This window comes from Lysinibacillus sp. fkY74-1 (assembly GCF_053165895.1).
Genome location: NZ_CP170173.1, coordinates 1,787,815 through 1,902,667, shown reverse-complemented (window position 1 = coordinate 1,902,667; position 114,853 = coordinate 1,787,815). Strand labels below are relative to the sequence as shown.

Below are 114,853 nucleotides of genomic sequence, written 5' to 3'. Positions count from 1 at the left end.
GCGCGCGCTACATTATCTTGAAAAATAGTTTTATACTTTTCATTGCCAGACAATATATAGCCTCTAGCCGCAGCTATTCTTAAATCAATGGTTTGCGCTTGCTCGTAATCTATAGTCAATAATTGTAATTCTTGCGAAACCATTTGTTCTGTCGCATTGTTACTTTGCTGAATGGCAAAATAATTGTACACGATATATAACGCCATTATTGTAATGACAATGCTAAAGGAAAAAACAATTCTTCTACTAATTGTTTTGAATGACATGTGCAAAAACTCCTTATTTTCCGAATCTATTCCATAAAAAGTAATCTACCATTTTAACAGAAAGATTGGTGACTTTAGGAATTTTTGCTATATTTCCAGAAATAACTTAGTCTTTTTTGTGTATTTTATAGCATCTTTCGACATGAGTAATTTGTCCTAATCAATCCCAAGCATGAAACATTACATCTCCAATAGTTTGACTTTTAAAATAGGCAATGTTCTTCCATTCCATAGGAGATAAACTATGCAAGGCTCGGTCCTTTTCCAGTAAAGTATTCAGCGTTACCGCTTCCAAACATTTTCGCATAGGAAAATATTTGTGAAGCTGAGGCCTCGATAAAAAGGTAAAGCTAAGTTCTTTATCCGAATTTGCAAAAGCAATATATGGCATCCACCGATGGTGAAGAATGGTCAGCGTCTTTCCATCTAATTCCACTACTGCTTGCATATAGACAAAATGCGGTTGATCGATAAAATGTCGTACTTTCGCTCGCTGTTCACTTGTTGCTAAATGATATACCATCGATTGAAACATGCGCATATCCTGTTCGATTAAATGGTCGGCATCAAAGCCGGTAATTCCTTTCGTTAATCGCATCCAATCACTCCTTCATGTTTGTCACTCTATAGACCTTCTATTTCGAATAGTCATACTCCTCCCAGCATACTTACTTTGTTTCGCGAGAAGAAAAGAGTATTTTTAGCAGTCCTACTATTATTTAGTAAAATAATTATCGAAAACTAAATTGGTTTCTTGTTTTTGTATTACTCATCATTTAGCGTAACAGGAAATTATTGTGTATATTGTGTATAATTGAAATAAAAGTGAGGTGAGGATTTGTCAAATCTTCAATTTTTAATGCTGATGTTTATTTTATTGATGGGGATTGTTAGTTTAATTAAGGTTTATCAGATTAAGCAAGAGTCCATCATCAAGCTAAAGGAGCTCGAAGTGGAACTTGAAAAAATTAAGTTGGAAAGAGAAAAATAAAAACGCACCCCTAAGTTTTGGGGTGCGACGATTTGATTTAGCCTACTAGTTCTTGATATTCTGGATGCTTTTCGAACTCTGCTTTTGCGAACGGACATAATGGGATAACTTGTAGTTTTTCTTTTTTCGCATATTCAACAGCTGCTTTGACTAATTGCTGTCCAACATTTTGGCCCCTTAGATGTTCGGCTACATGTGTATGGTCGAGAATGATTCGACTATCTCCTACACGTACAAAATGCACCTCTGCTTCACTATTATCCTCGTTTCCGATATAAAATGATTGGTGACCTTGTTTAATTTCCATGGTATGATGCTCCTTTTATCTTTTATATTTTAATGCGCCACTTGGACATCGATTGATAACTTCTACTACATTTTTGACAGCTGCTTGATCCGGTGCGATCCAAGGCTTTGCTTTAACATTAAACACCTCTGGCAAGCCCTTTACACATTCAGCTGCATGCTGACATATGTCTTTATCGAAAAAAACTGTTATCTCTTCTCCTCTATACTCACGGTAACCCATACCTAACACACCCCTCATTTTTCTTTTTTCATTACCCCAAATGATGGTCTAATAATCCATCAAATAGTATATTTTTCTTTAGCGATATATACAGCTAGACCTACATCTAAAATGTTTATTATTCAATTGGTGTTAATCTTTCTTCAATTTTTAAATTAGGGCTTGTCAAATCGCGAAAACATTCTTGTGTTTGTCTTGAGATATGTTACGAATTTATATATCTCGAATTAATTTATCTCTAATTCGAGATAATGATAACATAATTTACTATTGGTCGTCAATCTCCCTACCAGTAAGCTCTTCACTATAAAAAACTCATGATTTCCTGAAGGATTTCATCCTGCTCACGACCTAAAGTCATTAAATGCTTGGAGTTTTCAAAGCCCCTTTTGTGTTTCCTAGCAGAATGAACACGCTGATAGATTGTGTCAGCACTATACGCGTATAAGTCCTCGTCTCTTTTACCGTAGAAAATAGCAATTGGAATCGTGATTTTCTCAAGCTGCTGCATCGTTTCTATAATAAAATGCTGAAATGCAATCATCGCGTCCAATGGCATATCACTAAACGGCTTCATCTCATCTGTAACTTGAGACGCTGATTTACCCTCGATATGTTTATAATTATAAGCATAGTCAATGATTCTTTGTTTTAGTTGTGCTGGCTCCTTATTAATCGGTACCGATAAGACAATGATTTGCTGTAGCTTTTTTAATTGTGCAAGTTTCAATGTAAATATACCACCGATGGATAAGCCGATAACGGAAATTGTTTGATAGCCTTCATCCAGCAAAAATTGGTGCGCTTTCAACACATCCTGCCACCAGTCCTCAACTTCGTACTGTACTAACAGTTCTGGCTTCTGGCCGTGTCCTCTGTATAGAGGTACATAACATGTATAGCCCTTTTCGTGTAGCTTCGTCGCCACTTTCTTCATATCTCTTGTATGGCTTGTGAAGGAATGTAAAAGTAATACCGCGTGTTCATTTCCTTTCAAGTATATTTCTTTAGCCGGTAAAATAGTAAGCACAACATCAGAACCTTTCTTCACGTTCATCATAATAGAAGGTAGCCTCTTTAAGGCTACCTTCTTGTTGTATTTATAGCATAATGGAATGACATATGCCACTAATCTTGGCGTGCCCTATTTTATCATGCCGAATAAGCATAATGTTAGGCTCCCACAAATAATACAGCCTGTCCAATGGCAATAAAAAAGGCTTCATGCTGAATAGGACTGTTATCTTCAATTTGAAGTGTAATGTCAAAATGGGTTTCGCAGAAAGTCGCTTGCCAACGTGCGATCGGCTCCTCATTCCATGTAAAGATCGACCAGTCTTCCATTTCTTTACTGAGCTTAATTTGCTGCTCTCCATCTGTAATAACTAAATCAGGAATCATTATTTGCCAGCCGTCATAGGCAATCATATAGTCCTTCCCCGTCACTAAATCCTTGCCTCGGAAATGTACACGACCACGTCGAGATACCTTTTTACAAGTAAATAGTGGCTGACCAGTATGATCTTGGACGTCAAAACGTACAAAATAACGGAAGTCCATCGTCTTATCAAATGCTTTTTTTAGAGCATTAGAATAAACACGTTGAACCGTTGATGATGTCTCTCCTGATTCATTTAAAATCGATACCACCTCTGTAGAATCAATTTCCATTGGCTGTTTATATGTATAGGTTTTCAATCGACTCGCTCCTTCAAAACAATTGCTTCCTTAAAACTAACATAAAACAAGCACCCAATTCAAAGAATGTAAGCGTCAGTTTGTGCAGTATCATACATTTACCTATTTCAAGTTCAAATGCTTCCTGTTCAATGCTTAGCATCATCTTATAACATACAAAAGTAGACTACCGCTTTACTAGTAGTCTACTGCATTTTCTTTATTTATCTAATTTAAACGTAATATCTCCTAAGCCTATTTCTGATTTGATTTCCAGTACAACATCCGCCTTATCATATGCTTCATTGACATAGACACCTTTGCCCTTCGAAATGAGACCCTCAATATTGGATGAACCTATGCCCTTTTCTGTTGTTAATTTGACACCAACCTTTGAAGGGACAATGACTGTCGTTTGACCTACCCCAGTTTCAATACTTGCATTAAAGCTTTTTTTCCAATCGCCACCTAAATTGACAGTGAGATCACCGACACCCGCTTCAATATCTAGTTTTTCTAGCTGCAGTCCCTGTAAATCAAGATTGGCTAAGGAAGCCCCAGTTTCTACCGTCAAATCCATCGGGATATCGTCATTTAATTGGATGTCCCAAGTATTTTTAATATTGGAGATGCCTAGCTTCGTCGAGCCTTTATGTTTTATTTCTACTTCCCCTGTATCGCCACTTACATCATAATTAACTTGAGGGGCTAGCTTCTTAATATTATAGTCCGCTTTGCCCTCAACCCACTCCTTGGCGCCACCAGTTAGATTCATTTCGCCGACACCTAAATCAATAGCTACCTCTAATGTCTTGGCTTTATCCTTTTCTACTAAAATGGTTTCTTCTTGCATTTTGCTCGGCAAAAACGAAAAGCACCCTGATAAGACGAAAACTGATGTGCCCAATACGACACCTAACCCAACTAATTTCTTCAATTTAATTTCCTCCCGCTATATATTCTACCAATAATTTCATTATATAGGAGTGGAACATATAAAATACGACCTTGCGCTTGAAATTCATCTAAGACCTGAGACGTAGTCGTTACGATAAGTGCGGAAAATCACCACCCTCTAGCAATGCTTTTAGATTAGCAAGAGGCGCATCATAGCCCTGCATATTGAAGCTAACTGTTGTGCCATTGTCCTTTACTGCTAACGATATCGCGATGACCGTTTCTGGAACTTCCAAGTAAAATGAAAAAATCTCCTGTTTTTTGACCTGCTGAATCGTTAACTGCATTGGCAATGGATCGGCTAGCTGATTATGGTCATTAGGCATTAAAGTAAAGATCATCTTTTCTCCTGCAGCTAGTTTAGGGATGTTCCAAGTAGAGCCTGGCGCATACCATTGAGAGAGGTATTGCTCCTCGGTTACTGCTTGCCATACATTTTCTACTGCTGCATGAATCCAAATTGAGCTACCCATCCGCAACACATCCATTTCCTATTTTTCCATTATTTTACCGAACTTTGTGATGAGAGGCTACTATTGGTTGTTCTCGATAAATAAAACGCTCCCACAATAACCATCATAGCTACTATATCCAATGCCATCTGATGACTTGAAAATATGGAAACGAGTAAACCGTAGATAGACGGAGCCAAAACAATAAAGAATTGATTGATCGTTAAAGCGGCACTCACAGTAAGCCCCACAGATTGAGGATCGGACTGCTCCGTTACACTCGCTATATATAAGGAATACCAGCCAAGGGCGAAAAAGCCCATTACACCGCAAAATAAAATCATTAAGCTCTTAGCATGTAAAACAACAGGCATACAAGCGACCATTACAAATGTGGCAAGCATAACGATGATTAGTAAGTGCTCGCGCTTCTGAGCAAAGTATCGGTCACTCAGCCAAGCAAGAGCAATTCTTCCTACCATCCCTCCAAGCAAGACCAAACTCAAATACTTCCCTGCTGCTGTTAATGAATAGCCACCCTCCTGATGTAAATAACTCATCAAATGGGCGATGAGGATCATCTGTAAGGACATCATCACAATGCCCACAAAAAAAATGGGATAGAGTGCTCGATTGTCTTTAATAGCCTTCATCTTTTCTTTAAACGGTATCGGTGTTGCTACAGAAGATTTATGCTGTTTTGGCTCCTGATACATCAATAAAAATAATAAACCGCCACCGATTGCTACGAAACCTTGTGCCCCATGCACAGCTGTCAGATGGATGTGATGATATAAATAGGTAAGTATGAAGGAAGCGAGAGCCCCTCCGATGGGAATTCCCGTTTGGCGAATTCCAATCGCTAAACCTCGATGCTCGTTAGGAAACCATTTTACGATGGCTGTACTACCTCCTGTTTGGGCACTACCGTACCAAAAACCAACAACTATTAATACGACTAGCAATGTCGTATAATGATTCACAGGAATTAAGAGGAACGTACAGAGGCCCAGTAAAATAGAGCCCCATCCAATCAGCCGTTTTTCTCCTTTTTTATCCATGAGATAGCCAAAGAAAAGCATCGAGAAAATCGGTCCAATATTCACAGTAGAAACAATTAATCCTGTTTGGAATGACGTTAAGTGCCATTCCATTTGATAAAAGGCGGCGACGGGCCCCATCCCGTATGTGACAAAGGTTGAAGCCGTTTGCGAAAGCGTAGCCACCAGTAAAATGATCCATTTGTAATAGGTATGCATGTAAATCCTCCATAGCTATATACCGCTTTATTTGTGCAGTATCATTTAGATATCTTGAGTTTACGTTGACAGCTAGCATTCGTAAAATGGAGGAAAATGATAGCGGCTATCAAAAAATTTAATAGGTGTGTGACAAATAACATGAACATTGACGACATTGCCATCAAAATTGAGCTATTAGAAAGGCAAAATTTAAGTAAGTCTGCTGAAATCACCAACTATACACAATCGGCTCTAACCTCGAAGGTAAAGAAGATGGAAAGTGAAATTGGACAGGAAATCTTTAAACGAACACCTCAAGGCTTAAAGCTAACAGACGTCGGTGACCACTATTTACACTTTTTAAAGCAGGTGGCCCAACAATATGATGAATTTTTACAAACGGTTGGATTTACGCAAGCACATATTCAATTTGGAACCTCCCATACGACGATTAAATTATATGGTGCGTCCATCATGAATGCGCTACAAACAAGCCAAAGTCCTATTGATGTGGATTTCTTGGTGGAATCGAGTACATCGTTAAATCACAAAGTACATCAGGCGGAGCTAGACTGTGCATTAACGAGTAATCCATTGAAGCATTATGCTGATTTACACTATGATTTAATGACAACAGAAACCTTCCAAGTCATTTCGAGTCCTTCACATGTCATCGATTTTGACCAGCAAACGCCTGTGACACTCCTAGTCTTAAGTAAAGGCTGTATGTATTCGAAGGCATTAGCTGAATGGCTTACTCACAAAGAAGTCCCTTTTACGATGAAGGAAATTAAATCCGTAAGTAGTATTCTTGATTTTCTAGAAATCGAGCATACATTGGCCGTGTTAAATACGAGGTTACTAGCACTCTATCCATGTCCGGACCTGCACTTTTATGAAATGGAGACACTTAACAAGGTCATTGAGACTGTCTTCATTTATAAAAAGGAAAACCAAAAGCATTCTTCTATACTGCAATTAAAGCAGGTCGTAGAATCCTTGCTTGAAAAGAAGTAACTAAGTAATCGATAGCTCAAATTGCTGTTTATGCGAATATTTTAAAAAGCCTATATTATTCAAGCAGACTGCACTATAATAGGTTTGATATTATTAATCTTGTAAATACATAGGAGTACATCATGTTTTATTACATCTCATTGTTTTTAGCAGTATTTGCTTTATCTACATCAGCTATTTTTGTGAAGCTTGCTGATGCCCCGCCGGCTATTACGGCTTTTTATCGACTATTTTTTGCGATGCTTGTACTCCTTCCCTTTTTAGTAGCTCAAAAGGGGCTACGACAAGAACTAGTTAACCTGTCTAAAAAACAGTGGGGACTGGGCATTCTATCAGGTCTATTTTTGTCCTGTCATTATGTTTTATGGTTCGAATCCTTAAACTACACATCAGTGGCCAGTTCCACAGTTATTGTCACGTTACAGCCATTATTCTCTTTAATAGGTAGCTATTTTTTATTTAAAGAGCGTTTTTCAAAAGGCGCTATTGTTGGCTGTTTGGTAGCGATCATTGGCTGTTTCATTATCGGCTGGCAGGATTTTCAAATTAGTGGACAAGCTCTTTATGGCGATATTCTAGCTTTTATTGCGGCTGGCATTATTACAGCCTACTTTTTCATCGGGCAATCTGTACGGAAGGATTTATCACTTATCACCTATTCGATTATCGGATATGGCAGTAGCTCAATCTTTTTAGCCATTTATGCGCTCTTTATGCAGGAACCGTTTTTCGACTACCCCGCATCCACATGGTGGTCCCTATTAGGACTGGCTGTAATTGCAACGATTTTTGGGCAAACTGTATTTAATTGGCTATTAAAATGGCTAAGTACGACAGTCATCTCTATGAGTATTTTAGGAGAAACAATTGGCACATGTATTTTAGCTTATTTTATTTTAGATGAAATGATTTCCGTGCAACAAGGGATTGGCATATTCGTCATTTTACTAGGACTTGCCCTCTTTTTACTCCAACAACGAAAGTCGGCATAATAGAAAAACAACGGCACATGATGTCCGTTGTTTTTTTATGACGGAGTAAAGCGAAAGGTCGTACCCTCCTCGGTGGATTGTAAAGAGACTACAATGTTCAAGGTTCTAGCAATATCTTGGATAATTTTCAGTCCAAGTCCGCTCTGTTCGACGTCAGAATGGAAGCCGATGCCATCATCAGACATCCATACTTCGCCTCCTTTAATCGTCACCACAAGTTTGGTTGCTTGGGCATGCTTTAACGTATTTTGGAAGACATTATCAAATAAACGTTGTAACCATAGTTCATTACTTGTCCAGATTGCCTCTGCATCCTTTGGATAAAAATGAAGAGCAATATTTTGCATGCTGTATAAATAACTCCATTTCCTAATCATAATCTCCAATAGTAAAGCTGGCCGAACTTCTTCCTGAACGACAAAGGAATTTTCGCTCGTATCAAAAGACTGGTATGGCAATTCATTCGTTAAATTCGCGATATACTGAATTTGTTCATTTAACGATTCCACCAGTTTTGGCTGCTCTTGTAGTTGATCTTCTAAATAAAACAATTGCAAACGAATCGCTGTCAAAGGGGTATGGATGTCATGTCTCAATTTTTGGAGTAGCTCTTTTTGGAGCTCCTGCTGTTGTGCTAACTCTAATTCCCGATAAGTCGTGCGCTCAATTAAAAGATTGACAGAATGAATTAACTGCCCTAATTCATCCTCACTGCTTACCGTTAACGTATCGGGTATCCGTTCATTACTCGCGAGTTCCCGGATTGTTTGATTGAGCATGGTAATTCTAGCTAATAATGAATGAATGGATGTGGAAAATAGTAAGGCAAGAATCCCTAAAGACAGTACAAATGCAAGAAGCATAACAGGATATGCAAAGGATTCATGGAATGGGATGCCATTATTTTTCGTTTTAAAAGCCTTGTTATAAAGTATGGACATAAACACACTAATACCTAATAAAACGACGGGCACACTCCCAATTGCTACAAATAAAAGGGTTCTATATTTAGTTTTTAACGTCATTTCTTAAATGGGTATTTAGACGATACCCTTCTCCATATATATTTTGTACAATCATGCCTGTTGAATCATCCAACTTTGTCCGAATCTTTTTTATGTAGACATTAAGAATATTATGATTACGATCATCCAACGGCCATAAATAATCAAAAAAGTGTTCCTTTGTTAAAACTCTGTCACGGTTATCAAATAAATAAAAGAAAATTTTTCGTTCTATTGCCGTTAATGAAATTTCGTTTTGAAGATGTTGATGAAATACTTTTCGATGCTCTCCGTCAATGAGTAAATGCTGTATTTGTGTAAACGTTCCATATTGTTGCACTAGCATTTTTTGGATTCTCAATAATAGCTCCCTTGGATCAAACGGCTTTGTCAAATAATCTTCACCAACGGTTAAACCTTCTAGTTTGCTTTCAATATCACTACGTGCCGATAGAAAAATGATAGGAATATTTAAGCCTAGTTGTTTAATATTTCTGCTTAATTGGTAGCCATCCTCTCCTGGTAGCATAATGTCCATAATGACTAAATCTACATCATGAATGAGCCTCATTACATCTCTGCCATCTGTTTTCCACACGGCCTCATAGCCTTCACGTTGCATTATTTTTTGAAGTAAATCACCAATCATGTGATCATCTTCTACAATTAAAATTCGAAATCCTTTCATGTTAACGACCTCTCTCATCAGCATTCGTTTTCATAAAATCCATCGCTAGTTGATAGATTGCATCTGGTTGATACAGGTATATACTATGGGTGCCACTTACCTCTTTCACTACGGCATGAGTGAATTGCTTCGCAAAGTCTGCGTAATCCTGCCGGTTTTGCTCTGTATATTTTGAATGTACATTTTCCTTGGAAATAGCATCCACGATTAACATTGGGGTTTCTTGCGGCAATGGAAGCTGTTCTGATTGTAAACTATTTTCATAGACGTGTAACAGCTCATTTTTCATATCTTCATTAAAAAATTGCTTAAAGGACAACGCCTGATAGATTTCCTTTTCCTCAGTCGTTAAAAAGGACATGTTCAGAACTTGTGGATTATATACCTGTGATGGCACTAGGCGGTGTAAACCAACGCTAGTAGCTAGACTTACCCCCTTCACCATCCATCTATCGAAGGTGCTCATTTTATGCTTTACATATTGACTAGGTAAGCCAATATCCAGAGCGATAATCCCCTTCACTTCTTCTGGGTATTTTTGTGCCCAGTAAATCGCTTCAAGTCCTGAAATAGAGTGAGGAACAAGAATATAGGGCGGCTGGAGCCCGCTTGCCAGAAGAGCCTCCCTTGTTTGCATAAGAATGGTATCAATAGCTCTTTCATCATGGGCAATTTCACTAAAGCCATAGCCTGCTCGGTCCACTACAGCAATTTGATGGTGCTGCGAAAACTTACTATAAAGCCCCTTTAACTCATAAACAGGGGCTGCAATGCCTGACCCTGCCATAAAAACATACGTATCCTCCCCAGCCCCCTCCCGATAGACATTCATGCTCTGACCATCAATATTTACCATCATGCCTTTATTACGTAAAATGGCCTCCTCCTTTTGGGTCAAACTATAGTGGTACATACTGACGGCTACGATACCGATCGATACGATGAACACCAAATAAATAAACATTTTTTTTATGATATTTTTCATACGCCTCTCCTCTCCGTTGATACTTGTAAGGATACATGCGAAAAATAAATATCTCATTAAATTTTATTAACCTATTTGCTAGGTAATTTGAAATTCTTGTCTATGAACACAAAAAAGCTGCCTACATCATGTGGCAGCTTTCTTTGAGTCATTCATTTGGATAGGTTTTCTGTAAAAAGGCGATAGACTGTTGAATAAGAGCCTTTAAAATAGTTTCTTCAACATCAGCGAGTTTATTAATATAAACGCAAGCTTTCCCTGTTGTGTGTTTACCAAACTGCTGTAATAGCTGCTCTCGCTCACGATCACCTGGTGCAAAGTATAAACTAATTTTTGCCTTGCGAGGGGAGAATCCGACAAGTGGTGCATCGCCTTCATGGCCTGTTTGGTATTTGTAATGATAATGACCAAACCCAATAATACTTGGTCCCCACATTTTAGCCTCGTAGCCAGAGACCTCCGTAAAAATATCCAGTAGTCGATAGGCATCTTCCCGTTTTTTTGGATGATCGACACTTTCAATAAATTCAATGACACTTGCATCGGTTTCTTTCGTCTTTAATTCATACATGTGTATCCCTCGCCTTCACAAAATTGCATTGTTCATCCCTATTATTCCCTATTCTGCCTGCTCTAACAATAGCTTTTGTTGGAGTTGACGATACATCCCTTGTTGTTCCATCAACGCTTGATGATTGCCTTGTTCAATAATTACGCCCTGCTGTATAACGAGAATTTTATCCGCATTCTCAATGGTTTTCAAACGATGGGCGATGACAAAGCTGGTGCGACCCTGCATTAAATGCTGTAAGCCCTTTTGAATATCGACTTCCGTTTGCGTATCCACACTGGATGTCGCTTCATCTAAAATTAAAATATCCGCGTTCTCCAAAATAGCACGGGCAATAGCAATGAGCTGGCGTTGTCCCTGACTTAAATTAGCGCCACCCGCTTGAACAGGCGTATCGTATTGTATAGGTAAATATTTTATAAAATGATGGGCATTCGCAATTTTTGCTGCTTCCACAACCTCAGCATCCGTCGCATCCAACTTTCCAAAGCGAATGTTATCACGAATTGTGCCAGAGAACAAATAGGTATCCTGTAAAACCACACCTACCCTTTGGCGAATCGTAGACATTTTATAGTGTTCAATATTGTGCCCATCAATTAAAATTTCACCCTGATCCACGTCATAAAAACGTGTTAGTAAATTAATAATGGTTGTTTTCCCTGAGCCAGTAGGCCCAACAAGAGCTATCGTTTCTCCTGCCCTTACGTGGAAGTTAATGTTTTGGAGAATGGGCTTCCCTTGCTCATAGCTAAACGATACTTGCTTGAAATCGACATCTCCTTTTAAGGACGGAGCCTCAATAGCCTCAGGTCGATCAGCTACCTCTGATGGTTCATCTACTATTTCAAATACACGCTCTGCTCCAGCAATAGCCGACTGAAAGGTGTTTAAAAGGTTTGATAATTGATTGAGCGGGCGAAAAAATTGCCTTGTATAGGTGACAAATGCAGCGATAATACCAACTGTTACATACCCTTTCACCGCTAAAAGAGCTCCTGTCCCGATCACTATCGCGAGGCCAAGGTTATTCATAAAGTTATTAATAGGTCCTAATAAGCCTGATGTAATCTCTGCGCGTAGTGCGGATTTTCGCAAGTTTTCATTTTGCTGATGGAACGTGTCAATGGATTGCTGTTCCTTGCCAAATAGCGTGAGTACCTCTGCACCTGTCATCATTTCCTCAATATAGCCATTCAGCTTACCAAGATCTCGTTGACGCGCCGCATAATTTTTACTGCTGCGCTTGATAATTTGCTTAGTAGTGAAAACGATAAGCGGAATAATGATTAAGGTAACAATCGCTAATGGCCAGCTTAATGTGAACATGGCAATACTAACACCCACGACCGTTAAGATGGATGATACAATTTGCGTCACACTCTGAGCAAGCGCTGTATTTAAATTATCGATATCATTTGTGACACGACTCATTAAATCACCGAGCGCACGCTGGTCAAAAAATCTTAATGTGAGCGTTTGTAGCTTTTGAAACAGCTCTAGACGCAATGTCCGAATCGTTTTCATCGCCACATGAATCATGACATAGGTTTGCAGCCATGTCAGAATCGATGCTACCGTAAAAATCACAGCTAATACGATTCCTAGTCGGATGGTCCCATCTATATCTTTTTTCATAATGTAATCATCAATGATATGGCCTATCAAATAGGGTCCCGCCAAGCTTAAAAAAGTGGAAGCGATCACCAAGAAGATCGAAAAATACAGTCCTATTTTTTGCTGTTTGACATAGTGCCAAACTCTTGTCAGTGTTGCCTTTTGATTTTTCGCTCTTTCAGCTGGCCCACCTATACGAGGCCCTCGCCCAAAATTCATTTGCTTTGCTTGATGTTGACTCATTCTTCTTCACCAGCCTTTTGCTGTGACGCGTAAATTGCTTGGTAATGTACATTGTTTTGAAGTAGCTGTTGATGCGTCCCTTGCCCAACCATCTCGCCATCCTCTAAGACAACTATGATATCTGCCTGCTGTATCGAGGCAATTTTTGATGCTACAATCAATGTCGTCGTGTCTTGAAAATGCGCAGCAATGGCCTGCTGCACATGTTTTTCTGAAGCACTATCAAGGGCTGAGGTCGTATCATCCAGCACGAGAATAGCTGGCTTTCGAACGAATGCTCGGCTTAAAGCTAAGCGTTGCTTTTGCCCACCTGAGAGATTCGTTGCTCCCTGTGACAACTCATGTGCTAAGCCCTTATCAAGGCGCTCCACAAATTCGCTGGCACAGGCAGCATCTAATGCCTGTTGTATTTCCTCTGCCGTTGCCCGTTCGTTACCAAGGCGTATATTTTTTTCAATCGTCCCAGAAAACAATAAGGCCTTTTGTGAGGTAAATCCTATATGGTCCCGTAACGTGGATAAAGAATATGCTAAAAGGGGTTTACCATCTATGTAAATAGCTCCTCCTGTTGGATCGAATAAGCGCGGTAAAAGCTTTACAAGTGTTGATTTACCGCTACCTGTTTTCCCAATAATACCAACTGTTTGCCCCGGTTTCACAGAAAACGAAATGTTTTTAAGAACATCCTCTGCTGTATCATAGTAACGATAACTCACATGGTCAAATTCAATGGCCCCTTTTATCGAATCTGTCCTTGCAAGTTCTGCCTCTTTCACGGCAATATCCATATTTAAGACATCCACAATTCGTTCTCCTGAAGGCAATGCACGCGCAATTTGCATCAGCACCATACTGGAAGACATTAAGCCATTTAAGATAATGGTTAAGTAGTTGATAAATGCGAGAATAACCCCAACCTTTAATGTACCTGCCTCAACCTTAACGGCACCAAGCCAAAGTGCCGCGACAATCCCAATGTTAACGACGAACATGGTAAATGGCACAAGCACCCCTACAATTTGTTCTGCAGTGATGAAACGTTTTGTCAGCCCATCATTTAGCTCACTAAATTGGGATACCTGTTGGGTTTCCCGACGAAAGGCTTTAACGACACGGATACCCGCTAAATTTTCCTGTAGCTTCGTATTCACCGCATCAATAGCCTCTTGTACGCGACGATACAGCAGACCCGAATACTTCGTGAAAAAATACATAGCCACAATCAAAATCGGCACAATAATAAGAAGTATGGAAAAAAGTTCCCGTGCTGTTACAAACACGATAATGACTGCCCCGATAAAGAGTAGCGGCCCACGCACAAAAATACGCAGCGTCATCATAAACGCGCGTTGAAGGCTTTCAACATCGCTCGTTAAAATGGTAATTAGCTTGCCAGTCGTAAAGGCATCCCGTTCTTTAGCTGAATACGTCATCATTTTCTGATAGAGAGCTTGCCGAACATCCGAAGCAAAATGAATCGCCGCCTTCGAGCTATAATACGAGCAACCAACCCCACCAACAAGCCCAAGTACTGCACTTGCTAGCATCCACACAAACATACTCAGCACATAAGCATGATCACCATTGACAATCCCTGTATCAATCATATGCTGCATAATGGTCGGCTGAATTAAATCCATTGTCACCTCCAGCACCATTAAAAGAGGAGCTATAAAGGTGAAAAATTTATAGGGCTCCAAATACTGCCCTAGCTGTTTGATTGCCTGCATACATTCGTCTCCGTTCTATTTAAATCCCACTCGTTCCTCATTATAACTGAAAACCATTCCCATTTGACAATATTTTTTCGAGACTCGTAATATTCGAGATTTAACTAAATGAGGAGATATCGTCGAGCATATGGCTGATATCCATCCAAATAAAAAGCCCCCATGCCTATACAAAGGGCACTGAAAAAGTCCATATCTTTTTTTCATTTGGCACTGTGACTCTACTGTTGTTTTCCGAAGCATTCCGCTCGCTTTCCGCGGGCGAGCGCCGAGTCTCCTCCTACGCTTCGCTTCGTGCGGGGTCTCGTCTGTCTCGCTTTCCCGCAGGAGTCGAGCGATGCTTCTGCAAACAACGCAATGTATCATACTATTATTTTAGTCACACTTTCCTTTATAATAAAAGAATGAATATGTAGGTGGAGCCCCAATGATTTCAAATTAGGAAACCCTTAATTTAAGTCCATACATGGCAATCTATGATATTGTTGTGCCAAAAGATAACATGCTTCGCCAGGTCAATGAACTTGTTGAATTTTCATTTTTTTTAGAAGAGCTAAAAACAAAATATTGTTTAGATAATGGACGTAATACCATTCCTCCAATTCGCATGTTTAAGTACTTATTATTAAAAGCGATTAATGATGTATCAGACGTCGACCTAGTAGAGCGCTCAAAGTATGATATGTCATTTGGATATGGCAACAGAAGATCCAGTGAGACAGAAATAAGGCACTTCCTGTTCAAAATTGAACAAGAAGTGCCTTATTTTTATCTGAAAAAGGTTCGCTTTTATGAAAACATAAATTTTTCAGTGCCCTCGTCTATTCATGAAGGTCGCTTTAAATAATTCTTGTACCGCTCGTTGGATTATTTTCAAAGCAGTCGTTTTACTCAGCACTTATCCGCAGTTTCTCAAAATTTCTTTGGAAAAATTGATGTGCCAACTGCTCTTTTTCTGGATCCATACCAAGTAAAATCACTGTACTTGGTCCTGCTGATTTGGTCATATCATGTGAACATTCAACTAATTGCTGGCCAAAAAGACGCGCACACTCACCCTGAAGTCCCTTAGATCCGACAGGCCACACTTGCTGAACGATTTCTGCCAGCCATGCCTGATAAATAGGTTGCAACTGCGCCACATCATCAGGCTGTGCTAATAGTTCCTCGCCAACAAGTGGTAAGCCGTATGTGTACCAACTAAGCTGTTCAAGGTCCCATGCTTTTCGCTGTTGTATTTCCCCAAGCATAGTAATTGCTAGACCAGACTGTAAAGTTGGCATATTGGATTCCGAACTGCCTGCAATGACTGGACAGGGAAGGCCTGTTTCCTCGAACACTTGCTGAATGCCTCTTTCATAGCGTGACCATGCAGCATCCCCTGAAAAATTAGCGAGTAAAATTTGAATAGGAAGTGCCTGTGCAGCCAGCTGCTCTAAAAATGTCACACGGGCTGTCATATAGGCTGTCAATTGATCGGAAGCTGGCACAATATCTTGTGGCTTCTCCCCAATGGCCGCCGCATTATCCATTGTCGCAATAAACGCGCCCACTTTCATAGCATTTCTCACTAAACGCGACCTGCCTTACGCACAAAAACCTTCGAAAGAATGGGCATGACCACAGCTACAATGATTAAATTTATAGCCGTTGCGATGAAAATACTCCCTAGAGCACCCCAGAAAAAGGCAGGACTAATAATAAAATAAAATGGAAGTGGTGCCACGATGCCGTTCAATACAAGGGCAACTGGCCATTTCCAAAAATGCATACCTTTTTTATGCATGATTCCAAAAATCCAAACAACAATAAACATCTCTACTGCAATAATTACATGGAGTGGACCAAGTGGGAAGCCAGCCGTTAATGCGCTAATAAAATGACCAATGAATCCACCTATCCCAGCTAATAATGGCGATAAAAAGACAACACCTAAAAAGGCAGGTGCCGAATCCAGTGCTGCAGTCGAAATAAATGCGGGTACTTTAATGGCGGCTCCTACTGCACAAATGGCTGCTACCATAGCCGTTAGTATCCATGTCATTAATGTTTGTCGATCCATTGCATTTCCTCTTTTCCGTTAGTATGTTGATCTCATTTGAGTTGCTCGCCAATCCCGTACCAAATACGTACGACTTGCTCTGCTTCAGCAAATAATGCCTGGTATAAGCGACCACACGTATCACGTAATAAACGAGCTTGTTTTTCCATCGGTACAACACCGCGGCCCATATCTGTCACAATAAGTACCAGCGAACAATGTTGGGCAAGGGCTGTTAATTTAGTGAGGACGGATTGTACCACGACCTCATCTTCCTCAAGGTTTTGTGTCAAAAGCCATTTTTCCACATGTTTAATGACAAGGATTTCACAGGCTGGTGCAACATCCGGTAGATCGCCTTCGACAAGTACCACATCGTGCTGTTCATATAAACGCATCACATAATCGGTTTTTCCGTTATAGGCGCCTCCGATAAAAACATGCATCTAGCTCCCTCCTCCCAAGCCTTTCTAGTAAAAGTTAAATGAAATTGGTGATCATGTGGCACTTGGTATGACCAAAAAGGCTGCTCTGTTGGCGCATAAGCAACGAGTAAGGCACGAATCACTCCGCCATGAACGACTAAGAAATAATGATCCTCCATCTTCGGCAAATCATTGAAGCCTTCCACAACTCGTGCTACAAAATCATCAAAAGCCTCTCCCTGTGGCGGTGGGAAGTGAATAGGATCATCCAACCATGCACGGTAACGAGCATCCTTTTTTAAATCCTCATAGGTTTTCCCTTCAAATTCACCAAAATTTGATTCTCGTAAGCGAGCATCTGCATAATAGCTAGCATTTGGGAAATAATGGGCAGCCGTGGTGCGACAGCGTTGTAAATCACTGCCATATACCGTTTCGATAGATGCATCCACGACAGAGAGCTTGGAGGTATCAGCTAATGGTGCATCCGTCCATCCCAGATAACGCTTTTCTAAATTGGCCTTTGTCGGCGCATGCCGCATTAAGCACACAGTAACAATGTCACCCATAATACAACCTCCATCCCTTCAATAGATGCACCTAGTAAATCTCCCGAGACACCACCAAAATTACGCAATGTAAATTGGCGAAAAATAACAAGCGCAAGCGCTAAAACGAGGACTAATATAATTGGGAGCATCGAGAACTTTGTGATGATCAGCACAACCGGCATGGCCAATAAAAGGAACAGCAGCATCATTATTTTTAATAGTTTCGCGTGTAGATGAGACTGAAAGAAAAAGGCAAGCCCTTTTTCCTTTGAACAGTTAAGTGACATAAAATAAAAGCTCATGCCAACCCTTGTTAAAAAAGGAATGAATACGACCATCCATAATGCAAATTTATGTTGCACAAAAAGCTCATGTAGAACAACAAATTTTCCAAATAACAAAAATAGTATGGATAGCACTCCGAAAGCACCTACCCGAGGATCATCTAAAATCTCAAGTCGTTTGTCCCGATCTCGATAAGAAAAATACGCATCCCCCATGTCAATAAAGCCATCCAAATGTAAACCGCCTGTCCATAAAGCAAACAGCCCGATGACGATAAAGGCGAGCATGACCTCGCTACTGGCTGTCCATTGTGTAAGACTGTAAAGGACTCCAGCTACAGTTGTCCCCATCAAGGCACCTATCCATGGCAAGCAAGCAAACATGCCTGTAATCGTTGACCTTTTTAGAGGTAATTCCTTATGTACTGGCAAAACCGTAAAAAATTGAAATGCCAACAGTAGGCTATACCAAACATTTTTCATTGTCTTGCCTTCCTTTTCCCTTATTTCCATCTCTTTACGATACCATAATTCATTTCAAACGCTTCTTGAGCCATCACAACAAACCATTGATGAAATTGTCCTAAAGTTCTTCGATACAGCTCCACCTCTTCACTTTGATAAGGAGGTTCATCAAACAGCTCATTTGACACCACTAATAATGTCACGTTCTTCGTTAGCAGAGAAAGGATGGCCTGTTTAACAGTGTGTAGCTTGGATGCTAAACAGCCAGGCTTCGTTAAACATGGCGCTCCACTTTCATAGCCTTCATAAAACGCATTAGTGAGCCAAGTAGTGACGCAATCCCATAGCACCACATCCCCATCCTTGAGTGTCTCAAATACGGGCGCGATGTTATAAGGGGCCTCTACTGTTATCCATTGCATGGGCTGAGCTAGTCGATCAGCTTGATGGCGATCAATTCGCTTCTTCATTTCATCATCTAAAGCAATACCAGAGGCAATATACATTAACCGTTTTTCTGTACTAGGCTGCGTTTGGTAATACTGTATGGCGGCTTGTTCTGCAAAATGAGATTTGCCACTACGCACACCACCTGTAATAAAAACGAGGGGCATTTGTAAAACCTCCTATTGTAAATGATGTAGCGTACCAATCTCTTGGATTACCCATTGCTGTCCCTGACCTTCAATCACAGTGACGCTTGTCCCATGAATATATGGAGCTGACCAAAGCTCACCAATATTGCGCTGTAAAATGGCATTAATCATGCATTTAATCGTCACTGCATGGGAAACGATCAAAATATGCTCATCTCGATGCTGCTCCGCTATCTTTTTCAATGTATACATTGCTCTTTCTGTGACAGCACCAAAGCTTTCCGTATGGGTTGCCATAAATTGAGCTGGGTACTTCGTATAGAGCTCATAATCTAGCCCATCTGTCAGCAAAATATCCTCAATTTTCTTACCTTGCCAATTCCCTAAACAGATTTCCCGCAAATTATCCTCATAGTAAACTGGTAATTGGCGTTGAGCCGTCAAAATATCCATCGTTTCCTTCGCACGACCACTTGAACTACTGTAAGCTGCCGCAAATGGAATTGACTGTAGTTGCTGCTGTAATCTCGCAGCCGCTTCTCTGCCATTGTCGGTTAGCGGAGAGTCCAACCACCCTTGTAGTCTCTGCTCCTGATTCCATTGTGTTTCCCCATGTCTTACTAGATAAAAAGTTGTCACTTTTCTCTCCCCTTATTTGCGTTAAACCACGCCTGCAGACAATTATGTAAATATGTCATGGCCGCAATATCTTTAATCCCAATACGGAACCATTCGCCCTGTAATCCTTTAAAGTTTTTCGTATGACGCAGGACAACTCCCTGTGCTAAACAATACGTAAAAAAGGCGTCCGCCTGCTGCTCCTTTGGCAATGAAAAACACACATAATTTGTCACACTATTAGTGACACGACAGCCGTTTTCTTGTAAAAAACGATGCAACTGCTCCCTTTGCGTTGTCGCATAGGCAATTGCCTGCTGACTATAATGCTGCTCATCCAAACAGCCTGCACCAATAACGAGTGCAAAGGCATTTAAATTCCAATGTGGGAGCATGTCCTTTAGCTCGTTTACGATGGAGGTATGAGCAACTAAATAGCCTAGGCGCAAGCCAGGTATTGCATACATTTTAGTCATCGAACGCACCACAAGGACATGTGAATTTTCCACACTTTCGTGAATGAGGGAATTCGCCTCATCAACCCAATCCATAAAAGCTTCATCGATGACAAGCTCACATTTGACAGCTCGACCATGCTCCAATAAGTCTAGTATAGCTTCCTTCTTTGGCAATACACCTGTTGGATTATTCGGTGTACAAATATAGAGTGCGTCTGCCTCCACCATTTCTTGTTTAAGCCGTTCCATTGGCAACGTATATTGGATAAAGTCCGTCACCAAAATCGGAATAATAATAGCCCCTGCAGCTCGCAATGTTCGCTCATATTCTGAAAAAGTAGGATGTACAACGATGACGCGCTTTTGAGCATAACGCCTCGCAATAATACTAAAGAGCTCTGACGCCCCGTTGCCTAGTAATACCATGTCCTTCTTCACTTGATGAAAAGCAGCGACCTTTGTTAGAAAAGGCTCTCCATCCGGATCTGGATAGCGTTGAATGAGCGGGTAAAATGTACGCCAACGTGCTTCGACAAAGGATGGTGGTCCTGCCGCATTGACATTTTCACTAAAATCATATACCTCTTCAGGCATCGTTAAACCTAATTGCTGATAAACATTTTGCGGATTTGCTCCGTGATTAGGTAATAGCATAAATGAACACCTCCACTGCTAACATGACAAGCGTAAAGAGCACCATGGCAATACGCATTTGAATAATAGATGCCATTATATGTTCCTTTGTTAGAGGAACTAATTTTTCTCCCATAATCGCACGTTGAGAAACAACGCCTTGATAGGTATTTTTTCCGCCTAGTTGTACGCCAAGCTGTACTGCCGTTGCGGCCTCTAAATAACCACTATTAGGACTTGGATGCTTTTTAGCGTCTTGCGCCCACCGCTTTAATCGTTGTCCAAATGAGTAACTCGTTTCATTTTTTGTACCTAGCACCATAAGAAAGCCAGTGATACGACTTGGAATAAAATTCAGGACATCATCAAGTTTGGCCGAAAACATGCCAAAATCTTTGAATGTTTCGTTTTTATAGCCGACCATGGAATCTAACGTATTGACAGCCTTATAGCCCCATAAACCGATAGCCCCAAATAAAAAGGCATAAAATAGTGGGGCGGTCACCCCATCACTTGTATTTTCCGAAACGGTCTCTACAACACCACGTACAATTTCATCTTCTCCCAGCTTTTCGGTATCACGCCCAACAATCCAAGATAATTTGACCCGTGCTTCCGCAAAATCACCTTTTACAAGGGGCTCATAAACTGCCAGTGCTGCCTCCTTCAAGCTACGCTGCGCCAGCCCAATGCCAATTAAAAGTCCTTCCACCAAAATGCCAAAAATTAAGCTTACCTGATAGCTGAGTAGTAAAATAAGTGTGACCACAAACATCGTTGTCCCTACAACTGCCAGTGCCATCACCATACCACGCAGTTTCCGCCACTTGCCTCGATTCCACAAAGCTGTTTGTGATTGAATCAGCTTGCCAATCCATCGCACGGGATGCGGAAGCTTCGGAGGGTCTCCTACTAAAACATCGAAAATTATCCCTATGATACAGGCAATCACTATGGCAATCATAACGCCTTCTCCTCTTTATCTTTTTTGTATTTCCGAATAGCCGCACGCATCGTTTCATAGACACCATAGCCAATAACCTTACCTAGCATTGTGATAGGTCCAGCATATTGATGGTAGTCTCCTTCTTCAGTAGAAGCAATGAGTAAGCTATCAGTAGATGTACCCGTTGCTTGCGTGCCAGTGGTAGGATCAGTTATGCCTTCATCCGTTAACGCTTTCACCTTCGCCTCTGTTGTTGAAATCATAGCCTGAAATAACGCTTCATCAGATAATTTTCCGTTAATAAGCACCCATGTATTAATTGTTCCTGCATGGTACTGCTCCTCACGATGGAAAGCACGTGTAATATCCACGGCATTGCCCAGACCAGCAGTAATCATAATGACTAGATGAATGCCTTCATATGTAAAATCACGAATGGTCGCAAATTTAGCTTGGACAGCCGTCATCATCGCCACCGTGTTATCGATTGGAAAACCATGTGCTTGCAAAAAATGTTGTAAATCACGATGGGGCTGTCGATCATCATAAGTAATGGGCACAGTTCGATTCATCAGATGAGTAAAATAACCAAAGCCTGGATTATGCATGGCCGAGGATACAACCTTCATAGGTGAAACAGCTTGAAGTGCTACATATTGGTCTAAAATTTGAATATGATCCTTTGAAAGTATGGGCATTCCCTTGCCTCCTGACGATAAATAAATGACGAACATAAAAAAACAAATTCTTACAAAGAAGAATTTGTACTGTCGATTCTTTATTAAAATTTGAACCTTCTGAACGTTTGTACAGACTAACAACTTCATAATACTCAAATTATTTATTTTCTTTGAAATTGTATCATAAGTTTGCCTATTGCTACAATTCCATTTTGACGTGTTGTTACTGCTTTTGCTTGAGATTTTTAAAGCGAATCACAGAACCAATAATGATAAAGACCCAACCAATCGCTATGTAAACCACTTTCATTGTTTTTGTCGATGACGGTAAAATATCCATAATCGTTAAACAGACAAAAAGTATCCCAACAATCGAAAAAAGCATACCAATCGTTAAATTCTTCACGAAAAACCCTCCCAACTATGTACGCCCTCGATTTTACCGTATTCTTAGCAAAAAGAAAACACTAATCCAAGTAAGAATCCTTGGATTAGTGATAATTGTGTCATTAAGCTTTCGCATGGGCAAAAAATTCTTCGTATAACGCCTGTAAAATGCGGTTTTCATATTCCTGAAGTACACCAAAAACGAGACTTACTTCAGAAGAGCCTTGATTGATCATTTCAATGTTTGCACCAGTTCTTGAAATCGCAGTAGCTGCACGGGCAGCTAACCCTGTATTATGGCGCATGCCTTCGCCAACAATCACAATCATCGAAAAACCATGACGCATTTCTACATACTCAGCATGTAGCTCTTCTTTCACTCGACTAATAATACGCTCTTCATTATCTGGTGATATCTGATTCGAACGCATAATGACTGAAATATCGTCTAAGCCAGAAGGTGTGTGTTCATAAGAAATATTCTCATCTTCTAAAATTTGTAGTAGCTTTCGTCCAAAGCCTACTTCACGATTCATCAAATATTTAGAAACATATAAAGTTGAAAAACCACTGTCTGCCGAGATACCTGTAACGGGACGACCTGTTGCAGGACGACTTGGTACGATACGAGTACCTGGGGCTGATGGATTATTTGTATTTTTTATGTTAACGGGCACCCCAATCTTGTAGACAGGCATTAATGCTTCATCATGGAACACTGAAAAGCCTGCATATGATAATTCGCGCATTTCGCGATACGTAATTTCTTTAATTTCCACTGGATCATTGACAACCTTCGGATTCGCAGAGAACACACAATCCACATCCGTAAAGTTTTCATATAACTCCGCTTCAACAGCTGCTGCTAAAATGGAGCCAGTAATATCAGAGCCTCCGCGGTCAAATGTTCGCAATACGCCCGCTTTAGTGTAACCGAAGAACCCTGGGAACACAATAATTTCTTTTGTGTCTTTTAAAGGCGCTAAATTAGCATACGCTTCGGGTAAAGCAAATGTTCTTTCTGGCAAATCATTGACCACTAAACCATCCTTAGGACTTACATAGCGTGCGGGCATTCCAATGGCATTAAAATAAGCGGCAATAAGCTTAGCGTTATTATCTTCACCAGCTGCTTTAATGCTATCGATGAATAATTCCACGTTCGTTTTGTCACCTTGTACACGTTCACGTAAATCTTCCGCAATCACGTCACAAATGGCATCATCTAGCCCTAAGCCATCTGCAATTGCTCGAAAACGATCGACTACAATTTGCAATTTGTCTTCGGTATCTTCATGTTGTAACGCGGCAGTTGCTAATTGTATTAATAGATCGGTTACTTTTATATCGTCACCAGATCGTTTGCCTGGTGCTGAAACGGCAACGATTTTACGTGCCGAATTAGATTTCACAATGTTTGCCACTTTTTGAATTTGTTCTGCGTTTGCTACAGATGTTCCACCAAATTTACACACGATCATATCTATCAAATCCTAACTTTTTCAAATTAATTGTATTCCTCCAAAAAACAATTGACTGTACACAGTGTACAAATTATCAATTCCTACGTCAATACAATTTAAAAAATTCGCGCAATTTACTGAGAAATATGGACAATTTTCGTACTGTTTGATTTATTATACGGATTTCGTATGAAATAGTTAAGGTTTTTATGAATTTTTTTTCGTGACGTTCACAGATTCGTGAAATTTACCGTTTTGACTTTCTTCTATATAATGAGGAAAACGCTTACTCCCCACTATGATATGCACAAGTATCCTCGTTGTTTGTGCTAATTTGCAGGCGAAAGGAGGGTTTTGAGTAGGAGGTTATAAGTGGTTTATCATCTTCCTATTGACCTAGAAGATGGCTTGTTCACTTTTTTGCGGATATGTAAAATTCCTTCATGACTAAGCTTAAACAAGGGAATATCTTTTATATCTCCCCCATCCATACAAAAAAAACTAGGATCACATATTTTTAGTGAAACCTAGTTTTTCCTAGCTATTCATTTAAATCGCAGTCCAGCCACCATCAATGACTAGTTCTGCACCTGTCATAAAGCGCGATTCGTCAGAGGCAAGGAAGACCACACCGTAGGCTACATCCTCAGGTGCACCAAAGTATGGCAGTTGTGTATAGGTTTTATAGAAAGGCAATGCGCCACCTTCCTCCATCGTTGGCGCTGTCATAGGCGTAACGATAATGCCAGGATGAACAGAATTTACACGAATATGATCTTTCCCATACTCGACTGCAGCTGATTTAGATAACACTCGAAGTGCTCCTTTTGCTGCAGTATAAGGGCTTGTCCCTGCCATTCCGACGATTCCACCAATGGAAGAAATATTGACGATAGAACCGCCACCAGCCTTTTGCATTTCTGGAATCACATATTTCATACCAATGACACAGCCATTCAAATTAATGTCCATCACTTTATTCCATTCGTCCATTTCCATGTTGGCGATCGTTTTTGGTGATGAAATTCCTGCATTGTTGACTAGTACATCGACTTTACCATATACCTTCACCGCCTCTGCAATAACAGCCTTCCACTCGTCCTCAGAAGTTACATTATGTGAAAGAGCAATAATATCTCCACCATTTTCTTTAATTTCTTTGACCAAGTTATTCAACGGCTCGATTTGCACATCTGTCGCAATAACCTTTGCTCCTTCTTGTGCAAATAGTTTTGCTTCAGAAGCTCCCATACCCATCGCTGCTCCTGTAATAATAGCTACTTTCCCATTTAAACGTCCCATCTATAAAACTTCCTTTCCTTTATCAATCCATTCCCACTGTGAAAATGCCCCAAGATTTTTCCAATCCTTGACATAAGCAAGAAGTCTTCATTTTGATTCAGCAGTTGTTTGGACACCCTTAAAAAAGAGCAACAAGCATATCTTTTCCGTGCGTTTGCTACTAAATGGCTGAATCAGATAAATGTATAATTCATGAACAGGTTAACAACTAGTTGTATTATCGACACGGTGTCGTTAATATAATTATAACTGTCTGTTCAAAAAGGACAAACTACACAAGAGCGATAATTGATGCATTAACAACATGGAAGTCTTTTGTGTTGTATAAACGATAAATTTAATACAAGGAGCTTGAAAATGTCGAAAAAAATGGACCCTCGCGTGATTAGAACACGCCAGCTATTGAGAGATGCGCTAGTGGAATTAATTGATGAACAAGGCTATGAGAAGATTACTGTGCAAGATATTACCCAACGGGCCACCTTGAACCGGGCCACCTTTTATTTACATTATCGTGACAAATTAGACTTACTGTATCAAAGCTCTGAGGAAATCCTACATGAATTAGTAGGTAGTATTCACCCAACGGTTGAAGAGAAGAAAGATTTCGATTTATTGCCTCATTATGATCAGCCGCATGAGACCTTTATGCATTTGTTTGAACAAATTGCGCTGAATAGTAAGCTTTACAAAGTCTACCTCACAGAAAAAGATATCCCTTATTTTTCGGCAGGCTTAAAAAAGATAATTATCGATTTTGTATCAAGTGGCATTCAATTGATGGAGCCAGATGATCAAAAATTAACCGTACCGCGTGAGATGGCTATCCGTTTTTATGCTGCCGCCTTCCTTGAAGTAATCGTCTGGTGGTTAGAAAATGATATGCCCTATACGCCAAAATTTATGGCCACTCAGTTAATGCGTATTACCATTAAGGGACCCTACTTGGATAACCCCTTTCAGCAACCTTAAAAGCTGGCATTTATGATATGCCAGCTTTTAAGGTTAATTGATATGTACAATAACTGACCAATTATACTGGATGGTCACGGTTGCACCACAGCCGTAGTAACAGCCATCCCTTAACTTTCCCACCCGATCATTCCCTCCACTTTTTTAGAAAATAGATGTAAAAGTTCTGACAAAACTACTATTCCTTTCGATGTAGTTTGTATACAAATATTCGTTGAAACAGGAATGATAGCAACCCCTTTAGTTCTATTTCTAAAGGGGGTATTTTAGCTGTACCTCAGCGTATAGGATTGTCAAAATTCCAGTTCGTATAAATGACAGCCGCGTTTACTGGGTCTGTCGTCGTATCTACCGTGAAACCGCCTATTAGATTCCCTACTCTAAATGTTGGCTCAAAAAATTGTTCTTCCTTTGGGGGTGCGGTGGGACCATCTATCCCCAATTTCGTCTCATCTGTGACCACAACTTCCATGCCGTTATCCAACGTAAAGCTCAGTCCATCCTTTCCGACTTCTGTGATTTTTCCTTCAATATTGACGACTGCTTTTGCCGCAGGAGCTGCATGATCCACTACAATTCTTTCCGTTAAATCAAGTGCAGTATCATTGTTTACATTTACTAAAGGAGCAGCTACAGCAATTACTGCACAGGCAACTAAACTTCCCACACTAATTCGTACTTTTTTCATAAATGCCCTCTTTTCTTTTTGCTCAAATTCCATCATCTCGTTTTGCATCTTTATCTTAAATTCATCGGAAGCATGAATTTGCTTCAGCACATTTTTATAAGCATTCATCAGACCTTACTCCCTTCTTCTAGTATTGTTTTCAATTTCATTCGTGCCCTTCGTAGCTTGGAGCCAATCGTGTTGCCATTCATTCCTAATAGATTAGCGATTTCTACAGTTGTATAGCCTTCATAATAATGTAAATAAACAATGACTCTCTCTTCTGGACTAAGCTCAAAAATCTCCGTAAGAACCATCTGCTCCTCTTTGGCGATAAAGGACATTTCTTCAGTAATCGGCACTGTCTTCGTCACACGGGAAGACTTAAAGTAATCCTTACATTTATTAAAAGTTACTTTGATGAGCCAAGCTTTTAAATGATCTTCATGATCAAAGGGCTTTCTCTGTTTCATAAGAGTCATAAAAACGTCTTGAACAATGTCCTCTGCCTCAGACATATTTTTTGTCTGATGCACAGCAATTCGGATTAAGGTGTCACTATATGTTTGAACAATCTCTTGAACACATAAGCCCGCAAACTTTTTCATATTTCCTATCGAGCCCCCTTCTTTTCATAATACGATTCATCTTTTAAAATTCGTGCAGTGGATTATACTTTTATTATCATGGATGATTGGAGGCTGTCCTAAATGAAAAAGAAGAGTAAACTAAATCCCTCCTTAAGATCACATGTATTTTTTATGAAGTTGTAACCACTGACTTCATAAGAATTGTATGATAACTATCAAAAAGACCGACAAAATACTTGTTCTAACAGTTATACTGAATATTAATTTATAATGATATGACAAGAGTTGGAATGATTATTAACAGGAGAATGATAGATGAAAATAGTAATTGCAGAAAAACCAGACCAAGCTGCCAAGTTAGCTGCTCCCTTTTCTTTTACTAAAAAGACAGGATATTTTGAAGTCAAAGCCAACTCATATTTCCCAAATGGAGCAATTATCACATGGGCAATTGGGCATCTATGTGAATTAAAAACACCCGAAGAATATGATTCTACATGGAAAAAGTGGAAGTTGGAAACATTACCCATTATCCCCGACCGATTTGAATATAAAGTCTCTAAATCTAAGTATAAACAATTTACTATCATCAAAAATCTAGTTAAAAGAGCAGACATTCAGGAAATTATTATCGGTGGAGATGCGGGTCGTGAAGGGGAATTAATTATTCGTACCATTTTAAGGGTATGCGGTGTAAACAAACCGATGAAGCGATTATGGATATCATCCTTAACCGAAAACTCGGTAAAAAATGGCTTCTCTAATTTACTACCTGAAGCACAAACGAAGGATATTTATTACGAAGCTTTAAGTCGTTCCTGTGCAGATTGGCTAATTGGTATTAATACGTCGAGATTATATACGGTTCTACTTAAGAAAAACGGTGTCAAAGATGTCTTTTCCATTGGCAGAGTACAAACCCCAACCCTTGCATTAATTGTTCATAGAGAACATGAAATCGCGAATTTTAAATCAGAGCCTTTTTGGGAAGTCGAAGCAGTCTTTCATTTTGCAGGTAAGATGCTAAAAGCAAAATGGCACAAAAATAATATGTCAAGAGTATTGGAAGAAAAACAAGCGATAGCCATCGCTAATTTCTGTCTACATAAAAATGTAGACATCACAAAAATAATTAAAGAGACAAAGGAATACGCACCGCCTCTTTTATTTAATTTGTCAGGGTTACAGGCTACAGCAAATAAGGCTTATAAGTTTTCACCACAAAAAACTCTTGATATTTTACAAAAGCTTTATGTAAAAGGTTTAGTTTCATACCCAAGATCTGATTCACAGTTTTTAACAAGCGAAGAAGCCAAAACACTACCAACTATATTAAACAATTTGAGCAAAATGGATAAATATAAAAACCTTCTGCCTCCCCCAATAAACTCCATTATGCATAACAAAAGATATGTAAATGAGAAAAAGGTTACGGACCACCATGCAATCATTGTGACAGAACAGATGCCTAATCTTAGTAAGCTAAGCATGGAAGAAGAGAAGATTTACGATTTAGTAGCTAGACAAGTCATTGCAGCACATTATAACCATGCCATTTTTGCTTACACCACCATTCATTTGCTTGTCGATAAACGAGCAGAGTTCATATCGAAGGGGAAGGAGCAAATCGAGGAGGGCTGGCGTAAAGTCATTTATCCAACTAAAGATAGTTCATCTCAAGAAGAGGAAGAAATGCTTCCCCTGCTTCATGAAAATGAGCTAGGAACTGTGGCTCAAGCTAGCGTTAAACAAGGGGCAACACAGCCACCTAATAGATATTCAGAAGGTCATTTAATTACATTGATGAAAACAGCTGGTAAACATCTTGATGATGCGGAATTAGAAAAGGTTTTGTCTAAAACAGAAGGTTTAGGGACTGAAGCAACACGAGCGGGTATTATTGGTACACTCAAAGATCGACAGTACATTGAAATAAAGAAAAATCAAGTATTTGCTACGTCTAAAGGTATGCTATTAATTGAAGCGCTCGGTGAAAACAGCCTATTAACATCACCCTCCATGACGGCAAAATGGGAGCAGCGACTAGCTGAAATTGGTGAAGGACATGCTTCTCCCCAAGCATTTATGGAGCAAGTAAAAAAGCTTACCTACAAATTGATTACCGATGCACATGAACGCGAAAAAGCATGGACATTCGATCAAAAGGAAGTCGAAAAAATCAGTGCCAATAATCCTTATCAAAAGAAATATAAAAAAGAAAAAACCGTTGTCGGAAAATGTATTCTTTGTAATGGCTCTATTTTAGATCATGGAACTTTTTACGGTTGTTCAAACTATAAAGCTGCAAACTGTAAATTTTCTGTGTCCAAGAAAATTCTTAGTAAAACCATTTCACAGACGAATGTAAGAAAGCTACTAGCCACTGGTGAAACAGACATGATAAAAGGGTTTAAGAAGGGACAAAAAACCTTCAATGCGCATCTTATTTGGGATAAACAAGAACATAGGGTACATTTTAAATTTCCTCAATAATAGAGCATTTAGGCGGGAAGGCACTTCAAAGGGCGATATATTTATATCGCCCTTTCTTTCCCACTACCTCAAAAGAAATATGTTAAAGCATTGCTTCCAGAGGTTATTAATGCTAATAAACCTGCAAGCATCATCCATAGCGCATATCGGTTTTCTTCCTGTTTTCTCTTGCCTATCCAAAATAAAATGAAGCTGATGAATAATAAAACACCCCCTATTATTGCACCTGTAATAATCCCAATCATCATGCCCATTTCCTACAGCCTCCTTATCTTCTCTTCAAACTATTTGTTTTAATCTAGTTTCATTGTATCTATCAGTCATCACTTTTTTCTTACTCATTCCTTACATATTCATTAAGTTATAAACACTTCTATCCGCCACCAAACTAAAAACACCTTAATAGTTACACTATCAAGGTGTGGTTCGTCAATTGACTAGCTAGTGTAAATACCTGATCCATGCGCTCATCCTCTTCTACCCTTCAAAAAAAGAACATACATATCGATATGTATGTCCCTTTCCCTCTTATTTCAAATACGTATTTAATACTTGGACCATATGTGCATTGAGCTTATTAAGATCAACTGCTGATACTGGCTGATTCACAAGCTGATATTTTTCTTTCAGCTGAATGATTCTACGGACACTGTCATTAATTTGCTGCTCTGTGATTTCCCCGTTCTTTACGGCTGCCTTCAATGCATCTATGGCCGCTGTGACATTGGCGAATTCATGGGCAATTAAAATAATATCATTACCCGCCTTCACAGAATCTACAGCAGCTTGCCCAATATTAAAATGATTCGTAATGGCCTTCATCGTCATATCGTCCGTCATTACAACCCCATCAAAGCCAAGCTGATTTCTTAAAATCCCAGTAATAATTTCCTTTGACATCGATGAAGGGTATTGTTGATCGATTTTAGGTAATAAAATATGACCGACCATAACCACATCAACGCCTTTATCAATCGCCGCTTTAAATGGAATAAGCTCTAGCTTAGTTAAATCGTCTAGACTTTTCGACACTTTGGGTAGCTCTAAGTGAGAATCTACTGATGTATCACCATGACCAGGGAAATGCTTAATGACTGGAATTACCTGCTGACTTTCTAACCCCTGCATAGTCTGAATTCCTAATTGACTAACGATATCAGGCTTATTAGAGAACGACCGATCACCAATAATCGGGTTGTTCGGATTGCTGTTCACATCCATTACAGGGGCGAAGTCTAGATTGAAGCCAAATGCCTTTAATTGTTCCCCTAATAATTGACCAATCTCATAGGAGAATTGTGATTGATTGATTTGCCCAATCTTTTGGTTCGTTGGGAAATTTTTTAACGGCCCTGGTAATCTGACTACTTTGCCCCCTTCTTGGTCAGTTCCCAAAAATAATGGTAGTCGATTAGTCCCGTTCGCTGCCATTAGATCATTCATCAGTGAGACTGTTTGCTGTGGCGTTTCAAGATTATTGGCATAAAGAATCAATCCTCCAACCTTGTAATCACGAATTAAACTCGTTGTCTCTTGCTGAAGTGATGTGCCCGAAACACCGGCAAACATCATTTGACCCAGCTTTTCATCCAATGTCATCTGGTTGATTGTCTCTGCTATATCATCCGTTATTGCTGTATAGACAGAGATGTGATGAACAGCAGGATTGGCATCACCGTCAGTCGGCTTTGGCAAAATCCACTTTAGTTGATAGTGGTCGTTAACCTGATACACTAAAATAATTTGATTGGTCTTTGTGTCCTGATAATAGCGGACCTCATCAGGCTCGCCCAATTTATTTTTAATATCTGCTAAATGAATATTCCTTATATCTGCTTTAAATGAACGGATATCGAAAGCTTTTGTACTTTGAAAGCCAATCGTTATCTCTTGTTGAAGAAAATCCTCGTATTGTCCATTAGCGGACTCCGTTACTTGCTGAGGGTCCCCCCATTGCTGATGAACCGTACGGCTATCTGACTCCCCTGCGACAAATGGCACATCAGGTACTTTTCCTTCTCCTGCTAGGTTAACAATATCCTGAATGAAAACGTCAAGATTTCCAGTATCGCCGCCCTCAGTTGCATAATCGCTATGCTCTTGGACTGGGGGTGACTCCGAATTTCTAGTCGTTTGTGTGGCTGGTCGCATCTTCATACCGATAAAAAAGAGCAAACCCATTAAAATCAGCACAAGAAATAGGAGCAAGCCACGTCTTCTTTTATGCATGAAAAAACCTCCTCAATCCAACCCTAAGAATCATAAATCATTCTACCAGCTAACGTTATCATATCTAATGAATGAATACAAAGCATGTGAAATCAACAGAAACGATTCACTCTTTAGAAAATATTATCGTAAGCTAGCAAAAATACGAAGGAAAATGTTAAAATATTCTCATAAAGGGGGAGGCAAGGTATGGGGAAATTGAGTAAAAGGAATATATTGTGGATTGTACCAATCGGCATTTTAGGGGTATTTTGGTACTTCTATGGTCCACAAAAGGATATTACTGACAATGAATATATTACATATGTAAAAAACTATACTTATGAAAATAGTACAAAAACTTTAGAAAATGGCTTTGCTGCTGCCTGCGAAAATCCCTATTGGGTTTATTTTGAAACACAAAAAAGACAGGATGTAGTCGAGTTCAAAGGAGATTGCTCCGTTAATAATAAGGTTGCAAAGGTCAATGTGCAATTCCTTGTGGACAATGATAGGACAAATGTTCAATCAGGTGCAATGTTAGTGGATAGTAAAATGCAGGATGAATCGGATCGCGATCAGTTTTTGCTAGCATTAGTTAAATAATTAACATCCCCCTCATCATTAAACAAACAGTGAGGGGGATTTCTGTTATTTCCTCATCTTGATTTTTAATTGCCAACATTGAATTATTCTGAATGATTACGAAAGATAAATAGATCATCAGGATTCCAAACATGCAAGTCGTCAGCAAGATATCCACGTAGCCAAAGTACTCCATCTATTTTTCTAATGTAAAATCCTTTAGGAAAATCCTCCTCATCACTTACGATTTCTGAGGCAATTGTGATGGACCCAGAAGGCGCTCGATTTTGTTGTTGAGGATTCCCTGATTTACTTTCAGGTTGGTCTAAATATGCAAGTCTTACGTAAGGTCCGACCTCAAGAGGACATAAATCCAAGCCAAGTTTGTTTGCTTGTTCAATAAGCCGAGGCATCGTGGCTCCATCAGGAAAACCAAGATTTCTAACAGCAAGTTCAACAATTTTTAGGCTATACTTTCTTTCAGAAGTAATAAATTTATCATCAGATAATAATTTCTCTCCGTAATGATTCATCGAGATAGAATGCTCTTGTAACTTTTGAATTAGCTGCCATTTCGTTAGTCCACCAACCTCTATTGACTTAGCAATAACAGGGCAATCAGGATAAATTTTCCATTGTATCACTCCTTATTAATAAGCACCACATTATACATTTAATGAAAATAACGACATTCAAATCTTTTTCCTCTGCCGTTCGCTTACGTACATTTGTTCACGGTATCTTTCACATATAGTCTAAGAATACGGCTCTTGTCATGATTAAAAGCACAATTCTTGTTGCAGAATTGCGCCTAATTGTTAATAATTGTTATTCAATTTATGGAAACAAATCAATCTACCTAGTGGCTACTTCTTTTTTTAATAAAGAATAGATAAACGTATCATATGCTTTTTCATTTTGCACCATATAGTCTCTTAGAATTCCCTCTTGTTGAAAACCTAGCTTCAGCAGTAACTGATTGGATGCTTCATTTTCTAAATACACAACAGCCCCAATCCGCTGTAAATTCATGTGTTCAAAGCCATAGGCGATTACTTGCTGAATGGCTTCTTTTATATATCCCTGTCGCCAGTAATCTGGATGGATTTCATAGCCGATTTCCGCTCGTTTGTGTGGAGCAGACCATAAATGATAACCAATCGTACCCATGACTTCGCCAGTTTCTTTACGCTCAATACCCCACCGTATGCCTCTCTTTTCCTCATAGTTTTTGTCAAAAAGCTTGATTAACTGTTCAGCCTGCTGTTTTTCAATAAAAGGTTCCTGCCCATAATAGCGTGTTACCTCCTCATTGGAAAGGCAATGAAAAATGGCAGGTACATCAGCCTGCGTCAGTTTTCTTAATTTTAGTCGATCTGTTTCTAACTTTGGAAACATCCTTCTTCCCCCCTTCGCCACTTCTATATCCTTTAATCTCAAGCATAAAGGCGACTTCTCATACACCATGATCGATACATACTATCACCTATTACAAAAAATATATTTATTCCATCTTATGAAATTCCCATTTTTTGCACAAGTCATTTCTCTTAAATTTTAATAGAAATAACAAATATTACTATATAAAATTTATAAAATAGCTTATAATAGAAAGCTGACTATGCACTCCTACATTAAGCATATAAAGGTGATTTCAACATGCTATCTTATGAACGTATTCTAATAATGGTCCCGCCGGTTCCCTAGCTACGCTTTCTACTTGTCACTAACAGAGTAGAATTTGCTTGTAGGAGGGCAATATGTTGAAAAAACAGGCTGTACCATCTTTATTGTTAATGATTGTTCTTGTGGCGTTCCCACAAATTAGTGAAACCATTTATACACCATCTCTACCGGACATTGCAGATGCACTTGGTGTATCCAATAGTTCTGTCCAATTAACCTTAAGCATCTATTTTATTGGATTTGCATTCGGTGTTTTTAGCTGGGGATGGATTTCTGATATTATTGGCCGAAGACCTGCCATGTTAGGCGGTTTAGTTTTTTATGGAATCGGGAGCGCATTATGTTTTTTTGCGGACACAATCTCCTTTCTCATTGTAAGTCGTTTTATTCAAGCATTCGGTGCTGCTACTGGCTCTATTATTACGCAAACCATTTTGCGAGAAAGTGTAGCCGGTCATAAACGACATGCAATGTTTGCACAAATTTCCGCAGTCATTGCGTTTACTCCTGCGGTAGGACCATTGATTGGGGGCTGGGTGGATCAAGCACTTGGCTTCCGGGCAGTATTTTTTGTCCTAGTGGTCATGAGTATATGGTTGTTCATCTATGCCTTTGTTAGGTTACCTGAAACGACGCAACCAACTGCTAGGCAAAGAATAGCGATTTGGCCTGTCGTCAAACGCATTTTCGCTTCCCCGACCGTTCTTGTCTACGGTTTGGTCATTGGGGGCATTAACGGTGTGCTATTTAGCTATTATGCGGAGGCACCTTTTATTTTCATTGATTACTTTCAGATGACGCCGGGTCTCTATGGTTTTCTTGGCATCATCGTAGCATTGGCCTCGATTATAGGGGCTATGATTTCTAAGCGACTTATCACCACACGTTTACCTCAACAAATTATTTATATAGGTTGTTCGGTGATGTTGATAGGGGCTTTCCTCTTAATAATTGTCTGTACTTTGCCATTGCCTACAAGTATGCTAGCCATAGGCATTATGGGTACAGTTTTTATCTTGCTGTTAGGCTCGGGCATTGCTCTTCCTAACTGTTTAAGTCTAGCATTAGTAAACTTTCAGGACGTCATTGGAACAGCAGGCGCCATCTTTAGTCTCGGCTATTACTTGCTTGTCAGTGTGATCACATATGGTATGAGTTTGCTTCACAATGAATCCTTGCTGACGATGCCACTTTATTTCTTGGGATTAACGACCATGATGTGGTTAAGTGCAAAAAAATATATTCGATAATGGATGTTAGCGGGCATCTTATCTACTAAAACAAAAATGCCACCCTGTTTTACAGGGTGGCTTCTTTTTTATTGAAAATAGTGATCCACAACTTCTTGTGCGGATTGAAACACCTTATTGCTTTGAGTCTTATAAAGGAATTTTGGATTCATACAGGCTTTCTCAAGACTTTTGGCTTGCTTTAACTTATCCGTCATTTGCTCAATAATATCCGTATAGCCGTCAAGCTGATTCGAGATTTTAGGTAGCATAATAGGTGAGATATCTAACACAATTGATACCTGATCCTCTGCGTAGCTATTTAAATTAATAAAAAAGCATTGTTCCAGATGCTTTGAATGTTTATCGATATTAATGACCGCCTTTTGAAAATGGGCGATGAGGCCTGTAGAAGTTTTCGTAATGTTAAAGCCTTGCTCTGTTAGATGTTGTTCAACGAGCTGTAAAAACTGATCAACCTCAGCATCTAGTTTTGGCGTGACCGTTGATTGGATTAAATCATCACAATTTTGGTAAATTGTATCAATCTCAGTCTGTTTTTCAACAAGTATTTTAAAATTGGACATTGAATACACGCTTCATCTCCCCTTTTTATTAAGGTAGACATTCATGGAACGTTTTAGTCATAGACATAAAAAATTAACCAAGCTAGGGAGGTTCCTATGATAAGAAATTCTGTCAAAGCCATCATCCTCGTTGATGGTGAAATCTTGCTGATCAAAAATAAAATTTCGGAGGAACATTTTTTTCTTTGTCCTGGAGGTGGACAAGAGCATGGTGAAACATTTCATGCGACTCTCCAACGAGAATGCCTTGAAGAAATAGGCGCATCTGTGCATATTGGAGAGCTTCTTTTTATCCGCGAATATATTGGGAAAAATCATGAGCATGCTGCCTTTGACGCGGATGTTCATCAAGTAGAATATTATTTTCTATGTCAGCTCCATGAGCAATTGCCCCAACCCACTAATCCAGATAGTCACCAAATTGGGACAGAATGGGTCTCAGTGGCAAGGCTCCACGAGTTCCCACTATATCCCAAATTATTAATTCCACAGCTTCAGCGATATGAGCAAGGGCTACAAACCACTATTTATTTAGGTGACATCAATTAGAAAAGGCTGCCTATTTTTAGAGACAGCCTTCTTCAGCATTAAATGTTTTGACCATTGTATAGTAGCTACTGCCAGGCGGATAATCTTTTATTTCCCCCACTACTTGATAGCCTCTTTCCTCATAAAACGTACGAGCTTGGAACGAATAGGTTGTAAGCAAAGCCTTCTTAGCACCCATTTCCTGTGCGGCTATTTCTAGCTGTGCTAGCAGCTTACTGCCCAAGCCTTTTCCCCGATACGCTTCTTGAAACCAACATTTATGTATTTCCAGTCATCCCCAATAAACTTCAGCGGTCAAACCACCGACCCATTGCTGTTGTTGATCCGTTACGATCAAATGGAGAGGACGAACCGCTCCCTTCTGTCTACTTTCCCGATGATATGGAGAATGCTCATTATTAAAGCTACGAATTTTATCATGTGAAAAATTCGTAAAATCATCGTACGGTTCTTATAAAATAGAAATATGCGTATCGATATGAAGTTTCTCCTAATCCTGATAACGTTTCAATAGTTTATCCTGATGCGCGACAAAAATTTCCTCAAGTGGTATATCATATTGATTGGCAATGACAATAATATTCCCTATTACATCGCCTAGCTCCTCAATGAGCTCTTGCTTATTTTCCTCATAGGTTGGTGTAATTTCATCTGGTCGATCTCGGCCAATTTCTAATGCTCGTATTGCTCTAGCTACCTCACCAGTTTCTTCAGCTAAAAAGCCAATTCGTGTAAATATGTTAAGCTCTGACCACCCGCGGCTTTCATAGTAGTCCTTTACCCAATGTTGAAACTCATTTAACTCCATTTTCGTTCCCCCTCCATTTCTTTCCTATTCAAATTAAATTATACTATAAAAGAATCTCATCAGATATGGAGGAGTCAACAATGAAAAGTATCGCAGTATTTTGCGGATCTAGTATCGGCGCTTTAGACGCCTATCGTGAAGGTGCAATTCAGCTAGGGAAAGAGTTAGCCAAACGTCAAATTACCCTTATTTATGGTGGGGCAAGCGTCGGCATTATGGCAACAGTGGCCAATACCGTGCTACAGGAAGGTGGAAAGGTTATTGGTGTGATTCCTACCTTGTTAGAGGAGCGTGAAATTGCTCATCAGCAGTTAACAGAGCTGATTGTTGTCAACACCATGCATGAACGCAAAAGTAAAATGATGGAACTAGCAGATGGCTTTATCGCCCTGCCTGGTGGTCCTGGTACACTAGAGGAATTTTTTGAAGTGTTTACTTGGAATCAAATCGGCCTCATTCAAAAACCTTGCGCCATTTTCAATATTGAACAGTATTTCGATTTATTAATCTCATTTTTTGATCATATGCAACAGGAACAATTTTTAAAGGCCCAATATCGGGAAGCCTTAATTGTTGAGGCAGAAGCTACAGCGCTTTTAGATCAATGTCAAAATTTTGTTCCTCCCGCTATAAAAACCTACGAGCTAAGCAAATAATCAGGTGGTAAGGGTAGTCATCCTTTTATTCGACTATGCTTACCACCCTTTTTTTATCTCGTCGCATCTCGCTTTTTCACCACGAATACAGCTACCAATACCATAATGAGCTTCACCACCATGATGATTACATATACACTAAATGATAGTATGGTCGGTAATAAAACAAGCCACCATGACCAAGTAATAATATCCGTTACCTTTAATAGGACAAAAACAATGGTCAATACTTCTGCAATGCCCATCTGTTCACCACCTTTGTATGTATGTTCACTATGTAGTAACTATATTCCTCAGTATAGGGGGAGGATAAAGATATTTCATGTAACAGGAGGAAGTACCATGTATCCTTTAGTTTGTACTTTTAAAAAAAGTTGTGTAGGCTCAATCAGAATTTGCATTTCCAGCCAAACATAATCTGAAAGATAATGAATTTTTAACAGACAAACCATTAGCAACCATGATGAAGAGGAGATTTCTCATCATCATAGTTTGTCACTTTCACAGTCATGATCCACGTTCAAAAAAATAATATGAATAATGCGCTACATGTAATGGCACATTACTTATAGGAGGTGGACAAATTATGTCTAGAATTATTGGTGTTGAAGAGTCTTTATCCAATATTGAAGATGCTTTAAAAGCGAAAGGCTATGAAGTCATCCAGCTTCGAAATGAAGAGGATGCTAAAAAATGTGATGCCTGCATCATTACTGGTCAGGACCGAGACGTCATGGGGATTAGTGATCCAATTATAAAGGGTCCTGTCATTGATGCGAATGGGCTTTCAGCTAACGATGTCGTTCAGCGTGTCGAAAAATATTTCCATTAATGATGAAGTGCTGTCGCGTAAACATGGCGAGCAGCACTTTCTTATTTGGTTTTTTCCTTACATACTTATAATCTCTACTTATAATACACCTATTTGTTGTACAAAATAAATAATAGGAACTTTAAAAAGTAGGGAGACATATGAGCCAAAAAAATATATTGCTTGTTATTTTAATGCTTACGACCACACTACTCATGTCAGGCTGTTGGGATGTAACAGAACCCCAACGGATGTATTATGTGCAAGGTGTTGGTGTTGATTATAAGGATAATGAATATATAGCGTACATCCAACTTATGAACTTCGCCAACGTAGCAAAAACTGAACAATCGAACCCACAAGCGGCACCAACTGAAGTTGGTAAGGCTACAGGAAAAACTATCGAAGAAGCCATTTATAAATTGTATCGTTCAATGGACCAAGAAGTTTTTTGGGGACATATGACCTTTCTCCTTTTCTCGGAAAAAGCAATGGAAAGTGAACATGCCATTCCCATTATCGACACTTTTTTACGCTTTCGAGAAACAAGATATCATATTTGGGTCTATTGTACACAAGACCCTATCGAGGAAGTATTATTAGCAGCTCCTATTCTTGAAAAATCGCCCACTGCTACTAAATTGAGTAATCCCAAAAATAGTTCGAAACAAGAATCGTTTATTGAGCCTGTTAACTTGAGACAGCTAGTTATTGGCTTGAATGAGCCGAATCATGAAATGAAAGTCCCATTCATTTCTATCAATCAAAACTGGGAAACGGCAAAGGAATCCCGAACTGAAACCGCTTTTGCCGGTGTGGGCATTCTTTCAAAGAACGGTTTCAAAGGCTTTATTAAAGGCAATACAGCTCGAGGAATTGAATGGATGAATAATGCAACGAAGCAAGGGGAAATTACGATAAAATTAGACAATAGCGAGGAGCGGGACTACTTAACTGTTGATATTAAAAAATTAGATGTCAGTGTCAAACCGATTGTGCGAAACAATCAAGTGAAATTTGAAGTGTATTTAAAATTTAATACTATTTTGAATGGCTTTAAAGGGAAAGTGACACCGAGTCAGGTCAGGAAAAAGGTGGAGAAAGAAGTCAAAAAGGAAATTATAGCTACTTTTGAGGAAGGCTTAAAATTGGATACAGACGTCTTTCGTTTGTCAGAATATCTCTATCGTGACAATGTGAAGGTATGGAAAAAAATACAGAAGGATGGCAAAATCCCTTTAACCAAGGAATCCATCAGTAAAATCGATATTCATATCAACAAAGTAAGCCCAGGGCGAAAATCGTTTGAAGAAACTCTTACCGAATAACAATAAGAGACCACCCAATAATTGGAGTGGTCTCTTGTTTATGATAGCACTTGATGAAGCTGATCAAGGACCGCTCCTCTACTTATGCCCCCGTGATAGCAAACAACCGTCTCAATTTCGAGGTCTAGGTATTTTTTTAAAGACTCCTGAGCTTCCGCCAAATCTAATACGGATGGCTCATGGATACCCACAATATTGCCATCAACACTGTATAGCGAGTCTCCGGCAATTAACGTTTTGCTTTGTGTCAAATAAAGGCTAATATGTCCCGGCGTATGCCCAGGTGTATGGATGATTTGAATACCTCCACAAAACGGCAGTTCCTCACCATCACTTAAAGTCTTATCCACTCGCCCCTTAGGAGGATTCTCTAAATGTGCATCTTTTAATAAGGGTAGTTCCCCTTGAATATAAGGTTGCTCTAGTGCATGCGCGTATATTCGTATTTCCTGTGCACATGTATCTATTAAATCCGGCAGGCAACCAATATGATCCACATCCTGATGCGTGAGAATGACCGCCCTTAGCTGGTTCAATGAAACACCAACCTGTGCCATAGCCTCTCGCAATTCTTCCATTTGTCCAGGAAAACCTGCGTCTATTAAAACAGCCATATCTTGATCCCACAAAAGCGTAGGATGAATCATGAATCCTTGATAATTCAGTTCCAGTACCTTTACGCCTTTCGATATTTCTATAGCATTCGCCCCCTTTGCCAAACATGAAGAGATAATTTGATCCTCTATTTAGTTTCTGCTTTCAGACTAAAATTTCCTGCCAACCCCATCATGGACTTTAAAATTTTGTAGTCTGTATGTGATTATTTTTTCTCGTTCTCTTAGCATCTATATAAACCAACAGAGCAACAAGTAGAAAGCTTAGACTAACAAGACGGAAAATCATCTCTACATTCATCCATTCAGCTAAAAGCCCTAATATAAAGGCACTAATGCCAACTCCACTATCAAAACTAGAAAGAAATGTTGCATTAGCCGCACCACTTTTTGCCTCACTGACTTTTTGAACAGTCCATGTTTGTAAACAAGGCATAACTGTTCCATAGCCTGCTCCGAACAGGATGGCTGCGATAATAAGCAACCAACTATTAGTCGCGTAAGACAACACCATCAATGATAAAAACCCTACTACTGCTGACACAATGATAATAGACCATGGCCCCGTTTTATCAAACCATTTTCCTGTAAAGGGACGTAGTAAGGTGGAAACAATTGCATTGATAAGGAAAAATAAAAAAATATGATCTAATCCTCTTTGTTCGCCGTATAGCACTAGGAAGGTAATAATTGCACCAAAGCCAAGCGTCGTCATAACAGTCAATAATGCTTGAAACCATACTTCTTTCTCAAAAATTGCTTCCATAAATTGAAATGGCTGTTTCTCATGCTTAACCGGTTCAGCCGAATAAACAAATTGAAGTGCTATCACTGCCAAAAGGCAAAGCATGCAAGAAGAATAGATTAATATACTGAAAGAAAAAGAATGATAGAGTAGAATGCCTAAGCTAGGGGCAATAATAGCTCCTACGGTTGTCGAAATAGAAAAATAGCCTATCCCTTCACCTAATCTAGTTTTAGGAATTAAATCCACCGCCATTGTACTATTTGCAGTAGTCGACACTCCCCATGTGGCTCCATGGAAAAACCGTAACAGTAGAATGAGCCAAATCGTGTTCATAAAGGGATAAATGATTGTAATAATCATTAGCGTTATGCCTGCCCCCATAGCTAAACCTTTTCTATTGTTATCGACTAAATAATAGCCTACAAAAGGTCGAATGATAATAGCGCCTATTGTAAATACTGTAGTCACTAACCCTACCTGAAAGGGAGAAGCATGTAAGCTCATCAAATAGGCAGGTAGAATAGGTAGTAACATTTCAAATCCTATAAAAGTTAAAAAGTTACTCATAAATAATAAAAGAAATGCTGAAGTAAAAATAGTTTGTTTATTCATTTTAAAATTCCTCGCTTCTAATTAATCTTTTAAATTAGAAGCGCTTGGCACACTGAAACATTCCTAAATTGCCTTAACTTTTTCAGCAATAGTCTCACCCTTTCAAAAATTTTTTGGTCAATTATTTTTTCAAAAACGCAAAAAGACGCCAGAAAACCGGCGTCAGGAAATGCATAGAGTATTTTAAAAAAACTTTATCTATTAAATACAAGGGCAAAAAGCTTCCGGTTGCTGAATTCTATATGAAGTTTCGCTAAAAAAAGACAGACTGGTCCCGTTGAATGGACATCAGCTAATTGTAAAAATGTCTTTACTTCCATTGCAGCCATTCTAAAAATAGTATCCATCACTTTTTGCCTCCTTTCGAAATATCAATACATTATAATCTAATACAAAATAATTAAAAATGCAAATTCAGTTTTCCACCATCACAATCATTTAGCGCCACTTCGTACAACCTAGGAACTTATCTGTGCACAATATACCCCACCTTACGTGGAGCCACTACGTTTTGCTTTTCAACACTTTTCATACGATCATCTGGATTTTTTTTCATAGGAGTTATCAAAAGTTCAAACATGGTTAGTTGTTTAGCCATATTCATCCCCCCTTATGATTTTTAAAAATGTACATACTATTGCCTACTTTTCTTATATATGATTCATAACTCGTTTTTATACTAGCCATTTCCTTTCAAAAGAGAGTCATACTCAAAAAAATATAGACAACTTTATCCCTAGTTCTTTCATTTAAATAAAAAAGGGCAGCCTGATTTACACAAGTTACTAATCAATCTACTAGGAAGTAAAAGGTATCCTACTAGTAAAAGGACTGGCATCAAGGAAACAATTAAAGCCACTATTTTCAACTTCCCTTTTTGGCTAAAAAGAGCGGCTAGAAATGACGCTAATATTAAGGAGATGACCACAATGTCCCCAATTTCAGAGGTTCCATTCACTACAATGGGGGTAATAAAAGCAAAAAGAATGAACAAAGAAAATAATAACAATGAAATCATACTCAAATATTTTCTAAACACCATTACCACACCCCTTATGGTTTTTTCTTCCATTATTTTAACATAAATCATTTCATTTCTTATTCAACTAAACCGCTCAGAAGTTAAATAAAAAAGAGCTGCACATGCAACTCCTAAGCTACTACCTACACTTCAACTGTTTTAACAACACTTTTTTATAAAATTCGTGCAGTCTTCCCGTCGATAATTTTAACATGTATATACGACGAACCTCCACCTTGAATAAAATGGTTTGGCACTTCAGATACATCAAGGAATTCCTTTATATGAATGGACTTTTTACGGTTAGGCTCAATCGTCACAAAATAAGGACCAGCTACATTCATGAGCGACTCCATACGCTGTCCTTTTTCCATTAAATGATCATCTAAAAACTCTAGCTCAAATGACACCGCTTCATTACTTCGATTTTGTAATTCAAGATGACATTCCCCCTGTAATATATGTTGGCTAACTACATCAAATTGGCATTCGCCATTCTCTGTATAGGAAATCGCCATGATGCCGCTAGCGAAAGTCTCTTGATAGATGGTTATCAGAAGTAAAGGGAAAAAGGTAAAGGTGATTAGCACTACACCAATCGAAAGCAGATGGAATTTTTTTATACCTTTGACCAATAAAATCACAGCAAGGATAAAGAGAACTGAACCAAGTATACCAAGCAACACATAGCCCTCATCTTTGAGGATAGGAAACGACATAAAAGAAATTCGAGCATTCAGCATTTGATAATTAGGAAATGGGAAAAATAAACACATACAAATTCCTAAAAGGAAAATGGCAGTAACAAGCGCCTTTTTATTTCTTATCATTTTCCCCCTCCTCTTGTACAAATGAACATAGGCGATGCTCCATTTCTACTTTTGCGCACATAATTCTCTAAAATTGCATCCACGACAATGCCATTTTTCTTGTGTTTGTTCAAAATCCACAAGGTCTACAGGCTCGTTGGAAAAAATATCGGCTTGATACTTTTTCATTTCTAACACACTATACTGAAATGTATGTAAAATATTTTCCATATCAATATCGGTGAAGCTATATTTTTTCCGTTTTCCCGTTAGTAAATATTCATTATAGACCTCGATTTGCTCAAGCGGCACCCGATATTTTTGCTGCACATAATAGGCATAGAGGGCTAATTGCTGACGATCATCATCTGACTCTCCCCCCGTCTTCCAGTCCACGATAACCCATTTATCTGTTAGTTCATTAAAGTAATGAAAATCCATTACCACAAACACTTGGATATCGTTGATTTTCATCGAGCGAAATTGTTCTGGTTCTCCAATTCGTAAAGAGCCTCTTTGTGATGTAATTTGTTGAAATGTTTCACTTATCAAAAAATGCTCAAAGACAAGCTGGATTCGTTCTTTATAATCCTGTACTAGGTCAGAAGAAAGTTTGCCAGAATAGTATATTTCCTGCATCATATAATATTTATTTGGCTTGTGCCTCCAAGATTCAAGATGGCGAGTAGAATCTATAAATGCCGCATTCAGCTGTCCTCTAGCCCCATGAATCAGCTCCTCTAATGTGGGGGGCTGTCTAGTTTGTAAATAATCATTAATAGCCTGCTCAATAAAACGGTGAACAATTTGCCCAAATAAAATAGGCATGGGCTGCAGCTTTTTCAAACGATAAACAAGTTGATGATAAGGCTCCACATTGTAGCTCAGCCACCCGTTATGAGAAAAATAATATTCATAGCCATATTTACGGGCACAGCTTGTTAGCGTTTTATGGCGTGACAGTGACCACGAAAAGGTAGGATATGGTGTAATTTCAAACAGGACAATCACCTCCTATAACTGCTGGATAAAATCATAAACAAGCTGTACGATCAACACAATGGTTACAATACGGAGTAGGAGTTTTACTTGATTTGCTTTCACCTTTCTCGCTAAAACAATGCCTATTTGCGCACCAATCGTAGAGCCTACCATTAAAATCAATGTAAGTGGCCATTCAATTTTTCCCGTAGCAATATAAGTAATTGCTGCTCCTGAGCACATGGCGAATACACCTACCCTTGAGAGTCCAACTGCTTTAATATAAGAAATTTTCTCATGAGCATATGTATAAAGGGCTAGTGTACTACTGCCAGGCCCAAACATACCATCATAAAAACCAACTCCAAGAAGGATTGGACCATTTTTTCGATTCATCTTAAAGAGTTCTTTATGGCCAAAATCAGCCCCACCCATAAAGGACATCATTAACGCAAAGCCTAGTAAAACGATGGCAATAAATGTCAATGTTTGGCTACTCATAAACGAAGCAAAAAGTCCACCCAATGTTCCACCGATTAACGATACTAATAAGACTGGCTGCATTTCTGACCATGCTAATTCTTTTCGTTTATAGATCGTATAAAAGCTCGAAAAAGCACTTACCATATTGGACACTTTATTGGCGCCAATGGCAGAATGAACTGGCACCCCCATTAACATCATCGTTGGTAAGGTGATTAAACCACCGCCACCCACTAATGTACCAATGACATTCCCAATGATTCCAATGAATAAAAATAACAAGTATTCCATCATATCCTTCTTTCTCTCTCACAAAAGCAATCATTCTATGATACAGTATAACAGATTGTAATTTTGAATGAGGATGGAAATGAGGGCAAGGATGCAAACACAACAAAAAACACCAACACCACGCTTTTGTCACCAGCTAACGATCGTCGTGGCCATCATTTTTTTAGCTGGCTTCACAGCTACACTGATTCAATATCAAAAGCTTCCTGCAACGATTCCAGTTTTACAAAGCTTTACGAGTGACCACGCACAATTCGGACCAAAAATCGCCATATTTTATTTACCTTTTATTGCACTTATGCTATTTTTACTTTTGCACTATTTAGAGATGAAAGCAGCCTATCCTGTGATGCGTAAAAATAAACCGCCGCTGTCCCATAGTCAGCGTCAAAATGGCATCATGACATTTTGTCTCATAAAAAATAGTATTTTATTGTACTTTACGTACTCCCTTTTCAATGACCTTACGATCGCACTTGGGCACGATCGTATTTTACAGCAATGGCATGCGTATCTCTTTCTTTTCTTGCTCTGTGGTATTTTCAGTATGGGAATCGTACGAGGCATTTTATTGAATAAAAAGCATTAAAAAAGACGTATTAAAGAGTGGCTCTTTAATACGTCTTCCAAACATGAAACTACTCTATGGATTGCATAAATAAAATAAGCTGATCCTCTTGTATGCAATCGATGGCAACTTTATTACGTGACAGGTGACCACATTTTTTACATTGATGTACAATTTGATAACCTTTTTTAGATGAATAATCAATAGTAATCGGTTGCATTAACCCTTTACATGGATTGGCTCTATCACCAGGTATAATATCTAGGTGCTTAGAATATAAACAATGTGGGCAATGATTGCGGAAACTACCATTGTTTAATGGGATCACGTCCAGCCCACACTGCTCACAATGAAATGCTGTATTTTCAGTTTTTCTACTCAATTGTTCTTCCTCCAAGACAATTTTTTCATCTTTGGAGAAAGGGTTCCGTTTTGTTTTTCTAAATTAATAGTATTAGGCTTTGATCATGATTTAACCCATTCACCGTTTCGCTCTACAAAACGATTACTTCTAGTTCCACCTTCAAAAGAACATTTTTCATCTCTTTATCCGAACCACGATTGACTTTAGACTATTGTATCAACCACTGTAAGACGGACCTCTCCACCTTCCACTAGTCGGTGCTCATTGATCATCACTAACTTAGGCATTCGTCCCCTTATGAACAATTGTAGGAAATCTATTTACCTTCAAATGATCGACTCCTCATACGTTTCATGTTTTATTTAGTATACCAAATAGTTATTCACCATCCAATTCTCTTTCCATTTGTCTAAAATTATGTATTAAACCATACTTTTGTACACCACGCGCTTGTTCGATGCTAGCATCAGCCCATTGGCGGAACAATTCTTTATTGTTTTGGCTATGGGCGTAAACTGCCTCTACAGCAGGTTGCATCCAAGGCTGTGTCAGCTTGTCACTTCTCATAGCTGCCGTTCGACCTTCCATGGCTGCAATATAGCATAGGGCGTAGCTTGACAATGGCTCCTTGTTAATTTGCTGGGCAGCAGCCTTTGCCGCTCCAAGATTTTTTTCCATAATCGCTTTCGTAAATAGGTAATTGTTTTTGATAGCTGGCTGCTTATAATGGTGGATGATGACATCCATAGCACGAATCTGTTCGTCTACCGTTTCATAAGCGGATGCATAGAGAGCCGCAAATATTGGTTCTTTCTGACGGCGCTTCACCCATTTATCTACAAGTTCCATATTGTTTGTTCGATATAAAATATGTACATGACGATAAATAATAGCTACCACGAACAAAGCAATTATACCGAGGGAAAAGGATAGCCGCACCCCTGATAAAGATAGCCCCATTGCCAGCAAAATAATGGCTAAATAAATGACTGTTAATTGAACAATTTTCATAATGCCTCCTACTGCAGCTTCCTGCGCATCTTACGTGAAAAGATGAAACCCGCTCCTATAAAGAAGACAAGTGCCATTACTTTCATGATAGGAATGATAAAAAGCTTACTGATGAGGAAAACAACGACTATATAATAGACCACCATTGCCAATAAAAATAATGTTAGCTTATTCACGCGGCTCCCTACTTTCCTCTAATGCCGCCTCAATCGCGGCAAGCGCTTTTGGACCCATTCCATGTAAATGAGCTAAAGTGGAAAGCTCAACGTTTTCCAGCTGTTTCAATTGTGTATAGCCTGCTGCTTGTAATGCACGAATTGCAGGCTTGGCTACTCCCTTTGGCCATTCTGTCATGTTTGCACTTCCCTTCACGAAAAATCTTCTCTGCCCTATTATGCAAGTGACGTCAAAGAAATGCAAATAAGTCAAAAAGATAGAATTTGAAACAATGATAAGCAAGCAGTCATTAAATTAGTCAAACTATGAATACTCCAGCTTGTCACAATGGAACCTCCGCCAACTCGCTCATTCATCCATCCCATTACATAGCCTGCAAGCCCTGTAGATAGTACAACTAACAAGATGATTGGAAATGGTAATACCGTCCACAACAGAGCCCCATGAATACACCCAAAAACGAGGCTTTGTAGCAAATTTCCGACTTGGAAACCAAAGGATTTTGCCAGCCTTTTCAATAAAAAACCACGGAACAATAGCTCCTCTGATAAGCCGGTTTGAATCATAGCATATAGAAGAGCGGGTATGAGCCCCGCTAAGCCAAGGCCAGCAAATTGATTGGACGCTAATATGGAACCATCCATATAAAAAAAGACGAGAGCGAAATTAGGCATCACTACTATTACAATAGAAAGTATATAAAATATGGCATATTTCCCCTTATCGACAATAATAGGCCTATGCAACCCTAACCATTCAAGAAAGGGTTGTTCCTTTTTTGCTGAAAAACTCCACCAAACAAACGGTATGACTGAAAATAACAACACTTGCACAATAGCATTAATCATATTTTCTCCCCCTATTCATTACGTTAAGTGTAGAAGAAAGAGCTATTAAATTCAATAATAATTTAATGATAATCATTAAATTATTAATCTTAAATATTAATTATTCATCGTTTCACTTTAATTATAATCGGGTGAGATTTCTTTGTTGTGCTTTGGTAAAATTTCATATATACTCAATTACAGACTATTAAGGTCTTTAATGTATGTAATAGTATTGGAGGTAATAACTATGAATATACATCTATTAGAGAAGGCTCGCATCTATGAACAAAGTACTCGTATCTCTGTACCAGCTTATGACACTTTATTCGCCATGACACAAGCCTATTTCCGAGCTCATTTAGGTGAGCAAGACTCATCCCTGCTAGTTGTAGGAGCTGGGGGCGGTAATGAGCTATCCGCATGGGGACCCTCTAATCCAAACTGGACTTTTACAGGTATTGACCCGTCTGAAGAGATGCTACAAATTGCTCAGTATAAGGCACAGCAATTATCTATAGAAAGCCGAGTTCAGCTTCTTCAAGGAACCATCGATACCTTGCCCCCCTCTCCATTAACCTATGATGCTGCTAGCTGCATCCTTGTGCTGCATTTTATCGAAAATCGACAGCAAAAACTTAACTTATTACACAACATTCATGCGCAATTAAAGCCCGGGAAACCTTTTATCCTCGCATGTGCTTATGGAGATCGAAATAGTGACGAACTGCAAGATCGCATTAAAATCTGGCAAAGCTTCTTTTTAGACGCAGGATACAAAAAAGCTAAGGTCGAAGATATGGGGAAAGTCATTATGAATATCTCTTTCCTATCCGATCAAGACATGCAGGAATTACTGAAAGAGGCTGGATTTAAGCAGGTTACTCGCTTTTTCACTTCTGGTCTTTTTGCAGGCTGGATGAGTCATGCCTAACCGAAAGCCCCCGCCATTTAGCTCAATTGGTGGGGGCTTTCACCAGGTGATTAGTAGATTTCATACAAACAATGACTTTTAAAAACTATAGCGCCGCTTTTCACCAATACATACTGTAGTAATACACATGATCATCTGTGGTCATCCCTACTTTTTCATAGAGCTTTTGGGCATTAACATTGTCCTTTGCTGTTTCGAGCATCAAGTAACGAGCGTTCTCCTGCTGGCAATAGATGTAGCATTGTTCGATTAATGCTTTGGCCACCCCTTTTTTTCTAGCATGCACTGCCACAAATAAATCATTTAAAATAAATGCCCTTTTCATAGCTACGGATGAAAAGGTAGGAAATAGCTGCGCAAAACCTACTGGTTCCCCATTCAAGTATGCGAGAAAAATAGTGGATTGCTCCTTTTCTACACGTTCTTGGATAAACTGTTCGGCTTGCTTTAAATCAGTCGGTTGTCCATAAAACTCACGATAAGCATTAAATAACGGGACCACATCCCTAATTGTTGTCTGTGATACAGTACAAATATTCATATTCTACTCCCCATTTCAATTTATTGGTCATTCTAGTATGATGGTAGTAGATTATCTGACATTTCAAAAGAGACAGTTTCAAACATTTCAACATGTCGATGAGGTGCATTATGGACGATTTCATCTTTTTATTAACGGACAAAGAAGCCAAATATAAACAAATCTATCAGCAACTGAAAACCCTCATTATGGAAGGCACATTGGAAAAGAATGATACCCTGCCTTCTATTCGGAAGCTAGCAGAAACTTTGCAGGTGAGTCGCAATACGACATTAACGGCCTACGATCAGCTTGTAGCTGAGGGGTATATTCGAGGTGAAGGTCGGAAAGGGTACTTTGTGAATGCGTTGGAGCAAGTTTTCTTACAAGAGCAACCACAGCCTATTCAATCGAAGCCAATAAAGGATACTTCGGCATTACTTGTGAATTTCCTAGCTGGGGCTGTCGATCAACAACACTTTCCCATCAAGGCCTGGCGTCAAATCGCCAATCAGGTTTTACAGGAGCCAGCCTGTTATCAATATGGGGCACTGTTTGGAGAGCCTATACTAAAAGAACAGCTTGTCCAGTATTTACTACAGGCAAGAGGGCTCTATACCAATCATGAAAATATCATTATTGGAAGTAGTACACAGCAGATGCTTCTGTATCTTGCATTTTTACTGAAGGAAAATTTCCCTAGCATACTGCTGGAGGACCCAGGCTATGATGGGGCTCGGGAGGCATTTCAATTACATAACTTTGACATTGAGACCTTACCTGTGTTCGAAGCAGGTGCACAGCTTGATGTCTTAACAAATTGTCTTTCACGTCTCTTGTATGTCACACCTTCACACCATTTCCCCTATGGTGTCTCGATGAACATTCAACAACGGCAAGCACTGATACAATGGGCACAAAAAGTGAATGGCTATATTCTTGAGGATGATTATGATGGAGAATTTCGCTATACACAACAGCCATTCCCTGCCCTTTCCTCCATCGACCCATCTCGGGTAATTTATTTGGGTACATTCTCGAAATCCTTTTTACCAGGCATACGAATAAGCTATATGGTGTTACCTAATGCCCTCGTGCAGCCTTACAAAAGGAAATTTGCTCATTTTGAACAAAACGCATCCACCCTTCATCAACGCACCATGGCCCAATTTATGGCGCAAGGCGAATGGACACGCCATATTAAAAGAATGCGTCTAACCTATAAACAAAAAATGCATTGCCTTGTGCAGGAGCTACAACAACAATTCGGAGAGCAAATCACTATTTTAGGCGAACAATCGGGCCTCTATGTATTAGTGAAAATAAAGACTTCACTTTCTGAACAACAGCTCATCCAACAAGCAGAGTCCCACGGTGTAAGAGTTTATCCAACCAGTCCGTTTTTTCTCCAGCAAGCAAGTATAGAACCGATGCTACAACTAGGCTTCAGTAAGTTATCAATGGAAGAAATTAAATTAGGCGTTCAACTACTAAAAAAAGCATGGTCACCCCTTCAAAATAACACCTTTTTCGTACAATGAGTTTCATAAAAAGGACCATCAAAAATATGATGGTCCAACTTCTTCTTTCATTTTATTGTTTTAAAACATTTCTAACAAACAGTTGCTTATTTTTGTGAGCGATTACACTGACTATCGCAAGTAATAGCCCCGAAATGACAAAAACCAGTCTAATTCCTACTAAATCTGCTATTACCCCCATAACAAGAGAGCCAATGCCGAAAATCCCAGTCCCGATAGCACCTAATGAAGTATAAACCGTTGATAACTGTTCTTTTGACACACTGGTTTGTATCACTGTTTGTTGAGGAATTTGTTTAATTTGTCCAAAAAGCCCTACACAAAGTGATAAAAGTAAGGAAATCATTGGAATGCTGTTTATGCTAAATAACATTGTAAATATGAAGCTTGCAAAGGAACCGACAAAAATATAGGCTCCTATTTTCTCTTCCACCACAGAAGAAAATTTAATACAATAGGCACTTCCTAAAATCAACCCTAAAAAGTTGGCTCCATTGATAAATCCCCACCATTTTTCATCAACGTTCAAAGCATCGCTGACAAACACATATAAAATAGCAGCTATCCAAACTGTTGCTGCAATTGTTTCTAAAAATTCTATCCAAGCAATCCTTTTTAAAACTGGCGTATTAGATAAAGTTTGCCAACCCTCTTTAATCTTTTCAAGTTTCCCCTTTATTTCGGTTGATGGATGATTGTTTACACTTTCTAGCAGACAAAGTAATACGCTTGCCGTGACAAATAAACATCCAACTAACCAAATCAGTTGTTGAGCGCTCATAATAATTAACAAGGAACTTCCTACGAACCACATACCTGCTTGGATGACCTGCGTAATCGTTTCCGAAATTCCATTAGCTTGAAGTAGCTTTTCAGGTTTAACATAGTATGGAGTCAATGTCTGCCTGATTGGGTTAGCACATCCATCAAGAAAAGCAATCATTCCTATTATGAAAAAGATAAAATAATAATTAGCTGCTGATAAACCCATTACCATAAACCCTAGAATAAAGAGTAAAATCGTTTTTGCAATTTGTGACCCAGCTAGTAACCATTTAAGATTTAGTTTCTCCACCAAAAGAGGTGTCAGCAGACTAGATATAAACATAGAAGAGGCAATTGTAAATGGCACAAACGATGCTGCAATGGCAGAGCCTGTTAACAAAAAAATTGTACTTATAACACTGACTATATATAATACATCGCCTATATTAGCGAGTGACTGACCTAAAAGTAATAAAGAAAAATTTCTATTCAATTTCATTTTATATCCCCCGATATTTCAATCTGATTTTGGCTAAATAGGGGAATATTAGATTGGACTATTCATTGAAATTTGACTCCTATCATCTAGCGGATAAATCTGGGGGATATCGATTTATCACAAGTTTTTTGATCTTCCATACATATTTAAATGAATTATAGCATTGTTTCTTTAACTATTACACATTCATAGTAAATTATTACCACATTTTAAGTTCATTCAATAACCAATCCTTCTTCAACTCAATTGCTCCATTTGTACAATAAATAAAAAAGAGCTGTCTACAGTCTTTTTTATTTTACATGAGACAAAGTAAAGTCGTTGATTTCTACTACGGGCAGACGATATCCGCGGTCGGGGTCTAGCTGCTTCCCTTGAGGAGTATAGTGAAATCAGCAATAATTTACCAATATTAGAAATGAAAGAGAAAGAAAAATGACAAAATCCATGGAGAGTGAGCTACTCGATGGATTTTGTCTACAGTCTGGGAGCTGTCTAAACAGCTCAATACTCTTCATCTGTTAGTTTAACAAGGCGAAATAGTTAAAGCATAATAGATGAAATTTAATTTCTGACCATTCATTTCGAAACTCTCACTACTAGTCGTTATTTTCTCAAAACCATTTTTTTCTAAAACTCTTTGAGAAGCTATGTTATTTGTTGTTGTTTCCGCCTTAATTTGTTTTATATCCTCATCAGCTATTGTTTCAATTAATTTTTGTAATGCTTGATTAGCAATTCCTTTTCCAGTATGTTCTTGCCCCACCCTATAACCGAGATGACCGATTTTATGAAATCTATCAATATCCACTAAATTTATTCTTCCTAGAATAGAACTATCTTCATTTTTAATTAAATAGAAATATGACCCTCCCTGAGCTTGTTCTTCAAGTAAAGCTTCGTGTCTTTTTTTAAAAATCTCAGGGTTATAGTATTCTTCTCCACGAGTAGGTACCATTTCTTCGAAAAATTTTCTGTTTTCAAGTTCAAATTTATACAAACTTTCGGCATCTGCCACTTGTAATCGTTCAATATATAGATCCATATAATAAAAACTCCATTCCAATAGGACTCTACCCTTTACTTGAAGTAAAATCCCCCTATTGGCAAATGCCTTTATTTTTTATCTCTTATTTCTTCCAGTATTACGATGACACGATTGTTTTGTTTTTCAATGGACTTCAACCTTTTTTCAATTAGGCTAGAAGAGAAAAACACAATGAGTACAATAGCTATTCCGACTATTAAATCCATTTCTATCCCCCTCACTATATCCATGAATGTCTATGTATTTAAAGGTACAACCTTGTTCAACTATGCAGTAACATTATGACAAATAAAAGCTGAACTATTGTGAGAAGTAGTTCAGCTCAATATGCTGTTTCATGTGCCTAGAAATAATCAATGAAGGTCGGTATGCCTACGGGTAATATGTCCTCCAGTAAGGCAATTTCCTCTTTACGTCCCTGTAACCGTTCGATTTTTTCTAAATAGCTTGGTCGTTTATAGCCTAGCAGCATCGTGGCCAAGGTTTGCACCGTTAAATGGACAGCATTTTCATTTAATGTCTCACTCACCTTTTGGACAGACAGCTTACCATCCACCATTTTGATGATGAAGGTACCATTATTCCAAGCTACAATCCGATCTGTTACGGCTAGCTGAAGTTCAAAGTCTTGACTGACAAATGGATAGCGTAATAAAAACTCTTTAACATCCACAATTCTCGCCATAAAATAAGGAGAGACCTTTTGAATAATCTCACTATCCTCTAATAGAAATGCTACGGCTTCATTACCTGTCGTTTTCCCATAGACATTATAAATCATGGAGCTATGGGCAGAGACAAAATTCCATAACCCTTTACGTGCTTCTTCCTGTAAATAGACGATTTCATCAATATAATAATTTTCCTCCATAATACGATAGAACATATAGCCCTGCGCCACATCTCCTTCATCGTAGTAGACGGCAGCCTGCAGGTTAACATCACTGTCAATGAATTTCTCTTCCCAGAAATCCTCCTGAAACTTCTCATTCCACGCAATGCTATTTCGCACCATTACCCCATGTGTTTTTTCGGCATATCGGGCGTAGATATCCACTACATCCTGATGCTTTGGATCGACACGTCGAATTTTCCCATTGAGTCCGGCATAATGCGGGAGCTGTGTATCCTTCACTTGGAACTCTACAATGTCACTCATAATTTCCCATCCCTTTTTTCGGTAATAGGGAATTGAATATGGAAATAAATAGGATATACATTGTCCCTCGTTGCGCATACTTTGTAGGCTTTCAATAATCAAGCTCTCCATCAAGCCATGGCCCGAATACTCTGGGTAGGTGCCAACTGCTGTAATCCCCCCCATTTCATAAATCTTCCCATGGACATTGACTTCAAAAGGCAAACTTAAAATTTGCGATACTAAATGCGAGCCATCAAACCATCCGATGGCATGTCCCTCATTAAATTGTCTACTTTTCGCATTCACAAAACGACGGTCCTTATGAATAGACATGGACATTTGAAAGACATAATTTAATAAGTCAATAGATTGTGCCATTTCATCCAATCGAATTTCTCGCATGACTAAGCCTTTTCGTTGATTCATGATTCCCTCTCCTCATCAAATAACTCACTAAAAATAGTTTGCGGTGCATCTAAAAACCGTTTGGTGACAATGTAATGAATGGAATCCTCATAACGGATTGTTTCAATTTCATCATTGTCAAAGCTATAAATCGTTGCATTAGGATAGCCCAGTAAAATCGGTGAATGTGTGGCAATAATAAATTGTGCCTCATGCTCTAGATCCTTCATAATTTTCAACAAACTTAATTGCCTTGTTGGAGACAATGCTGCCTCGGGCTCATCCAATAAATAAATCGCTTTACCCTTAAAACGATTCATAAATAATGCCAGAAAGGATTCACCATGGGATTGGTGATGTAGAGATTTTCCACCAAAAGCGTTATATCTCCTTGGATCTTCTATCAAATCAATATGACTGGCAAATTGATAAAATGTTTCGGATCGAAGAAAAAAACCATTTGAAATTTTCGGCATCCACGACAAACGGATATACTCACCCAGTGAAGATTCTGCCTTATGTACTTCATACAGATTTTGGCGGCCACCACCTGCCGTATTAAAATCGCAACGATCTGCAATGGCTTCCAGTAAGGTTGATTTACCCGAGCCATTTTCCCCAACAAAGAAGGTCACATTAGTTGGAAACTCCAACTCCTGTAAATCCTGCAAGCTCGGGATATTAAAAGGATACATTTGTTTATTAGGAATCGTGTCCTGTAGCACTTTACATGATTTTAAATACATTTTATTTCCTCCTTCCTCTTATTATAACGAACAATGTCTCTACTGAAACGTTATCGCACTACCTCTTTGATAAAAAAGAATTAAGAATAGTCAATCACATCATAAAGTCATTATTTTTTCAATGAAAGTTCACAGCAGAAACAGTGCAAAATTGAGCGCTCGTAGTCCCACTCAACACCGCCATTATGTAAGAGATATTTCCCGAGAAATAAATAAGAAATATGTCGAAAGTTGCAATTTCATTCCGTAAAATTATGTCATATTTTTGATTTTTATAAAATTAAGTGGCAGCGTGATTCTCGGTATGAATGAAATTTTTCAATTGCGAAGAGTGTAATTTCCCAGCAATATTCAACGGAGTTCTATGATTATACCCAAGATCATCAGCATTTTTGCAGGCCATGGTGCTTTATATGCTGTTTGAGTAACAAATTTTCTCCGTGCACCTATTCCATCTATAAAAGTTCTAGAAACTAGGCTCCCCTCATAAATTGAGTAACAATCAAATGTTAGAAGGAGAAGAACAATGTTTGTCACTCATTATTATGAAAATAAAACGTCCGTATTAAGCCAATTGCTCGTCAAACTCCCTGCCATCGAAGAGGATATTCGTATTAAAGGACGAAAGGCAAAGGTAACTGAGGTGCTTCAAATTGACGACCACCATTATCATGTGAAGATTATTTTTGAGAAAGTTCCTAAAAAGCAGCCACTTAAAGATTTAGGTAAGAAAAAGAGATAATCTATAACGTTTATTTCCTCTAAATTCGGGAATAACCATAGTACTATTGCGAATTATTCTCACCCTATTATTTCTCCAAACAAATTTGTTGACATTTTAATTGATAACAATTATCATTATCAATAGATTATTTCTTTTCTCCAAATTGCTTATTTCAGAATCCCCCTCTTTTTTGAATAAGCATGTATCAAACGGATATTCTTACATCAGACTAAGAGTATCCGTTTTTATCTGTATATTGGAGGAATTTTACATAATAAAGGAGCTGTTTTGACATGGATTATCGTATTGAAAAAGACACTATGGGAGAAATCAAAGTACCTGCTGATAAAATTTGGGGTGCGCAAACACAGCGCAGTAAAGAAAATTTCCAAATTGGCACGGAACAAATGCCTATTGAGCTTGTGCAGGCGATGGCTATTTTAAAGAAAAGTGCTGCAATCGCGAATAATAAACTAGGCAAGCTTTCAGATCTTAAAGCGAATGTAATCGTTCAGGCAGCAGATGAAGTTTTAAATGGACAATGGGATGATCAATTCCCACTAGTTGTTTGGCAAACTGGCAGTGGTACACAATCAAACATGAACGTTAATGAGGTGATTGCACACCGCGCGAACCAACTTTTACAGGATGCTGGTGAGGCAGATCGCATTCATCCGAACGATGATGTCAATAAATCACAAAGCTCGAATGATACATTTCCAACTGCATTGCATATTGCGGCAGTTTTAAAAGTGGAAGATTATTTATTACCACGACTACGATTATTAAAATCAACTTTGGAAGACAAAGCCACTCAATTTAAAGATATTATTAAAATTGGTCGTACACATTTACAGGATGCCACACCTCTTACATTGGGTCAGGAAATTAGCGGCTGGGCAGCTATGCTAGAGAAATCCGAGCATATGATTATTCAAAATATAGACTATATGAAAGAGCTTGCGATTGGTGGAACAGCGGTTGGTACTGGGATCAATGCACATCCAGAATTTGGTGATCGTGTTGCGGTGGAAATCAGTGAGCTAACAGGCAAAACATTCGCCTCTGCTGCAAATAAATTCCATGCATTAACAAGCCATGATGAAGCCGTTGTTGCACATGGCGCTCTCAAAGCTTTAGCAACTGATTTAATGAAAATTGCCAATGACGTTCGTTGGCTTGCAAGTGGGCCACGCTCAGGGATTGGTGAAATTACGATCCCAGAAAATGAGCCAGGCTCTTCCATTATGCCTGGTAAAGTAAATCCTACACAAAGTGAAGCGATGACAATGGTAGTCACACAAGTAGTAGGAAATGACGCGACGATTGCTTTCGCAGCATCTCAAGGGAATTTTGAACTAAACGTCTTTAAGCCAGTCATCATTTATAACTTCTTACAATCAACTCGCCTATTAGCAGATACAATGAAATCTTTTAATGACCATTGTGCAATTGGCATTGAGCCGAATAAAGAAGTACTCGATCATAACTTACAAAACTCATTAATGCTTGTAACAGCATTAAATCCATATATCGGCTATGAAAGCGCAGCAAAAATTGCGAAAAAAGCTCACAAAGAAGGCACTACGTTAAAAGCAGCAGCTATTGCAAGTGGTCTGCTAACAGAAGAGCAGTTCGATGAATATGTAGATCCAGCTACAATGATTTACCCGAACGTAAAATAATGTAAGAATAAGTATATGGTTAAAGGATTGGGGTCATTTCCCCAATCCTTTTATTTTTCACGATTCTAGACTATGATTTTTCATATTGATTAGAGAATAAACATACGTATCATATGGCACATTATTTTGATGCATATATTTCTTTAATAAGCCTTCTTTTTCAAAGCCTACTTTTGTTAATAGCTTGTTGGAAGCATCATTTTCTGTGAAAACAATGGCTCCTATACGTAATAACTCCATCTCTTGAAAGCCAAATGAAATGACTTTGTTCAGCGCCTCTTGTGCATAGCCTTTTCCCCAACTGTCAGGGAAAAGGGCATAGCTTATCTCAGCTCTCTTATGCTCTGTTGACCATTCTTGAAATCCAATAGTACCTATTAGGCCTTCTCGCCCCTTCAGTTCTATCCCCCATTTAATGCCTTGTTGTTCCTCATAGTTTTTTGAAAAACGATTAATGATTTGTTTAACTTGCTCTAAACTAGTTAATGGATTTTGACCGTAATGACGTAATACGTCAGGGTTAGAAAAGCAATTTAAAATAGCTTGCGCGTCCTTTTCTGTAATTTCTCGTAACACTAATCGATCCGTATTTAAAGTAGGGAACATGTGGCCACCTCTTTCAAGTATGTTATATCTTCCATATTTTATATGAAAAGAGCGAAGATTGCTTTATTTATTTTTTAGTAAACACGATTGTTATTTAAGTTTAATTTTTTGAATGTCAGCAACAACTATAGATTCTGCCTCTATTTTCATATATTGATATGTAGATTTTTTCAAATAGCCTTCTTTGTTTAAATACTCTTTTAGGTCTGATTTTTTCTCAAATATTTTTTCGTTCACCCATTGCTCGTAATCCTGCTCATCATTCCCTTTCGTCATGGTCATCACATAGACTTTCGTCATACGCATCTCCCTCTCCCTTGGTTCATGCCACACTGATGCACCTCATAAAAAATACCCTGTCAGTGGACAGGGCGTCAGCAACGAAGCTGTTGATATCGTAAAAAAATAAGTACTGGTGGACGAACGTCTAAACTATTTATCGACATGACCATTTTGTCATTCCTTTTCCCTTGGAATGGCTGCATGATCATCGGCTTTAAACGACGGGTTGTCCGTTTCTTTTTGTTAGGCTTGCTACCGTAGTATGTTAATGGTAATAGCAGTCGCTTTGATTGTTTGATGTTGCGGTGGTGTTTTGGGTTCCATATACAATGTTGAGTAATACGCATCCGCAATGACAATCACATAAATAATCAAAAGTAATCGTTTTGTTCAATAGCTCAAAAATTTCAATTCTCCCTTTTCAAATCAAATCTGTCTCTACTAATTCATACGAACAGAGATGAAAAAGGTTTCAACTATTTGTAGGGAGACAAATTTGCCTCCCTTTCCCCCCTAAACTACTGCCACCATCATTTTCCCAACGATCGATATCCCAATGATCCTGATCTTTTTCTGTGCTTCTCGGAACGAATGCCAACTCCCTCACCCTTTTCAAACGTTCTTATCTAGTTTATGAAAGGATAAGGGTTTTCGTTCATCGTAAAATAGGCTTAATTTTAAAACCTAAGGCAATCGCCGCTCCGATACAACTGGATAGACAGCCCACGATCAAATAGATGCTTACTGTAGATTCACCAATCAGGACAGAGGCAATGCCGCCTATGACAGGAAATAAGGCGACCATATAGCCACTCTTCGCTCCTCCAATCCTTTCGACTAGCTTTAAATAAAATAGCCAGGCGAGAAACGAGGCGATTACCGTTAAATACAGCAATGCTGATAAATAGGTTATGGATGTTGGAATCATTATTTTTTGTCCTGCCATCCAGACAATTCCACACATGACCAAACTCCCAACGGCAAAGCCAATCGCATTGGCATAAACCGGGTCAATGTGGCGCTTCGCATTTCTGGCAGAGCTAGCATCACCGATTGCTGTCAGTAGTGTCCCTAAAAAAGCAATAAAAATCCCTTTGAAATCTGCTAACCCTGAAAAACTATGTAAAGTTGGGTAGATTAATACACCCACTCCTATGACGCCTAAAATACCACCAAGAAGTACACGGCGATGCAAAGGTTCTTTCAAAAAAATTCGTAAAGCAATGGGCGTTAATATCACTTTTAATGAAAAAATTAACGTGACAATGGCTGCTGAACTGAGCATCGTTGCGTAATACAAACATAAATAACTGAATGCAAAATTACAAACACCAAAAACAATGATAAAGGGGACATCCTGCTTCTGTGGTTTGCCTTGTGGTTTCATCAACCAAGCAAGTATTAAAAATAATAGAGCTGTTATGACTAAACGATAGGTTAATGATAATTCTAAACTAACGGGGGTCCCCTGTATTTTTACGGCAATAAAATTTAGACCCCATACGATTAAACAAAATAGATACATAAAATTTGTCATACTGTAAATTCCTTCAACTTCCCTATGCCTTCCATCTGCCCATCAGGATAGTGTGATAGTATTGTCCATCAGAAAGGCGCTTATCATTTTTTAGCATACCTTCCACTTCAAAGCCACATTTTTGATAGAGCTGAACGGCCTTGTCATTAGATTCTAACACTTCTAGTGCCATTTTCTGAATACCATTTGCATCTGCCCAGTCGATAGATACTTGCAGCAGGGCTTTTCCAATGCCGTACCCCCAAAAATCCTTCCTAACGCCTACGCCAAAAATAACCTTATGGGCAAGCCTTATGAATGTAGAACCCTCACATCTTGAGTACCCTACAAGTTGATCATCAACGACCGCTACTAAACATAGATTTTTGGGGCTTGCTAGGTCATTAGAGATGAGCTGCTCGAATCCTGCTCGGTCAATGAATCCCTCCCCTTGTGCTCGGTCAAAGTATTCCGTTTCACCATCTAATTGTAAACGTAGGTCTGACAAGGCTTGTGCATCATCCCATTCGGCACAGCGAACCGTGTAGGACCATTCTTTACAGGGATAGTCTCTCTTATTAATCCACATGCTGGAACCCCGCAACTGGTTGAATTCGCACAAATCGATTGTGCCAGATACATTCATGATGCTGAATAATTTGAGGTGCTTCAAGAATATCATTAGCTAATGTACTGTGGGCTTCCTTCACTAAAATATTGTGATGATAGCCATGACTGAAAGCACTACGAATCGTTGTATCAAGGCAAAACTCAGTTTGTGCACCAGCAAAAATTAATTGCTCAATATGCTGCTCCTGCAAGTATTCGGCAAGCTCAGTTCGATAAAAGGCATCCCATGTTGGTTTTTGAATTACCTTATCCTCCGCTTGTCGATGAAGACCGTGGTATAGCTCCCACCCAGGCTGACCATAAGCGAAATCCACATCCTCGGCGTCTGTATGCTGAATAAAAATAACAGGTGCCTCATTGTGGCGTGCCCATGCGATTAACGAATTAATATGCTTGATGATCGTTTCGTCATTCCATAGATTTTGTTCGTTATCTAAAAAGAAGGCTCCTTGTATATCGATAATGATAAGAGCTTGTTTCATAGGTTTCTCCTTTATTGGCGACTTTTTCTTAATTATTGTACTGAATTTTTCATGGGAAGAAAATACAAAAAAAAGAAGTACCTAGCGATTTGCTAGATACTTCATCCTCTTTATTTCATTAATTCTTTGACGAACTCTACAGATACATATGTTTTACCATTTTCTAATAAAGCAGGTGCTACGTCAAATTGGCGAAGCGCTTTATTGTAGCCATATTCTTTTTGGCCACGAGTAATTGTGTAGGAAACAGCACCTTTAGAAATGATGGCACCTTTAGGCGTTACTTCTACGTCAAAGCCAAGCTTTTCTACAATTAATCGTAAAGGAACCATTTTCGTCCCTTCTACCTCATAAAAATCTTTTTGCATAATCTCTTCAATGGCAGCGTGATCTGGTGTTGGTTCAGGCGTTGGCACTGGGTCCACCTCAACTGGCTCTTCCTTCTCAATAGTATCCAACACGATAACCTTTGAAGGTGGTGTTTGAGCAGGAATACTCATTGTTGCGATTGTGTAGAACACAACTAAGTGCTGTTCTTCTAAATCACTAGCTTTTAGTTTTTTTCCAGAAGCACTTTCAATTTTTGTGTCTTCTCCAACGTTTAATTTCAAGTAATTGTCCGTATCGATTAAGTTTTTATCGAAGTAATCGACTTCCACACTGCCCATATTATCTTTTTCTACAATAATAACCTCTGGGTTATATTGTGGTGGATAAATAGCAAGCATAGGCTTTTTCGCATAAGAGTAAGCTGACACCTTATCCCCTTTTTGAAGCTTCACTTCTTTTCCCAAGTTGTCGAACACGAATGAATCTTTATCGACAACCACTATATTCGTCTGTTCACCTTCTACTACTGTATAGTAGGTTGCGTTCTCACGGACCTCTACATTTTCAACTTTCCCAGTTACTTTAATAAAAACTGGCTGAGCTTGTTGTTCAATAGTTTCTGAAACAGGTACTACAGTCTCAGCCTCGCTCGCTGATGCAGTTGGAACGCCCATCGCGCTCCCTACTAATAGTGCTGTCATAGCAAATGGTACGACTTTCGTCATTTTCATATAAAAAGCATCTCCTTTATTTCACGAATTCATAGAAGTAGTCGTGTTCATATGAAAAAGGTTACAATATGGCCAGATTTTTTTAAAAGCCGTTGGGCAGGTATCGCATTCCATACTTAAAATATAAATTTCAATCGGTTAAGGATCCGTTGTAAGAAATATTGATGTTCGCTTTGCTTTGTCCTTAAATCGCGGGCAACATCAGGATGATCGGTAATGACGCCGCTCACATTTTTCTCAATAAAGGTTTGTAAGGAACGGTCATCATTCAGCGTCCAAACAAATAAATCCATCGGGTTTTGCTTCAGCTCTTCAATAAGCTGCTCAGTTACCCATGACTCCTCTAAGGCAATGAAATCCACACTTTCTTCCATTGGGCCGATATTAAGTGCATAGACAATACCCACTCTTAAATTCGGCACTATTTTTTTTAATTGAGTCATTTTCTGCCCATCTACAGATTGCACATAATACGAATCCAGTACTTTGTATTTTCGTAGCTTTTCTACTAATTTGGGCAACACATCTTCCGTTTCCTTGCCATGTACCTTTAACTCAATTAGTAACGCGACGTCTAAAGCTTTAGCAATTTCGATACAGTCCTCTAAAGAAGCAATTTTATCGCTATAGCCATTTTGATGAATCGTTAATGTTTTTAATTCACGTAAGGTCATATTAGCAATGACTCCATTTTTCCCTGCCAATCGCCTCAAAGTACGATCATGGAATACAACAAATTCGCCATCCACTGTTTGCTGAATATCAATTTCAATGAGGTCTGCTCCGGCATTTGCTGCGCTCACTAGCCCGCTAATCGTATTTTCCACATTGCCCGCCACATAGCCTCGATGGGCAATAATTTTAGTATCGGGTGCATAGACGCTTTTCTCTAACGAATTAATATTCATCATACTTAAGACAACAAAAACAACAAGGCTAATGAGCAGTAAAGGTTTATAGCGTCGTTTTCTTTGTTTAGCAGACCTGTTGATTTTCCCTAGGATAGGTGTATTGTAGGTGATGGCAACCATGACTTGTGAAAACATGGCCTGTAATAAACTAAAGAGCACCACAAACACCATTTCTAGAAAGGCGAGCGTTACCCCTGCGGTTATCAATGCGACACTTGGTAATAAGCGCTCCATAAAATAAAGTGGAAGTGTGCTAATTACTGTTATACTGAGCATGACGAATAGATGACCTGTTAAAAGCATAACCAATAGGGCTAAAAGCTCCAATAAACCTTTTTTGGAAAATCGCCAGCTTTGCTTGAAAGAACGTAAAATAGAAATCTTTGGCTGGATTGTAAAGATAGGTAACGTTAAAATACTCCGAATACCGATCATTACTAAAATACTTGCCACTGCTGCATATGCTAATCTACCAGTTCGACTACTCATGATTTCTTCTGTTAAAAAATGTGGAAGTGAGATGGATTGGGTTAAGGTGAGTGGTAGCATAAAAGAAGCAAGTGGCATTAATAGAGCAAGATAGACGATTAAAAATAGGACTTGGACACTAAAAAAATAAACAACCTTCCGATTTAGCTGCTGCCATAAAGAAAAAAATCGATAGCGCATTCCTCTTTGTTGATGAAAGGCCATTAAAAATAGAAAGCCCATTTCATAATAAACAAATAATAAGAACAACAAGATTAATAGACAAATCATCATTATGACAAAAGGATGTGCCATAAAGCTTTGCCAATTTTGCTCGGTTATATGTGTATATCCTGTTACTCGTAGCATGAGCTTTAACAGCATAGTGCTTACAGGGATCATTAATAAAAACTGAAAGACTCTAATTAATGCGAAAACCTGTACATAGTCTAATCGATAAATATAAATATTATTAACAGCCTGTCGCATTACTTGTCCTGCCTTGTGCACATAATCACCCCTGTTACAGTTAAAATCGCTCTCTTCTAACGTATGTTTTGACCGCCATGACACAGTACTCAAAGCAATAAAATAGCAATTTGTTCAAGTATCCTATGCAACTTGTAGAAAAAATATTTGTGTATTTATCGTGACGTTCTCCATTTTCTTGAAACTTTTCTCGAAGCCATCCTGTATATAACTAGATACCCTGTAGAGAAAGGAGCGCAAACATGAAATTCGACATTGGCGATATGATTAGTACAACGGTTCTTTTAGGCCTGTTTTTAGCAATCTTTTTCGGGATGATTCGTATGATCAAAAAAATGAAAGCAACGATTCCTGTGCCTCCTCCACCAACCATGCAACAGCAAGTAGAGGACTTAACAAAACGTGTGACAACCTTAGAACAACAAATACATCATATTGTAAATAGAAAATAGCTTCAAAAAAATCGCTGCAAGGTTACCCTTCGCAGCGATTTTCATATACAATCTTCCCATCTACCACGGTACAAAATACGTCAATTTGAGGTAGTTGCTCTATATCCACAGTGAAAATATCCTCTTTTAAAATCGTAAAATCAGCTGAATAGCCTGCTGCGATTTTACCACGAGTGTGCTGCTGACCTATTATTTCAGCCGCTCCTCCTGTATACAAATGGACTGCTTCAAAACGAGAAATTTTCTCCTTAGGATTGTAGCCATCATGTTTTTCTCCCACATTGCACCTTGTGACAGCCGCATAGATTCCCATTAATGGATTCGGTACTTCAATCGGTGCGTCACTACCACCAGCAACGACAAGCCCATGGTCAAGAAGTGACTTTAAAGGGTGTAAACCTTGAACGCGCTCCTCACCAAGCTTCGATAGCTCAGCGTCATATTCTCCCTGAACAAATTGCGGCTGCATATCGATAGCAACAGGCAATTTAGCTAATTTAGTTAAAATGTCATCATCGACCAAGCTACAATGGATCACACGATCAAGCTGACCAGCCTGTGGTGGATATGCCGCAAAAATATCTACAATCAGTTCGATGGCTAAATCACCGATTGCATGGACAGCGACAGTTTGTCCAGATTGACGAGCCAACTGAACATACTTCGTTAATTGCTCTGTCGTATGTATAAGCATTCCTGTATTATGTGGGTCATCGCTGTATGGTTGACGTAGCGCTGCGGTTCTTCCTCCAAAGGCTCCATCAATAAAGATTTTCATAGCACCAAACTCCAAAAAAGGTGAGGATGTAGTATCCAATTTTTCCATCTCCTCAAAAACCGTATGATGCTGCAATAAATGAACCTTGAATGAATGCTGTGATTCCACTATTTTACGGTAAGCTTGAATGGGTTGGTTTGGCGGCCCGTAATAGCTTAAATCCTCCGAATGACCACCCACTAAACCATATGCTTGTAATGAGGCCACAGCTTTTACCAAGGCATCCTCAATATACGCAGGTGTAATATGGGGCATATGATTAACCACTAAATATAACGCCGCATCCTTTAATACGCCCGTGAGCTGACCATCTATTTTTTCAATGATTCCCCCCTCTGGTGAAGGCGTAGCATTGGTAATCCCTGCAAATGCAAGTGCCTTAGAATTAGCTAAAATTAAATGGTGACAGCTACGTTTTATGATTAAATAAGCTTCACCAAGCGCATCCAGCTCCGCTAAAGTAGGAAAAATGGGCTCTTCAAATTGGTTTTCATTTAATCCAATCGCTATGACCCATTCATTGGACGCTGCCTTGGACATACGCTCTTGAAGCTTTGCTAGTAACGCCTCTTTACTCGTTATCGCCGATACATCAATATGCTTCAGTTTTTCCCCGTAACCAATAATATGTAAATGACTATCCACAAAACCTGGATACATCACATTGCCTTGTAAATGTCGAGTAGAAGTAGCTAGTGGCGACAAGCTCTCTACAGAGCCTGTCGCCACAATTTTCCCATCTTCTTCAAGGACTGCTTCTACTGTTTCATCAACCTGAGCCATCGTGTAAATCTTTCCACCTGTCCATAATGTTGCCAAAACAATTCCCCCTATGTCCTACGCTATTGCTTCAATTAAATGTGCTCTTTCTAAGCGGCGACGGACAATGACACCTATCCATGCTGCAAGCACCGCTTTAACGATTCCTACTACGATAAATGGTGCCACACCGCCCATAAAGGCAGCTGTCCACGTATAGTCTGCTACAATTTTTAACCAAACTGTACCAAATGATAACGTAATAATCATCCCTATGATATTTGCAATAATCGCTTGGGTAAATGAAATACCAAATTTATCTAAGTATAAGCCCATAATAATCGCTGTGGCAAGGAATCCTACAATATATCCCCCTGTCGGCCCAACCAAAATTCCTAGACCCCCAGACATCCCACTAAACACAGGTAAACCAGCTGCCCCTAACAACATATATAAAAGAACAGATAATGTCCCTAATCTTGTCCCTAAAATAGTGACGACGATGCCAACTGCTAAAGTTTGTCCTGTAATTGGAATTAGAGGTAGTGGAATAGTCACCTGTGCCAAAACAGCAATAATCGCTGCCCCAAATGCCGCCAACACATATTGATATGTACTTCCTTTTTTCAATGTAAAAAGCCTCCCTTTGCTATACGTTAACTAATAATAAAAATAAGTTAACACAAAGATAATGCAAATGAAAACGGTTGTCAATGTATTTAGTATAAAAAAGAAATTGCTAGATGAACTTCGCAATTTCCCCTTCGATATGATGATTACCATAAAGGTTCATTCATAGAATCCTTATCTTGTAGCTTAAATACATATGGTACGATTTGATAAAGAAAAATAATCACCCCTACTAGGAAGAAAATAAAACCGATGTAGTAATTATGGAACACATGTTGCAACAAAATGATTAGTGGTATTGGCATAGAAAGCATCCCCCCTAATTGCATAGATTTTTTCGTGCGATACTGTTTTTGGCCACAATGAGAACACACAATTTCTCCATTTTTGCGATACAATTTGCGCGCGCCTTTTGCAGACCAGCTCTCCCCGCATTCAATACAAATAGGAAGACCGTATCCTTTTTTTATTAATACACGCTTGACAATAAAAGCGGCACCGACAAAAAAGCCCAACAACAACATTCCTCGCACATAATCCGAATTGAATAGTGACCACCAGCTCCAGGCATCCGACTGAATAGTTGCTGCTTGGTGACCTGTGGAATGCTGTTCCTTTTGCTCTGTTAAAAGATAACTAAAACCAATGACCAATACCGTAAAGGTTGCCAGTACGATACGATACGTCCATTGATGACCTACTTGATGTTTTTCCTTTCGTCGAGCCTTTTCTGCGATTAGTTGTTTACGTTTCTGAGAGAATTTCACATCTTGTAGTTCCTTTAATAACCCTTCTTTAAATTGATTCATGACGTAGCACCTCCCAATCAAAGTCTCCCATTGCTGTTGCCAGCTGTTTACGCGCTCGTTGTAACCTTGTACGAATTGTCGCTTCCGGACATCGTACAAGCTGTGCAATTTCCACAGTTGTCATCTCCTCAAAATAATACAAAACTAAAACCTCACGATAGGCTACTGATAACGTAAATAACGCCTCTGTCAGCTCTTTTTTAACAGACTTCTCGAGCATTTCTACCTCCGGCGTTATTGCCGTTGTACGACCCATAATCTTTTCAAATAATGTCAGTCGTTTACTTTTCCAGCTCCGTAAATAATCATGGCTCCGGTTTACTGTCATTTTTACTAAATATGTACGCAATGATGCTTGCTGCCGGAACTGTCCCTGCTTCTGGTAAAAGGCTATGAACACATCCTGCACAATATCTTCCGCTGTTGCCTTATTCTTCACGTATAAATAGGCTACTTTTAGTAAGTAATCTCCATGCTCCTCGATTACTTGTTCAATATCCATCATTGCTCTCACCTACTTTCTATACTACTGACGGACGCCATTGCTAAAGCGATTCATTTTTTCTAAAAAAAATAAAAAAATCCGCAATAGCTACTCCAAGTCATTGCGGATTTTTTGAATTCATCTATTAAATACCCATTTCTCGCATCGTGGTTGCAACTTTTGCCATTCTATCATCCAAATCAATACCCTTGAATCGTGGTAAACGCAATTCACTGATAATAGAACCATCACTCATAAAGAGAATACGCTCGGTTCGTGCAGCAATTTTCGGATCATGTGTCACAAGCATAACCGTTGTACCTTCTTGATTGATGGAGGCTAGAATATCCATAATTTCCTGGGCAGTCGTTGAATTTAATGCGCCTGTTGGTTCATCACCAAAAATCATCGATGGACTACTAATTAAAGCTCGACAAATGCCTGCCCGCTGAAGCTGGCCACCTGAAACTTGCGTAATATCACGCGTTGCTAAGTCCTCAATCCCTACTTTTTTCATGATGCTCTGTGCTTTTTCCGTTAAAGCTACGATATTCTTTCGCTGATCACGTACTGCTGGTAACAATATATTATCAAGGATATTTAAACTTTTAAGAAAGGTTGGCTGCTGAAACACAAAACCCATCCTCGTTCGACGAAGTTCAGCTAGCTCCTTGTCATGGAGTGTTGTTACATCGACTCCATCAAAAGAAACCAGTCCTTGATCAATGCTGTCCATCCCACTAAGAGCGTATAGTAAGGTTGATTTACCGCAACCAGAAGGGCCCATAATTGAAACGAACTCGCCTTCATATACATCAATAGATATAGACTTTAAAACCTCATGTCGTTCAGTTCCGACCTGAAATGACTTGGCTATTTGTTCACCACTCAAAAGCTTTTTCATATTCTACTCCTTTATATGATCCATTATTTTTAACTGTCCCGCCTTAAAAGTACCAATAAGTGTTGCTAGGAGTACGACACTTAGGAGAGCTAACGGGCAAAAAACATAGGCAGATAGTGGATTAATGATAAAATTAAATGAAGCTGCACCGAATGATGCAATGATCGTGGATGTCAGGAATTCTCCTAATGTGTTAGCGAGAACTGTCCCCACAGTAATGGCCAGCATCAAGACAACAACTGAACGTGCCGCATATTGTATGGAAATATCTACGTTTGTAAAGCCCATCGATTTCAAGATAGCAATGGGAGATCGATCCTTTGCGATAAGCATTTTCATAAACAACACTGTCATCAGCACACACATAAGGAGAGCTCCTACAAGTGCTACACTTGAAACTTTCTTAATAGCACTGATGGTCGTTCCGAATGTTTGATAAATATATTCCTCGATGCCTGAAACCTTGGCAAAATGAAATCTATCTGCATACTCCGTAACCTTTTTTTCGACTTCCGATTGATTAGACAACGTTCCATAAAATACGTTCCACATACTATCTGTAGAATCATCTAAGAATGCTGCCTTCGCTGTTTTCCCACCATTGGTAATATCTGAATAAATGCCACTCACTGTTAAACTTTTCATTTCACCTTGGACGATAAGGATAATAGTATCACCCACTTTTTTGTGAAGCTCCTCCGCATTAAGAACAGAAAGGGCCATTTCATCCTGGGCTACCGGCGCCCTACCTTGCGCATATTCTACTGGGAAAACGGTATGGTCGCCCAACTCTATTTTTAGACTCTCTTCCACTCCGTCATCTGTCATTGTTGTAAATTTTTTTGTCGTCAGAACCGTATAATTCGTAATATCTTTATCACGCTCTAGCGTTTCGAGCACAGCTGTTACATGCTGAATATGTTGGTCCCCTTGTGGGATATCTATGCGGATGTCACTATTGCCAATCCCCATATACGTGATAAATTTTTTGGAGGAAATGGTATTGTATAAATTTTGAGGTACAATAATGATAAATGTTGCTAATAGTAAGACAGTAAGCATCGTGGCATATAATCTTTTACGGGATAGTACATCCTTCACGCCCAAAAAGAGATTGATAGGAAGCCTTTTATTGGTGCTAATTTTTAGCCACCTCGCATGTCTTGCTTTACTTTGCACCGCTCCAAATCGGATAGCCTGAACAGCCGAAAGCTTACGAAACTGTTTCAAAACAAATTGTACATAAATCAGAATGGAAGCAAATACTAGCACAAGACCTATAATAGTGAACAGCCAGATAAGTGCCGTATTGGCTGTATCCCCCATATAAAGACGGATATTTGCTAAAAGAATATCCCTTACCATAAATGAAAAGGTAAAGCCAAGCACACAGCCCAAGGCCGCTATCACACCGTATTTTGCAAGATACATTTTCTGTATATCGGCAACCCGTAAACCAATTGCCTTCATTACACCAATTTCACGATAATCCTCTTCCATTTTAGTTAGCAATGTAAAACGGATACACATCAATGCAATGACCACCACTAGCACGCTGATTAATAAAATAACAGCGATCATCAAACCATCTGATAGGGCATTTAGCATTTTAAAGAGCGGCCACGTAATCGTAGGTCCGTTCGCTTCTAAATCTGCACGTTGATAGGCCTCTTCAAAGCTTCTCAAATCAGCCAAATCTTTCAAACGAAACTCTATTAAATATTCAATAGTGCCAGCTGCCTTAATGGCTGCATAGTCCTCTTCACTAACGAGAAATCGTTTAGACGACGCTAGCATAGAATTCATTTGTGAATCCCTTAAAAAACCTGCAACTGTAAATGGCTTATTATGGATCATTACTGTATCACCAAGCTTGGCTGTGCCGTCCCTCATATAGCCTACAGGTACGTAAATATCTCCTTTTTCCACTTCAATCACACGGCCATCAAGGTCTAGTAAAAAATCAAACTTCTCACTTTGGGTGGTAAACCCATTGTCCTGTACATTTTGTGCAAGTGTGTTGCCTGCAATGTTTATCTTGGCACCATCTACATTGAGAAATTCATTTATCTGAAATTCATCCACCTGCTCATTGCGCTCCGCAAAATGAATGAGACGCTCTTGATCGATAGTACCCGAATGCATTTGAAGAAAATGAGATGTTTCCGCTTGCTTTAATAATGTATCAATGGAAGTGGATAAATGAACAATAAGAACGGCCGAAAGCGTAACAAGCATAGCCGCACCTGCCACAAATAATGTTGTCAAACATGTAATCACCTTACTATTCGCTATATCATTCCGTACAATTTTGAAATACATAGGTCACCCCTTTGTCAGTATTAAGACCCTCATCCATTTATTTCGTCTCGCCTTGCCCTGCATGACTAAACATTTTCATCATGTACAACAAACTACCGGTTTCCACGCCAAGCATTCGCTCCACATTGAAGATAAATGGTGGGATACGAGCGGCCCGCTCTTCATCTGACAACAATACCAAGTCATCATCGAAGACGGTATTTGTATAAGCGACAATCATCTCCATACATTCGTATGGGTACGGTGTATGATAAATCCCTTGCTCAATACCCTCACGGATGATGTCCGTCAATAATGGCGGCACTTGATTCATGACTACCTGCTGTATTTTTCGATGCATTAATGCATTTTGCGGCTTATGAATGTGGTCCATAATTTCCTGACCATTTTCATTTTCATTCTGCATATTTAATGCCATCACAACCCTTAATATGCGCTCATTCACCGCAATACTGTTGTCCACTGCAACTGCCCTTGCTTTCGTTAACATGGTTTCGGTATATCGTTCGATGAGGGCATCCATAATATCTTCCTTGGATTTAAAATGGTAATATAGCGTACCGCGGGCAATCCCAACTTTTTCAAGAATATTATTGGTGCTAGTGCCATCGAACCCCTTCTGCGTAAACAGCTCATCTGCTGCATCTAAAATTTCATTTCTCCGTTCCTCTGCTTTTTTCATTTCCCTCATCCAAACACTCCTCTCAATAGACCGACTGACTGTCGATTTATCTTAGCTTTATCGTAGCATAACTATATTCTTTTGGCAATATTTACTACATTTTTTTATTCTAAGTAAATACGGATGACCCGTGTGAAAAAATGACAAAAGCCATCGAGACTTATTCTCTCGACGGCTTTGAACTACAGTCTTTATCCTTCGTTCCGTTTATATTCTAAAATATCCCCAGGCTGACATTCTAACGCCTCACAAATCGCCTCTAATGTTGAAAAGCGAATTGCTTTCGCTTTGCCATTTTTCAAAATAGAAAGATTCGCCATCGTGATGCCAACCTTCTCTGAAAGTTCAGTTACACTCATTTTCCGTTTCGCCAACATGACATCAATATTGATAATCATCGCCATAGTATTCACCTCAAACCGTTAAATCATTTTCTGATTTGATATCGATGGCATTTTCTAGTAGCTTTTGAAGAACAGCAGCAAAAACTGCAACCACAAAAGAAGCACAAATAATAACCATTCCAATAAGTATAAGACCAGGGGCATCGTCTACTTCTGCAGCATAGTATATCAGTGGCATGCCCACCACGTAAACACTACTAATGATAATTGCACAATATTTAATATTAATTAAAGCTTTCACTGACAGCTCTGAAAAAGCAATGTTTTGATCAATATAGCTTAGCAGCTTGATTGTTGTATATAGAGCAACAAAATAAGCAATTGCCGTTGCATAGACGCCAAATAATGCAACAATGGTTAAGATTGGAGAATGCTGAGCTGTATCTAAAGCAACACGTGGCACCACCCATATACATAAAGCAAAAACCGGCAATCCCATTAGAAAAACAGCGATCTTTAAAAAGAGCGTTTCTCGTTTCATATTACGCACCTCTTTTATTTATTATCTTGTTCAATTTACCATAACATTTATCGTTTTTCAATAAATTTTTATCTAATTTCAAGAAATCATTAATTTCCATTATGTAGTTTATTCCTTCTATTTAATTGTGTTATAATCTGTTTTACCATTTTTGAAGGGGGTAATTCAATGTTTTACCAAGCAACAGACAAAACAATCGAAACAGAGCGTCTCATGCTCCGACTTTTTACAGAGGCTGATGCACCTGAAGTAAGTTTGTTATGTAACAATTTTGCCCTTTACAAGAGCACGTTAAATTTGCCCTATCCTTATACGTTAGATTGTGCTTTGTCATGGATTTCCAACCATCTACAAAATTTTGAACAAGAGAAACTATATGAATTTGCTATAACGGACAAACAAAGCGGACATTTATATGGGGCTATCGGGCTATCCAATCGACAACAGCATCGAAATGGTGAAATGGCTTATTGGATTGGGGAACCGTATTGGGGGAATGGCTATGGAACAGAAGCTGCTCGTGCCATCATTGAATTTGCCTTTAAAGAAAAACAGTATCATCGTGTCTTCGCGCAGTATTTTCTATCTAATCCCGCCTCTGGCAAAATCATGGAGAAGTGTGGCATGTGCTATGAGGGAACGTTAAAATCTCATGTTTTTAAAAATGGTACTTTTGAAGATATCGTATTTTACGGCATTATTAATCCTGACAGCAGCTTGTAAACGTATTTAAAAGAGGCACCTACTATAAAGTCATGCCTCTTTCTCTTTAAATACCATTTCCCACATCACAATAATGGTTATAGTGTGTAATTTGGTTACGTCCATTACGCTTTGACTTGTAAAGTGCTTCATCCGCATGCTGAATCAGCTCTTCCACTTTCTTGATTTTGCCAAAATGATTCGTACTAACTCCGATACTAAATTCCAATTGAACCGTTTCGCCATTTACCGTGAGTGACAAAGCCGTTAAGGTTTGATAGAGGTTGTCGGCCAATGTTTGCACCGTTTCCCCCTCTTTTACTTGACTGAGAATGATAAACTCGTCTCCCCCAAAGCGAGCAACGATAGCTTCAAAGGGTTGAAAATAATCTTGTAATGTTTTAGCAGTATTCGTTAGCGCATCGTCTCCAAATAAATGGCCATTCATATCATTGATTTCTTTAAAATGGTCTAAATCCACCATCATCAACGCTAGTTGCTGATTGCTTTCAGCTGCTTTTTCGAGCATCCTTTTGGCATTTTCATCAAAATAACGTCGATTGTAAATATTCGTTAGCGGATCAAAATAAGCATTTTTTTCAAATTGCTTTTTATGATCATTGTACTCCATTTCAAATAATACATGAGAGTAATTTTCACGTTGGATTTCTAACAAAATATTAATATATTCCTTCTGAACAGCACATAAAACAATTTTATTCCCTTGATCCTCAATTAGCTTCACTAATGAATTATAGATGATTTGGAGCAAGGACAGGTCATTGTTTTGCAAAGCATAATGTTTAGTCTTTTGATATAAATCAATAGCCTCACTTACGCGTCCTTGTCGTTCACAAAGAACAGCATATGCATTGAAGACCTCTAATTGTACTTTTGAATAGGGTGGGTTATGAATTGTTGCTAATAATTCTTGTAATAGTACATTAGCCTCATCAAACTCTTCCAGCCATATAAGTGCTACTGCTAGGTTTGTTTTTGGATACATAATTCCTGTATAAGGTTCTTTATGCTGCACTTCAAACGCATTTGAGTAATAAAGACTTTTTAAGGCGAATTCCTTGGCTGTGCGATAATTGCCCATTGATATTTCCAAATCGCTTAGATTATTATAAATTTTCCCCAGGCTCTCCACATGTTGAATAGATTCAGCAATTTTTAATCCCTTTAACATCAGCTCTTCAGATTTCTTTAAGTGACCAAAAGTCCCCCAATAAATGGCAGCTATATTATAATATTGAATAAGATCAATATCATTACCATGTTGAAAAGTCAGCTCTCGATATTGTTCAAGTACACTAATCGATAGCTGTAAATCACCAGTTTGAAAATAACTGGCACAGCTATAACGTAATAGAAGGATGGCCTTATCATACATTCCAAGCTTAATGGCACTTTCGACTGCGGCACTACTTATTTCTATATATTCTAAAAAACGATCCGCGTTATATAATTCATTGAGCGTAATCCATAATTCTTCAAATTCTTGTACGTTCATACCGCTCCCCCTTATTTTCACCCTTACATCTTTAATACTACCTGCACGAATAAAATATTACAATTCTTTGGACTCATTTGTTTTTACAAAATTAAGCAATTAATACTAGACAAATGAGTGATTGTGTATATTTTCCTATATTACTATTTTTATATTTTACTGGTAAATTTAACATGGTACTTTCACTATAATTTTCTCGCAACCAAAAAACAAGCCTCTTTCACAGAGACTTGTTAAGATTCTTCAATACCCAATAATTCTTTTAATTTCTTGGCCTTTGCAGAGGTAAATTTAACTTCTCCACTTCCTCTCTTTTGGAGATAAAGTAAACCTCCAATAGCCCTTCTATATTTTAATACGCCCCCCTCCCCCTAACCGTATCAAATTTTTTCTTAAAGTGTATTGACCTTGGAGCTTACTCCAATGTTAGGATGATTGTAGGAGGTGCTTTTATGAAAATTAAACAATTTGCTGAGAAGTTTGGATTATCCACCGATACAGTCCGTTATTACGAAAAAGAAGGACTTTTACATCCGCAGAAGTTAAACAATGGCTACCGTGTGTATGATGGCACATGTGAACAGACCATGAAATTTATTCTCGTCCTACGCCAGCTTGGCTTTAGCTTACAAGAAATTAATTTTTTACTGACACTCGAACAGAAACCTATATCCACGGAATGTAATGAAGCAACCGTACAGCTATTTTCTGCAAAGATTGCCCATATTGAACAGCTCATGTACTTTTATCAGCACGCACTACATTCCTTACAGCTAACCAAAGCATTAATGGCTGACGGACAATTTCAGAACAACCAAGAAAAAATTAACTTACTAATGGAAGATATGTACCAAAACTTACAGGAAGGTCGTGGTCACAATGAAACTACGTAAAATTCTCTCTCTAGAATATGTCATCGCCTTTATCATGACAATCTTTTTTTATGGGCACTTAGATTTTTCATGGCTATCATTTATAATATTTTTACTTTTACCTGATATCACGATGCTCGGATATATGATCAATTCAAAAATCGGGGCCCTTTTCTATAATATTGGACATAGCTTTGTCATACCGGCCGTACTTCTCGTAATCGGCTTTACGCTATCTACGCCAATACTTCTGATGGCTGCCTTGATTTGGCTAGCACATATTTTCTTAGATCGAGCACTCGGTTACGGTTTAAAATATGAGGAAGCCTTTACGAAAACACATTTACAGCAGATTGCTTAATGAATAAGAGGAAGCCTGAATAAAGGAATATCAATGGTTGAGCAAAACCATAAAAAAGGTGGTCAACGATAAAACAATAGCGTACTCCTACTATAAAAAGCAGGATCCTCATCTGAGATCCTGCCTTTCACTTTTTATATTAATCGTTTTAAAAGTGATTCATATAGCCCTAACATCAATAATCCAATCAATATCGGAATAAGTGAAGTAAAGCTGAAATAAAAGCCTACTTCATCGTATCGACCCGTAAAATGAAATTGTAGCCAAGACACTTGATAGGTATCCCCTACCCCGTATAAAAAAATAGTTGTAAATAAAAACAATGCAAGACATTTCATCCCATGTGCTCTTTTCATAGCATCACCTCATTGTACAATTTCCATTTGTTGTGCATAGCTTATAAGATCCTCAATCGTTAACTCTGGATTTTCGCCAACGATACTATATTGATAGCCGTTTTCTTGCCAAGCAATCGAACGGAAATTTTTATCATCCATAACCGTTCCTTTTTGTCCTCGAATATCCATCTCTTTTTCATTTAAGATGGGACCAATTTCACTCATACTCTCATCCGCTTTAAAAATAGTGATGAAAAACGCTGGCTGCCCATCTAATCCAAAGTCAAAGGAATATTCTGGTCGATCCTCTAATCCTTTAACCATTGAAATTTTATCTATAGAAAGGGCATTTTCTTGCGGAACCATTAAAAACTTTCCTAGTTGTTGCTTTGCTTCGTCCCATGAAATTAATGCTGAAGTATCTTCACCGCTAATTTCTTGGATCGTTACATCCTCTGGTAGATCAAGTATAAATTGTTGATCATCTATTTTTTCATCAACATTTATTTTTGAGTATTCGGTGATTATTTGATTACCTGCATTATCTGACTTCATTTTTAACATCAGCCATGTTTTTTTGTCAATCCATGCTTCTATATCCCCAAATAGTGATTCGGTTTTTGTAGTTTTTGCTACAATTTTATATGTGTCTCTTCCAGCGACCTTCTCTTCGCCTGCTATCTTAATCTCATGTGTATCTTTAACCAAATTAAAAACAAGCTGTACCTCTTCCCTAGGCGATCGTAGCCCGTCAAGTTCGCCTTGTGGATACGCCATTTTAAAGGCTGTATGTTCCGTGACATCATAGCTTATCAGCTCAGAGTCAGTTTTGACCGTGATGACATGTTCACCATTGTCACCTTTCATTTCTATACGTCTATACTTATCCTTGACCCATTCTTTTACCTGAGCTTTGCCACCTAGCTCTCCCATATCTAACGTATATTCGCCATAATAGGTAAGCGGTTGCTTCGATTCTTGGAGCGTCTGCTCAATAATTTCCTGGGGTGAATACGATGCCTCGGTATTACAGCCTACTAAACTAAATGTCATGACAGCGATTAAGCCTGCTGCTCGGCATGAATTTTTCCAACTCATAGTTCGTCTACTCCTTTATTAGGTGGAAGCCAGCAGACAACAGCTGTTCCAATGTTCTCACTAGAAAGCAGCTCTACCGTACCACCATGTTTTTCAATAATTTGTTTCGTAATATTTAAGCCAAGTCCCGTGCCTCGTTCTCCAGCCTTTGATCTGGCATGGTCCGCTTGATACATGGGCTCGAATAATTTTACAATGTCCTTTTGTGGCAAGCCCTGTCCGCTATTTTGCACAATCATATACATACCCTCTTGCTTCGTCAAAGCTGGCTTAAGGAAATCAAACCCCCATTCCGGAACACTTCCAGCTTTAACCGCTGCTAAACCAATAGATGTGCCGATCTCACCATAGCGCCAAGCATTGCTCAATAAATTATCAATTACACGTTGAAGTTGTTTAGGGTGCACAGCATATAGCCCATCTACATCACAGAACACTTCTAATGTAAACCCCTGTTCCTCACATAACGGTTCATAGTCTGACAAAGCCATCTCAAAAAATTCTTCCCCATCTACGTCTACCAGCTCTAATTCATAGCTCGTAGATTGGAGTAATGTAAACATTAATAAATCTTCTAGCATATGCTTCATTCGATCAGCCTTCGTGATGATAACCCGCTGATAGTCTGCTTGCTGCTGTTGTGATAAGCCATTGTTTAGTAAGGATTCCGCATAGGCTTGAATAGCCGTAAGAGGCGTTTTTAAATCGTGGGAGATACTTGCAATCATCATTTCCTTTTGCTGTTGTTCTACTTTTAAGGAAGCTCGGGTCTTTTCAATTTCATGTTGCATCGCCACAAATGTTTGAGCGAGTGAACCAATCTCATCTTTCCTTGTACTTAAATTAGATTCTATATGCTCACCTTTGGCAAAATTCCGCATTTGATGCATCAATTCTCGTAATGGTCGATTAAGTTTTCGATTAAGCAACAAAATGACCCCTATATAAATCACTAGAAACAGCAAGATAGAGCCTGTAATGACAAGCCATGAACGCTTCTCCACGCCTTTCACCCAATCAGTTCTTATTAATTGAATTTCATAGATGCCTAACAAGTCCCCATTGCGATATACTGGTTCCTTGTAGGTAAAAGCGTTGTATGATTGTTGTAACTCATATAAACCTTTAAACATGCGCTCTTTCCATACATAGCCCGATTTTAACGGGTTAGAGGAATATAAGACAAAACCAGATTTCGTGTAAAGTGTAATCGCCAACTGCTCATTGGTCAGCTCTTCTATTTCTTCTAAATTTGCCTGTTTTTGATATAGTGCTGGATTGTCAACGATTGCTTTTACCTGATTTAGCTCTGTCCACTTGTCAAAGTATTCCGCAACATTTTTATCTTGATAATAAGCATTTATCCACACATACAGACTATAAGCACCAGATATGGGCAACACCATAACAATAAAAAAAGTGATAAGTAACCAAGATTTTATTTTCATAGCGGTTCACCAATAAAACGATAACCCTTGCCCCATACAGTTTGAATAAAATATGGATGTTTCACTGAATCTTTTAGCTTTTCTCTTAGTGCCTTAATATGTACTGTAACAGTATGAGTGTCCTCTAACGTTGCCTGCTGCCAAATATACTGATACAGTTCCTTCTTCGTAAAGGTTTGACTCGGATTTTTTGCTAGTAGCTTGACAAGAGCAAATTCTTTTTGGGTTAATGCGATTTCTTGCTCATTAATGCTCACTATTTCCCGTTTCCAATCAATGATTAATCCATTTGCATAGGCAGTTTGCTCTTCTACTTCGTCTTGCTTGTTATAGCGTCTCCAGCGTCTAAGATGCGATGCCACACGAGCCTTTAATTCCTCCAAACTAAACGGTTTCGCGATATAATCATCCGCTCCTTGCAAGCCCTCCACTTTATCCGCTTCTTCCTTACGAGCACTCATCATGAGGATGGGGACATCACTTTCCCAGCGTATATTTTGACAAACCGTAAGACCATCCATTTCTGGTAGCATCCAGTCAACTAACACTAAATCAAATGGTTGCTTCTGAAAATCTTCCAGCCCTTCAAGACCCGTAGTTGCCCACGTCACTTGATAGCCCTCTTGCTCCAGCGTATCTTTGACAATGCGACCAATTGCAGCATCATCCTCAATCAGTAATAACTTTACCTTCATCAGTTCTCCTCCTGCTTAAACCTTACTACGGAAAAAGTGATTTTCCCTGAACTTTACACTTTCTTTATAATTAACTTAGAACGAATTCTTATTTTGCACAAATGATTAGGATTGTCCATTTCTACTATGCGGAGCTATCCTTCTTCCCAAAACAAAAAAAGAATGCACAGTCGTTGTGCATTCTCCTCGTCAAACTAGAAAAATAAACTTAAAATATAGTAAATTAATGCTGCCATTACTGCAGAGATTGGCATAGTGATGACCCAAGTTGTTACGATTTTACGGGCCATTCCCCATTTAACGCCTTTGACACGATGTGCTGTTCCTACACCCATGATAGATGAAGAAATAACATGTGTTGTGGATACCGGTAAGTGAATTAATGTCGCACCAAAGATAATGGAAGCCGATGCTAAGTCGGCTGCGACGCCATTCACTGGGCGAATCTTCATAATTTTACCGCCCACCGTTTTGATGATTTTATATCCACCTACTGAGGTACCAAGACCCATTGCTGTAGCTGCTGCAAAGCGCACCCAGAAAGGGATATCGTCACCTGTGTGTAATCCTCCTGCGATTAAAGCAAGTGTTATAATCCCCATTGCTTTTTGCGCATCGTTCGTTCCATGTGTAAATGATTGTAGGGCAGCTGTCCCGATTTGCATGGTACGGAAGCCTTTATTTGTACGGTATAAATTCATATCTTTAAAGATGACCTTCAATAGGGTCATCATTAGGAAACCAGCGGCAAATGCTAATAATGGTGAGAAAATCAGTGCTTGTAAAATTTTAATAAACCCTGCATAGTTCAAAATATTGAATCCTGCTGCTGCAATAGCGGCACCTGCTACTGACCCAATTAATGTATGGGAAGAACTTGACGGAATTCCAAAATACCATGTAAGTAAATTCCATGTGATAGCAGATAATAGAGCTGCTAAAATAACGACAGAACCCGTGATATCGCCATCAAAAGCATTTAAGCTAAACGGGTCCACAATGTCTTTTGTTAAGGCTTTTGCTACTCCAACAAATGTAATGGCTCCGACGAAGTTCATAACTGCAGCCATGTAAACCGCTGTACGTGGTTTTAACGCACGGGTTGATACAGATGTTGCAATAGCATTCGCTGTATCATGGAAGCCATTTATAAAGTCGAATACTAATGCAAATATAACGACTAATATGGTAATGAGTAATATTGTATCCATTTGTTACACTCCATCTTATGCGTTACGCATAATTATTGTTTCAATTGTGTTTGCCACTGTTTGGCAGCTATCAGCAATATCCTCGAATTGCTCATAAATATCCTTGAAAACAATGAGGCGCATTGGATCTTTTTCTTGAATAAATAACTGCTTCATTGAGGAACGGAAGATTTCATCACATTCACGTTCGTTATCTTTAATTTGAATAGCATGTTTACGCATCTCAACAAGCTTTTTATTATTTAATAGCTCCATGGCTTGTACCATTTCATCTGTACTCTTCGAAATATATGTTAGGAATTGACGCATTGGCTCCGTTACTTCCGTTAAATTGTACATATTGAAGTGGGCAATACAGCCTTCCATTCCATCAATCACATCATCCAATTTATTCGCTAAAGCTAAAATATCTTCTCGCTCAATTGGTGTCATAAATGATTTATTAAGCATAACGATGAGCTCATGAATTAATTTATCGCCGCTTGTTTCATATTCTTTCATTGTATCGGCAATTTCTTTTAACGCATCTATATCTTGAATATGGGCATTATGAGCATAATAAATTCCCTCATTCACATTTTTAGCGATTTTTAATAAGGACTGAAAAAAAGGATCTTGCTTGTTTGAGTTGAACATCTTGTTCCTCCTGTAAAATAAAAATTATCAATATCTGAACCATCATAACAAAACATTTACACAATTCTACAAAATTTTAAACACTTACGTGTTGATTTTACAAAACTGTAATATAAAATTTGCCACATTTATTTTCAGGGCAGTTTCCAAGTTGAAAACGTTGGAAATCAAATAATAAAAATCACTATTTTTCTTTAAATATGAGCATTTTTTCTGTTATTTTTATAAAAATACTTGAAATTTACTTTTTCCCTTCTATTTGTTTACCACTTGAAATGTTAAGGAATTGTAAACAAGATTTACATTCTAAATAAATATTCCTCTGTTATTTTTTACCTAAAGAATGTCGAAACATGTAACCTTTCCTATTTGTTATGCTCGTCCTCGTTGTTGCTTATACATAAAATAAAAAACAACAATTTTGTATAACTTAAAGGAATTCTTCAATTTTCTGTCAATTGACAAAAAATATTAGCGTGCTATAATACTTTTGGGCTTCACCGCATTGAAGCGAAGAAGTATTTAGTAGGAGGTTACATATGTTTCGAATTGAAGCTAAAAGCAACCCTCGATTTATTGAGGCAAGCTTCGTTATACTTTTAATTATTGCCACAATGGCTTTTAGTATTGGGTATTTAAAAGCAACACCCCATATCCCAATATTTCTGGTTATTTCACTTTTACTAGCCTATGGATTGTTAAAAAGAGTTTCCTTTCGCGATTTAGAAGGTGGGATGATTGCTGGTGCTAGTGCTGGATTGGGCGCTGTTTTCATTTTCTTCTTTATTGGTATTTTAATTTCGAGCTGGATTATGGGTGGAACAATCCCAACGCTCATCTACTATGGTTTTTTAACCGTTTCACCAAACTTTTTCTTTGCCATCGTTTTTTTAATTTGTAGCATTGTAGGTATTTCTGTTGGTAGTTCGTTAACAACCGTGGCAACTGTCGGTGTGGCATTTATGGGTATCGCAGGTGCCATGGACATTTCGTTAACAATAACTGCTGGTGCAATTGTTTCTGGCGCCTTTTTTGGTGATAAAATGTCACCCTTATCCGATACAACCAATCTTGCTTCAGGAACAGTCGGTGTAGATCTATTTGAACATATTAAAAATATGGGCTGGACAACAATCCCTGCTTTCCTGATTTCATTCGTACTATACGCCATTTTATCGCCAACAGGTGAAGCAACATCTTTTGATACGGTTGAGCAATTTAAAGAAGGATTGCTGTCTACAGGACTTATTCATTGGTATACATTATTGCCAATAGTTGTCCTTGTTATTATGACATTCTATAAAGCTCCTGCCGTTATTACATTAGCGGTTGTCTCAATTCTTGGAGTGGGTCTATCTTATACACTGGACCCCCTACCTGCTTCAGACGTCTTCAAAATTTTATTTGATGGCTATGTCTCTCACTCTGGTAATAAGGATGTAGATGCCTTACTGACACGCGGTGGCATGAATAGCATGCTATTTACAATTGCACTTGTACTACTGGCCTTAACAATGGGTGGCCTCTTGTTCACACTTGGTATCATACAAAGTATTTTAGCCAAGGTTGAAAGCTTATTAAAAAGTGCTGGCTCAGTTATTACAGGCGCGGCGATTACTGGCATTGGCATCAATACATTAATCGGTGAGCAGTATTTATCTATCCTGTTAACTGGTGAAGCATTTAAAGCTCAATTTGCGAAGGTTGGCCTAGCTCCTAAAAACCTATCTCGTGTCATGGAGGATGCTGGAACGGTTGTCAATCCACTTGTCCCTTGGAGTGTCTGTGGTATTTTCATCACAAGTGTCCTCGGAATTTCCACACTGGATTATCTACCTTTCACCTTCTTCTGTTTACTCGGCCCGATTCTAACCGTTATTTTTGGCTGGAGTGGCAAAACATTAACAAAGCTTGAGCAATAACAAAAGGTAGCTGATTAAAAATCAGCTACCTTTTTATCCACCAAAAATTTCTATTCTACCTTTACTTGTCCCATCATACCATTATCTTCATGCTCCAATAAATGACAATGGAACATATAGATGCCCTTATCTTGAAACTTCACTGCTAATTTAACTAACTCACCTGGTTCAATGGACACCGTATCCTTCCAGCCCTGTTCATTGGGCGGTGGCGCCTGACCATTAATGGATACAATTTTAAATTGCGTGCCGTGTATATGAAACGGATGGGTCATGCCTCCCATCATATCAGGTTTATTGTAAATTTCCCAAATTTCTGTCACTCCCTGCTGTTGAACAAAATCAATTCTATTCTTATCAAATTGCTTGCCATTAATCGTTACCATCGTCCCCATACCAAATAGCTCTATACGTTTAGATACAGGTAATTGTTGTTCTTCACTAGTTGTAGAGAATTGATTAAATACATCCTGCATCTTCTGTGGAGTAGTGCGTTCATTTGTGATCGTAAACGGTAACAGGACTACACCTTCTTCATTTATCAATGATAAATCAGTGGAAGTACTTAGCTTTGAAAAATCGATGATAATTTCAGCACGTTCACCTGGTGTTAAGGTCAGTTTATTTAGTGGAACAGGGCTATTTAAAAATCCTCCATCTGTGGCGATTTGTTGAAAATTCTCATTTGTACTAAGCTTAAAAGTGAAATTCCGAGCATTGGAGCCGTTCACTAATCGAAGTCGAACAGGCTCTTGGCGGACATGAAGCTTCGGATTGAGCGTACCATTGATGAGTAATGTATCACCAATTGTCCCATCATTATTTTTGAATTGCTGGTAGTTCAATTGCTGTTGATCATCAAACTGGCGGTCCTGAAAGATTAACGGAATATCATTCACGCCATATTCATGAGGTAATCCTAAACGCTGTGAATTTTCATCCTCCACGTAAATCAGTCCTGCCAAACCTTTATATACCTGCTCAGCCGTCTGTCCTTCTGGGTGAGGATGAAACCACAAAGTAGCTGCTTGCTGGCGGATATTAAAAGTCAGCTGCTTCGATTGACCAGGTTCTATTCGTTCATGAGGGCCACCATCCCCCTCACCTGGTATTTCTAAACCATGCCAATGAAATGTTGTCTCTTTGTTCATTTCATTTGTTGTTGAAAATTGCACAGTTTGTCCCGATTGAATCCGTATCACCGGCCCTAAAAAGGACCCGTTATAGCCATAGGTTTCTGTTTGAACCCCTTGATAAAACTCTGTTGTCCCTTCTTGTGCGACAATTGAATAGTGAGCTGGATTATCTCCATCTGGTTCTAGTAAAGGTGGGATGACCAACTCATTTTCTCCTGTAGAAGGTGCAAGCTGTAAGGGATTTGTATGACTCATATGACCATTTGTCCTATCCATTCCCTCATGAGGCTTGTTCATTGGTTTAGTAGATAATTCGTCAGCTGTTTTACTAGTACTACACCCGCCTATTAGTAAAATCAATAGCGTCAGTAATGAAAACCATACTTTAGATTTCATCTATTTTCCTCCTTTTGTTACAACAAAACGAATGTAACAAAGAAGTATGGAGAAATGATGAAGGTCGTTAAAATCCTGAAAAACCATCGAACAAGGGGCTTAGCCAAATGATGATTCTTGTTAAACCATCGAAAAATAGAATAATGCCCAGCACAATCATAAAATAGCCACCCACTTTTGTGGTCATGTGACTATACTTTCGTATCCATGCGAATTTCGTGACAAATTGTGATAGAAGGAAAAATGGGATGGCGAACCCTAACACATAGGCGATCATGTAAAACATACCCATCCCTGGATGCTGGGAAGCCATCATAAAAACTGCCCCCGTAATTGGGCCTGTACAGGGCGTCCAGCCCGCTGCAAAGGCAAGACCAATAAAAAAAGAGCCCAAATAGCCTGTGGGACGATTTTTAAAGGAAAGACGTTTTTCTTGCATTAAAAATTTCGGGGATAAAGCACCTATAATAATTAAACCAAACAGCACAATTAATATAGCCCCAACCTGTCGCAAAACATCTTGGTACTGGAAGAAAAACCACCCCACAACAGATGAGCCATAGCCTAAGAAAATAAAAATCACAGAAAATCCAATTAAAAAGAATAGTGTATGCAACATACCAATCGTTCTTAATTTTTTATTGTCTCCCTGAAGCTCATCCAATGACATTCCTGTAATATAAGAAATAAAAGCTGGATAGAGCGGTAAGGTGCAAGGCGAAATAAAGTTTAAAAACCCTGCGCCAAAGGCTAAAAAAAGATTCATATCTGGATTCATTTTGTTCGCTCCTTACATCTTACAAGTTAAGTTATCCCCCAATATGTAATGGTGTCCATTATACCTAGTAATAGTAACAATATGCCTGCCATTAATTGAATAACTCTCCCCATCTTCATGCTTGTTCGTAAAATGAGACGCTTAGCATCGAAAAGATAAATGAAGAGAAGCATGATGAGTAGTGGTACAGAAGTGGCAACCCCAAAAATACTCGGTAAGATAAACCCATAGGAAGTGCCTGTCACAATGGGCATTAGCCATACAAAAAACAGCACAAACATGGTTGGACAAAAGGCAATAGAGAAACTAGCCCCCATTAAAAAGGAGCCTAATTTGCCCCCTTTCATAACAGGAGGAATAAGATTCGACAGGCGATTTAAAAATTTTAGCTTTAATAAACCTAATAAAACGAGCCCTGTCAGTATCATAATTGGTCCAATGGCCTGACGAAAAATGGGGAAATACAATGTCATTTTAGTTTCAAACGATTGTCCAAATAACCATGCTAAAAAACCAAGTCCGCTAAAAACAACTACTTTTCCAAAAATAAAAAACAGAATATCCTGCCAATTATTTTTCATTTGAAGCGTCCTATTTCCATAAAATGTAACCGCACTCATATTACCGGTTATTTGGCAGGGAGCTAGTGCCCCTATGAGACCTAAAAGAAGCGCCATAGCCCAAGCTGAATGCTCATAGGCATTTAAAAATTGGTTGATTGGCTCACTCATAAATTGACTAATCGCTGACAAAAAACTATACAATTGAAACACCCTCTATCTGTTCATCATTTCAGCTTTAAAACTAGCCAAAACTAGTATAAAGGTTAAATATGAATAAACGGTGCAGAAATCGAACACACCGTTTTGAGAAAACTATGATGTGATCAAAGTATGTCTTTTTGTTGGTAGACGCTATCATACGAATCCACACCGGGAGAGCGATACTAGATATGGTTTCATTGCTCGTGCTATCGCCATCCCTCTTTCGATTTCCAATGAGTATGGCGAAAAATTTATGAGTCTTGAAACCTTTTTTCAAACTGTGCGTATGTATATCTAACAATGTCAGTAGGAGGAATGTAAGAATGTCTTTTTTTCATAAAGCACTAGCAAGTTTTGGAATAGGTTCAGCAACAGTTGATACAAGGTTGGAAAAGGATACTTATCGAGCTGGAGAAGTCATGCGAGGTGAAATCATCGTGCGTGGTGGTCAAGTTGAACAACAAGTGGATTCTATCTATTTATCTATAAATACGACATATATACGAGAGTCCAATGATCATAAACATACAGAGGTGGCCACTCTACAAAAAGTCAAAGTGACAGAGCCTTTTACACTAGCAGCTAGTGAAGAGAAGGTCATTCCCATTTCATTGACACTGCCCTTTGAAACACCCATTAGTGCGGGCAAAACGCAAGTTTGGATTCAAACTGGACTTGATATTAAAAATGCCGTAGACCCAAGTGATAAAGATTATATTCGTGTAGAGCCAACAAGCCTCGCATCACATATACTTGACGCTATAGGGCAATTAGGTTTTCGTTTACGAGAAGCAGAATGTGAACAAGCCCCAGCACGCTTCCGTGGATATTATCCATTTGTACAGGAGTTTGAATTTGTACCAACAGGTTCCTTTAGAGGACATCTAGATGAACTTGAAATAGTTTTCCTCTCGCAGTCCAATCACTCTGCAGAAATTCTATTACAAATTGACCGCAAAGTAAGAGGGATTGGAAGCTTCTTCGCAGAGGCTCTAGAGATGGATGAAAGCTACGTTCGAACAACGATTACGATGCATGATCTACCGACGCTTCCAGAAAAACTTCAACAACTTATTTCAAAGCATATATAAATTCAATAAAAAGTAGTTGAAGAGCACTTCAACTACTTTTTTATCTCCAAGCACACGTATGGAGGAGATGATTTAATGTCATGGCAATAAAATCGGGTATTGCTGTGAAAAAGAAAAAAGACTGTAGACAACTCAACATTTTTTTGAGCTCATCTACAGCCTGAACCATTTACCACGTGTAGCTAATAGAAAAGTTATTTCACCGCTTGCTTTACTTTTTCCATAACCTCTTCAGCTGTTGCTACTTGTAACGCCTCAGTCGCTAAAGCTTGCATGTCCTTAACAGACAGGCGCTTCAATAAAGAGCGTGTTTTCAAAATGGATGTTGCGCTCATTGAAAATTCATCTAAGCCTAAGCCAAGCAATAAAGGAACTGCTAGCTCGTCGCCTGCCATCTCTCCGCACATCCCTACCCATTTCTGTTCTTGATGGGCGGCATGAATGACCATTTGAATCAAGCGTAAAATAGCTGGATTATAAGGCTGATATAAATAAGATACTTTTTCATTCATACGATCTGCAGCCATTGTATATTGAATTAAATCATTCGTTCCAATGGAGAAAAAGTCTACTTCCTTCGCAAAAACATTAGCCATCACTGCTGTAGCAGGAATTTCAACCATCATACCAATTTCAATGTCAGCACTTACTTCCTCCCCCGCTGCTTTTAGCTTTTCTTGCTCTTCTAACAAAATCGCTTTGGCATCACGGAACTCTTGAATAGTCGCTATCATCGGGAACATAATTTTGAGGTTTCCATATACAGATGCTCGCAGTAGAGCGCGCAATTGCGTACGGAATAATTCCTGTTGCTCTAAGCATAGACGAATGGCACGATGACCAAGGAATGGATTCATTTCCTCCTGTAGCGGTAAATAGGGCAAATGTTTGTCTCCACCAATATCTAATGTGCGAATGACTACTGGCTTCCCCTGCATTCCCTCAAGAACCGTTTGATAAGCCGTAAATTGCTCATCCTCAGATGGCAGGTTTTCTCTGCCCATATATAAAAACTCTGTACGATATAGGCCAATTCCTTCAGCCCCATGGCGCAATACGCCCTCCAAATCGCCTGGAGAGCCAATATTAGCGGCTAGCTCTACATGTACACCGTCTTTGGACACCGTTTGTTCGTTTACTAAGGTCGACCATTCCGCTTGTTGAGTATGATAGCTTTGGGCTTTTTCTTGATAGCTAACGATCACATCAGCCGTTGGATTGACAAACACTTGACCGGATAAACCATCCACGATTAATATATCTCCATCTTGAATCGTAGTCGTTGCTACACCAGCTCCAACTACTGCTGGAATCTCTAATGAACGTGCCATAATGGCTGAATGAGAGGTGCGCCCCCCAATATCCGTAATAAAGCCTAGGACAAAGTTACGATCCAATTGAGCTGTCTCTGAAGGAGTCAAATCATTAGCTACAATAATCACCTGTTCACTAATACTACTTGGGTTAGGAATATGTACACCGAGTAAATGTGCTAAAATGCGGTTGGTCACATCTTTAATATCTGAAGCACGTGCACTCATGTATTCATCATCCATACTTTCAAATAACGCCACAAACATTGATGAAACTTCATGTAAGGCAAATTCTGCATTGACTCCTTCATCAGCTATTTTTTGATTGATAGGCCCAATTAATTCTGGGTCCTTCACCACTAATAAATGCGCTTCAAAGATGGCTGCTTCCTCGGCACTGAATTTTTTTAATGTTTGCTGTTTGATGGCCTCTAGCTCTTGCTCCGTTTTGGCAAGGGCAGCGGCTAAACGTTGCTGCTCCGCCTGAACATCTTGAACCGTTGTTTGGCTAAATGTTAAATTCGGCTGTACAAACCGATACGCTTTAGCAATGGCAATGCCGTCTGAAGCGGCAATACCAGCGAGATGTGTCATTGTGCAAGCCCCATTTCTGTCAGTAATGTTGCTAATGCCTCAAATGCTTGCTCTTCGTCTTCCCCCTCTACATATAGTGTAAATTGAGAACCTTGCTTTAAAGCTAATCCCATTACGCCAAGAATTGATTTTAAATTCGCTGCTTTTTCTTCAGTACGCACTTCAATTGCGGAAGCGAATGGTGTAGCTTTTGCCACAAGCTGGCTTGCTGGACGTGCATGAATTCCTAACGGATCGATTACTGTAAATTGTTGTGTTTTCATGATTTATTCTCCTCTACTTGTAAATCTGTTAAAATGATGACATTTGGATGTTTGGTTAAAGCACTTGCTGGAATTTCCTCTGTATAATCAGAGGCCAGCACACGCTCTAATACTTCACGCTTAGTTTCTCCCACTGCAATTAACAAAATGCATTTTGCACGCATAATAGATTGAATCCCCATAGTGAACGCTTGCGTGGGCACTTCATTAATCGATGAAAAGAAGCGAGCATTGGCTTGACGAGTCGATTCTTCCAATGTTACAAGATGTGTCAAGGACTCAAATGGCGTACCTGGTTCATTGAAGCCAATATGGCCATTTTGTCCGATACCAAGCAATTGAAAGTCTAAGGAATGTTGTTGTAATAGCGCTTCATAGCGAGCTGCTTCCTCTAAAGGATTCGTCGCTAAGCCATTTGGTAAATAAGAAGCTTGGAATGGTTTTTCGTGAAATAAATGCTGATGCATGTAATAGGCATAGCTTTGCTCATGGTTAGCTTCAAGCCCTACATATTCATCCAAATTAAAGCTGATGCAATTCGAAAAATCAATATCTGTTTTACAGATTTTAGCATACAACGGTTCCATCGTTCCACCAGTAGCTAGCCCGAACGTTGTGGACCCATTATTTTTAGCAGCCGCAATGATGGCAACGGCTCGTGCATATAAATCTTCTTTTGAATTAAATCTTTCTATGTTCACCACATATCCTCCTTTTCCTAAGGTCTTAAAAATGAATACGCTGACCATATTGATCAATGAGCTCATCATTATTGGTGTTCCCTAAGTTACTGCTAGCAAACACGGGTAAGCTGGCGCCTTGTTCATGCAGAATTTCAATAATTTGAGCGCATAGAGCATTTAGTAGCGCTGCCCCTAATACGGTGGATACAGGTCCATATTGGAACTCATCAACTGTTAAAACCCCATCCCCTAGTGGTACATGCGTATTTAAAACATCATCCACGATATCCTCTAAACGTTGACCTGAGGGATGGCGTGATGGCTGCTGTTGATAGGCCAATGATTGTAGTGATATCGTATGCGCACCTGCTTCTTTTGCGTAAATCGCCATATCAATTGGTACTGGATTGTTGGCAGAGGTTGAAATGATGATACAAACATCTTTGTCATCAAACTGTAGCTCATCCTTATAGGGAGCTAAAAATGCTTGCTTCTTTTCATTTTGTGAAGATTGCCGGGCTCCCTGATGTAGCATTAAGGATTCAATGTGTATCGGTTTGACTGGAACTAAGCCGCCAGCCCTGAAATAACATTCTTGTGCTAATAACATGGAATGACCTGAACCAAATAACTGGATAATGCCTCCCTGTACTAGACGTTTAACGATTAACTGAGCTACACGGTTAATTTGTTCACTTTCTTGTTGTGCCACCATTGTTAAATAGCGATTGACTTGTTGAAAATAGGTATTCATCATCTATCACCTTTTCATTTCAAACATTTCTTCCTAATTGTTTGTCTGCACCCTGATCCGGCCAGCTTTAATCGTTTGATGGAGCAGCAAGTGTTCATCTACAATCACTGCATCCGCATCATACCCTTCTGTAAGCTGCCCTTTGTTCGTTAATTTTAATTGCTGGGCAGCATTATAGCTGGACATTTTCACAAGCTCCTCCAATGTACAGTTGGTAATCTGACGCATATTTCGTACTGCTTGATCCATTGTTAAAATACTACCTGCCAATGAACCGTTCGATAAATGTGCGCCTGATTCTGTCACATGCACCAATTGGCCACCTAAATCATATTCACCGTAGGGCATACCCTTCGCTCGCATCGCATCCGTTATTAAAATAATGCCGTCTGCCCCCTTCAAGCGATAAGCCATTTCCACAGCTCCTTCATGCATATGAATAAAATCAACAATTAGTTCAGCCTTTATGGCATCTACTAGCAAAACACCACCAACCACACCTGGATCACGATGATGGAATGGACGCATTTGATTGTATAAATGAGTCCCCTGTGATGCACCTAATTGAACAGCTTCCTGCATTTGCTCAAATGTAGCGTCGGAATGACCAATTGATACAATAACGCCACTTTCAGAAAGGCTTTGGACAGCTGCCATTCCATTAGGTTCCTCCGGTGCCAGCGTAATTTGTTTAATTTTTTGACCACTTAATGCTTGCCATTTTTTAATGACTTCCACATCTGGCTGGACAATATAATCAAGTGGCTGAGCTCCTGCACGCTGCTTCGATACGAAAGGTCCCTCAATATGCAGACCAAGTACTTCCGCTTCATCTGACTTTGGCTGAAATTGTGCCACATTGACGATGGCCCGTTCGATTTTGTCAAAGCTTTGGGTCATCGTAGTGGCTAAAAAGCTGGTTGTACCCTCTTTTAATAGTGATTGGGCCATGATATGTAACCCTTCATCAGATGCATCCATCGTATCCATTTGGGCAGACCCGTGAATATGCATGTCAATAAATCCTGGCAATAAAAACTTTCCTGAACCCTCTAATTGATCAACGCCCTGCGCGTGAATATGCTGGGCAATCTGAGCAATTTTGCCGTCCTTCATCCACACATCCATCTGTTCATCTCGACCACTCGCATTGACCACTGTGATGTTCCGAATTATTAAACTCAAGAAAAACATCTCCTCTTCTTGAACAAGGGCTGTTGAAAAGGTATCCATTTGCAATATGATTGCCTATGTTCCCTCTGCACACAGCCCCATGACTTGTTACTTTTTCAATGAAATAATATTGGTAGCGCCTGCTCTTTGGAAACTTGATTTTTCTAACGTAATCTCTTGCCCCATTAGGCTAGTGAAAACGACAGGGGTAATAATGGAAGGCACTTGTTCCTTTATTTTTGTGATGTCTGCTTTTAATAATGCCTCTCCACGTTTAATTGTTTGACCATCTGATACAAGCATGTCAAAGCCCTCACCATTCAGTGTTACAGTATCTAAACCGACATGAATTAATAATTCTACACCAGTTTCAGATTTTAAACCGATCGCATGCTTCGTTGGGAAAATCATCACCACTTGACCGTCAAACGGTGCATAAACAGTTCCATCTGTTGGACGAATCCCAAAACCAGGACCCATCAGGCCAGCAGAGAATGCTTCATCCGGTACTTCTGATAACGGTAATAAATCCCCTGTCATTGGCATTTCAAAATCATGGAAAGTTGTTGTTGCGTCACTTTTTACTTCTGCTGTCGCTACAGGCTGTTCCGTCAGCAACTGGGCATTAGCAGGTGCTGGGTTGCCTTTTTGCAGACGTTCTTTCATAGCCTCCGCTAAAAACTCAACAGATGTTCCAATAATTACTTGTACATTGGTTTTACTAATACGCATAACACCTCGCGCACCTGTTTGCTTCAATGTTTTCTCATCCACGACACTGGCATCCTGTACGGACATACGTAAACGAGTCGTGCAGTAATCCACTTGCTGAATATTCTCTTTACCACCTAATGCTTCAATTGTGTAGTAGGCACGTACATCAATATCATCTGAAATGGCTGAATTTGATTCCCCATCCTCTTCCTCATCATCTTCACGTCCTGGTGTCTTTAAGTCCAGTTTTTTAATCAAGAAATAAAAGACGACAAAATATATGGCCCCAAAGCCTAAACCTAATGGTAGAAGCATTAATGGTTTATCGGCCAAACCTAAGTTTAGCAAGTAGTCAATTAACCCTGCTGAGAATCCAAAGCCATCACGGAACCCAACCATATAGGCAACTGCAAGGGAAATACCTGTTAATACTGCATGGATACCATAAAGAACAGGTGATAAGAACATGAATGAAAATTCAATCGGCTCCGTCACACCTGTTAAAAAGGCTGTTAAAGCGATAGATACGAACATTCCACCCACAATCGGTCGTTTTTCTTTTTTCGCTGTGAAATACATCGCAAGACAAGCTGCTGGTAAACCGAACATCATTATTGGGAAGAAACCAGCTTGGAAATGTCCAGCTGTTGGATCGCCTGCTAAGAAACGATGGATATCCCCTTTCACAATTTCACCCGCGGCATTCGTAAATTCACCGAAATCAAACCAAATAACCGTATTGATTACATGGTGAAGACCAACTGGTATTAATAGACGGTTGAAGAAACCATACATCCCAACGCCAAGTGATCCTGCACCGATCATCCAATTGCCGACAGCATCAATACCGCCCTGAATTGGTCCCCAAGCAATGGCTAAAATGCTCCCTAAAATCGCCATAGTGATGGACGTGATAATTGGTACAAACCGCCGTCCACCAAAGAATGATAACCATTCTGGAAATTTCACATTATAATATTTGTTATACAGTAAGCCTGCCGTAATACCGGCAATAATACCACCAAACACACCCATATTTAATTCTTCATTAACCGTCCCTAAAACGGCTACTAATACGAGGTGAGCAATCGCACCTGCAAGAGCTGCTCCCCCACTGCTATCATGTGCTAACCCCATCGCAATACCAATCGCAAAAATAATAGGTAAATTGCCTAGTATAGCATTCCCAGAAGCGGCCATAATACTAGCAATGTACTGAATGGCTTCATTCGGCACTGCTCCAAGCATATCCCCAGAACCTAAACGCAAAAGCAAGGCTGCTGCCGGTAATGTTGCGATTGGAAACATAAGTGACTTACCGATTTTTTGTAAGAAAGCAAACATTCTTTATCCCCCTTTGGTATAGTTGTCTAGACCACTTTTATGAAAAAAAAGCGTTTTCATTAAGTTGCTATTATTATAGGCGCAATTTGAAAAAAAATAAATACTTTTTTAATAATTCTTGATGTAAAAAAACGTACCCTAATAAAGCATTAGGGCACAGTTCTTCTTTAAATTATGCAGTAACGTCTCGTTTCATAAAGGATGTATAACTAATCACTAGGAAAATTACAGCATAAATAGCTAATACAGTTAGCGAGAATGGCATTGTCATATCTGGAACCATTAACATATCTTTTTCATACTGAGTTAAATCTGCATGTGTTAGCCAAATGTATTTGACAATGTCGTATCTACTTAAGAACATAATGATCATGCCACCTGTAAATGACAGGAACATCGTTAAGCCGATTGCTAATGAGCTCGAACGGAATACTGAACCAACTAAAAAGGCAAATAATGTAGACATAACAAAATCACCGCCAGATAATAGATAATGGTAGGCTAAATCATTCCATACTGCCTTTTCAGCCACCTGACCATTAACAATCTCTAATTCCACACCTGAGCCTACACCAAATAATACTAAACCTACAATTGCACTCACAACTACATTTACAGCAACTAAAAACAAACCGAATAAGAAGGTCGTCAATAATTTAGACGTTAACACCTTCGCACGGGACATAGGACGAGTCAACAGCATTTTAATAGTACCTGTTGAAAATTCGCTGGAGACAATACTTGCGGCAGTAATCACCGTAAATAAAGTGACAAGTGTTAGCATATTGCTTGTAAAGGACATAAAGCTTGCAAGGCTGCTATCTTCTTGACTCGGCGCATCATGGGCTAATCGGTACTCCGAAATAGCAATTCGCTCTTCAAAAAATGCTTTGTCTTCCTCGGATATGTCCTCCTCTGCCAGCATTGCCTTATTATTTTGGATAGACTGCTGCTCTATCTCCTGCCATGATCCCTCATCTGATGATTTACCCTCATAATATTTCATGATGCCGCCAGGAACTAGAATGACAAGGACAAGCATAGCGACCATTGCCCACGTCCCTTTTTTATGCCATAATTTCATCCATTCATTTTGAATTAGCTTCAGCAATTTGTCCGCCTCCAGTCATTTCTAAGAATTGATCCTCTAATGTTTTCTGATGTGGCTGTACGGCAAATAGTTGCATACCTGCTTGCACAAGCCCTAATGTCAATGCAGGAACATCCTCTTTCTTCAATTCAATTACATAGCCTTGTTTCATTACCTCAAACTTGTAATCATGTTGTGCCAGATGGGCAGAAACCTGCTCTTGTGGCTGTGCTTCCACATAGTAAAACGACGTGCTTTCATTATGAATTTCACGAATGTCGATTAGCTTCCCATTTTGAATGACGGCCACTCGATCACACATTAGCTCAATTTCAGATAATAAGTGACTGGATACAAAAACCGACACGTTATCTTCTGCCGCAATTTTGCGAAGGTACATACGGAATTCGCGAATACCAGCTGGGTCTAAACCATTCGTTGGTTCATCTAATATTAGAAATTTTGGTCGATGTAATAGCGCCTGAGCAAGCCCTAGTCGTTGACGCATACCAAGAGAATACGTTGCAACCTTTTCATGGATACGATTTTCTAGACCAACCTGTTTAACGACCTCCATGATTCGTTCCTTTGAAACATTTTTATGCATACGTGCAAAATGCAATAAATTTTTATAGCCCGACATAAATTTATACATTTCTGGATTTTCGACAATCACACCAACCTTGCTAATCGCTTCCTCATAATGCTCCTGTAGCGATAGTCCATCAATGATGACCTTGCCCTCTGTTGGATGCATAAGGCCCGTCATCATACGAATCGTTGTTGTTTTCCCTGCCCCATTGGGTCCTAAAAAACCTGTAATTTGTCCTGGATATAAATCAATGTTTAATTGTTGTATTAATTGCTTTCCACGAATGGTTTTCGATAGATTTTGCAATTGAACAATTGGTTCTGTCATATTTATTCACCCTTTCTTTTTAGTTACGCCTGAGCCTTTATCGTTAAAAGTGTTGGCGATCGTTATCATTGGAAGAATGACCATAAAAACCTTTCATCCATTGAACCGCATCTTTATTGGTCACATCACGCAATGTCTCTACGTCTTCATAAGCTGTGATAGAGCCAGCTTTTAATAAAATAATTTGATCTAAAATAGGTTCAACCTCATATAATTCATGCGTAGACAGCAAAATCGTTTGATTTTCAATGTCCGTAAATTGAATTAAACCTTTAATGAGCTGCTCTCGCACAATGGGGTCTAGCCCAGCAAATGGTTCATCCATTAAATAATAAGGAACTTCTCGGCCCAGTGTAGCAGCCATTTTCATACGTCCACGATTCCCTTTTGATAATTGACGTAGCTTCTTATTTTTATCCACCTGTAAAAATTCAGCTACTATACATGCCTTATCATAGGAAAAGTCTTCAAATTGAGAAGCGTAGTGCTGAAAGAGCTGTTCCCCCGTATAATAATCAAAAAACAAATCAGTATCTGGTAAATAAGCAATTTGATCCGCACTTCGTCGAGTAATTGGTTGACCATTCAATACCACTTCACCAGTTGAGGAGCGTAATAAGCCAGCTAAAACTTTGAGAAGTGTAGATTTACCACTACCATTTTCCCCAACGAGCCCAATGATCTGTCCAATAGGAAAGGAAAAGGATAAATCCTGTAAAATGGGCTTATTCTTATACTGAAAAGACACATTTAATAGCTGTAACATTCCTTCACCTCATGCTTTATTTTTTAATACAACGAGCATTTCTTCTTTGGAAAATCCCAACGCCTCGATAGATGTTAAAAAACTTTCGGCTAACTTATTTTTCATATCATCTCGTAATCCTTCGATGCGTTCCTCATTAGTCGTAATAAAAGTACCCTGTCCTCGTTTGGTTTCCGTTATATTCATTGCCTCTAACTCCTTATAGACTCGTTGCACCGTATTAACATTGACACCCGTTTCGACTGCATATTCCCTTACAGAGGGCAGTCGATCTCCAAGCAATATCTGCCCCTTTAAAATGTCCCCGCATATCCGATCGACAAGCTGACTATAAATTGGTTTATCACGTGAAAAATCCATCGTCATCGTAATACCACCTTTTCAAGCCACTTGGATGCCGTTAAAAAAAGCAGTACGATGAGTAAAATAGAAGCTACTTCTTCAACAACATAAATAGAGCCCAGCCTCCATTCCATCGTTGTCGTTGCTTTTACTTTGGGTAAAAACGGTTCTAATTTGCTTAACGAAATGGCGCCACGGTGGAAAACCGTGTCATAAAACTGACTCTCCGTTATTCGTACCCAAGCCGATGTGGTAAGTCCAAAAGCAACCATCGTCAATACAATGGAAAAACGCCCAATCACATGCTTCAATTGCAAGTAAAAAGCTAAAAAGAACAACAGTAAAACAAATAACATAAATTGGAAAATAGTTAACGCAATCACAATTCCTATTAAAACGAATACGATTTGTCCAATATTTGCGATAAACTCTTCTTTTATATTAAAGATGGCAATACCCACAAAGAGCGTATTAAAAAGCGCATAGCCTATGAGCGAACAGACCATCTTTGCTCCTACTAGCTTTGTGATGGAACTAGTGGAATGGAGCCAGCTTTCCTTAGCTTTAATATCCAAACGCATACTCGCTAAAAATTGTAAAACAGAATAAAATCCACCTACAAAAAGGACAAGAAGCGTAAAGGCAAATGCTAGCTGATTTTCTTTAGGGAAGAGATCAACAAATTGATGTAATCCATAGGGAACGATCCAAGAAAACATAATTCCCGCAAATATCCCCATTAAAAACCATGAGCGGTAAAGTACCCATTCTTTTTTTAAAAGTCCTACAAAACTTTTCATGCTCAACACCTCGTGTCATAGTGTACTAGTCAGATATTACACTATGACTTCTTTATTTTCAAGTACCAAATACAAGAAAAAGGAAATGAGAGCCTCGTTTGATTAAAATGAAACATTTAACTTGTATAGCATGAGCTCTCTTCAGGTATCAATAAAGTCTAAAACAGAATACATTGCGAGGACACAAAGACAACAAAAGGCGGAACCAAAATGGAAAAAATGGTGCTATTTTACTACTATATTGAGTTTACAAATAGAGGGGGCATTCAAGGGCAAAAATTCCGACTCGGTATTGAAGGAGATGACATATCCGAAGTTAGCCCAATATATTGTAGAGGATATGAGATTGCTAATGGTTGGTAGAGTAGTCAAACTCAAAAAATTTGAGAGTTTGCCTACAGTCTTTTTTCTTTTACAATAAAATAAAGTAAAGCCGTTGATTTCCACTACCGGCGGATGCTTTCCGCGGGCGGGGTCGAGCTGCTTCCCTCGCCTCGCTCAGTCCAGGATCTCGACTTTCCCGCTTATCCCGCAGGAGTCGCCGCCCATCGTTCCCATCAACTTCTACATAAAGTACTTACTTTATCTACATAGAGTGTTGAAAAGTAAATTTTTGAGGTGATAAACGATGATGACGAAGAATCCATCCAATGAACGAGAACAATTAGAAATGTTAACGATTGATCCATTAGTTCCCAACAATCATTTAGTGCGAAAACTAGAGGCTGCTATTGATTTTTTATTTATCTATCCTTTAGTCGAACAGCTCTATTTACCTAATGGGCGTCCTAGTACTGATCCTGTTGTTCTCTTTAAAATGACGTTTATTCAGTACGTTTTTGGTATTCAATCCATGCAGGCGATGCTTACTTTTGCTGCCATGAATTTAAAGAAACTAGCTAATTGGACGTGGCAGACAGCTTAAGAGAGCATTTATGCTCGAAGAGTATGTTGGATACAGCAATGATTTACCAAATATTGAAAATGAAAGAGAAAGAAAAATGACAAAAGCCATCGAGAATACATTTCTCCATGACTTTTGTCTACAGTCTGAGAAGAGCCCTTTTTACGACTCTTCTTTTCATCGCTACACCATTTTGCCTACTACTTTTACTTTTAATCTTGTTGCGTTTTCTGGATGATACGCTAATGGTGTTTCTTCCACTTCAACCAATTCGATTGTTTCCGCAAGGGCACCTGCTAATACAGCTTGTTTTACTGCTTTATTTTGTGCATCCTCTAAAGATTCCTCCCGAGGTTCTTTAGAATAAATATAAATTTGCTCGTATTGCCCACTAATTTGTGCAATGGATGCTCCAATCGCATTTGCCACACCGCCAAACTCTGATTTAACAATAGTAGAAACACCTTGAATTTTTTCTGGCACAATAATACTACCACCGCCCACTAAAACAAGCGATACATCCTCTGATGATGTTTTCATTTTATCAATGGCTTGTTCTAGTAATGAAGAAATTTCTTCTTGAACGGCTTTAGCGAATGCTTCATCAATATGTGCCACTAAATTTCGATCTCCTACTTCTGCAAGACCTAAACGGACGGCAATATCTGTGGTTGTCATAGTTGACCCACCAAATACTAATGCCTCTTCACTAATTTTATAACCGACACTATCGGGGCCAACGGTAATTTTATTTTCCTTCACTCGAACGATACTACCACCACCTAGCCCGACTGAAATAATGTCAGGCATTCTAAAGTTGGTGCGGATGTCCCCTACCTCCACTGCGACTGAAGATTCTCGGGGGAATCCATCTTGTAACACGCCAATATCCGAAGTCGTACCACCTACATCTAATACCATTGTATTTTGAATTTGTGATAAATACGAAGCCCCTCTTATACTATTAGTAGGCCCACAAGCAATCGTCAAGATTGGGAATTGCTTTGCATAGTCGATGGACATTAATGTTCCGTCATTCTGACATAGGTACACGTCTACATTGAAAATACCCTCCGCTTGAAGTGCCTGAATAAAGCCCTGTGTTGTCGTCTCAATGACCTTGCATAAAGCGGCATTTAAAATCGTTGCATTTTCACGTTCAATTAAGCCTACAGAGCCAATTAACGATGAGCAAGAAACCGGGAAATCTTCCCCATAGATCGCTCGAATCCAGTCACGAACCTGCAATTCTTGATCATTTTTAATAGATGAAAAGACACCTACAATGGCAATTGATTCTACTTGGTCACGCCACTCTTCTAAGAGCTTTGTAATCTCTGCGTGATTAAGCGCACTCAATAGCTGGCCATCGTATTCATAGCCTCCATGTGCGATTGCATAATTCCCTGATAATTTATCAATCATATCGGAAGGCCAAGCTGTATAAGGTAGCACCGAGGCTGTAGCTGGATAACCTAGTCGAATAACACCAACCCTTGCTAGCTTTTTACGCTCAACAATGGCATTGGTGCATTGTGTTGTCCCTAGCATGGCATGTGTAATTTTCGTTTTATCAATGTTTGCACCTTGTAATAATTGCTGCAATGATTGTTCAATACCTGATTTAATATCTAAACTTGTCGGTGACTTCACACTATAAATTAGCTGACTATTATAATCTAAAAGAATAGCATCTGTATTGGTTCCACCTACGTCAATTCCAATCTTATACATGTTCAGCTACCCCCTTTTTCACCAATTCTTCAATTGGCACGAAATCATAATTATAGCCAAAGTATTTTGGTCCTGCAGTTTCTATCCCTTTTGCTGTGCGCCATTTTTCATGTGATGGTAAACCAATTACGCGCACACGTTTGCCATATTTTAAACTTTCTGTCGTCACAGGCAACAAGGTTTCAAAATCGACTAAACAAATCAGGTCTGGTGTCATCGCAACAACTTGATCGTTCTTTTCTGCCAGTAAATTTTCATTTTGGAAATGAACCTTCATCTGACCCTCTTTATAGCCATCAATTCCTTCTAGAAGCATTTTCCCTAAGTTAAAGCCACCCTTCGTTTCGCGAATTACATCGACAATTTTCCCTTGAAATAGCTCGTACCCTGCAATGAGCTTTAAAAGGCTTGCAAGCTTATCGTTCACCTCTTGATCTTTAGAGGCAATAATTTCACCGATTTTTTCAGAAAGTGTCACAATATGATGCACACCACTTTTCTTTAGTTGAGCACCAGTTGTTGGATACAGGCTCACCAAAGAGCTAGCGCCCATTTCAACAGTAGCGGCGCGGGCGATACGCTCTGTCCATTTATTATCAATCGTTTCAAAAATGCCGATATTGCCTTTTTCATCTGTGATGGCCATAGGCGTTGCGGAAATACCATCTAAGTTAAACGTCACCATTTGCAGCTCTGGGAATGCCCGCCCCATACCATCGCAATCAATCAAAGGTAAACCTAGCTGTGCAGCCACCACAATTGGAATCATTGAATTGACCCCACCCGCTTCCATCGGGTATGTACCGGCAATTTTATCTTTCCCTAAATACTGCGCAAGCTTTTGGAAAACTTTTACAAATTCATCACCACGAGGAAATTTCTCGACTAAAACTGATGGTGCTCCCATCATAGCTGCGGGAATGAAAAAATCCTCATCTTCAATTTCCTCCACGGAATACAGCCTAACAGGACCATTTTTTTCAATGGCAGAAAGCGCCATTAATTTCCCAATATACGGATCTCCGCCACCACCTGTTCCTAAAAATGCTGCACCTATAGCTATATGTTCAATAGCCGCTTGATCTAAATATCTCATCTATGTTCCTCCAATATGGCAGTTTTTTGTACGGATACACGATACCCAATATAATAAATAAGAAATGAAATAATAATGCCGATCATCGGTTGATTAGGTAATGTCGGCAATCCAGGAACGAAAGAGAATACAACGGGCATACAGGCAATCACTGCCCCTACTAGCCAAGAAAACACCCCTAAGCGATTAACGCCTTCTACCTCAGCCCAGCTATCTTTATGTCCTTTATGGATAACCCAATAAGAAGCAATCATGACACCTGCAACAGGTGGAATCATCGCGGATAGAATGGACATAATCGGTGTGAAGTAATTTAAAATCCCTACGACTGCTAAAATCGTACCGATTGTCCCAGCAACAAAAATCGCCATTCTCTTTGTTTTTTGCTACGTCAAATACATTAATTAAGGCAATACCGCCTGAAATTGCATTGACCAAATTGGTTTTCCAAGTGGCTAAAATTAAGCCAACCCCGCCGATAAATGGTGTAGCAATATGCAAAAAGACTGCGGTAATGTCACTTGTTTGATAAGCAATTGTTAAAATAGCTCCTACGCCAATCATTAACACTCCAGCAGGAATAATTCCTAACGTAGCGGCCTTGAAAACATCCGAACGTTTTTTGGAATATTGCGAATAATCACCCGCTATGACTGCCCCTAATGCGAATGAACCAATGGTCACTGCTAAACCATCCATAAAACTCATATTTCCTTGTGGCTCATAAGCACGAATGAACTCAAGCTGCTCCCCTGTTAATGTTTGGACTAAACCATATACACAAATAATGACTAATAATGGGACAGCAATATAGCTTAATATACGTAATACCTTCATGCCATATATAGCAGAGACCACCATGACCATACCACTTATGAACGATGCTAGAGGAACCGATATATTCAAGTGATAGATGGCTAGCAAATTCGCTAAGGCAACCCCACAAACATTAGCCTGAATACCAAACCACCCTAAGCAAGCAATTGCTAGGATAATAGATAAAATCGTACGAGAGCCTTTTTTCCCAAACACTTGCCCAGCGACATGGACAGTCGGCCTACCTAAATCACTACTTTGCATTCCTTGTAATACCATAATGAAGACGACGATTGCGTAGCCTACAAATGCTACAGCCAGTGCCTTCGATAAGCTCATACTTGTAATGAGTGTATTTCCTACCAATAAACTAGGAATACATATCATGGCACCACCCCAAATAATCCCTAAGCTATACCATGATTGAACATTGTTGTCATTTCTCAAGCGACTCCCTCCTTATACTTAGTTGATGGATGAATGTTTTTAATTATAAAGAAAGCATAGAAGGGAGTCTTTTGCCTAAATAAAAAAAATAATCTGAAATTTTGTTCAAAATAACAAAATTTCAGATTATTTTAATTATTAATTAATCGATAGAGCATGCAAGCCATATACACATCATAAAATTCGGCGTAAATAGTTACATCTGTGCCAATCAGCTCGCTAATTTTTTTGATACGATATTTCACCGTATTTTTATGAATATAAAGTAGTTCCGCACAGCGCTCCATACTTGCATTTGCATCTAATAAAAAGGTAATCAATGTCTGTAATGTATCATGATCATGTAAGATGGGTTCAATGACCGATAAATATTCCTCAATCATTTCTTCCCCTTGCTTACTTACAGCAATAGCTCGTTTCATGGAACGAACCTCAGCTGCCGTAAATAATTTTCGCATGGGGTATATCGTGTGGGCTTTATCCCCTACCTGATTGACTAACTGATACATCTGACGAACGGCCTTCGTGTTTTTCATTTTGGGTGCATAGACGATTTCTGCGATTTGTCCAGCATAATTGGTAGTTTCATTAAATTCGACAGTAATTTCAAACTCATGGTGCTTGTACAAGCAATTTCCGAGTAGCACAATTATACAGTGGTCAATAAATTGAATGACTCTTGTTTGATAATATTTAGACAACTGCTCTTCTAGCTCATCTCGAACCTTTTTTTCATCCGCTAAATCATGCATATATACTAACCACATCATTTGAATAGCAGAAACATCAATATGCAGGAGATTGGCTAATCTTCTCATTTTTTCACTTTCATCATTGATGATTGCTTTGACCAGGGCATATTCGCTGACCTCATCATGCTTGTCTCCCCATAAATTAATGGCGACTTGGACAACCTCACTCACCTTTTCAATTGTCTTGACAGGTAAATCGGTATTTTCCTTTATAAGGAATAAAAAGAGAGGCTCCCCATTTTTTTGATGCACTCTTTTATAGTCAATCACACATGAGATGTCACTTTGTTTTAACTCAAATTTACCTGTTTCACGAAAAACTTGTGATTGTGAGCATTCATGGATAGCGTAGACCACATCTAATGATGAATTTCTTGGCCACATGACTTGATTGATAATATCCAAATGACTATTGGTTAGCAGAATATTGGCTTTCAAGCGATCTGATAGCATTTTCAATGTAATTTCCACACTTCTTAAATGCTCAGGCAATAAGGATACCTTCTCTAAGGTTTCTTTAACGAAATGGTCATTAACACCCTGATTACTAACAATCGCTTCCATAACTTCATAAATAACTTCATTATAACGGAGAGAATAATCATTTTTGGGCATACAGATAATTATAAACCCTTGAGATTCGGCTAAGGCAAGCACTTCCTCTGGTATATGTGGCAACACAATACCCACATAATATAAGATAAGGCCCAGCTCTCCTAAATCGTGTAAATGCTGAATTGTCTCACATTGCTGTTCCACACTATCTCGAATGGAATAAAAGGAGCTAATCACCAGCTCTTCTGCATACCATTCCTCTTGCACACGATTAATAATTTTCGAATAAAAATCAACATTCGATACTTCTAAAACAGATAAAGAAGAGACCGTGCGATGCAGATTATCTCGACCTGTTAAAACCTCTGCCCCGCGAAAGGAAGGCAATTGCAATAAATCTTTCACCGTTACCCCATGTTCAACCACCACTACTTTTCTAAATTTTCTATACAACGTCTTGTGAAGAAGAATAACATAATCACACCTGTCTTTCAAAATATGGTTATCTGCATATTTCATAACCTAATATGCCCGTGCTAAAATAATAGCAAAGTTCATGAGGGAAGAGAGGGAAAAAAAGGATGTCTAATCGAACAATTAGAGACACATCGTTTGGCATGACAATTCGAGAAAGCTTACAGGCAGATTGCCCAAGCTGCTTTGGATTATGTTGTACAGCATTAAATATAGTCGCTTCCAGTGATTTTGCCATGCATAAACCAGCAGGCAAGCCATGCTCCAATTTAACAGAGGACTATAGCTGTCAAATTCATAGCAAGCTAAGGATGAGCGGCTATAAAGGCTGTACTGTATTTGATTGCTTAGGTGCCGGTCAGCACGTTTCCCAAGTGACATTTAAAGGGCAAGATTGGCGCCAATCACGAGAACTTGCTGACAAAATGTTTCAAGTGTTTCCAATTATGGAACAGCTATATGAAATGATTGCTTATGTAGCGGAAGCTCTATCCTATCAAATTGACAGTATGCTCCATGAACAGCTCCTCGTTCAATTAGAACAGCTACAGCAGGCAGCGGAACTTGACGCTAATGGTTTATTGGCACTGGACATGATGGCTATTCGTATGCCAGTAAATGCTCTTCTTTTAAAAACTAGCGAACAAATGCGACAACATCTTGTAAAGGGGAAAGCTTCTCTCAAATTGAATCAGCGCGGCGCTGATTGGATAGGTAAAAATTTTCAGGGTAAAGATTTGCGAGCTACTGATTTAAGAGGTGGCTATTTAATTGCTGCCAATTTACAAGGAGCCAATTTACAAGGGGTAGATTTCATTGGGGCCGATCTGCGTGATACCAATTTACGTGGTGCTGATCTATCGACAAGTTTATTTTTAACACAAATGCAAATCAACGCCGCACAGGGTGATAACACTACCAAACTACCTTCTTATATTAAACGTCCAGCACACTGGCAGTAAAAAAGGATGCCTCCATCGAGACATCCCTTAAGGCCATAAGCGTTTGTGAAAGACGTTCAGGCTTGCTTCTTTTTATAAATGATGGTTGCCACGATTAAAATTAATAATATGGCTTGGCCAATCATTGTTTCCACGGTTGGATAGAAACCTATCATGCTTATGACAGGTAAGCCATCGACAATTGTTGTAGAAATCTTATTAGTCAGCTGTAATGTATGCAGACTGACACCGATAATCTTAAAGGCTAATACATAAATGAGCCATGTTGCTACGGCAAAGAATTTATGAATAGGAATTTTCCCACTTGCCTTAAACAACACAATGGCAAGCAAGGCAAGGATAATGAGTGCAACTACAATCCCAAGGATAAACTGAGAAGTCGCCATTTTCGGTGCAATACCCGCGTAAAAAACAAGCGTTTCTGCCCCTTCTCGGAAAACAGATAAGAAGCTAATCGCTGCCATGGCAAAAATAGAGCCACTGGAAATAGCATTGCCCATTTGCTTCGAAATATAGCGATTCCAACTGACCACACTTGATTTACTATGCAGCCATATACCTACACCAATCATCATCGCAGCGGCCAGTAAGCCTACATAGCCTTCCATTAATTCACGATTCGTATCAATTGTAGCCGAGTTTAAAATTGTTGACATAAGAACTGCGGCAACGGCTGATAACAAAACACCCACAAATGCTCCAATATAAATCCATTTCCGCATTTTCTTTTGCCCTGACTTATTAAGAAACGATACAAGAGCTAATATAATGAGTAAAGCCTCTAGCCCTTCTCGTAATAATATTAACGCTGCATCCCAAAGCGTATAATCCGAATCTCCTTGAATCAATTCGATTTCTGTACGGAATGTATTTAATTTTTTTGTAATTGCTTCTTGATCGACAGAGAATTTTAATAAATCACTTGCGATAATAGGCATATCACTTTCAATTTTAGTATAAAGACTACCATTACGAGTTGAGATTTCTATTTCAACACGTGGCCAAATCATGATAAATTCTCGAACCTTATTAGAGGCTGCCTTATAATCACCGTCATCTACAAAGTCCATCGCCTCATCAATATAAGCAATTAATGTAGCTAATGAATAGTCACCTTCTACCGCTTCTGCTGTTTCTTTACCCGCTATAAAATCTGTAATCGTTTGTTGTAAATCTGCAAATTGAGTTTTCAATAACGCGATATCAGGCTCTTCAGCAGAAATAGAGATTCGTAGAAATGCCATCTGTGTTTCGATTTGTCCATACATGGCAATACTTTGCTCACGTACGGGGCGCTCACTTTTGTTCCACTTGAGATTAAAATCCTTATAAGCTTCGTCAATTGCCTGAGCATCCTCACTAGCTAAAGCTTTTTCAAAGTCTGCCAAAATCGGCTTCATCTTTTGCCCAAACTCCGCTCGCTGTGCAGCCTCATCTACTGGATTTTCCAGTTTTTCTAGGGCTCGTAAAGCATTCGACAGGGCAGACAGCGCCTCTAATCGGTCATCCTTTGATGTGGCCTCTGTTGCTTGGGCAAGGATGTCATCAACCTTAGCTTTCGCCTCTTTTTGTTCTGAAGAAACCTTAGCCCAATCTGTGGCAAACTGTTCAAGAGCCTGTTTAGCCTCTGTCTCTTTATCCTGCTTTGTATTTATTAATGCATCACTAATTGCAATATATAAATGACTATAGGATTGCGCAGCTTGCACAGGTAAAGCTAAAGTCAGAAATAAAGCAATAACGATACTACAGCGCGTTAAAAAGTGCTTCACCTAAATAACTCCCCTTTTGTACACCAGGGAAGCAAGCAAACACTGCACTGCCTCGATGGGTAATATACTCATTCATTTTATCCATACGTCCCAAGCTATTTTGAATCGTTGTAAATTGGGCAGGGTCCTTTTGAAATGAAATAAAGATAAGTCCTGCATCATGAGTGCCTGTATTCGACATCACACCAGATGCATAGGAATACGATCTCCGCAAAATACGAGCTCCTGCTTTACGGGCCAAATGAACATGTGATGTATCAGGCATAATATAATTCCCTTTATCATCCTTCGCCTCTACATCAAAATCATCAAATTCCTTAGTTTTACCCATCGGTGCCCCACTATCACGGTAACGACCAAATGTAGCTTCTTGATCTTTTAAAGATGTACGATCCCATGTTTCAAGATGCATTTGAACTTTACGTGCAACTAAATAAGAGCCGCCTTTTAGCCAACCTTTATCCACCCAAACAACTTTTTTTAAATCCTTTTCATCTGTAATGGATGGATTCACTGTGCCGTCCTTGAATGCAAAAAGATTTCGGGGGGTCCCACCACCTGCTGGGAACGAGTTAAAGCCTGACTGTGACCATTTAATCTCCACTTTCCCAGATGCTGCACGCACTAAATTACGGACCGCATGGAATGCCACCTGTGGATCATCTGCACAGGCCTGAATACACAAATCACCACCTGTATATTCTTTCTGTAGCTGATCTTTTGGGAAATGTGGTAAATCCTTTAACTCCGCTGGCTTTAAATGCTGCATACCAAGCTTATCGAATAAGGAAGCACCCACACCAATAGTAATTGATAAATTGGCAGCATCTAAGCCCTCTGCCTCACCGGTATCACCAGTCGGTACTCTCGTATTCGATGAAATATCAGCCATTAATTCACCATTCATTAAACGCACAACAAGAGGTGTCCATTGCTGGAATAACTCTTGCAGTTCCTTCTTCGATGTCACTAACACATTTAAAGAAGCAAAATAAATATTCGTTTGTACAGGTGTTACAATACCTGACTGATGGGTGCCGTAGAAATTGACCTTATTGCTTGCCGTAGTACTGTCAGCCACAGGCTCAAAAACATCATAGCCCATTGCTTTCATTACACCACCTAAACCAGAGGCACCAATGGCAACACCTGCCACCCCAATGCCTGTCAGTTTCAACATATCACGTCTAGAGATTTTTTTATTCATCCATTTTTCTTCATTTGATGCTGTCATTTATGTTCACTCCAAAATGATTCCCATTTGACTTAATGGTTCTCCAAGCTGATTCACCGCTGCCGCAAGCGCTTTTGTGTTGTCCTCTGTTAATTCCTCGTAGGAAATATAACCACCATCGGCAGTGGCATGCTGTGCTAATAAATCGTCCACCGCTTTGAATTTTTCATCAAGCGCTGTGACTAATTTTGAATCTTTCGCTTCTAATTTTGAACGTAAAATTTCAAAGATTTTTTCAGCACCTTCAATGTTCGCTTTAAAATCATACAGGTCTGTATGGGAGTAAATTTCTTCCTCACCTGTAATTTTAGATGTTGACACTTCATTTAATAAATCAACTGCACCCGTTATCATTAAATCAGGAGTCACTTCAACTGTTTGTACGAGGGCATGTAATTCCTTCGCATCTGCCAGAAGCTGATCAGCCACTACCTCATAGCCCTTTGTTGTATTTTCTTCCCAAAGCGCATACTCAAGCTTATGATAGCCTGACCATTCTTCTTCACCTTTTCCTTCTTCCTGTATATCAGCTAAACGACCATCAATACGTGGATCTAGGTCGCCAAAGCTTTCTGCAATGGGTTCAGAACGCTCAAAATACATACGTGCTGGTGCATACGCAGCTTTTGCTCCTTCAATATCTCCAGCCTTAACAAGATTGACAAATTTCTCTGTTTCTAGTAAAAATTGATCCATTTGCTCTAATGCAAATTGTTGATAGGCTGCTAGTTCAGAAGATAAATCAACCTCTTGTGCAGCTTTATCTGATTGCTCTGTTTCTGGCTTATCTTCTTTTTTTGTATCTTCTGTATTACCACAGCCTGCCATTAGAATGCCTCCTGCTACTAATACAGACAATAATGATTTGTTTTTCATACTTCGTACCTACTCCCGATTTTGTTTTATATTGTGATGATAATGATTATCATCCTCTAATGCAAGATAATTTTTTTTAAAAAGAAAAAAACGTCATTTTTAAGTTGTTTTTTATAAACAACTAGAAAAAAGACGTTTTTTCCACAATATAATGATTCTAATCTACAAAATTTTTACTTGTTTCATTTTTTCATATTTACCATGTAAGAAATAATAAAGCACAATGGATAATAAAATGACAAAGACCATCGCAAAGAATATGGCACTGTAGCCCGCTGAAGGCACAAATAATCCTAAGAAATAAGGCCCGACACCCAATCCTAAATCATAAAAAATAAAGTAAGTAGATGTCGCAAGTCCTAAACGTTCATTCGGCGTTACCTTAATAGCAACAGCCTGTGCAACAGAGTTGAAGTTACCATAGCCAATACCTATACATGCTGCAGCAATTAAAAAAGCAATGGTTGTTGACGCTGAACTAAATGCATACATACCAATAGCAAAAATCACCAAACATGGATAAATAATAATATTAGCACCTCGTGTATCTAGTAATTTCCCAGTAAATGGGCGTGTAGCTAAAATGACAATAGCATAGATGATGAAAAAGTAACTGCCTGCTGATACTAAATCAAGCTCCTTCGCATAAAACGTCATAAAGGACATAACACCCGAATACGCAAAACCAATTACCAGTGCAACAAAGGCAATCGGTACAGCACGCAATTCAATGAAATTCGTCATCTTAAAGCCAGCCTTCACAGCTGCATCCACTGCCTTCTTCGGCGCATCTGGGACTGTTACGATAAAATACATGAAAAAGCAGATAATAGCTAAAACGGAATCAACAGCAAAAATCATGCGATAATCCTCAAATAGCTGTGTTAATAAAATACCGACAAAAGGTCCAATAGCTGTAGCCAAAATCGCACTTAAGCTATAATAACCAATCCCTTCCCCGCGTCGCTCAGGTGGTAAAATCTGTGCAATAATCGTCCCCGTCGCTGTACTCGCTACTCCAAGGGCAATCCCCTGTATTAAACGATTCAGCATAAGTAACGGTAAATTTCCTGCTATAAAATAGGACATCGTTGACAACATAAATAAAAGTAATCCGCAGAATAATGTTTTCTTGCTTCCCCAATCCCCAATAATACGGCCCGTTCCAAGACGCCCTAATAATGTTCCAATAATAAAAATACTCGATACAAGACCGGCTGTACTTGTAGACGCATTAAAATGTTCCACTGCATAAGCAGCAATCGTAACCATTAATAAATAAAAGATTAACGTAATGGTAAAATTTATGAGAGAGACAATTAAAAAGTCCTTTGTCCATAGTTTCTTTCTTGCTGTTACTTCCACGTTACTCGCTCTCCTATTGATTAATATTCATACAAATTCTTTCAAAAACCTGTGTCGCAATTTCGATATCTTGCTGAGGTACACCTGCCAGTGCATGCTCAAAAAATGGCTTCAAGTGAGCTTTAATCTCCTGCACAAGCTCCTCCCCATACGCCGATAAATACACAAGCTTTTCTCGCTTATCCTTGCCCACCATCGTTTCCACATAGCCTAGCTCCACAAGCTTATGTACAAGCTTCGTCACACTCGGCTTCTCAATAGACATAAAATTCGCGATATCAACAAAGGAATGCGGACCCTTATCCTTTAATAAACGAAGAACTGCCCACTGTGAGCTATATAACTGATACGGTTCAAGTTGCACATTTAGCTTATTAATAAAAGGCCTATACATTAAACGATACTGATTAAAAAACTCCTGCTCAATTGTCACAAGATCACTTCTTCCTTTTATATTAGTTAGCCTAGCTAACTATAAACCTAAAATCTCTATTTGTCTAGTCGGGATATCACATCTATAAAATAAGGGTAATTTGGGTGCATTTGTTATTTTTATATAGCACTTGATTAAGTGGTGAATTTTTTTTGGAAGGAGAAGGAGAAATAATGAAAAAGGGAATAATTTCAGGCATGGTATTTATGTCAATTTTATTAGTCGGCTGTAATGGAGAAGAGAAAGGTGGACAAGGAGTAGAAAGCGAGCAGGAGTATCCGTCACTTCTTGCGATTCCCTTATTTTCGCCTCTCCACCCGCGCCTTCTTCATGCGTATCCATCACTTTTCATTGTCTATCCGTCACTTTTTCCGTTTTATCCATCACTTTTCACTCTCTATCCGTCACTTTTTCCGTTCTATCCGTCACTTTCCTCACTCTATCCGTCACTCTTTGCGATTCCCTCATTTTCGCCTCTCTACCCGCGCCTTCTTCATGCGTATCCATCACTTTTCGCTCTCTATCCGCCACTTTTTCCGTTCTATCCGCCACTTTTTCCGTTCTATCCGTCACATTCCTCACTCTATCCGTCACTCTTTGCGATTCCCTCATTTTCGCCTCTCCACCCGCGCCTTCTTCATGCGTATCCATCACTTTTCATTGTCTATCCGTCACTTTTTCCGTTTTATCCATCACTTTTCACTCTCTATCCGTCACTTTTTCCGTTTTATCCGTCACTTTCCTCACTCTATCCGTTACTCTTTGCGATTCCCTCATTTTCGCCTCTCCACCCGCGCCTTCTTCATGCGTATCCATCACTTTTCACTCTCTATCCGTCACTTTTTCCGTTCTATCCGTCACTTTACTCCCTCTATCCGTCACTCTTTGCGATTCCCTCATTTTCGCCTCTCCACCCGCGCCTTCTTCATGCGTATCCATCACTTTTCATTGTCTATCCATCCCTTTTTCCGTTCTATCCGTCACTTTCCTCTCTCTATCCGTCACTCTTTGCGATTCCCTCATTTTCGCCTCCCCACCCGCGCCTTCTTCATGCGTATCCATCACTTTTCAC

General features: G+C 39.1%; 126 protein-coding genes and 3 pseudogenes (1 of these 129 cut by a window edge). 26 read left to right on the top strand and 103 right to left on the bottom strand.

The genetic code is table 11. From position 1 onward, the window contains the following. Together ACE1MS_RS09085 and ACE1MS_RS09080 are read right to left on the bottom strand one after the other, a co-directional pair. Positions 1–266, bottom strand: partial view of a methyl-accepting chemotaxis protein gene (locus ACE1MS_RS09085; protein ID WP_332290482.1) — the beginning only. It extends 1,417 nt beyond the left edge of the window; 266 of the gene's 1,683 nt are visible here — the first part of the coding sequence; its start codon is at positions 264–266; its stop codon lies off the left edge, out of view. Positions 267–426: 160 nt separating this feature from the next. Next, positions 427–864 carry a hypothetical protein gene (locus ACE1MS_RS09080; protein WP_012294111.1) on the bottom strand — a complete coding sequence of 146 codons (438 nt, stop codon included), beginning with the start codon at positions 862–864 and terminating at the stop codon, positions 427–429. Positions 865–1,104: 240 nt separating this feature from the next. On the opposite strand from ACE1MS_RS09080, the gene ACE1MS_RS09075 reads away from it, so the two are divergent. After that, positions 1,105–1,257, top strand: a complete 153-nt coding sequence (locus ACE1MS_RS09075; protein ID WP_155273022.1) for a hypothetical protein — start codon at positions 1,105–1,107, stop codon at positions 1,255–1,257. A gap of 37 nt (positions 1,258–1,294) precedes the next feature. Here ACE1MS_RS09075 and ACE1MS_RS09070 read toward each other — a convergent pair whose 3' ends face one another. The 7 genes from ACE1MS_RS09070 to ACE1MS_RS09040 form a co-directional block, all read right to left on the bottom strand. Then, positions 1,295–1,564 (bottom strand): GNAT family N-acetyltransferase, encoded by a 270-nt coding sequence (locus tag ACE1MS_RS09070; RefSeq protein WP_012294109.1) that lies wholly within the window; start codon positions 1,562–1,564, stop codon positions 1,295–1,297. A 15-nt stretch (positions 1,565–1,579) separates the two neighbouring features. Beyond that, positions 1,580–1,786, bottom strand: a complete 207-nt coding sequence (locus ACE1MS_RS09065) for a (4Fe-4S)-binding protein (protein WP_281486543.1) — start codon at positions 1,784–1,786, stop codon at positions 1,580–1,582. 304 nt (positions 1,787–2,090) lie between these two features. After that, positions 2,091–2,846: an alpha/beta hydrolase gene (locus ACE1MS_RS09060; protein ID WP_206700880.1), complete on the bottom strand. Its 756-nt coding sequence runs from the start codon at positions 2,844–2,846 to the stop codon at positions 2,091–2,093. Between the two features lie 113 nt (positions 2,847–2,959). Further along, positions 2,960–3,484, bottom strand: coding sequence for a tubby C-terminal domain-like protein (locus tag ACE1MS_RS09055; protein ID WP_031419890.1), 525 nt, complete (start codon positions 3,482–3,484; stop codon positions 2,960–2,962). A gap of 199 nt (positions 3,485–3,683) precedes the next feature. Further along, the gene (locus ACE1MS_RS09050) at positions 3,684–4,400 is read right to left on the bottom strand and encodes a toast rack family protein (protein WP_036161404.1); all 717 of its coding nucleotides are present in this window, start codon (positions 4,398–4,400) and stop codon (positions 3,684–3,686) included. Positions 4,401–4,509: 109 nt separating this feature from the next. Next, a complete protein-coding gene (locus ACE1MS_RS09045; protein ID WP_012294103.1) occupies positions 4,510–4,893 on the bottom strand; it encodes an SRPBCC domain-containing protein in 384 nt (127 codons plus the stop codon). Positions 4,894–4,922: 29 nt separating this feature from the next. Further along, a complete protein-coding gene (locus ACE1MS_RS09040; protein ID WP_289449100.1) occupies positions 4,923–6,131 on the bottom strand; it encodes an MFS transporter in 1,209 nt (402 codons plus the stop codon). Positions 6,132–6,272: 141 nt separating this feature from the next. On the opposite strand from ACE1MS_RS09040, the gene ACE1MS_RS09035 reads away from it, so the two are divergent. Both ACE1MS_RS09035 and ACE1MS_RS09030 read left to right on the top strand, forming a co-directional pair. Further along, positions 6,273–7,130: a LysR family transcriptional regulator gene (locus tag ACE1MS_RS09035; protein WP_447402849.1), complete on the top strand. Its 858-nt coding sequence runs from the start codon at positions 6,273–6,275 to the stop codon at positions 7,128–7,130. A gap of 122 nt (positions 7,131–7,252) precedes the next feature. Next, positions 7,253–8,122, top strand: a complete 870-nt coding sequence (locus tag ACE1MS_RS09030; RefSeq protein WP_012294100.1) for a DMT family transporter — start codon at positions 7,253–7,255, stop codon at positions 8,120–8,122. Between the two features lie 35 nt (positions 8,123–8,157). Here ACE1MS_RS09030 and ACE1MS_RS09025 read toward each other — a convergent pair whose 3' ends face one another. The 6 genes from ACE1MS_RS09025 to ACE1MS_RS09000 form a co-directional block, all read right to left on the bottom strand. Further along, a complete protein-coding gene (locus ACE1MS_RS09025; RefSeq protein ID WP_031419885.1) occupies positions 8,158–9,147 on the bottom strand; it encodes a sensor histidine kinase in 990 nt (329 codons plus the stop codon). Continuing rightward, on the bottom strand, positions 9,131–9,814 hold the full coding sequence (locus tag ACE1MS_RS09020; RefSeq protein WP_012294098.1) for a response regulator transcription factor: 684 nt from the start codon (positions 9,812–9,814) through the stop codon (positions 9,131–9,133). Before ACE1MS_RS09020 ends, ACE1MS_RS09025 begins: the two co-directional genes overlap by 17 nt. Before the next feature lies 1 nt (position 9,815). Then, the gene (locus ACE1MS_RS09015) at positions 9,816–10,799 is read right to left on the bottom strand and encodes an alpha/beta fold hydrolase (RefSeq protein ID WP_031419882.1); all 984 of its coding nucleotides are present in this window, start codon (positions 10,797–10,799) and stop codon (positions 9,816–9,818) included. 148 nt (positions 10,800–10,947) lie between these two features. Beyond that, positions 10,948–11,370 (bottom strand): DUF1801 domain-containing protein, encoded by a 423-nt coding sequence (locus tag ACE1MS_RS09010; RefSeq protein WP_031419881.1) that lies wholly within the window; start codon positions 11,368–11,370, stop codon positions 10,948–10,950. Between the two features lie 48 nt (positions 11,371–11,418). Beyond that, a complete protein-coding gene (locus ACE1MS_RS09005) occupies positions 11,419–13,230 on the bottom strand; it encodes an ABC transporter ATP-binding protein (protein WP_031419880.1) in 1,812 nt (603 codons plus the stop codon). Continuing rightward, positions 13,227–14,960: an ABC transporter ATP-binding protein gene (locus ACE1MS_RS09000; protein ID WP_031419879.1), complete on the bottom strand. Its 1,734-nt coding sequence runs from the start codon at positions 14,958–14,960 to the stop codon at positions 13,227–13,229. The genes ACE1MS_RS09005 and ACE1MS_RS09000 overlap by 4 nt, the downstream gene beginning before the upstream one ends. A 466-nt stretch (positions 14,961–15,426) precedes the next feature. Here ACE1MS_RS09000 and ACE1MS_RS08995 point away from each other — a divergent pair. Beyond that, positions 15,427–15,657: pseudogene (locus tag ACE1MS_RS08995) on the top strand (transposase); the annotation flags it as partial. Positions 15,658–15,847: 190 nt separating this feature from the next. Here the strand turns inward: ACE1MS_RS08995 and ACE1MS_RS08990 are convergent. The 13 genes from ACE1MS_RS08990 to ACE1MS_RS08930 all read right to left on the bottom strand — a co-directional run bounded on the left by ACE1MS_RS08990 (position 15,848) and on the right by ACE1MS_RS08930 (position 25,809). Next, positions 15,848–16,531, bottom strand: a complete 684-nt coding sequence (locus ACE1MS_RS08990) for a hypothetical protein (protein ID WP_036161398.1) — start codon at positions 16,529–16,531, stop codon at positions 15,848–15,850. Further along, positions 16,531–17,022 (bottom strand): ECF transporter S component, encoded by a 492-nt coding sequence (locus tag ACE1MS_RS08985; RefSeq protein ID WP_012294090.1) that lies wholly within the window; start codon positions 17,020–17,022, stop codon positions 16,531–16,533. The genes ACE1MS_RS08990 and ACE1MS_RS08985 overlap by 1 nt, the downstream gene beginning before the upstream one ends. A gap of 32 nt (positions 17,023–17,054) precedes the next feature. Continuing rightward, positions 17,055–17,447, bottom strand: coding sequence for a bifunctional adenosylcobinamide kinase/adenosylcobinamide-phosphate guanylyltransferase (locus ACE1MS_RS08980; RefSeq protein ID WP_447402848.1), 393 nt, complete (start codon positions 17,445–17,447; stop codon positions 17,055–17,057). Continuing rightward, on the bottom strand, positions 17,399–17,995 hold the full coding sequence (locus ACE1MS_RS08975) for a histidine phosphatase family protein (protein ID WP_197149475.1): 597 nt from the start codon (positions 17,993–17,995) through the stop codon (positions 17,399–17,401). The genes ACE1MS_RS08980 and ACE1MS_RS08975 overlap by 49 nt, the downstream gene beginning before the upstream one ends. After that, complete coding sequence (gene cobS / locus ACE1MS_RS08970; RefSeq protein ID WP_031419841.1) at positions 17,968–18,744, bottom strand: adenosylcobinamide-GDP ribazoletransferase; 777 nt, start codon at positions 18,742–18,744, stop codon at positions 17,968–17,970. Before cobS ends, ACE1MS_RS08975 begins: the two co-directional genes overlap by 28 nt. A gap of 20 nt (positions 18,745–18,764) precedes the next feature. Then, positions 18,765–19,340 (bottom strand): bifunctional adenosylcobinamide kinase/adenosylcobinamide-phosphate guanylyltransferase, encoded by a 576-nt coding sequence (locus ACE1MS_RS08965; protein WP_447402847.1) that lies wholly within the window; start codon positions 19,338–19,340, stop codon positions 18,765–18,767. A gap of 12 nt (positions 19,341–19,352) precedes the next feature. Beyond that, a complete protein-coding gene (locus tag ACE1MS_RS08960; RefSeq protein ID WP_012294084.1) occupies positions 19,353–19,961 on the bottom strand; it encodes a histidine phosphatase family protein in 609 nt (202 codons plus the stop codon). Then, positions 19,958–21,052, bottom strand: a complete 1,095-nt coding sequence (locus tag ACE1MS_RS08955) for a pyridoxal phosphate-dependent aminotransferase (protein ID WP_012294083.1) — start codon at positions 21,050–21,052, stop codon at positions 19,958–19,960. The genes ACE1MS_RS08960 and ACE1MS_RS08955 overlap by 4 nt, the downstream gene beginning before the upstream one ends. Further along, entirely contained in the window at positions 21,039–21,995 is a 957-nt protein-coding gene (gene cbiB, locus ACE1MS_RS08950; protein WP_036161395.1) for an adenosylcobinamide-phosphate synthase CbiB, read from the bottom strand. Before cbiB ends, ACE1MS_RS08955 begins: the two co-directional genes overlap by 14 nt. Then, positions 21,992–22,675 carry an adenosylcobinamide amidohydrolase gene (locus ACE1MS_RS08945; RefSeq protein ID WP_031419839.1) on the bottom strand — a complete coding sequence of 228 codons (684 nt, stop codon included), beginning with the start codon at positions 22,673–22,675 and terminating at the stop codon, positions 21,992–21,994. Before ACE1MS_RS08945 ends, cbiB begins: the two co-directional genes overlap by 4 nt. A gap of 205 nt (positions 22,676–22,880) precedes the next feature. Continuing rightward, positions 22,881–23,063, bottom strand: a complete 183-nt coding sequence (locus tag ACE1MS_RS08940; protein WP_031419837.1) for a hypothetical protein — start codon at positions 23,061–23,063, stop codon at positions 22,881–22,883. A 103-nt stretch (positions 23,064–23,166) separates the two neighbouring features. Then, positions 23,167–24,525, bottom strand: a complete 1,359-nt coding sequence (locus tag ACE1MS_RS08935) for an aspartate kinase (RefSeq protein WP_012294079.1) — start codon at positions 24,523–24,525, stop codon at positions 23,167–23,169. A gap of 531 nt (positions 24,526–25,056) precedes the next feature. Further along, on the bottom strand, positions 25,057–25,809 hold the full coding sequence (locus tag ACE1MS_RS08930) for an SDR family NAD(P)-dependent oxidoreductase (protein WP_031419834.1): 753 nt from the start codon (positions 25,807–25,809) through the stop codon (positions 25,057–25,059). Positions 25,810–26,166: 357 nt separating this feature from the next. Here ACE1MS_RS08930 and ACE1MS_RS08925 point away from each other — a divergent pair, with 357 nt between their 5' ends. Next, positions 26,167–26,781 carry a TetR/AcrR family transcriptional regulator gene (locus ACE1MS_RS08925; protein WP_012294077.1) on the top strand — a complete coding sequence of 205 codons (615 nt, stop codon included), beginning with the start codon at positions 26,167–26,169 and terminating at the stop codon, positions 26,779–26,781. 277 nt (positions 26,782–27,058) lie between these two features. Here ACE1MS_RS08925 and ACE1MS_RS08920 read toward each other — a convergent pair whose 3' ends face one another. Together ACE1MS_RS08920 and ACE1MS_RS08915 are read right to left on the bottom strand one after the other, a co-directional pair. Next, positions 27,059–27,577 carry a hypothetical protein gene (locus ACE1MS_RS08920; protein WP_198696008.1) on the bottom strand — a complete coding sequence of 173 codons (519 nt, stop codon included), beginning with the start codon at positions 27,575–27,577 and terminating at the stop codon, positions 27,059–27,061. Beyond that, positions 27,577–28,056, bottom strand: a complete 480-nt coding sequence (locus ACE1MS_RS08915; RefSeq protein ID WP_031419832.1) for an RNA polymerase sigma factor — start codon at positions 28,054–28,056, stop codon at positions 27,577–27,579. The genes ACE1MS_RS08920 and ACE1MS_RS08915 overlap by 1 nt, the downstream gene beginning before the upstream one ends. A 297-nt stretch (positions 28,057–28,353) precedes the next feature. Here ACE1MS_RS08915 and ACE1MS_RS08910 point away from each other — a divergent pair, with 297 nt between their 5' ends. Beyond that, positions 28,354–30,531 carry a DNA topoisomerase III gene (locus ACE1MS_RS08910; protein WP_447402846.1) on the top strand — a complete coding sequence of 726 codons (2,178 nt, stop codon included), beginning with the start codon at positions 28,354–28,356 and terminating at the stop codon, positions 30,529–30,531. 68 nt (positions 30,532–30,599) lie between these two features. Here ACE1MS_RS08910 and ACE1MS_RS08905 read toward each other — a convergent pair whose 3' ends face one another. Continuing rightward, positions 30,600–30,785, bottom strand: coding sequence for a hypothetical protein (locus ACE1MS_RS08905; protein ID WP_036215697.1), 186 nt, complete (start codon positions 30,783–30,785; stop codon positions 30,600–30,602). A gap of 274 nt (positions 30,786–31,059) precedes the next feature. After that, entirely contained in the window at positions 31,060–32,760 is a 1,701-nt protein-coding gene (gene nagZ, locus ACE1MS_RS08900; protein WP_281486554.1) for a beta-N-acetylhexosaminidase, read from the bottom strand. Positions 32,761–32,949: 189 nt separating this feature from the next. Here nagZ and ACE1MS_RS08895 point away from each other — a divergent pair, with 189 nt between their 5' ends. Beyond that, positions 32,950–33,345, top strand: coding sequence for a hypothetical protein (locus ACE1MS_RS08895; protein ID WP_012294071.1), 396 nt, complete (start codon positions 32,950–32,952; stop codon positions 33,343–33,345). An 83-nt stretch (positions 33,346–33,428) separates the two neighbouring features. Here ACE1MS_RS08895 and ACE1MS_RS08890 read toward each other — a convergent pair whose 3' ends face one another. Both ACE1MS_RS08890 and ACE1MS_RS08885 read right to left on the bottom strand, forming a co-directional pair. Then, positions 33,429–33,968 carry a helicase gene (locus tag ACE1MS_RS08890; protein WP_447402845.1) on the bottom strand — a complete coding sequence of 180 codons (540 nt, stop codon included), beginning with the start codon at positions 33,966–33,968 and terminating at the stop codon, positions 33,429–33,431. A gap of 211 nt (positions 33,969–34,179) precedes the next feature. Beyond that, positions 34,180–34,722, bottom strand: a complete 543-nt coding sequence (locus tag ACE1MS_RS08885) for a GNAT family N-acetyltransferase (protein ID WP_031419825.1) — start codon at positions 34,720–34,722, stop codon at positions 34,180–34,182. 365 nt (positions 34,723–35,087) lie between these two features. Here ACE1MS_RS08885 and ACE1MS_RS08880 point away from each other — a divergent pair, with 365 nt between their 5' ends. Next, complete coding sequence (locus ACE1MS_RS08880) at positions 35,088–36,260, top strand: multidrug effflux MFS transporter (protein WP_447402965.1); 1,173 nt, start codon at positions 35,088–35,090, stop codon at positions 36,258–36,260. A gap of 68 nt (positions 36,261–36,328) precedes the next feature. On the opposite strand, the gene ACE1MS_RS08875 is transcribed toward ACE1MS_RS08880, so the two are convergent. Then, on the bottom strand, positions 36,329–36,826 hold the full coding sequence (locus tag ACE1MS_RS08875) for a hypothetical protein (RefSeq protein ID WP_012294067.1): 498 nt from the start codon (positions 36,824–36,826) through the stop codon (positions 36,329–36,331). Between the two features lie 96 nt (positions 36,827–36,922). Here ACE1MS_RS08875 and ACE1MS_RS08870 point away from each other — a divergent pair, with 96 nt between their 5' ends. After that, positions 36,923–37,375, top strand: coding sequence for an NUDIX domain-containing protein (locus tag ACE1MS_RS08870; RefSeq protein ID WP_447402844.1), 453 nt, complete (start codon positions 36,923–36,925; stop codon positions 37,373–37,375). A 16-nt stretch (positions 37,376–37,391) separates the two neighbouring features. Here ACE1MS_RS08870 and ACE1MS_RS08865 read toward each other — a convergent pair whose 3' ends face one another. Both ACE1MS_RS08865 and ACE1MS_RS08860 read right to left on the bottom strand, forming a co-directional pair. Beyond that, a complete protein-coding gene (locus ACE1MS_RS08865; protein WP_447402964.1) occupies positions 37,392–37,640 on the bottom strand; it encodes a GNAT family N-acetyltransferase in 249 nt (82 codons plus the stop codon). A gap of 225 nt (positions 37,641–37,865) precedes the next feature. Continuing rightward, on the bottom strand, positions 37,866–38,183 hold the full coding sequence (locus ACE1MS_RS08860; protein WP_012294064.1) for a MazG nucleotide pyrophosphohydrolase domain-containing protein: 318 nt from the start codon (positions 38,181–38,183) through the stop codon (positions 37,866–37,868). Positions 38,184–38,263: 80 nt separating this feature from the next. On the opposite strand from ACE1MS_RS08860, the gene ACE1MS_RS08855 reads away from it, so the two are divergent. Beyond that, complete coding sequence (locus tag ACE1MS_RS08855) at positions 38,264–38,839, top strand: LOG family protein (RefSeq protein ID WP_031419819.1); 576 nt, start codon at positions 38,264–38,266, stop codon at positions 38,837–38,839. A gap of 53 nt (positions 38,840–38,892) precedes the next feature. On the opposite strand, the gene ACE1MS_RS08850 is transcribed toward ACE1MS_RS08855, so the two are convergent. Next, positions 38,893–39,084, bottom strand: coding sequence for a hypothetical protein (locus ACE1MS_RS08850; RefSeq protein ID WP_012294062.1), 192 nt, complete (start codon positions 39,082–39,084; stop codon positions 38,893–38,895). 341 nt (positions 39,085–39,425) lie between these two features. On the opposite strand from ACE1MS_RS08850, the gene ACE1MS_RS08845 reads away from it, so the two are divergent. Then, positions 39,426–39,671, top strand: coding sequence for a YkuS family protein (locus tag ACE1MS_RS08845; protein WP_012294061.1), 246 nt, complete (start codon positions 39,426–39,428; stop codon positions 39,669–39,671). Between the two features lie 140 nt (positions 39,672–39,811). Continuing rightward, a complete protein-coding gene (locus ACE1MS_RS08840; RefSeq protein WP_012294060.1) occupies positions 39,812–40,978 on the top strand; it encodes a Ger(x)C family spore germination protein in 1,167 nt (388 codons plus the stop codon). A 38-nt stretch (positions 40,979–41,016) separates the two neighbouring features. Here ACE1MS_RS08840 and ACE1MS_RS08835 read toward each other — a convergent pair whose 3' ends face one another. The 7 genes from ACE1MS_RS08835 to ACE1MS_RS08805 form a co-directional block, all read right to left on the bottom strand. After that, complete coding sequence (locus ACE1MS_RS08835; protein ID WP_036215718.1) at positions 41,017–41,676, bottom strand: MBL fold metallo-hydrolase; 660 nt, start codon at positions 41,674–41,676, stop codon at positions 41,017–41,019. 97 nt (positions 41,677–41,773) lie between these two features. Then, entirely contained in the window at positions 41,774–42,952 is a 1,179-nt protein-coding gene (locus ACE1MS_RS08830) for an MFS transporter (RefSeq protein WP_200991165.1), read from the bottom strand. Positions 42,953–43,146: 194 nt separating this feature from the next. Then, a complete protein-coding gene (locus tag ACE1MS_RS08825) occupies positions 43,147–43,299 on the bottom strand; it encodes a hypothetical protein (protein ID WP_196244418.1) in 153 nt (50 codons plus the stop codon). A 119-nt stretch (positions 43,300–43,418) separates the two neighbouring features. Then, positions 43,419–43,550, bottom strand: coding sequence for a hypothetical protein (locus ACE1MS_RS08820; RefSeq protein WP_257216143.1), 132 nt, complete (start codon positions 43,548–43,550; stop codon positions 43,419–43,421). Between the two features lie 596 nt (positions 43,551–44,146). Then, positions 44,147–44,803, bottom strand: a complete 657-nt coding sequence (locus ACE1MS_RS08815) for a hypothetical protein (RefSeq protein WP_198696013.1) — start codon at positions 44,801–44,803, stop codon at positions 44,147–44,149. A 45-nt stretch (positions 44,804–44,848) separates the two neighbouring features. After that, a complete protein-coding gene (locus ACE1MS_RS08810) occupies positions 44,849–45,793 on the bottom strand; it encodes a PD-(D/E)XK nuclease family protein (protein ID WP_447402843.1) in 945 nt (314 codons plus the stop codon). Between the two features lie 3 nt (positions 45,794–45,796). Then, entirely contained in the window at positions 45,797–46,537 is a 741-nt protein-coding gene (locus ACE1MS_RS08805; protein ID WP_447402963.1) for a sulfite exporter TauE/SafE family protein, read from the bottom strand. Between the two features lie 91 nt (positions 46,538–46,628). On the opposite strand from ACE1MS_RS08805, the gene ACE1MS_RS08800 reads away from it, so the two are divergent. After that, positions 46,629–47,126 carry a DUF1648 domain-containing protein gene (locus tag ACE1MS_RS08800; RefSeq protein WP_447402842.1) on the top strand — a complete coding sequence of 166 codons (498 nt, stop codon included), beginning with the start codon at positions 46,629–46,631 and terminating at the stop codon, positions 47,124–47,126. A 49-nt stretch (positions 47,127–47,175) separates the two neighbouring features. Here ACE1MS_RS08800 and ACE1MS_RS08795 read toward each other — a convergent pair whose 3' ends face one another. The 5 genes from ACE1MS_RS08795 to ACE1MS_RS08775 all read right to left on the bottom strand — a co-directional run bounded on the left by ACE1MS_RS08795 (position 47,176) and on the right by ACE1MS_RS08775 (position 49,505). Then, complete coding sequence (locus ACE1MS_RS08795; protein ID WP_031419777.1) at positions 47,176–47,487, bottom strand: RNHCP domain-containing protein; 312 nt, start codon at positions 47,485–47,487, stop codon at positions 47,176–47,178. A 360-nt stretch (positions 47,488–47,847) separates the two neighbouring features. Continuing rightward, positions 47,848–48,480 carry a hypothetical protein gene (locus ACE1MS_RS08790; protein WP_012294050.1) on the bottom strand — a complete coding sequence of 211 codons (633 nt, stop codon included), beginning with the start codon at positions 48,478–48,480 and terminating at the stop codon, positions 47,848–47,850. 8 nt (positions 48,481–48,488) lie between these two features. Further along, the gene (locus tag ACE1MS_RS08785; protein ID WP_008175876.1) at positions 48,489–48,656 is read right to left on the bottom strand and encodes a hypothetical protein; all 168 of its coding nucleotides are present in this window, start codon (positions 48,654–48,656) and stop codon (positions 48,489–48,491) included. After that, positions 48,649–48,834, bottom strand: a complete 186-nt coding sequence (locus ACE1MS_RS08780; RefSeq protein ID WP_031419772.1) for a hypothetical protein — start codon at positions 48,832–48,834, stop codon at positions 48,649–48,651. The genes ACE1MS_RS08785 and ACE1MS_RS08780 overlap by 8 nt, the downstream gene beginning before the upstream one ends. Positions 48,835–48,905: 71 nt before the next feature. Continuing rightward, on the bottom strand, positions 48,906–49,505 hold the full coding sequence (locus ACE1MS_RS08775) for a CPBP family intramembrane glutamic endopeptidase (protein ID WP_012294048.1): 600 nt from the start codon (positions 49,503–49,505) through the stop codon (positions 48,906–48,908). Positions 49,506–49,734: 229 nt separating this feature from the next. Between ACE1MS_RS08775 and ACE1MS_RS08770 the strand changes: the two genes are divergently transcribed. After that, positions 49,735–50,418, top strand: a complete 684-nt coding sequence (locus ACE1MS_RS08770; RefSeq protein WP_012294047.1) for a class I SAM-dependent methyltransferase — start codon at positions 49,735–49,737, stop codon at positions 50,416–50,418. Between the two features lie 100 nt (positions 50,419–50,518). Here ACE1MS_RS08770 and ACE1MS_RS08765 read toward each other — a convergent pair whose 3' ends face one another. Beyond that, positions 50,519–50,959, bottom strand: a complete 441-nt coding sequence (locus ACE1MS_RS08765; protein ID WP_036166314.1) for a GNAT family N-acetyltransferase — start codon at positions 50,957–50,959, stop codon at positions 50,519–50,521. A gap of 110 nt (positions 50,960–51,069) precedes the next feature. On the opposite strand from ACE1MS_RS08765, the gene pdxR reads away from it, so the two are divergent. Further along, positions 51,070–52,479: a MocR-like pyridoxine biosynthesis transcription factor PdxR gene (gene pdxR / locus ACE1MS_RS08760; protein ID WP_447402841.1), complete on the top strand. Its 1,410-nt coding sequence runs from the start codon at positions 51,070–51,072 to the stop codon at positions 52,477–52,479. A gap of 52 nt (positions 52,480–52,531) precedes the next feature. On the opposite strand, the gene ACE1MS_RS08755 is transcribed toward pdxR, so the two are convergent. From ACE1MS_RS08755 to ACE1MS_RS08735, 5 genes are all read right to left on the bottom strand, one after another. Beyond that, entirely contained in the window at positions 52,532–53,743 is a 1,212-nt protein-coding gene (locus ACE1MS_RS08755) for an MFS transporter (RefSeq protein WP_447402840.1), read from the bottom strand. 526 nt (positions 53,744–54,269) lie between these two features. Beyond that, the gene (locus ACE1MS_RS08750; protein WP_031419766.1) at positions 54,270–54,788 is read right to left on the bottom strand and encodes a GNAT family N-acetyltransferase; all 519 of its coding nucleotides are present in this window, start codon (positions 54,786–54,788) and stop codon (positions 54,270–54,272) included. Positions 54,789–54,859: 71 nt separating this feature from the next. Then, positions 54,860–54,997, bottom strand: a complete 138-nt coding sequence (locus ACE1MS_RS08745; protein WP_447402839.1) for a hypothetical protein — start codon at positions 54,995–54,997, stop codon at positions 54,860–54,862. A gap of 137 nt (positions 54,998–55,134) precedes the next feature. Then, the gene (locus ACE1MS_RS08740; RefSeq protein WP_031419764.1) at positions 55,135–56,358 is read right to left on the bottom strand and encodes a GNAT family N-acetyltransferase; all 1,224 of its coding nucleotides are present in this window, start codon (positions 56,356–56,358) and stop codon (positions 55,135–55,137) included. Beyond that, the gene (locus ACE1MS_RS08735; protein WP_012294040.1) at positions 56,355–57,083 is read right to left on the bottom strand and encodes an AAA family ATPase; all 729 of its coding nucleotides are present in this window, start codon (positions 57,081–57,083) and stop codon (positions 56,355–56,357) included. Before ACE1MS_RS08735 ends, ACE1MS_RS08740 begins: the two co-directional genes overlap by 4 nt. A 526-nt stretch (positions 57,084–57,609) precedes the next feature. Here ACE1MS_RS08735 and ACE1MS_RS08730 point away from each other — a divergent pair. Together ACE1MS_RS08730 and fumC are read left to right on the top strand one after the other, a co-directional pair. Then, positions 57,610–57,825 carry a hypothetical protein gene (locus ACE1MS_RS08730; RefSeq protein WP_012294039.1) on the top strand — a complete coding sequence of 72 codons (216 nt, stop codon included), beginning with the start codon at positions 57,610–57,612 and terminating at the stop codon, positions 57,823–57,825. 275 nt (positions 57,826–58,100) lie between these two features. Beyond that, complete coding sequence (fumC, locus tag ACE1MS_RS08725) at positions 58,101–59,492, top strand: class II fumarate hydratase (RefSeq protein ID WP_036215667.1); 1,392 nt, start codon at positions 58,101–58,103, stop codon at positions 59,490–59,492. A 57-nt stretch (positions 59,493–59,549) separates the two neighbouring features. Here fumC and ACE1MS_RS08720 read toward each other — a convergent pair whose 3' ends face one another. From ACE1MS_RS08720 to ACE1MS_RS08690, 7 genes are all read right to left on the bottom strand, one after another. Then, positions 59,550–60,098, bottom strand: a complete 549-nt coding sequence (locus tag ACE1MS_RS08720; protein ID WP_012294037.1) for a GNAT family N-acetyltransferase — start codon at positions 60,096–60,098, stop codon at positions 59,550–59,552. Between the two features lie 90 nt (positions 60,099–60,188). Continuing rightward, positions 60,189–60,398, bottom strand: coding sequence for a hypothetical protein (locus ACE1MS_RS08715; RefSeq protein ID WP_031419762.1), 210 nt, complete (start codon positions 60,396–60,398; stop codon positions 60,189–60,191). Positions 60,399–61,035: 637 nt separating this feature from the next. Continuing rightward, positions 61,036–61,917 carry a DMT family transporter gene (locus tag ACE1MS_RS08710; protein WP_036166330.1) on the bottom strand — a complete coding sequence of 294 codons (882 nt, stop codon included), beginning with the start codon at positions 61,915–61,917 and terminating at the stop codon, positions 61,036–61,038. A gap of 22 nt (positions 61,918–61,939) precedes the next feature. Then, positions 61,940–62,485 (bottom strand): GNAT family N-acetyltransferase, encoded by a 546-nt coding sequence (locus ACE1MS_RS08705; RefSeq protein WP_012294030.1) that lies wholly within the window; start codon positions 62,483–62,485, stop codon positions 61,940–61,942. Further along, positions 62,475–63,008 (bottom strand): cysteine hydrolase family protein, encoded by a 534-nt coding sequence (locus ACE1MS_RS08700; protein WP_447402838.1) that lies wholly within the window; start codon positions 63,006–63,008, stop codon positions 62,475–62,477. The genes ACE1MS_RS08705 and ACE1MS_RS08700 overlap by 11 nt, the downstream gene beginning before the upstream one ends. Before the next feature lie 110 nt (positions 63,009–63,118). After that, positions 63,119–64,069 carry a stalk domain-containing protein gene (locus ACE1MS_RS08695; protein WP_012294028.1) on the bottom strand — a complete coding sequence of 317 codons (951 nt, stop codon included), beginning with the start codon at positions 64,067–64,069 and terminating at the stop codon, positions 63,119–63,121. Between the two features lie 116 nt (positions 64,070–64,185). Then, a complete protein-coding gene (locus tag ACE1MS_RS08690; RefSeq protein ID WP_036215664.1) occupies positions 64,186–65,958 on the bottom strand; it encodes a glycerophosphoryl diester phosphodiesterase membrane domain-containing protein in 1,773 nt (590 codons plus the stop codon). A gap of 221 nt (positions 65,959–66,179) precedes the next feature. Between ACE1MS_RS08690 and ACE1MS_RS08685 the strand changes: the two genes are divergently transcribed. Then, positions 66,180–66,389, top strand: a complete 210-nt coding sequence (locus ACE1MS_RS08685) for a hypothetical protein (protein ID WP_012294026.1) — start codon at positions 66,180–66,182, stop codon at positions 66,387–66,389. Positions 66,390–66,411: 22 nt separating this feature from the next. On the opposite strand, the gene ACE1MS_RS08680 is transcribed toward ACE1MS_RS08685, so the two are convergent. The 9 genes from ACE1MS_RS08680 to ACE1MS_RS08640 form a co-directional block, all read right to left on the bottom strand. After that, positions 66,412–67,986 (bottom strand): amidohydrolase, encoded by a 1,575-nt coding sequence (locus ACE1MS_RS08680; RefSeq protein WP_036166336.1) that lies wholly within the window; start codon positions 67,984–67,986, stop codon positions 66,412–66,414. An 18-nt stretch (positions 67,987–68,004) separates the two neighbouring features. Then, positions 68,005–68,556, bottom strand: a complete 552-nt coding sequence (locus ACE1MS_RS08675) for a biotin transporter BioY (protein ID WP_031419755.1) — start codon at positions 68,554–68,556, stop codon at positions 68,005–68,007. Between the two features lie 146 nt (positions 68,557–68,702). Further along, positions 68,703–69,365 (bottom strand): TIGR04104 family putative zinc finger protein, encoded by a 663-nt coding sequence (locus ACE1MS_RS08670; RefSeq protein WP_036166342.1) that lies wholly within the window; start codon positions 69,363–69,365, stop codon positions 68,703–68,705. Continuing rightward, positions 69,352–69,870, bottom strand: a complete 519-nt coding sequence (locus tag ACE1MS_RS08665) for a sigma-70 family RNA polymerase sigma factor (RefSeq protein WP_012294021.1) — start codon at positions 69,868–69,870, stop codon at positions 69,352–69,354. The genes ACE1MS_RS08670 and ACE1MS_RS08665 overlap by 14 nt, the downstream gene beginning before the upstream one ends. Before the next feature lie 124 nt (positions 69,871–69,994). Continuing rightward, positions 69,995–70,753 carry an ABC transporter ATP-binding protein gene (locus ACE1MS_RS08660; RefSeq protein ID WP_031419750.1) on the bottom strand — a complete coding sequence of 253 codons (759 nt, stop codon included), beginning with the start codon at positions 70,751–70,753 and terminating at the stop codon, positions 69,995–69,997. 3 nt (positions 70,754–70,756) lie between these two features. Next, positions 70,757–73,075, bottom strand: coding sequence for an ABC transporter permease (locus ACE1MS_RS08655; RefSeq protein ID WP_289449151.1), 2,319 nt, complete (start codon positions 73,073–73,075; stop codon positions 70,757–70,759). A gap of 37 nt (positions 73,076–73,112) precedes the next feature. Continuing rightward, positions 73,113–73,766 (bottom strand): TetR/AcrR family transcriptional regulator, encoded by a 654-nt coding sequence (locus tag ACE1MS_RS08650; RefSeq protein ID WP_197150763.1) that lies wholly within the window; start codon positions 73,764–73,766, stop codon positions 73,113–73,115. Between the two features lie 182 nt (positions 73,767–73,948). Next, entirely contained in the window at positions 73,949–74,161 is a 213-nt protein-coding gene (locus ACE1MS_RS08645) for a helix-turn-helix domain-containing protein (RefSeq protein ID WP_031419746.1), read from the bottom strand. A gap of 10 nt (positions 74,162–74,171) precedes the next feature. Then, entirely contained in the window at positions 74,172–74,642 is a 471-nt protein-coding gene (locus ACE1MS_RS08640; RefSeq protein WP_447402837.1) for a DUF2975 domain-containing protein, read from the bottom strand. A 168-nt stretch (positions 74,643–74,810) separates the two neighbouring features. Here ACE1MS_RS08640 and ACE1MS_RS08635 point away from each other — a divergent pair, with 168 nt between their 5' ends. Beyond that, positions 74,811–75,365, top strand: a complete 555-nt coding sequence (locus tag ACE1MS_RS08635) for a GNAT family N-acetyltransferase (protein WP_012294016.1) — start codon at positions 74,811–74,813, stop codon at positions 75,363–75,365. A 46-nt stretch (positions 75,366–75,411) separates the two neighbouring features. Here ACE1MS_RS08635 and ACE1MS_RS08630 read toward each other — a convergent pair whose 3' ends face one another. Beyond that, entirely contained in the window at positions 75,412–76,860 is a 1,449-nt protein-coding gene (locus ACE1MS_RS08630; protein WP_036161350.1) for a tetratricopeptide repeat-containing diguanylate cyclase, read from the bottom strand. A 452-nt stretch (positions 76,861–77,312) separates the two neighbouring features. On the opposite strand from ACE1MS_RS08630, the gene ACE1MS_RS08625 reads away from it, so the two are divergent. Together ACE1MS_RS08625 and ACE1MS_RS08620 are read left to right on the top strand one after the other, a co-directional pair. Beyond that, complete coding sequence (locus tag ACE1MS_RS08625) at positions 77,313–77,753, top strand: MerR family transcriptional regulator (RefSeq protein ID WP_031419742.1); 441 nt, start codon at positions 77,313–77,315, stop codon at positions 77,751–77,753. Beyond that, the gene (locus ACE1MS_RS08620; RefSeq protein ID WP_036161343.1) at positions 77,740–78,093 is read left to right on the top strand and encodes a DUF4260 domain-containing protein; all 354 of its coding nucleotides are present in this window, start codon (positions 77,740–77,742) and stop codon (positions 78,091–78,093) included. The genes ACE1MS_RS08625 and ACE1MS_RS08620 overlap by 14 nt, the downstream gene beginning before the upstream one ends. 134 nt (positions 78,094–78,227) lie before the next feature. Here ACE1MS_RS08620 and ACE1MS_RS08615 read toward each other — a convergent pair whose 3' ends face one another. From ACE1MS_RS08615 to ACE1MS_RS08590, 6 genes are all read right to left on the bottom strand, one after another. Beyond that, positions 78,228–78,449: a hypothetical protein gene (locus ACE1MS_RS08615; protein WP_447402836.1), complete on the bottom strand. Its 222-nt coding sequence runs from the start codon at positions 78,447–78,449 to the stop codon at positions 78,228–78,230. Between the two features lie 9 nt (positions 78,450–78,458). Continuing rightward, a complete protein-coding gene (locus ACE1MS_RS08610) occupies positions 78,459–79,529 on the bottom strand; it encodes a LolA family protein (RefSeq protein ID WP_036166357.1) in 1,071 nt (356 codons plus the stop codon). Further along, on the bottom strand, positions 79,526–80,977 hold the full coding sequence (locus ACE1MS_RS08605) for a HAMP domain-containing sensor histidine kinase (protein ID WP_036161338.1): 1,452 nt from the start codon (positions 80,975–80,977) through the stop codon (positions 79,526–79,528). The genes ACE1MS_RS08610 and ACE1MS_RS08605 overlap by 4 nt, the downstream gene beginning before the upstream one ends. Further along, the gene (locus ACE1MS_RS08600) at positions 80,974–81,672 is read right to left on the bottom strand and encodes a response regulator transcription factor (RefSeq protein ID WP_031419736.1); all 699 of its coding nucleotides are present in this window, start codon (positions 81,670–81,672) and stop codon (positions 80,974–80,976) included. Before ACE1MS_RS08600 ends, ACE1MS_RS08605 begins: the two co-directional genes overlap by 4 nt. A 194-nt stretch (positions 81,673–81,866) precedes the next feature. Next, a complete protein-coding gene (locus ACE1MS_RS08595; protein WP_012294007.1) occupies positions 81,867–82,883 on the bottom strand; it encodes an inorganic phosphate transporter in 1,017 nt (338 codons plus the stop codon). Between the two features lie 15 nt (positions 82,884–82,898). Continuing rightward, positions 82,899–83,519 carry a DUF47 domain-containing protein gene (locus ACE1MS_RS08590; RefSeq protein ID WP_031419734.1) on the bottom strand — a complete coding sequence of 207 codons (621 nt, stop codon included), beginning with the start codon at positions 83,517–83,519 and terminating at the stop codon, positions 82,899–82,901. A gap of 539 nt (positions 83,520–84,058) precedes the next feature. Between ACE1MS_RS08590 and nhaC the strand changes: the two genes are divergently transcribed. After that, the gene (gene nhaC / locus ACE1MS_RS08585) at positions 84,059–85,441 is read left to right on the top strand and encodes a Na+/H+ antiporter NhaC (RefSeq protein ID WP_031419733.1); all 1,383 of its coding nucleotides are present in this window, start codon (positions 84,059–84,061) and stop codon (positions 85,439–85,441) included. A gap of 50 nt (positions 85,442–85,491) precedes the next feature. On the opposite strand, the gene ACE1MS_RS08580 is transcribed toward nhaC, so the two are convergent. The 3 genes from ACE1MS_RS08580 to ACE1MS_RS08570 all read right to left on the bottom strand — a co-directional run bounded on the left by ACE1MS_RS08580 (position 85,492) and on the right by ACE1MS_RS08570 (position 88,515). Next, positions 85,492–86,973: a multicopper oxidase family protein gene (locus ACE1MS_RS08580; protein ID WP_447402835.1), complete on the bottom strand. Its 1,482-nt coding sequence runs from the start codon at positions 86,971–86,973 to the stop codon at positions 85,492–85,494. 67 nt (positions 86,974–87,040) lie between these two features. Continuing rightward, positions 87,041–87,751: a cytochrome c biogenesis CcdA family protein gene (locus ACE1MS_RS08575; protein ID WP_197224977.1), complete on the bottom strand. Its 711-nt coding sequence runs from the start codon at positions 87,749–87,751 to the stop codon at positions 87,041–87,043. A 26-nt stretch (positions 87,752–87,777) separates the two neighbouring features. Beyond that, positions 87,778–88,515 carry an urease accessory protein UreH domain-containing protein gene (locus ACE1MS_RS08570; protein ID WP_207889840.1) on the bottom strand — a complete coding sequence of 246 codons (738 nt, stop codon included), beginning with the start codon at positions 88,513–88,515 and terminating at the stop codon, positions 87,778–87,780. 323 nt (positions 88,516–88,838) lie between these two features. Here ACE1MS_RS08570 and ACE1MS_RS08565 point away from each other — a divergent pair, with 323 nt between their 5' ends. Continuing rightward, a complete protein-coding gene (locus ACE1MS_RS08565; protein ID WP_012294001.1) occupies positions 88,839–89,606 on the top strand; it encodes a sporulation protein in 768 nt (255 codons plus the stop codon). Between the two features lie 194 nt (positions 89,607–89,800). Here the strand turns inward: ACE1MS_RS08565 and ptsP are convergent, their stop codons facing one another. From ptsP to ACE1MS_RS08510, 11 genes are all read right to left on the bottom strand, one after another. Beyond that, positions 89,801–91,513: a phosphoenolpyruvate--protein phosphotransferase gene (gene ptsP / locus ACE1MS_RS08560; RefSeq protein WP_099805255.1), complete on the bottom strand. Its 1,713-nt coding sequence runs from the start codon at positions 91,511–91,513 to the stop codon at positions 89,801–89,803. After that, entirely contained in the window at positions 91,510–91,776 is a 267-nt protein-coding gene (locus ACE1MS_RS08555) for an HPr family phosphocarrier protein (protein ID WP_099805256.1), read from the bottom strand. Before ACE1MS_RS08555 ends, ptsP begins: the two co-directional genes overlap by 4 nt. Next, positions 91,773–92,525: a glucosamine-6-phosphate deaminase gene (locus ACE1MS_RS08550; protein WP_180276562.1), complete on the bottom strand. Its 753-nt coding sequence runs from the start codon at positions 92,523–92,525 to the stop codon at positions 91,773–91,775. Before ACE1MS_RS08550 ends, ACE1MS_RS08555 begins: the two co-directional genes overlap by 4 nt. Continuing rightward, positions 92,503–93,213, bottom strand: coding sequence for a sugar isomerase domain-containing protein (locus ACE1MS_RS08545; RefSeq protein ID WP_031419726.1), 711 nt, complete (start codon positions 93,211–93,213; stop codon positions 92,503–92,505). The genes ACE1MS_RS08550 and ACE1MS_RS08545 overlap by 23 nt, the downstream gene beginning before the upstream one ends. Before the next feature lie 33 nt (positions 93,214–93,246). Further along, complete coding sequence (gene nagA, locus ACE1MS_RS08540) at positions 93,247–94,398, bottom strand: N-acetylglucosamine-6-phosphate deacetylase (protein WP_036170285.1); 1,152 nt, start codon at positions 94,396–94,398, stop codon at positions 93,247–93,249. 96 nt (positions 94,399–94,494) lie between these two features. Next, the gene (nagE, locus tag ACE1MS_RS08535; protein ID WP_036166379.1) at positions 94,495–96,444 is read right to left on the bottom strand and encodes an N-acetylglucosamine-specific PTS transporter subunit IIBC; all 1,950 of its coding nucleotides are present in this window, start codon (positions 96,442–96,444) and stop codon (positions 94,495–94,497) included. Between the two features lie 172 nt (positions 96,445–96,616). Next, entirely contained in the window at positions 96,617–97,555 is a 939-nt protein-coding gene (locus tag ACE1MS_RS08530) for an ABC transporter permease (RefSeq protein ID WP_036161327.1), read from the bottom strand. Further along, positions 97,533–98,453, bottom strand: coding sequence for an ABC transporter ATP-binding protein (locus ACE1MS_RS08525; protein WP_012293992.1), 921 nt, complete (start codon positions 98,451–98,453; stop codon positions 97,533–97,535). Before ACE1MS_RS08525 ends, ACE1MS_RS08530 begins: the two co-directional genes overlap by 23 nt. A gap of 43 nt (positions 98,454–98,496) precedes the next feature. Then, entirely contained in the window at positions 98,497–99,219 is a 723-nt protein-coding gene (locus tag ACE1MS_RS08520) for an ABC transporter ATP-binding protein (protein ID WP_012293991.1), read from the bottom strand. Positions 99,220–99,228: 9 nt separating this feature from the next. Beyond that, positions 99,229–99,585 (bottom strand): GntR family transcriptional regulator, encoded by a 357-nt coding sequence (locus ACE1MS_RS08515; RefSeq protein WP_012293990.1) that lies wholly within the window; start codon positions 99,583–99,585, stop codon positions 99,229–99,231. Further along, positions 99,582–100,361, bottom strand: a complete 780-nt coding sequence (locus ACE1MS_RS08510; RefSeq protein ID WP_012293989.1) for a hypothetical protein — start codon at positions 100,359–100,361, stop codon at positions 99,582–99,584. The genes ACE1MS_RS08515 and ACE1MS_RS08510 overlap by 4 nt, the downstream gene beginning before the upstream one ends. Before the next feature lie 210 nt (positions 100,362–100,571). Here ACE1MS_RS08510 and ACE1MS_RS08505 point away from each other — a divergent pair, with 210 nt between their 5' ends. Both ACE1MS_RS08505 and ACE1MS_RS08500 read left to right on the top strand, forming a co-directional pair. After that, positions 100,572–100,724, top strand: coding sequence for a hypothetical protein (locus ACE1MS_RS08505; RefSeq protein WP_227256802.1), 153 nt, complete (start codon positions 100,572–100,574; stop codon positions 100,722–100,724). Positions 100,725–100,989: 265 nt separating this feature from the next. Further along, positions 100,990–101,250: pseudogene (locus tag ACE1MS_RS08500) on the top strand (transposase); the annotation flags it as partial. A 198-nt stretch (positions 101,251–101,448) separates the two neighbouring features. Here the strand turns inward: ACE1MS_RS08500 and ACE1MS_RS08495 are convergent. The 4 genes and pseudogenes from ACE1MS_RS08495 to ACE1MS_RS08480 all read right to left on the bottom strand — a co-directional run bounded on the left by ACE1MS_RS08495 (position 101,449) and on the right by ACE1MS_RS08480 (position 107,070). Next, the gene (locus tag ACE1MS_RS08495) at positions 101,449–102,999 is read right to left on the bottom strand and encodes a hydantoinase/oxoprolinase N-terminal domain-containing protein (protein WP_031419667.1); all 1,551 of its coding nucleotides are present in this window, start codon (positions 102,997–102,999) and stop codon (positions 101,449–101,451) included. Beyond that, positions 102,992–104,095 (bottom strand): DUF917 domain-containing protein, encoded by a 1,104-nt coding sequence (locus tag ACE1MS_RS08490; RefSeq protein ID WP_012293985.1) that lies wholly within the window; start codon positions 104,093–104,095, stop codon positions 102,992–102,994. The genes ACE1MS_RS08495 and ACE1MS_RS08490 overlap by 8 nt, the downstream gene beginning before the upstream one ends. Beyond that, a pseudogene (locus ACE1MS_RS08485) lies at positions 104,092–105,298 on the bottom strand (cytosine permease). Before ACE1MS_RS08485 ends, ACE1MS_RS08490 begins: the two are co-directional and overlap by 4 nt. Before the next feature lie 191 nt (positions 105,299–105,489). Beyond that, positions 105,490–107,070, bottom strand: coding sequence for a PucR family transcriptional regulator (locus ACE1MS_RS08480; protein ID WP_447402834.1), 1,581 nt, complete (start codon positions 107,068–107,070; stop codon positions 105,490–105,492). A 176-nt stretch (positions 107,071–107,246) separates the two neighbouring features. On the opposite strand from ACE1MS_RS08480, the gene ACE1MS_RS08475 reads away from it, so the two are divergent. After that, positions 107,247–108,101 (top strand): pentapeptide repeat-containing protein, encoded by an 855-nt coding sequence (locus ACE1MS_RS08475; protein ID WP_197224970.1) that lies wholly within the window; start codon positions 107,247–107,249, stop codon positions 108,099–108,101. 56 nt (positions 108,102–108,157) lie between these two features. On the opposite strand, the gene ACE1MS_RS08470 is transcribed toward ACE1MS_RS08475, so the two are convergent. The 6 genes from ACE1MS_RS08470 to ACE1MS_RS08445 form a co-directional block, all read right to left on the bottom strand. After that, positions 108,158–109,873 carry an FTR1 family protein gene (locus tag ACE1MS_RS08470; protein ID WP_447402833.1) on the bottom strand — a complete coding sequence of 572 codons (1,716 nt, stop codon included), beginning with the start codon at positions 109,871–109,873 and terminating at the stop codon, positions 108,158–108,160. Further along, positions 109,848–111,107, bottom strand: coding sequence for an iron uptake transporter deferrochelatase/peroxidase subunit (efeB, locus tag ACE1MS_RS08465; RefSeq protein WP_031419662.1), 1,260 nt, complete (start codon positions 111,105–111,107; stop codon positions 109,848–109,850). The genes ACE1MS_RS08470 and efeB overlap by 26 nt, the downstream gene beginning before the upstream one ends. A 6-nt stretch (positions 111,108–111,113) precedes the next feature. Next, positions 111,114–111,983: an iron uptake system protein EfeO gene (gene efeO, locus ACE1MS_RS08460; RefSeq protein ID WP_012293979.1), complete on the bottom strand. Its 870-nt coding sequence runs from the start codon at positions 111,981–111,983 to the stop codon at positions 111,114–111,116. A 162-nt stretch (positions 111,984–112,145) separates the two neighbouring features. After that, positions 112,146–113,348 (bottom strand): MFS transporter, encoded by a 1,203-nt coding sequence (locus ACE1MS_RS08455; RefSeq protein ID WP_099805950.1) that lies wholly within the window; start codon positions 113,346–113,348, stop codon positions 112,146–112,148. 13 nt (positions 113,349–113,361) lie between these two features. Then, positions 113,362–113,781, bottom strand: a complete 420-nt coding sequence (locus ACE1MS_RS08450; RefSeq protein ID WP_012293977.1) for a MarR family winged helix-turn-helix transcriptional regulator — start codon at positions 113,779–113,781, stop codon at positions 113,362–113,364. Positions 113,782–114,171: 390 nt separating this feature from the next. Beyond that, the gene (locus ACE1MS_RS08445) at positions 114,172–114,393 is read right to left on the bottom strand and encodes a hypothetical protein (protein ID WP_447402832.1); all 222 of its coding nucleotides are present in this window, start codon (positions 114,391–114,393) and stop codon (positions 114,172–114,174) included. Positions 114,394–114,853 lie beyond the last annotated feature (460 nt).

What these genes read in the sequence shown, in the direction of transcription:
- ACE1MS_RS09080 (WP_012294111.1), bottom strand. Translation starts at nt 864, where the DNA reads ATGCGATTAACGAAAGGAATTACCGGCTTTGATGCCGACCATTTAATC.
- ACE1MS_RS09070 (WP_012294109.1), bottom strand. Translation starts at nt 1,564, where the DNA reads ATGGAAATTAAACAAGGTCACCAATCATTTTATATCGGAAACGAGGAT.
- ACE1MS_RS09065 (WP_281486543.1), bottom strand. Translation starts at nt 1,786, where the DNA reads ATGGGTTACCGTGAGTATAGAGGAGAAGAGATAACAGTTTTTTTCGAT.
- ACE1MS_RS09060 (WP_206700880.1), bottom strand. Translation starts at nt 2,846, where the DNA reads ATGATGAACGTGAAGAAAGGTTCTGATGTTGTGCTTACTATTTTACCG.
- ACE1MS_RS09045 (WP_012294103.1), bottom strand. Translation starts at nt 4,893, where the DNA reads ATGGGTAGCTCAATTTGGATTCATGCAGCAGTAGAAAATGTATGGCAA.
- ACE1MS_RS09040 (WP_289449100.1), bottom strand. Translation starts at nt 6,131, where the DNA reads ATGCATACCTATTACAAATGGATCATTTTACTGGTGGCTACGCTTTCG.
- ACE1MS_RS09035 (WP_447402849.1), top strand. Translation starts at nt 6,273, where the DNA reads ATGAACATTGACGACATTGCCATCAAAATTGAGCTATTAGAAAGGCAA.
- ACE1MS_RS09030 (WP_012294100.1), top strand. Translation starts at nt 7,253, where the DNA reads ATGTTTTATTACATCTCATTGTTTTTAGCAGTATTTGCTTTATCTACA.
- ACE1MS_RS09025 (WP_031419885.1), bottom strand. Translation starts at nt 9,147, where the DNA reads ATGACGTTAAAAACTAAATATAGAACCCTTTTATTTGTAGCAATTGGG.
- ACE1MS_RS09020 (WP_012294098.1), bottom strand. Translation starts at nt 9,814, where the DNA reads ATGAAAGGATTTCGAATTTTAATTGTAGAAGATGATCACATGATTGGT.
- ACE1MS_RS09015 (WP_031419882.1), bottom strand. Translation starts at nt 10,799, where the DNA reads ATGAAAAATATCATAAAAAAAATGTTTATTTATTTGGTGTTCATCGTA.
- ACE1MS_RS09010 (WP_031419881.1), bottom strand. Translation starts at nt 11,370, where the DNA reads ATGTATGAATTAAAGACGAAAGAAACCGATGCAAGTGTCATTGAATTT.
- ACE1MS_RS09005 (WP_031419880.1), bottom strand. Translation starts at nt 13,230, where the DNA reads ATGAGTCAACATCAAGCAAAGCAAATGAATTTTGGGCGAGGGCCTCGT.
- ACE1MS_RS09000 (WP_031419879.1), bottom strand. Translation starts at nt 14,960, where the DNA reads ATGCAGGCAATCAAACAGCTAGGGCAGTATTTGGAGCCCTATAAATTT.
- ACE1MS_RS08985 (WP_012294090.1), bottom strand. Translation starts at nt 17,022, where the DNA reads ATGGATCGACAAACATTAATGACATGGATACTAACGGCTATGGTAGCA.
- ACE1MS_RS08980 (WP_447402848.1), bottom strand. Translation starts at nt 17,447, where the DNA reads ATGCATGTTTTTATCGGAGGCGCCTATAACGGAAAAACCGATTATGTG.
- ACE1MS_RS08975 (WP_197149475.1), bottom strand. Translation starts at nt 17,995, where the DNA reads ATGGGTGACATTGTTACTGTGTGCTTAATGCGGCATGCGCCGACAAAG.
- cobS (WP_031419841.1), bottom strand. Translation starts at nt 18,744, where the DNA reads ATGAAAAATGTTTGGTATAGCCTACTGTTGGCATTTCAATTTTTTACG.
- ACE1MS_RS08965 (WP_447402847.1), bottom strand. Translation starts at nt 19,340, where the DNA reads ATGCCCCTCGTTTTTATTACAGGTGGTGTGCGTAGTGGCAAATCTCAT.
- ACE1MS_RS08955 (WP_012294083.1), bottom strand. Translation starts at nt 21,052, where the DNA reads ATGCTATTACCTAATCACGGAGCAAATCCGCAAAATGTTTATCAGCAA.
- cbiB (WP_036161395.1), bottom strand. Translation starts at nt 21,995, where the DNA reads ATGATTGCCATAGTGATTGCCTGTATCATAGGGATAATTTTCGATGTT.
- ACE1MS_RS08945 (WP_031419839.1), bottom strand. Translation starts at nt 22,675, where the DNA reads ATGCCCATACTTTCAAAGGATCATATTCAAATTTTAGACCAATATGTA.
- ACE1MS_RS08935 (WP_012294079.1), bottom strand. Translation starts at nt 24,525, where the DNA reads ATGATCGTGTGTAAATTTGGTGGAACATCTGTAGCAAACGCAGAACAA.
- ACE1MS_RS08930 (WP_031419834.1), bottom strand. Translation starts at nt 25,809, where the DNA reads ATGGGACGTTTAAATGGGAAAGTAGCTATTATTACAGGAGCAGCGATG.
- ACE1MS_RS08925 (WP_012294077.1), top strand. Translation starts at nt 26,167, where the DNA reads ATGTCGAAAAAAATGGACCCTCGCGTGATTAGAACACGCCAGCTATTG.
- ACE1MS_RS08920 (WP_198696008.1), bottom strand. Translation starts at nt 27,577, where the DNA reads ATGAATGCTTATAAAAATGTGCTGAAGCAAATTCATGCTTCCGATGAA.
- ACE1MS_RS08915 (WP_031419832.1), bottom strand. Translation starts at nt 28,056, where the DNA reads ATGAAAAAGTTTGCGGGCTTATGTGTTCAAGAGATTGTTCAAACATAT.
- ACE1MS_RS08910 (WP_447402846.1), top strand. Translation starts at nt 28,354, where the DNA reads ATGAAAATAGTAATTGCAGAAAAACCAGACCAAGCTGCCAAGTTAGCT.
- ACE1MS_RS08905 (WP_036215697.1), bottom strand. Translation starts at nt 30,785, where the DNA reads ATGGGCATGATGATTGGGATTATTACAGGTGCAATAATAGGGGGTGTT.
- nagZ (WP_281486554.1), bottom strand. Translation starts at nt 32,760, where the DNA reads ATGCATAAAAGAAGACGTGGCTTGCTCCTATTTCTTGTGCTGATTTTA.
- ACE1MS_RS08895 (WP_012294071.1), top strand. Translation starts at nt 32,950, where the DNA reads ATGGGGAAATTGAGTAAAAGGAATATATTGTGGATTGTACCAATCGGC.
- ACE1MS_RS08885 (WP_031419825.1), bottom strand. Translation starts at nt 34,722, where the DNA reads ATGTTTCCAAAGTTAGAAACAGATCGACTAAAATTAAGAAAACTGACG.
- ACE1MS_RS08875 (WP_012294067.1), bottom strand. Translation starts at nt 36,826, where the DNA reads ATGTCCAATTTTAAAATACTTGTTGAAAAACAGACTGAGATTGATACA.
- ACE1MS_RS08870 (WP_447402844.1), top strand. Translation starts at nt 36,923, where the DNA reads ATGATAAGAAATTCTGTCAAAGCCATCATCCTCGTTGATGGTGAAATC.
- ACE1MS_RS08860 (WP_012294064.1), bottom strand. Translation starts at nt 38,183, where the DNA reads ATGGAGTTAAATGAGTTTCAACATTGGGTAAAGGACTACTATGAAAGC.
- ACE1MS_RS08855 (WP_031419819.1), top strand. Translation starts at nt 38,264, where the DNA reads ATGAAAAGTATCGCAGTATTTTGCGGATCTAGTATCGGCGCTTTAGAC.
- ACE1MS_RS08850 (WP_012294062.1), bottom strand. Translation starts at nt 39,084, where the DNA reads ATGGGCATTGCAGAAGTATTGACCATTGTTTTTGTCCTATTAAAGGTA.
- ACE1MS_RS08845 (WP_012294061.1), top strand. Translation starts at nt 39,426, where the DNA reads ATGTCTAGAATTATTGGTGTTGAAGAGTCTTTATCCAATATTGAAGAT.
- ACE1MS_RS08840 (WP_012294060.1), top strand. Translation starts at nt 39,812, where the DNA reads ATGAGCCAAAAAAATATATTGCTTGTTATTTTAATGCTTACGACCACA.
- ACE1MS_RS08830 (WP_200991165.1), bottom strand. Translation starts at nt 42,952, where the DNA reads ATGAATAAACAAACTATTTTTACTTCAGCATTTCTTTTATTATTTATG.
- ACE1MS_RS08825 (WP_196244418.1), bottom strand. Translation starts at nt 43,299, where the DNA reads ATGGATACTATTTTTAGAATGGCTGCAATGGAAGTAAAGACATTTTTA.
- ACE1MS_RS08820 (WP_257216143.1), bottom strand. Translation starts at nt 43,550, where the DNA reads ATGGCTAAACAACTAACCATGTTTGAACTTTTGATAACTCCTATGAAA.
- ACE1MS_RS08815 (WP_198696013.1), bottom strand. Translation starts at nt 44,803, where the DNA reads ATGATAAGAAATAAAAAGGCGCTTGTTACTGCCATTTTCCTTTTAGGA.
- ACE1MS_RS08805 (WP_447402963.1), bottom strand. Translation starts at nt 46,537, where the DNA reads ATGGAATACTTGTTATTTTTATTCATTGGAATCATTGGGAATGTCATT.
- ACE1MS_RS08800 (WP_447402842.1), top strand. Translation starts at nt 46,629, where the DNA reads ATGCAAACACAACAAAAAACACCAACACCACGCTTTTGTCACCAGCTA.
- ACE1MS_RS08790 (WP_012294050.1), bottom strand. Translation starts at nt 48,480, where the DNA reads ATGAAAATTGTTCAATTAACAGTCATTTATTTAGCCATTATTTTGCTG.
- ACE1MS_RS08780 (WP_031419772.1), bottom strand. Translation starts at nt 48,834, where the DNA reads ATGACAGAATGGCCAAAGGGAGTAGCCAAGCCTGCAATTCGTGCATTA.
- ACE1MS_RS08775 (WP_012294048.1), bottom strand. Translation starts at nt 49,505, where the DNA reads ATGATTAATGCTATTGTGCAAGTGTTGTTATTTTCAGTCATACCGTTT.
- ACE1MS_RS08770 (WP_012294047.1), top strand. Translation starts at nt 49,735, where the DNA reads ATGAATATACATCTATTAGAGAAGGCTCGCATCTATGAACAAAGTACT.
- ACE1MS_RS08765 (WP_036166314.1), bottom strand. Translation starts at nt 50,959, where the DNA reads ATGAATATTTGTACTGTATCACAGACAACAATTAGGGATGTGGTCCCG.
- pdxR (WP_447402841.1), top strand. Translation starts at nt 51,070, where the DNA reads ATGGACGATTTCATCTTTTTATTAACGGACAAAGAAGCCAAATATAAA.
- ACE1MS_RS08755 (WP_447402840.1), bottom strand. Translation starts at nt 53,743, where the DNA reads ATGAAATTGAATAGAAATTTTTCTTTATTACTTTTAGGTCAGTCACTC.
- ACE1MS_RS08750 (WP_031419766.1), bottom strand. Translation starts at nt 54,788, where the DNA reads ATGGATCTATATATTGAACGATTACAAGTGGCAGATGCCGAAAGTTTG.
- ACE1MS_RS08745 (WP_447402839.1), bottom strand. Translation starts at nt 54,997, where the DNA reads ATGGATTTAATAGTCGGAATAGCTATTGTACTCATTGTGTTTTTCTCT.
- ACE1MS_RS08740 (WP_031419764.1), bottom strand. Translation starts at nt 56,358, where the DNA reads ATGAATCAACGAAAAGGCTTAGTCATGCGAGAAATTCGATTGGATGAA.
- ACE1MS_RS08735 (WP_012294040.1), bottom strand. Translation starts at nt 57,083, where the DNA reads ATGTATTTAAAATCATGTAAAGTGCTACAGGACACGATTCCTAATAAA.
- ACE1MS_RS08730 (WP_012294039.1), top strand. Translation starts at nt 57,610, where the DNA reads ATGTTTGTCACTCATTATTATGAAAATAAAACGTCCGTATTAAGCCAA.
- fumC (WP_036215667.1), top strand. Translation starts at nt 58,101, where the DNA reads ATGGATTATCGTATTGAAAAAGACACTATGGGAGAAATCAAAGTACCT.
- ACE1MS_RS08720 (WP_012294037.1), bottom strand. Translation starts at nt 60,098, where the DNA reads ATGTTCCCTACTTTAAATACGGATCGATTAGTGTTACGAGAAATTACA.
- ACE1MS_RS08715 (WP_031419762.1), bottom strand. Translation starts at nt 60,398, where the DNA reads ATGACGAAAGTCTATGTGATGACCATGACGAAAGGGAATGATGAGCAG.
- ACE1MS_RS08710 (WP_036166330.1), bottom strand. Translation starts at nt 61,917, where the DNA reads ATGACAAATTTTATGTATCTATTTTGTTTAATCGTATGGGGTCTAAAT.
- ACE1MS_RS08705 (WP_012294030.1), bottom strand. Translation starts at nt 62,485, where the DNA reads ATGTGGATTAATAAGAGAGACTATCCCTGTAAAGAATGGTCCTACACG.
- ACE1MS_RS08700 (WP_447402838.1), bottom strand. Translation starts at nt 63,008, where the DNA reads ATGAAACAAGCTCTTATCATTATCGATATACAAGGAGCCTTCTTTTTA.
- ACE1MS_RS08695 (WP_012294028.1), bottom strand. Translation starts at nt 64,069, where the DNA reads ATGAAAATGACGAAAGTCGTACCATTTGCTATGACAGCACTATTAGTA.
- ACE1MS_RS08685 (WP_012294026.1), top strand. Translation starts at nt 66,180, where the DNA reads ATGAAATTCGACATTGGCGATATGATTAGTACAACGGTTCTTTTAGGC.
- ACE1MS_RS08670 (WP_036166342.1), bottom strand. Translation starts at nt 69,365, where the DNA reads ATGAATCAATTTAAAGAAGGGTTATTAAAGGAACTACAAGATGTGAAA.
- ACE1MS_RS08665 (WP_012294021.1), bottom strand. Translation starts at nt 69,870, where the DNA reads ATGATGGATATTGAACAAGTAATCGAGGAGCATGGAGATTACTTACTA.
- ACE1MS_RS08660 (WP_031419750.1), bottom strand. Translation starts at nt 70,753, where the DNA reads ATGAAAAAGCTTTTGAGTGGTGAACAAATAGCCAAGTCATTTCAGGTC.
- ACE1MS_RS08655 (WP_289449151.1), bottom strand. Translation starts at nt 73,075, where the DNA reads ATGTATTTCAAAATTGTACGGAATGATATAGCGAATAGTAAGGTGATT.
- ACE1MS_RS08650 (WP_197150763.1), bottom strand. Translation starts at nt 73,766, where the DNA reads ATGAGGGAAATGAAAAAAGCAGAGGAACGGAGAAATGAAATTTTAGAT.
- ACE1MS_RS08645 (WP_031419746.1), bottom strand. Translation starts at nt 74,161, where the DNA reads ATGGCGATGATTATCAATATTGATGTCATGTTGGCGAAACGGAAAATG.
- ACE1MS_RS08640 (WP_447402837.1), bottom strand. Translation starts at nt 74,642, where the DNA reads ATGAAACGAGAAACGCTCTTTTTAAAGATCGCTGTTTTTCTAATGGGA.
- ACE1MS_RS08635 (WP_012294016.1), top strand. Translation starts at nt 74,811, where the DNA reads ATGTTTTACCAAGCAACAGACAAAACAATCGAAACAGAGCGTCTCATG.
- ACE1MS_RS08630 (WP_036161350.1), bottom strand. Translation starts at nt 76,860, where the DNA reads ATGAACGTACAAGAATTTGAAGAATTATGGATTACGCTCAATGAATTA.
- ACE1MS_RS08625 (WP_031419742.1), top strand. Translation starts at nt 77,313, where the DNA reads ATGAAAATTAAACAATTTGCTGAGAAGTTTGGATTATCCACCGATACA.
- ACE1MS_RS08620 (WP_036161343.1), top strand. Translation starts at nt 77,740, where the DNA reads ATGAAACTACGTAAAATTCTCTCTCTAGAATATGTCATCGCCTTTATC.
- ACE1MS_RS08615 (WP_447402836.1), bottom strand. Translation starts at nt 78,449, where the DNA reads ATGAAAAGAGCACATGGGATGAAATGTCTTGCATTGTTTTTATTTACA.
- ACE1MS_RS08610 (WP_036166357.1), bottom strand. Translation starts at nt 79,529, where the DNA reads ATGAGTTGGAAAAATTCATGCCGAGCAGCAGGCTTAATCGCTGTCATG.
- ACE1MS_RS08605 (WP_036161338.1), bottom strand. Translation starts at nt 80,977, where the DNA reads ATGAAAATAAAATCTTGGTTACTTATCACTTTTTTTATTGTTATGGTG.
- ACE1MS_RS08600 (WP_031419736.1), bottom strand. Translation starts at nt 81,672, where the DNA reads ATGAAGGTAAAGTTATTACTGATTGAGGATGATGCTGCAATTGGTCGC.
- ACE1MS_RS08595 (WP_012294007.1), bottom strand. Translation starts at nt 82,883, where the DNA reads ATGGATACAATATTACTCATTACCATATTAGTCGTTATATTTGCATTA.
- ACE1MS_RS08590 (WP_031419734.1), bottom strand. Translation starts at nt 83,519, where the DNA reads ATGTTCAACTCAAACAAGCAAGATCCTTTTTTTCAGTCCTTATTAAAA.
- nhaC (WP_031419733.1), top strand. Translation starts at nt 84,059, where the DNA reads ATGTTTCGAATTGAAGCTAAAAGCAACCCTCGATTTATTGAGGCAAGC.
- ACE1MS_RS08580 (WP_447402835.1), bottom strand. Translation starts at nt 86,973, where the DNA reads ATGAAATCTAAAGTATGGTTTTCATTACTGACGCTATTGATTTTACTA.
- ACE1MS_RS08575 (WP_197224977.1), bottom strand. Translation starts at nt 87,751, where the DNA reads ATGAATCCAGATATGAATCTTTTTTTAGCCTTTGGCGCAGGGTTTTTA.
- ACE1MS_RS08565 (WP_012294001.1), top strand. Translation starts at nt 88,839, where the DNA reads ATGTCTTTTTTTCATAAAGCACTAGCAAGTTTTGGAATAGGTTCAGCA.
- ptsP (WP_099805255.1), bottom strand. Translation starts at nt 91,513, where the DNA reads ATGACACATCTCGCTGGTATTGCCGCTTCAGACGGCATTGCCATTGCT.
- ACE1MS_RS08555 (WP_099805256.1), bottom strand. Translation starts at nt 91,776, where the DNA reads ATGAAAACACAACAATTTACAGTAATCGATCCGTTAGGAATTCATGCA.
- ACE1MS_RS08550 (WP_180276562.1), bottom strand. Translation starts at nt 92,525, where the DNA reads ATGGTCAGCGTATTCATTTTTAAGACCTTAGGAAAAGGAGGATATGTG.
- ACE1MS_RS08545 (WP_031419726.1), bottom strand. Translation starts at nt 93,213, where the DNA reads ATGAATACCTATTTTCAACAAGTCAATCGCTATTTAACAATGGTGGCA.
- nagE (WP_036166379.1), bottom strand. Translation starts at nt 96,444, where the DNA reads ATGTTTGCTTTCTTACAAAAAATCGGTAAGTCACTTATGTTTCCAATC.
- ACE1MS_RS08525 (WP_012293992.1), bottom strand. Translation starts at nt 98,453, where the DNA reads ATGACAGAACCAATTGTTCAATTGCAAAATCTATCGAAAACCATTCGT.
- ACE1MS_RS08520 (WP_012293991.1), bottom strand. Translation starts at nt 99,219, where the DNA reads ATGTTACAGCTATTAAATGTGTCTTTTCAGTATAAGAATAAGCCCATT.
- ACE1MS_RS08515 (WP_012293990.1), bottom strand. Translation starts at nt 99,585, where the DNA reads ATGACGATGGATTTTTCACGTGATAAACCAATTTATAGTCAGCTTGTC.
- ACE1MS_RS08510 (WP_012293989.1), bottom strand. Translation starts at nt 100,361, where the DNA reads ATGAAAAGTTTTGTAGGACTTTTAAAAAAAGAATGGGTACTTTACCGC.
- ACE1MS_RS08505 (WP_227256802.1), top strand. Translation starts at nt 100,572, where the DNA reads ATGGAAAAAATGGTGCTATTTTACTACTATATTGAGTTTACAAATAGA.
- ACE1MS_RS08495 (WP_031419667.1), bottom strand. Translation starts at nt 102,999, where the DNA reads ATGTATAAGATTGGAATTGACGTAGGTGGAACCAATACAGATGCTATT.
- ACE1MS_RS08490 (WP_012293985.1), bottom strand. Translation starts at nt 104,095, where the DNA reads ATGAGATATTTAGATCAAGCGGCTATTGAACATATAGCTATAGGTGCA.
- ACE1MS_RS08475 (WP_197224970.1), top strand. Translation starts at nt 107,247, where the DNA reads ATGTCTAATCGAACAATTAGAGACACATCGTTTGGCATGACAATTCGA.
- efeB (WP_031419662.1), bottom strand. Translation starts at nt 111,107, where the DNA reads ATGACAGCATCAAATGAAGAAAAATGGATGAATAAAAAAATCTCTAGA.
- efeO (WP_012293979.1), bottom strand. Translation starts at nt 111,983, where the DNA reads ATGAAAAACAAATCATTATTGTCTGTATTAGTAGCAGGAGGCATTCTA.
- ACE1MS_RS08445 (WP_447402832.1), bottom strand. Translation starts at nt 114,393, where the DNA reads ATGAGGGAATCGCAAAGAGTGACGGATAGAGTGAGGAATGTGACGGAT.